Here is a 110,942-nt window from a genome sequence, read left to right on the forward strand (position 1 = left end):
CCTACTCCCCTACCCCTCCCCTAACTACGCATCCTTCTCGGCCTGCTCGTTCACCGGGCCCGGCTCGACCTTCGCCTCTGCGGCCGCCTTCGGACCACCCTTGGCGACACCGACCATCGCCGGCCGCAGCACGCGCTCGCCGATCGAATAGCCCGGCTGCACTACCTGGACGACGGTGCCGGCCGGAACCTCCGGATTTGGCACCTCGTACATCGCCTGGTGGAAATTCGGATCGAACTTCTCGCCTTCTGGCGCGAGTTTCTTCACGCCGTGACGCTCCAGCGCGGCAAGCATGGCGCGCTCGGTAAGGTCGACACCTTCGATCAGCGATTTGAAGCCGGCGTCGCCGCTTGTCTTCGCATCGGCCGGGATCGCGTCCAGCGCACGGCGCAGATTGTCGGACACCGACAGCATGTCGCGTGCGAAATTGGCGACAGCATAGGCACGGGCGTCCTGCACGTCGCGCGCGGTACGCCGCCGTAAATTCTCCATTTCGGCCGCGACGCGCAGCGCGCGGTCCTTCAATTCCTCGTTTTCCTTCAGCAGCCGCACAAGCGCTTCGTAGTCGCCGTCGACGCCACCTTCCGTACGCTCCGCGGACGCCTCGGTTGCTTCCATATCTTCGGGCGTGCGTTCGTCTTTTGTCTGGTCGCTCATCGCGTTTCCCGTCATTCGGATTGGTCTGGATTTGCGCCCGATATCGAGGTTTGGAGGCCAAAAATCAAGGGGTAAGCGCTGGTGGTCGATGCAAGACTATCGTTTCAAGTTAATTCAAATTTTACCGTACCGGGCAGCTTTGCTTGCACTTGAGCGCTCGTGCGGGAACCATGGACGGGCTGCAGGAGTTTCGAAGCCGACACAGGATTTTGGGACGATGACCGGCAACAACGGCAACAGGCGCGCCGACCTCGCCAACGATATCAGGCGGCAGGCGGGCAGCGAAGCGACGAAGCGCTTGCTGCGCACCTTGCCGGCATTTCGCCTGGAAAAAGAGGTGCCCAAGCAGTTGCGCGACCTGCTTGACCGCCTGGAGGGCGCCGAGACGAAGACTGCGAGCGGCAGGCGCCGCACGCCGCGGTTTAAGAGCAATCCAGGAAAAGCGTGAAGCGGTCGGGTTCGGCGACTTCGCCGTAACTTTTCGTCCGGAAATTGCGTCAGAATCAGGAGATCGAGCGGTTTCGTCGTTTCCGTGAAACGGTGAACCGCTCTAAAGGCCTCATGCATGTCGCCCAGAAGCGCCTGAATCCGTTTCCGCACGACGCGCTTTAAGCCGCCTTCCTGTCGTCGCGCATCAGCGCTTCGCCATGGCGGATCTCGGTGCCGAGCACCTTCAGGCATTCCCGCATGAAGGCGGCAAGGCCCGGCCAGCCCTTGGCTGACACCAGATTGCCGTCGACATGCGCTCCTGTCGGAGCGACATCGATATAGATGCCTCCGGCAAGCGTCACTTCCGGCTCGCAATAATGCAGCGCCGCGACTTCCTTGCCGCGCACCACCCCGTCGACCGCGATCAGGATCTGCACGCCGTGGCAGATGGTGAAGATCGGCTTGCCGGTCTCATGGAAGTGCCTGACCAGCGCCTGCACTCGCTTGTCGATGCGGATATATTCCGGCCCGCGCCCGCCCGCCGCGTAGACCGCGTCGTAGTCGGCCGGATTCACTTCGGCGAAGGTCTTGTTGAGGATGTAATCGTGGCCGGGCTTTTCGGTATAGGTCTGGTGACCCTCGAAGTCGTGCAACGAGGTCTTCAGCACATCGCCCGCTTTCTTGTCGGGACACACCACATGGACTGTGTGGCCGACCGCGTGCATGGCCTGCTCAAAGACGAAAATCTCGTATTCCTCGCTGAACTCGCCAACGAGCATCAGTATTTTCTTGCCTGCCATGCCGATTTCCTCCCTTAGCTGGCTATTTATTCCGGACCCAAAATAATAGCCCCGATCCTAAGGGCAGGACGGCGGGAGGGGAAGTGCAAACGAGCGCGTTCCGAGCTTGTCAGCCGGGGCGCTTACGCCGCCAGGAATATTTCGGACCCTTGGGCTCCGGCTCCACGGCCGGCTGGTAATAGACCGGCAGGCCGCCGGTGCGGCCTTCCTCCAGGCGCTTCAACAGCACCGGATTGGAGACCTCGAACTCGTCGAAGCCAAGCCGCAGCATATGCGGCAGCTGGTCGACCAGCACCTGGCCGGTGGCCCGCACCGCACCCTTGAAATTATGCCGGGCCCGCAGCAATTCACCCTTGGAAAAAGAACGGCCATCATTGAAAGCCGGAAAGGCGAGCGCCACCAGCGACAGCTGATCCAACAGGCCGGTTATCTTGTCGAGCTCGTCGCCGGGCTGCAGCAGCACGCCGATGCGCTCGCGCGCCGACTTGCGGACCTCTTCATCGAGCCCGAGAAAGGCCTGCAGCGGCAGGATGAAACGGCCATTGCCGGCAAGCGCCTCGGCGCCTTCGGCGTGGATCCACTCATCCTCGCGAAAACCGTCCAGGGTCCAAAGGCGGGTCCCCGCTGTCGTCGATCCAGTCATCAAGATTCCTAAAAGTTCCAAAGAGCCCAAGCGAGCCGGCAGGCGGCCAGCAGCCGTCGCTTGCCGGCATCACGCGAATAGCGATATACCCTAAAGCGAGGCGTCGGTCAGCGACTTCTCCAGGTCGGAGAGATGGATGCCGCACTCGGTCTTGGCGTGCCCTGCCCAGCGGCCGCTGCGTGCATCCTCGCCGGGCTGCACCGGCTGCGTGCAGGGGAAACAGCCGATCGACAGATAGCCATAGGCGACCAGCGGATTTTCGCGCAGCGCATGCCCGCGCATGTAGGCGGCCTGGTCCGATGTCGTCCAATGCGCCAGCGGATTGATGCGGATGCGCGAGCCGACCGCCTCGAAGACCGGCAGTGACTGGCGCGTCGAAGCCTGGAAGCGCTTGCGCCCGGTGAACCAGGCGCGGAACGGCTCGACGCCGCGTGCCAGCGGCTCGACCTTGCGCACGTTGCAGCAGGCGTCGGTGTTGGTTTCGTGCAGTCTGCCGGTCGGATCGACGCGTTCGAGCGCCGCTTCCTCCGGCTTGATCACCCTGACGTCCGTCAGGCCGAAATCGGCCACCAGCGCGTCGCGGTAGCCCAGCGTTTCCTCGAAATGCTTGCCGGTATCGAGGAAGATAACCGGCAGCGAGCGGTCGATCTCCGAAATCATGTGCAAGAGCACCGCCGAGTCCGCGCCGAAGGACGATACGGCGGCAACCTCGCCGCGGAAGGTCTCGCGCGCCGCGCGTTCTATGATCTCGATCGGCTTCAGATGGCCGAGCAACGCGTCGAGCCCCGCCGCTTCGGCGGCAACGCCGGCTTCGACGTCGTCAATACGGTCAAGCGGCCTTGGTTTCGCCAGCATAGAGCGCCTCCTTGAACGGCGCGGGACCGACACGGCGGTAGGCGTCGATAAAACGTTCATCGGGATTGAGCCGAAGGCCGAGATAGGTATCGACGATCTGCTCGATGGCATCGGTGATCTCTTCCGAGGAGAAGCCGCGGCCGATGATCTCGCCCACGGACGTGTTCTCGTCGGCTGAGCCGCCAAGCGTCACCTGGTAGAGCTCGGTGCCCTTCTTCTCGACGCCGAGGATACCGATATGGCCGACATGATGGTGGCCGCAGGCATTGATGCAGCCTGAGATCTTGAGCTTCAATTCGCCGATCTCGCGTTGCCGCTCCAGCGAAGCGAAACGGCGCGAGATTTCCTGCGCCACGGGGATGGAGCGCGCCGTGGCCAGCGCGCAATAGTCGAGGCCCGGGCAAGAGATGATGTCGCTGATCAGGTTGGAATTGGCCGTCGCCAGCCCGATCTCAACCAGCGCGTCGTAGACCGCCTTGAGGTCGGCGCGCGCCACATGCGGCAGGATCAGGTTCTGCTCATGGCTGACGCGCAGCTCGTCGAAGGCGTATTTCTCGGCGATGTCGGCGACCGCTTCCATCTGGCTGTCGGAGGCGTCGCCGGGCACCTCGCCGATGCCCTTGAGCGAGATCGTCACCGCCGCATAGTCGGGATGGCGATGGGTCACCACGTTCTGGTCCAGCCATTCCGAGAAGCTTTTGGAATCGAGCCGCGCCTGCTTCACCGCCGTATCGCCTTCCGGCCGGTCGGGCAGTGCCGGCGGCGCGAAATAGGCATTGATCGCCTGGATGTCGGCTTCCGGCAGCTTCAGCTCGGCGTCCTTCAGTTCCTGCCACTCGGCTTCGACCTGGCGCGTGATCTCCTCGACGCCGGTCTCATGGACCAGGATCTTGATGCGCGCCTTGAACTTGTTGTCGCGGCGGCCATAGAGGTTGTACACGCGCAGGATCGCCGTGCAGTAGGACAGGAGGTCCGCTTCCGGCAGGAAGTCGCGGATCTTTTTCGCCACCATCGGCGTACGGCCCTGGCCGCCGCCGACATAGACGGCGAAGCCCAGCTCGCCCGCCGCGTTCTTCTTCAGATGCAGGCCGATATCGTGCGTCTGGATGGCGGCGCGGTCGCGCTCGGCACCCGTCACGGCGATCTTGAACTTGCGCGGCAGGTACGAGAACTCCGGATGCACCGACGACCACTGGCGCAGGATTTCCGCATAGGGGCGCGGATCGGCGACCTCGTCGGCGGCGGCGCCCGCGAAATGGTCGGCGGTGACGTTGCGGATGCAGTTGCCGCTGGTCTGGATGGCGTGCATCTCGACGCTGGCGAGATCGGCCAGGATCGCGGGAATGTCGGACAGCGCCGGCCAGTTGAACTGGATGTTCTGGCGCGTGGTGAAATGGCCGTAGCCCTTGTCGTATTTGCGCGCGATATGGCCGAGCATGCGCAATTGCCGGCTGTTCAGCGTGCCGTAGGGCACCGCGATGCGCAGCATATAGGCGTGCAGCTGCAGATAGACGCCGTTCATCAGCCGGAGCGGCCGGAACTGGTCCTCGGTGATCTCGCCGGCAAGCCGGCGTTGCACCTGGTCGCTGAACTCAGCGACACGGGCGTGAACGAAGTCTTGGTCGAACTCGTCGTAACGGTACATGCTTGGTCTTTCCGGGCGCGTCCGCCCGTTTTCCTGTGTTCTATGCCGCCCGGGCGGGTTGCGGGTTCGCCTGCTTGCCGATGTCGGTGCGGATGGTCGGACCCGCGGCGCGGATCTTCTCGCGCAACCGCACCGGTTCGACCAAACCATCGACCACTGTGACGTCGATCAGGTTGACGTCGACCACCTCGTTGTTGGCGCCGGCCGCGGCACCGATCGCTTCCAGCCGGTCCTCCGCCGCCTTGTCATGGGCAATGTCGGCATGGCCGACCGTTTCCGCCCACCCGCCATCGGCGCACCAGACGGCGATGCCGTCGGAGAGCCTGTTCGCGGTCAGAACCTTCATTGCTCAACTCCTTCGGCGACGGCTGAAGCCGCGCCCTCATGCTTACCTGCCGCGAGCGGCTCGGATTGTTCGAAGTTTGCGCCGGCGACCGCGTCGCCGATGATGGTCATCACCGGTCCGGTGAGGTCGGCGCGCTCCTCCAGCGACGGCAGGTCGGCAAGCGTGCCGTGGAAACGGCGGCGGCTGACGAGGCTAGCATTCTCGACGACGGCGACCGCGGTGTCCGGCGACAGCCCCGCTTCGATCAGCCGGCCGGCGACTTCGGCAGCGACCGAACGGCCCATATAGACGGCGACGGTCGCGCCCGAGATGGCGAGCTTGGCCCAGTCGGGCAGCGAGTTGCCCTTGAGGTCGTGGCCGGTGGTGAACACCATCGAGGACGAAACACCGCGCAGCGTCAGCGGCAGTTCGAAATCGGCGGCGGCGGCGAAGGCGGCGGTGACGCCTGGAACCACCTCATAGGCGATCCCTGCCTCGCGCAGTGCGGCCATTTCCTCGCCGGCGCGGCCAAACACCAGCGGATCGCCGGACTTGAGCCTCACCACGCGCTTGCCGGCGCGGCCAAGCTCGATGAGCAGTGCGTTGATCTCTTCCTGGCTCTTGGTATGGCAACCCTTGCGCTTGCCGACCGGCAGGCGCTCGGCATCGCGGCGGCCCATGGCGACGATCGCCTCCGGCACCAGCGCGTCGTAGACGATGGCATCGGCTTCCATCAGCAGGCGATGCGCGCGCAGCGTCAAAAGATCCTCGGCGCCCGGACCGGCGCCGACCAGCGCGATGTGGCCCTCGGCCGGTGCATTGGCATTCAGAAGATCGAGCGCAGCACCGTGCGCCTCGGCGAATTCCCCGGCTTCGATTGCCTTGGCTGGAGCACCGGCGAAGAAATCGCTCCAGAACCGCCGGCGGCGATTGCCCCTCGGCAGCGTCTCGGCGGCGGCGCGGAAGGACGCGGCAAGGGCTGCCAGCCGGCCGAGCGAGGGTGACAACATGCGGTCGATACGCCCGCGCAGCATCTGCGCCAGGATCGGTCCGGCCCCTTCGGTGCCGATCGCGATGGCGACTGGCGCCCGGTTGACCAGCGCCGGCGTGAAGAAATCGCAGAGTTCCGGACGGTCCACTGCATTGACCGGGATGCCGAGCCGGCGCGCATCCTCGACGACGCGGCGGTCGAGTGCCTCATCGGCGCTAGCTGCGAACACGAGCGCCGAACCTTGGAGATGTGCGGCCTCGTAGGGGGTCTTGATATGAACGGCGCCGGTCGATGCGATGAAATCCAGCACGCCGCCGCTGGCATTGTCGGCCACGATGCGCAGCACCGCGCTCGATTGCGAAAGCAGCCGTGCCTTGGCAAGCGCTTCCTCGCCATTGCCCACGATGGCCACGGCTTCGCCGTCGACCCGCATGAAGACGGGAAAGGCATTGAGCTTGGCGTTGGCTGGCGACATGACGATAAGCAATATTGAAACAGTTTGGCAGTTTTACGCGGGCGCGCCGAAAACCAGAAGGCAAGCACTCGCGCATCCCTCGGGGGCAGGCAATCGCTTTTTCGCAACTGCGAAGGGCAGGAGAAAAAAATTCTATTTTGTGGCGAAGGCCGCCCGGGCGCCCCGTGTAAGCACGTTGATCCGTCGTAATTTTTAGCGCAATGCCCGACAGGGAGCAAAATAGTTTTTTCTAAATTCTACTAAGTTAGTAGATTAAAGCCGCCTCCGGTTAAATCACCGATCAATGAGCCTGCGCGCAGGGCAGGTGGCCCTTTGCCGTTATCTGGAACAATCACGCTTCGCGGCACGTTGGGCTACCGATCTATTCTGTCGATCGAGCCTCGATCGACAGCCGGGCAAGCAAGGAGGAACGCCATGGGCATCAAGCTGAAACACGGACTGTGGGTTGTCGTGGCCGATGGCGAAAAGGCGCTCTTCCTGCGCAACCAGGGCGGCAACAAGTTCCCGAATTTGGAAGTGGTGCATGAGATGGAGCAGGACAACCCTGCCACGCGCGAGCAAGGCACCGACAAGCCGGGCCGTTACGGCAACGAGGGACCTCGCAGCGCCATCGAGGAGACCGATTGGCATCGCCTGAACAAGGAACGTTTCGCTGTCGACATTGCCGACCGGCTCTACAAGCTCGCGCATCGCGGCGAGTTCGACGCGGTCGTGCTGATCGCGCCGCCGCAGGTTCTTGGCGAGATGCGCCAGAAACTGCACAAGGAGGTCGGCGAGAAAGTGCAGGCCGAAATCCCCAAGACGCTCACCAACCACACGATTTCGGATATCGAGAACCTGCTGCAGACGGCGTAAGCGACAAACCGCGTCCTTGGCCGGATCGTGTCTCGCGGCCATCCCCTTGGCGGGGCGGGCGCCGATTCTCCGTTGCGCGCTACCGGCAGCGTCGATTTCTGCACGACAGCGGTTGCATCATCGCCGCCCCCTCCACCATATTGCCGAAGGCGACAGCCTCGGCGGGCGCCCATCCGACATCCCGTTTTGGAAAGGCGCTCCATAGACAATGCCGCATGACACGCCCCTTATCGCCACCATCGTCGCCGGTCTGGGGCTGGCTTTCGTCTTCGGAGCCTTGGCCAACCGCTTCCGCATCCCGCCGCTTGTCGGTTATCTTGTCGCCGGCGTGCTTGTCGGCCCGAACACGCCGGGCTTCGTCGCCGACGCCGGCCTTGCCAATGAGCTCGCGGAAATCGGCGTCATCCTGCTGATGTTTGGCGTCGGCCTGCATTTTTCGCTGAAGGACCTTCTGTCCGTCCGCGCCATCGCCGTGCCGGGCGCCATCGTCCAGATCGGCTTTGCGACGCTGCTGGGCGTCGGGCTTGCCTGGTTGCTCGGCTGGTCGCTGGGCGCCGGCCTGGTCTTCGGCCTGGCGCTTTCGGTCGCCTCGACCGTGGTGCTTTTGCGCGCCTTGCAGGAGCGGCGGCTGATCGAGACCGAACGCGGCCGCATCGCCGTCGGCTGGCTGATCGTCGAGGATCTCGCCATGGTGCTGGCGCTGGTGCTTTTGCCTGCGCTCGCCGGCGTGCTCGGCGGCCAGCCGCAGGTCGATGACCATGCGAGCCTGCTCTCGCTGCCAGCCAGCTACGGCATATGGGGCGTGGTCGGCATCACGCTCGCCAAAGTCGCCGCCTTCGTCGTCGTCATGCTGGTGGTCGGCCGCAGGGTCATTCCGTGGATCCTGCATTACGTCGCCCACACAGGCTCTCGGGAACTGTTCCGGCTGGCGGTGCTCGCCATCGCGCTCGGCGTCGCCTTCGGCGCGGCAAAGCTGTTCGGCGTCTCGCTGGCGCTGGGCGCCTTCTTCGCCGGCATGATCATGAGCGAGTCCGAGCTCAGCCACCGTGCGGCGGAGGAATCGCTGCCGCTGCGCGACGCCTTCTCGGTACTGTTCTTCGTCTCGGTCGGTATGCTGTTCGACCCGTTTAGCCTGATCAGCAATGGTTGGCCGATCCTCGCGACGCTGGCCATCATCGTCATCGGCAAGTCGATCGCGGCTTTCATCATCGTCGTCACCTTCCGTTATCCGATCGCGACGGCGCTGATGATTTCGGCGAGCCTTGCCCAGATTGGCGAATTCTCCTTCATCCTGGCCGAGCTTGGCGTCGGCCTGAAACTGCTGCCCGAGCAGGGCCGCGACCTGATCCTCGCGGGCGCCATCCTGTCGATCCTGCTCAATCCGCTGATGTTCCTGATCGTCGACTGGATGAAGCCGTGGCTGGAAAAGCGCGCCGGCAAGGCAATGCCGGTCGAAGAGGCAAGGCCTATCGGCCCGGCGACCGAGCCCGGCCAGGTCGCGTCGGTCCATGCCGTTCCGGGAAAGGAAGACGGCCCGCCGCCAAAGACGGCGCTTGCCGGCCATTCCATCCTGATCGGTTATGGCCGGGTCGGCAGCCTCGTGGGTGCCGCGCTGAAGGAAGCCGCCCTGCCCTTCCTGGTCATCGAGGATGCCGACAAGACGCTGGCGAAGCTGAAGGCCGACGGCGTGGAAACCGTCGCCGGCAACGCCGCCAATGCGGACGTCTTCTCGGCCGCGAATCCGGAAGGCGCGAAGCGGCTGATCCTCGCCATCCCCAACGCCTTCGAGGCGGGACAGGTTGTGCTCAGGGCCCGCGCGGCCAATCCGGGGATCAATGTCATTGCGCGCGCCCATTCCGACGCCGAGGTCGACCACCTGAAAGGCCTGGGGGCGGATACCGTGATCATGGGCGAGCGCGAGATCGCCCGCGGCATCGTCGAGGTGGTGACCGGCAAGACCGCCGATCCGGCCGGTCCTGCCATGGAGATCAATCCGCAGCCCGCCTGATGTTTGTCAGGCGACGAACGCCGAACCGCCGTTTTGCGCGATATCGCTGAGATATCTTGCCGGCGGCTTGCCCAGCGCTTTTTTGAACATGGTGATGAAGGCGGTGACGGATTCATAGCCGAGATCGCCCGAGACTTGCTGCACGCTGGCACCGGCGGACAGTTCCCTAAGCGCGACGATCAGGTGCAGTTGCTGGCGCCAGCGCCCGAAGCTTAAGCCGGTCTCTCTCACGACAAGACGCGCCAGGCTGCTCTCGCTGAGCGCGACACGGTCTGCCCATTCCGCCAGGGTGCTGCGATCGGCGGGATCGTCGGCCAGCGCCTCGGCGATCCGCCTTAGCCGCGGCTCGGCCGAAAGCGGCAGGTGCAATTGCTGAACAGGCATGAGCGGCAGCTCGGCGAGCAGGACCTTTCCCAGGAACTCGCACCTTGCATCGCCCGGTGCGCAGTCCGAAAGTTCGATGATCAGCTCGCGCAACAGCGGCGAGATCGAAAGCGTGCAGCATCGGTCCGGCAGGTCGGCAGCGCCCGGCTCGATATAGACGAAGAAAATCCGGGCATTGGCCGTCGCGACGTTGCTGTGTTGCATGCCGCCGGGAATCCACACGCCGCAATGCGGCGGCACCATCCAAAGCCCGCTCGGAACGCGGCAGGTGACGCCGCCGCCGAGCGCGAAGACGAGCTGCGCTTTGCGATGCCAGTGCTCGGGCACTTCTGCCCTGGCCTCGGTCACGTCGACGCCAACGGCGATCGCCGGAGCGGCCGTCATCGACATCGAAGTCCAGCCAGGGCCAGCGGAGCGGTTGTCTCATGATTGACTTCTTTTAGCTATTGAATGCCATGATAGTTAAATTCTTCGATCCGGGAAGTCGATAGTCTCCGGCTTGCGCAATGGCGGCGCCAGTCGATCGCGTTGCCGGCTGCGCAAGCAACAAGAGGTACGATTCATGCTCGCCCTGGTCACATCTCCCGATAGCGCCGCCGGTCTGAGGCTCGCCGAGTTCCAGGAACCTCGACCCATGGCCAACGAGGCGCTTGTCTCGGTTCACGCAACATCGCTGAACCGCGGCGAACTGCGCCTGCTCGCCATCCGTCCGGATGGCTTCGTACCCGGCCAGGACATCGTCGGCATTGTCGAACGCGCGGCAGCCGATGGTTCCGGCCCGGCAGCAGGCGCCCGTGTTGCGGCTTTGGTCGACCAGGCCGGCTGGGCCGAACGTATCGCCGTTCCGACCGACCGCCTTGCCGCAATACCCGACGGAGTCAGCTTCGCCTCCGCCGCCACGCTTCCGGTGGCGGGCACGACGGCGCTGAGAACCTTGCGTCATGGCGGAGACCTGGCCGGCCAGCGGGTCCTGATCACCGGCGCGAGCGGCGCGGTCGGCCGCTTCCAGATCCAGATCGCCCGCGAGCAGCGCGCTTCGGTGACGGCGATCGCTTCAGCCCGGCACCACGATGATCTTCGCAATCTGGGCGCCGGCCAGGTCGTCGAGTCGATCGAACTGGCCGAGGGGCCGTTTTCGCTGATCACTGAGTCGGTCGGCGGCAAAAGCCTCGCTGAGGCGATCGAACGGGTCGCGCCCGGCGGGACCATCGTCATGTTCGGTTCGAGCAGCGGCGAGCTCACGCCGATCGGATTCCGTCAATTCGTTCCGGGTCACGAAGGCGCGAGGCTGCAGACCTTCGCCTATTACACGTCCGGCTCAGCCATCGGCGCCGACATCGCCCGGCTGCTTGGCTTGGTCGCGGCCGGCCGGCTGGAAACCCGCGTCGCCTTGACCATGCCATGGACGGACATCGGCCAAGCCCTGGACGCGCTGCGGCAGCGCAGCTTCAGCGGCAAGGCTGTTCTCACAATGGCCTGAAGCTAATGCATGTCGCCCAAACGTGCGCAGCGGTTTTGGGACAACGACATGCACAAACAAAGAGCTAAAGCGCGTCGCCCTGAATCCCCTTCAGCGCAACGCGCTTTAGCCGCTCATACGTGCTGGCCGCCATTGATGTGGATTTCCGAGCCGGTCACGTAGGACGCCTGGCCGGAACACAGGAAGAAGATGATGTCGGCGACTTCCGAAGTGGCGCCGAGTCGCCGCAGCGGGATCGTCTCGACGATCTTGTCGGTGCCGGGCGACAGGATCGCGGTGTCGATCTCGCCCGGCGCGATCGCGTTGACGCGGATGCCGTGCGGCCCGAAGTCATGCGCCATCTCGCGCGTCAGCGAGCCCAGCGCTGCCTTCGACGTCGCATAGGCCGTGCCGGCGAAGGGATGCACACGCGTGCCGGCGATCGAGGTGACGTTGACGATCGAACCCTTGGCGGCGGCGAGTTCCTTGAACAGCCCCCTTGCCAGCATGATCGGCGCGAAGAAATTGACCTGGAACACGTCGCGCCAGACATGCATCGGCGTCTCGATCGAATCCATGCGGCTGCCGGTCCTGAGCTTTGGCGAAATGCCGGCATTGTTGACCAGCGCGTGCAATTGCCCGCCATGCGCCTCCAGCCGATGGCGGATTTCCGAAACGGCAATCCCGACATCCTCCTGGTCGGCGAGGTCGACCTTGATGTGGTCCTCCGGTCCGGCCGGCCACGGGCAGTCCTCGGCGAAAGCCTGGCGCGAGCACGTGATGACGCGCCAGCCTTCGCGCGAAAAGCGCTTCACCGTGGCATGGCCGATGCCACGGCTGGCGCCGGTGAGCACAATGGTTTTTCTGCTGTCGGTTTCGGCCATGGGCTTGGTCTCCGGCCGGACATGTAGCCGAAGGCGCTTGCCATTACGAGAGGTGAAGTTGCCGCCGCAACCATGATCCCGGAAAGTGGGTTCCGGTTTCCGGAAAAGATCATGGTCAAAAAAGAAGCTGAAACCATTCCGATCCCGTCGGAATGGGCTTCAGCCGCCGCCGAGGATATCGAGGATAGAGGTCTGTCGCTTTTTCGTCGGGCCGCCGACATTGCCGGGCGGCACCGGATGCTTGATCGAGCCGGTTTCCCCGCTGTCGCTAGGCATGCCAAAGCCGCCGGCATCGACCGTTTCGGCCGGTTGTGTGGCCCGCACCTGGCGCGGCGCCGGCGCCTGGGCGACAGGCTGTGACTGGCCAACGGCGGCCGGCGGCGCGGGCGGCGGCTGCGAGGCGTCCGCCGACGGGATCTCGTCCGGCACGATCGTATCGGATGGCGTCGACTTCCAGGTGCCGGGCAGCGGCCTGACCGGCACGCCTTCATGCGCGGCGACCATGAATTCGTGCCAGGCCTGCGCCGGCAACGCGCCGCCGGTGACCTTCTTCATCGGGCTGCCGTCGTCATTGCCGAACCACACGCCCGTGGTGAGATTGGCGGTGTAGCCGACAAACCAGGCGTCGCGCGAGTTCTGGCTGGTGCCGGTCTTGCCGGCCGAGGGCCAGTTGAACGCCGCCTTCCTGGCAGTGCCGACCTCGACGGTGCCGGTCATCATCGAGTTCATCATGCCGACGATGTCCGCCTTGACGACGCGCGGCGCGCCGCCGCCACTGTTCTCGTAGAGCACCTTGCCGCTGGCGGTGGTGATGCGCTGGATGAAGTGGATATCCGGCTTGTAGCCGCCATTGGCGAAAGGCACATAGGCCGAGGTCAATTCCAGCGGCGTCACTTCCGAAGTGCCAAGCGCGATCGAGGTGTTGGACTGCAGGTCGGACTGGATGCCCATGCGGTGCGCTGCTTCCACTACGGCGTCGGGCCCGACCTCCATGGTGAGCTGCGCCGCCACCGAGTTGAGCGACTTGGCCAGGGCCGTCGCCAACGTGACCTTGCCGTAATACTTGCCGCCGTAATTGTCGGGCGTCCATTTGCCTATTTTGATCGGCGCGTCGTTGCGCACGCTGTCCGGCGTGCGGCCGGCTTCGAGCGCCGCCATGTAGACGAAGGGCTTGAAGGCCGAGCCCGGCTGCCGGCGCGCTTCCGAAGCGCGGTCGAACTGGCTGGTCGAATAGTCGTAGCCGCCGACCATGGCGCGCACCGCGCCGGAATCGTCGATCGACACCAGCGCCCCTTGCGTGACGTTGAGCTTCTTGCCGCTCTCGTCGACCAGCCGGCGGATCGACTGTTCGGCAAGCTTTTGCAGGTTCAGGTCCACGGTAGTGTCGATGACGATGTCGCCGCGCACATCGCCGATGAGATCGGGCAGTTCCTCCATGACCGTGTCGGCGACATAGTTTTCGGAACCGGTCCAGTAGGACGGCGCGCGCGTCGCCGGCGCGCTCAGCGCCACCTTGTATTCCTTGTCGCTGATCTTGCCTTCCCCGCGCATGGCCGCGAGCACGAGCTGCGCGCGTTCCTCGGCCGCCTTCGGGTCGCGCGCCGGCGAAAGCTTGGACGGCGCCTTGAGCAGGCCCGCCAGAAGCGCAGCCTCCGACAGGGTCACGTCGCGCGAGCTCTTGCCGAAATAGCGCCGCGAAGCCGCCTCCACGCCATAGGCGCCCGAACCGAAATAAACCCGGTTGAGGTACATTTCGAGGATCTGGTCCTTGCTGTGCTTATGCTCCAGCCACAGCGCCAGGAGCACTTCCTGCACCTTGCGCTCCAGCGTGCGGTCCGGCGTCAGGAACAGGTTCTTCGCCAGCTGCTGGGTCAGCGTCGAGCCGCCCTGCGAGAAATGTCGGCCGATGAGGTTGGTGACCATAGCGCGCGACAGGCCGATCGGATCGATGCCGAAATGCGAATAAAAGCGGCGGTCCTCGATGGCCACGACGGCTTCCGGGATATAGGGCGACATTTCATGCAGGCCGACGGCCTCGCCGCCCGACATGCCGCGATTGGCGATCAGCCCGCCATCGACCGAGACGATCTTGATGTTGGGCGCGCGGTCCGGGATCGACCATGTGGTGGCCGCCGGCATCTTGGCGCCGTAATAGACAACGATGCCGGCCGCCGCGATGCCGCCCCAGATGCACAGCACGAAGCACCAGTAGACCAGACGGGTGGCAACGCCGAGCAGCCCCCGCCGGTTGCGATCGCGGCCACGACCGCGTGATTTCGCCTTGGCGGACTTGCCTTTTGCAGCGGATTTACGGGCACGCGGCACGACGCGATCCTCCTCGCTCACCGAAAAGCCATCGGAGGATTTCGCCCGCGGCGAGCCCTCGAAGCTCGGTTCGATGCGACTGTCTCTGCGGTTCGCCATGCGCTCTTGCTTGCCTGCCCCGGTGCCGATGGCGTTCGGGTGCAGAGTAGATGCGGCGGTTTAAAGGCGCGTTAAAGCAGGGTTTATGCAGCCTTTTGAAATTCCTTACGATTTTCTGAATCCGCTAGGTTGGCGGCGGCTGGCGACGGCTCAAAGGCCCGCGGCCTTGGCGAGATAGGGTGCGAGGGCCAACGCATAGGTGGCCGTAAGATGATGATTGTCGCGCAGGACGACGATGTTGCCGACCACCGCGGAGCAGCTGTCCTTGCCGCATAGCGCGTCGTTCATGTCGACCATTGTCACCCCCGCTACGGACCGGGCGGCGAGCGCGTAGATGTTTTCGCGCTCGACCTCGCTGCGTGGATTGACGCATTTGCCGGGATCGGTTCCGAGGCAATTGCGTGGATCGAACAGGCTGAAGGGCGTGTTGCGGATCGCGACGACGCGCACGCCCTGTCCGGCCAGCTCGTTCCAGACGCTGCGCAACCCCTCGATCATCGCATCCTGCGTAACGCTGGCGTAGTTGCTCTGGCTGGTGATCGCGAAATCGGGCTTCAACTTCGCGATTTCGGCGAGAACCCTCTCCCGCCATATCGCGCATTGCTCATACGGCTTGCCGTCGTCAAGGATGGCAACCGGGTTACCGGGCATGCCGCCTTGGTGAAGGTGACGAGCTTCCACTTCCTGTCTTTGGCGATTTTGTCGACTGCCGGTATCCATTGCGCCGCATGGGAGTCGCCCATCACGACAATGGTCCTCGTGCCCGCCGGGTCCCCGAGCAGGCAACCGGTCGCGTCGGTCCCCTTCTGCTCCTGATGACATTTCATCCGGTAGATGACAGGCACGTCGGCGCCGATCTTGCTGAGGGGAGGTAGTGGTTTGATGCCGCCGGGTACGGCAGCGTTCGCCAGCAAGGCGGCAGGCCCCGGATAATTCATCGTTCCGATCAGGCCGATGTCGATGGGCTGCCGGTCGATCGCGTAGACGAGCCCGCCGGCCGCAGCCACGCACAGCCCCACCGCCACCGTGCCGTCGATCAGCGGCCGCCATTCCATGGATGAACGCGAATGGCGATAGGGCTGTTCGACGAAGCGATAGGAAAGACCGGAAACGAGCAGGGTGGCGATGATCAGCAGAAGACCATCGACCAGGCCGATCGCGCCTCGCTGCGCCACATAGAATATGATCAGCGGCCAATGCCACAGATAGATCGAATAGGAGCGGTCCCCGATATAGCGCAGCACGGTCGTATCCAGGCCGCGGAAGCGACCGATGCGTATACCGCCGGCCGCAATGATCAGGGTCGCGCCGAGCGTCGGCAGCAGCGCATTGAAGCCTGGGAAGTCGGTCGACCTTGAAAACAGGATCGCCGATGCAAATACCGCCAACAAGCCGGCGATAGCCATCGCTGTCCGCACACGCCGGTCCGGCTGGAACCAGTCGAGGGTCAGCGCCAGGAGCCCGCCAAGGGCCAATTCCCACATCCGAGTGTGGGTGACGAAATAGGCCCATGCCGGATCGGATCGGGTGAGAGCGACGGAAGCCGCGAGCGAACCAGCCAAGACCAAGCCGAGCACGGTAATGAGCGTCTGGATCGGTGAATACCCGCGACGCCTGGCCCACCAAAGCGCCCCGATCATCAGCACCGGCCAGACGATGTAGAACTGCTCCTCGATCGACAGCGACCAGAAGTGCTGCACGGGGCTCGGCGCGTCCTCGGCGCCGAGATAATCCACGGCCTGCTCGGCAAGCCGCCAGTTCTGCACGTAGAGCGCGCTCGCCATCACCTGTTTGGCGGTTTCTTCCCACCATGCGTCCGACACGAACAGCAGCGTTCCCGCGAGCGTGACCAAGAGCGCGGCGATCGCCGCCGGCAGCAACCGCCTGACCCGGCGGCTGTAAAAGCCGACAAGCGAGATGCCGCCATCGCTGAGCGCCATACGGGTGAGCAGGCCGGTGATGAGGAAGCCGGAGATGACGAAGAAGATATCGACGCCGACATAACCGCCGGGAAGCGCTGCCGGCCAGATGTGGAAGATCACCACAAAGGCCACGGCGAGCCCGCGCAGTCCCTGTATCTCCGGCCGAAATCCCCCCGACGCAGTATCGTCTCGCAAAGCGAGTCTAGCCCCTCACAGCGCCAGCCTGTCCCGGCCGGCCACCGTGCTCAATTCTGCTGGATCGAAATACCCTTGTCGTCGATCTTGAGCTCGACGCCTTTCGGTCTCGTCTGCTCGCGATAGACGTAGATGCCGAGCGCGATGACAACCACGATCAGCGCCCCGATGATGAGATAGAGCGTGTTCTGCTTCATTGCGCCCCCTTGTTGCGGCCGAGTCTCACGCCCGCTTTGAAACGACCAGGCAGCGGATCGCTACCGGTCGTCATCGTCATCGGATGCGGGACGCCAGCTCGTCGGATCGACCTTCTTTTGCGTATCGCTGTCGGTATAGACCCACCAGCCGCCGTCGCGATACTGGCCGATGGATTCGTTGACGACGCCGTTGCCGTCCTTCCACAGGATGCTGACCTTCGAGCCGTCCTTCGGCGCGCTTTCTATCGATTTGCGCTCTGCCATCTCATTCCCTCCGTGAACCGGCCCTCCGTGAACCGGCCCCTCCATGAACCGGCAAGAACGCGCCGGGTTCCGTCAGCTATGCGCGAAGATGTCTTCCTCAGCCCAGCCCATCAGGTCGAGCTTGGCGCGGGTCGGCAGGAAACGGAAGCAGGCGTCGGCCTCCTTGATACGGTTTTCGCGCGCCAGCCGCGCGGCCAGCACCTCGCGCAGCCGGTGCAGGTAAAGCACGTCGGAGGCGGCATATTCGAGTTGTTCGGGCGAGAGCGTCTCCGCCGCCCAGTCCGAGGATTGCTGCGCCTTGGACAGGCCGATGCCGAGCAACTCGTTGCACAGATCCTTCAGCCCATGCCGGTCGGTGTAGGTGCGCGTCAGCCGCGACGCGATCTTGGTGCAGAACACCGGCTCGGCCATGACGCCGAAAGCGTTATAAAGGACAGCAATGTCGAAACGGCCGTAGTGAAACAACTTCATCACGGCGTCGTTCCTGAGAAGGCTGACGAGGTTTGGCGCCTCCTTCTGGCCCGGTGCGATCTGGATGACGTCGGCGCTGCCGTCGCCTGGCGAGATCTGAACCACGCAAAGCCGGTCGCGGTGCGGGTTCAAGCCCAGCGTTTCCGTGTCGATGGCCACCGCGCCGACATCGTAGCGGGACAGGTCCGGGAGATCGTTCTTGTGGAAACGGATATCGGTCATTCTCTTCTCCGGATCACGGCCTGCGGCGCCGAGCATCTTTTGGGATCGCAAAGGACGCCGCACATTGCGCTAGAAAGCCCGTCCTTGCCGCGATCCGGAAAAAAATCAACAGAAAGTTGATTTTCACGCCTTCCGTGCGTTCGCGTCAGCGGGTCAGCGCATCGAGAATACGCGCCCACGACCGCTGCCCCTTGTGGAAGGAAGAGAGCTCGTATTTCTCGTTCGGCGAATGAATGCGGTCGTCGTCGAGGCCGAAGCCGACCAGCAGCGATTCCATGCCGAGATAGGTCTGGAAATCGCCGACCACGGGGATCGAGCCGCCGCCGCCCGTGGTAACCGCCTGCTTCTCCCATTCGTCGGACAGCGCATCCTTGGCCTTGGTCAGGAACGGCGAGTCGTAGGAAAGCTGGATCGCCGGCGAGCCGCCATGCGGGTGGAATTCGACCGAGCAGTCGCTTGGGATGCGTTCGCGCACGAAGGCCTGGAAGGCGGCACGGATCTTCTTCGGATCCTGCTTGTGAACGAGCCGGAACGATACTTTCGCCGACGCTTCCGCCGCGATCACCGTCTTGAAACCCTTGCCGGTGTAGCCGCCGATGATGCCGTTGAATTCTGCCGTCGGCCGCGCCCAGGTGAGCTCGAGCAGCGAGCGGCCCTTTTCGCCGGCCGGAATGGAGAGGCCGACCGGTCCGAGGAAGGTCTCGGCCGTCTCGCCGAGCCCCTCCCAGGACTTCAGCACCTGCGAAGGCGTCTCCTCGACGCCGTCATAAAAGCCCGGAATGGTGACGCGGCCGTCCTTGTCGTGGATGTCGGCCAGAACCTTGGCCAGGATGCGGATCGGATTGGCGGCCGCGCCGCCATAGAGGCCCGAATGCAGGTCGCGGTTGGCGGCCTTGACGGTGACCTCCTCGCCGACCATGCCGCGCAGCGAAACGCAGATCGACGGCGTCTCGCGGTTCCACATGCTGGTGTCGCAGACCAAAGCGAAATCCGCCTTCAGCTCGGCGGCGTTCGCTTCCAGGAAGGGCTTGAGCGAAGGCGAGCCGGATTCCTCCTCGCCTTCGAACAGGATGGTGATGCGGCACGGCAGATTGCCGTGCACCTGTTTCCACGCCCGGCAGGCCTCGACGAAGGTCATCAACTGCCCCTTGTCGTCGGCCGAGCCGCGGCCGGTGATCACCTTGCGGCCGGGCTCGATCTCCTTGATCGACGGCGCGAACGGGTCGTTTTCCCACAGCTCGATCGGGTCGACCGGCTGCACGTCGTAGTGGCCGTAGAACAGCACATGAGGCGTGCCCGCCGGTCCCTCGTGATGCGCCACCACCATCGGATGTCCGGGCGTGTCCCGGATGCTGGCGTCGAAGCCGATCAGCTTGAGCTCGGCGACCAGCCATTCGGCCCCTTTGCGGCAATCGGCGGCAAAGGCGGGATCGGTGGAAATAGACTTGATGCCGAGCAGGCCGAAAAGCCGCTCCAGGCTCTGGTCGAGATTCTGGTCGAGACGATCGAGGACGGGGGAAATTCTGGACATTTTTTCAGCCTTTCGATTCTCGCCCGAGCCTAAAGCATGTCTCCCGAAAGTGGGAACCGGTTTCGGGATAAAGACATGCGTAAAATCAGAACCCTCAAGCGCATAGAGCGAATCTGAGAGATCGCGATGCGCTTTAAAGGGACGAGCGGAAAACGGGAAGTCACGATCGTTGGACCACGGACTTCGGCGCAGGCGACACGCTGACTGCAGGACAAAAGAAAACCGCCGTGGTGGAGGGGGAACCACGGCGGTCTTTACTCGAAATGATGCGGCAGCCCGGAGAGGGGGATAGGCTGCCGCAGTTTGCCCGGGATAGGCGGGGGACGGGCCTTACTCCGGACTTCGGCGGAAAATTGCCGATACTCGGTATTTGGGTCTGTGAACGTGGCGATTCAAGGGCACGAAGATTACACTTTTGTAACATGCCCGTGAGCGGCGCGATTTGCCCGAGACAGTGTCTGTCAGGGGTGTTGCCGGAACCGGTGGTTTGCGCAGCCTTTGGCATGGACCGCGAAGCTTGGCCGCGCTATCCCTGCCGGCATGAAAAAAGGCGATCACCTCTTCCTCGTCGACGGCTCCGGCTACATTTTCCGCGCCTACCACGCGCTGCCGCCACTCAGCCGCAAGTCGGACGGCCTGCCGACCAGCGCCGTGCTCGGCTTCTGCAACATGGTGTGGAAGCTGATGCAGGATGCCCGCAACACCGATGTCGGCATCGCGCCGACGCATTTCGCCGTCATCTTCGACTATTCCTCGAAAACCTTCCGCAACGAGCTCTATCCCGAATACAAGGCCAACCGCTCGGCGCCACCGGAAGACCTCATCCCGCAATTCGGTCTGATCCGCCAGGCGACCGCGGCTTTCAATGTTCCTTGCATCGAGACGGAAGGATTTGAGGCCGACGACATCATCGCCACCTATAGCCGGTTGGCCAGCGAAGTCGGCGCCGACACCACCATCGTCTCTTCCGACAAGGACCTGATGCAGCTGGTCGGCGCCATGGTCAGCATGTACGACCCGATGAAAGATCGCCACATCGGCATTCCCCAGGTGGTCGAGAAATGGGGCGTGCCGCCGGAAAAGATGATCGACCTGCAGGCGCTGACCGGCGACTCGGTCGACAACGTGCCCGGCGTGCCCGGCATCGGCCCCAAGACCGCGGCGCAGCTTCTGGAGCAGTTCGGCGACCTCGACGGGCTGCTCGCGCGCGCCGGTGAGATCAAGCAGGACAAGCGGCGCGAGACCATCATCGCCAATGCGGACAAGGCGCGCATCTCGCGCGAGCTGGTGACGCTGAAGAACGACGTGCCGCTGAAGGACGGGTTGGACGACCTCGTCCTGCATGCGCCGGACGGGCCGAAGCTCATTGGCTTCCTCAAAACGATGGAATTCACCACCTTGACCCGCCGCGTCGCCGAGGCGACCGGAACCGACATTGGCGACGTCCAGGCGACCGCCGTCGCCATCGAGCGCGCCGATACCGCGCATGGCCCCGATGTCGGCGCCGGCGCGCCATCGGCGCCGAGGCCGACTGCCGAACCGAACGGCGCCGCAAAACCGGCTGCGCCGGTCAGCGGCGAGGACACGCCGCCACAAGGCGACACCCCTTCCCTGCTCTCCGCCCTGCGCCTGGAACAGGCGGCGGCGCGCAAGATCGACCCTTCGGGCTATGCCGCCATTCGCAATGTGGCGGCGCTCAAAGCCTGGATTGCCGAAGCCCGCGAAGCCGGCATTCTTGCGCTGGACGCCGAGACCACCTCGTCCGACCCGATGCAGGCCGACCTGATCGGATTTTCCATGGCAGTCGCACCCGGCCGCGCCGTCTATGTGCCGCTCGTCCACAAGAGCGGCAATGGCGACCTGCTTGGCGGCGGCCCGGTGGCGGACCAGATCCCGGTCCGCGAGGTGCTGGCGCTGCTCAAGCCGTTGCTCGAGGACCGGTCGGTCCTCAAGATCGTGCAGGACACGAAATACGACATCGTCGTGCTGAGCCGGCACGGCATCGAGGTTGCCCCGTTCGACGACACGATGCTGATCTCCTATGTGCTCGATGCAGGCACGTCGGGTGGCCACGACCTTGTCTCGCTGTCGGAGAAGTGGCTGGGCCATGCGCCGGCATCGAAGAAGGAGCTTGCCGGCTCGGGCAGGAACGCCGTCGGTTTCGACCAGGTCGATATCGAGCGCGCGACCGCCTATGCCGGCGAGCAGGCCGACATCACGCTGCGGCTCTGGCAGGTGCTGAAGCCGAGGCTCGCCGCCAAGGGCCTCGTTTCCGTCTACGAGCGGCTTGAAAGGCCGCTGGTGCCGGTGCTTGCCCGCATGGAGCAGCGCGGCATCTCGGTCGATCGCCAGATCCTGTCGCGGCTGTCGGGCGAATTGGCGCAGGGCGCCGCCCGCGTCGAGGAGGAGATCTACGGGATCGTCGGCGAGCGCATCAACATCGGCTCGCCGAAACAGCTCGGCGACATCCTGTTCGGCAAGATGGGGCTGCCGGGCGGTTCGAAGACCAAGACCGGCCAATGGTCGACGTCGGCGCAGCTTTTGGAAGATCTCGCCGCCGAAGGTCACGAGCTGCCGCGCAAGATCGTCGACTGGCGTCAGCTCACCAAGCTGAAATCGACCTACACCGACGCGCTGCCCGGCTTCATCAACCCCGGCACCAACCGCGTCCATACCTCATACGCGCTCGCCGCGACCACGACCGGACGGCTGTCGTCTTCCGATCCCAACCTGCAGAACATCCCGGTGCGCACGGCCGAGGGCCGCAAGATCAGGACCGCCTTCATCGCCGAAAAGGGCCACAAGCTGGTCTCGGCCGACTACAGCCAGATCGAGCTGCGCGTGCTGGCCCATGTCGCCGAGATCCCGCAGCTCAAGCAGGCTTTCGCCGACGGCGCCGACATCCATGCCATCACCGCGTCGGAAATGTTCAACGTGCCGGTCGAGGGCATGCCTTCGGAGGTGCGCCGGCGCGCCAAGGCGATCAATTTCGGCATCATCTACGGCATCTCGGCCTTCGGCCTCGCCAACCAGCTCTCGATCCCGCGCGACGAGGCCAGCGCCTACATCAAGCGCTATTTCGAGCGCTTCCCGGGCATCCGCGACTATATCGAGGAAACCAAGGCCTACGCGCGCGAGCACGGCTTCGTCGAAACCATCTTCGGCCGCCGCATCCACTATCCGGAGATAAGGGCCTCCAACCCGTCGGTCCGCGCCTTCAACGAGCGCGCCTCGATCAACGCCAGGCTGCAAGGCACCGCGGCCGACATCATCCGCCGCGCCATGGTGCATATGGAAGAGGCGCTGGACAAGGCGAAGCTGTCCGCTCGCATGCTGTTGCAGGTGCATGACGAGTTGATCTTCGAAACGGTGGAAGCGGAGGTCGAGGCGACGATTCCCGTCGTGCGCCGCGTGATGGAAAACGCCCCGATGCCGGCGGTCTCGATGTCGGTGCCGCTGCATGTCGACGCGCGGGCGGCAAACAATTGGGACGAGGCGCACTGATGTGAGCGCACATTCGTCATCCACGGGCGGAGCAAGGAGCGTAGCGACGCGGCGCAGACCCGAGGATCCATGCCGTGACGCTAAACCGTTGCAACGGTTCAGAATTCTGCTCCGCTGCACTCTACGACCAAGGTAACGGCATGGATCCTAGGTTTTCGCGACGTCGCTTCGCGACTGCTACACCCTAGGATGACGACGCCAGGGCTAAGCCGCCTCGGCCCGGCACTTCGCGCATACACCCCGAAACTCGATCACCGCCTTCTTGGCCGCGAATCCCGTCGAGCGCACCCACTCGTCCAGGCGATGGTCGACATCATGGTCGGACATCTCGGTCACCTGGCCGCAATTGTCGCAAATGGCAAAGGCCGTCATCGAGTGGCTGTGGTCGTGGGGCTCGGCGCAGGCGACGAAGGAGTTGAGGCTTTCGAGCCGATGCACGAAGCCGGACTTCACCAGCGTGTCCAGCGCGCGATAGACCTGCAATGGCGCGCGAAAACCGCGCTCGCGCAGTTGGTCGAGCAGCGTATAGGCGCTGAGCGGCCCGCTGGACGCCTCGAGCTTCTCGAGCACGCAGAGCTGGTTCTTGGTCAGCGTATCCCTTGCCGTCATGTTGCCGGTCCATTCATGGCGCAGTTCGCATGCGGTGGTTTGCACATGCGAACGATCTCAAGTCAGTGAGATAGCGACGAATGAACGCTTTTGCCACTGTTTCCGCTCCGCCCTTCGCGCGCGCCTGAGCACCGTTCGTGCCGCGCCGCCAATCGCTACTTGCGCGGCGGCCCCCGGCGCTCGGCGGAAGCCGCCCACAGGTTGATGTCGGACTCGCGTGCGTAGCTGTCGATCTCGGCGAGTTCGGCGTCGCTGAACTCGAGCGCCTTGAGCGCGCCGACGCAATCCTCGACCTGTTCCGGCCGGCTGGCGCCGATCAGCGCCGTGGTCACCCTGCCCTTGCGCAGCACCCAGGCCAGCGCCATCTGCGCCAGCGTCTGCCCGCGGCGGCCGGCGATGGCGTTGAGCGCCTTGATGTTGGCGATCGACTGGTCGTTGATGAAGGCTGGCCTCAGCGACTTGCCCTGGCTGGCTCGGCTGCCTTCGGGAATACCGCCGAGATACTTGTCGGTCAGCATGCCTTGCGCCAGCGGCGAGAACACGATCGAGCCGATGCCCAGCCCCTCCAGCGTGTCGAGCAGGCCGTCTTCCTCGACCCAGCGGTTGAGCATCGAATAACTCGGCTGGTGGATAAGGCAGGGCGTGCCGAGCCGCCTCAATATATCGGCGGCCTCGCGCGTACGCTGCGAATTGTAGGAAGAAATGCCGGCATAGAGCGCCTTGCCGGAGCGCACGGCGTGGTCGAGCGCGCCCATCGTCTCTTCCAGCGGCGTCTCGGGATCGAAGCGGTGGGAATAGAAGATGTCGACATAATCGAGCCCCATGCGCTTCAGGCTCTGGTCGAGGCTTGCCAACATGTATTTGCGGCTGCCCCATTCGCCATAGGGGCCGGCCCACATCTCGTAGCCCGCCTTGGTCGAGATGATGATCTCGTCGCGGTAGCCGGCAAAATCGGTGCGCATGATCTCGCCGAAAGCGGTCTCGGCCGAGCCGGGCGGCGGACCGTAATTGTTGGCGAGGTCGAAATGCGTGATGCCGAGGTCGAAAGCCTTGCGCACGATCGCCTGCTTGATCCGGTGCGGCGTGTCGTTGCCGAAATTGTGCCACAGCCCGAGCGAGATCGCCGGCAGCTTCAGGCCGGACGTTCCGCTGCGGTTGTAGATCATCTTCTCGTAGCGGTTCTCGGCGGCGACATAGGGCATGGGAATCCTCGGGATCGGAGCGGCGCAGCGATCGTCGTTAGAGCATGATGCCGAAAAGTGTGGAGCGGTTTTCGGTCGACATCATGCTCTGCTCTCGTGTGAAATTGAATCGATGCTTGCCCCATATCCTTACCCTCTCCCCGCCGAAACGGGGAGAGGGGGTTGCCACCTAGTTTTTCTTGGCCAGCAGTGCCTTCGCGTCCTTGACGCCGAGTGCGGCCGGCCGCTCGCAGGTTGTCTGCATGGCGACATATTTGCCGCTTGCGCCGGAGCGCAGGATGCCGGTCATCACGTCGACGGCGTGCAGCGCGAGCTCCATCGAGCAGCGGTGCGGCCGCCCCTCGGCGATTGCGATCGCCATGTCGGCAAGGCCGGCTGTACGGTAGTTCGCCATCATGCCTTGACCATGCATCTCGTTCGGCACGCCGAACGGATGGTTCCACTTGGGCAGCTTCTTCACCGGCTTGGCGCTGTTGGTGAAGCGCACCTCGCCACCGAAGAAGTTCGGGTCCGGCACGAAGACGGTGCCCAGTTCGCCATAGAGTTCCATCGGCGCGTGGCCATGGCTCCAGACGTCCCAGGAGGTGTTGAGCGTGATCACCGCGCCATTCGCGAATTCGAGCAGCGCATGGATGGTGGTCGGCGTGTTCACCGGGATCTTTTCGCCCGCCCGCGGTTTCGACGAGATCGTCCGCTCCTTCGCCGGCGTCGTCGCGAAAGCCGCCACCTGTTTCACCGGCCCGATCAGCTGGATCAGGTTGGTGACGTAATACGGCCCGATGTCGAGCACCGGACCGGCGCCCGGCTGGAAGAAGAAATCCGGGTTGGGATGCCAATGCTCCATGCCGTGGCCCATCACGTGGCAGGTGCCGCTGGTGATCTGGCCGAGCTTGCCGCTGTCGATCAGATCGCGGACCAGCTGGTGCGCGCCGCCGAGGAAGGTATCCGGCGCCGAACCAATGCGCAGGCCCTTCTTTTCGGCCCGCTTCTTGAGATCGAGCCCCTCCTCGATCGACAGCACGAACGGCTTTTCCGAATAGATGTGCTTGCCGGCTTCGAGCACCGCTTTGGAGACTTCATAGTGCACGGCCGGGATGGTCAGGTTGACGATGATGTCTATCTCGTCGTCCTTGAGCAGGTCTTCGACCGTCGCGGCGCGAAGCTTGAACTCCTTTGCCCGCGCTTTCGCCGCATCCATGTTGATATCGGCGCAGGCGCGCATCTTGATGCCGCGGAACAGCGGCGCCAGCGAGAAATACGCCTTCGAGATGTTGCCGCAGCCGATGACGCCGACGCCAAGCTTGTTTGCCATTTTCGATTACTCCTGCCAGCTCTTGGCTGCCGCGATCGAGCGCCGGGCATAGCGCTCGATGTCGTTCGGGTTGTCCTGTTCCATGATGAAATACTGCGCCGAGCTCTTGGCGCGCAATGTCTTGAACAGGCCCGCCCAGTCGATTGTGCCGTGACCGACGTCGGACCAGCCGTCCTCGTCCAGCCCCTCGCCCGGCTTTGCCATATCCTTCACGTGGACGGCGCTGATGCGCTTGCCGTGCTTTTCGATCCAGGGCAGCGGATCGGCGCCGCCGCGCACCACCCAGGCGACGTCCATTTCCCAGCCGATGTCCGGCGCTGAGGTCAAGATATGGTCCTGCGGCAGCGAGCCGTCGGCAAGCGCCTTGAACTCGAAATCATGGTTGTGCCAGGCAAAGCCGTATCCGGCCTTCTTCGCGGTCTCGCCGACCTTGGCGAGGCGCTCGCCGAAGCCACGCCAGCCGGCGGCGTCGGACGGCCGGGAATCCGGCATGAGATAGGGGCAGACCAGAAGCTTGATGCCGAGCGTGTCGGCGATTTTACGCACGCCGTCGAAATCCTTCTCCAGGGCATCGATCGAGAAATGTCCGGTCGGCATCGCAAGCCCGTTCTTGTCGAGCTCGGCGCGGAACGCTTTGGGATCGTCATAGACCCCGCCAAAGCCTTCGACCTGGCTGTAGCCGAGCTCGCCGAGCATTTTCACCACGCCGTTCCATGGTTGGAAATTGCGGGCGCTGTAAAGTTGGAATGACCAGTTCATCTGTCTGTCCGTTCTGCTTGGGGGATGGTTTTTCCGGGGTTAGATGCGGCTGCCGGTTTCGGCATCGAAGAGCGACGCTCGCATCGGGTCGAAGCCCACCGTCACCGCCTCATCGTTTTTGGGCGTACGTTCCGAGGTGACCCGGACGCTGAATTTCTGCTGCGCAAGCTGCAGCCACACCAGCGTGTCGGAACCCATCGGTTCGACCACCTCGACATTGGCCGCAGTCGAGAACGGCCAGCCCGTGCCGCTGTTCAGGCTGACATGCTCAGGCCTGATGCCGAACACGGCTGGGCCGGCTTCCGGTTGCCCGTCGAACTGATACGTGCCGAGCGGAATCTTGAGATCGTCAGCCACAAAGGACCAGCCATCGCCGTGCTTCTCCAGCCGCCCCTTGAGGAAATTCATCGCCGGCGAGCCGAGGAAGCCAGCGACAAACCGGTTGACCGGCCGGTTATAGATGGTCTGCGGCGCATCGAGCTGTTGGATCACGCCACCCTTCATCACCGCGATGCGGTCGGCCAGGGTCATCGCCTCGATCTGGTCGTGGGTGACGTAGATCATGGTGTTCTCGAGCCTGCGGTGCAAAAGCTTGATCTCGACGCGCAGCTCCGCGCGCAGCTTGGCGTCGAGGTTGGAGAGCGGCTCGTCGAACAGGAAGACATCGACATCGCGCACCAGCGCGCGCCCGATCGCCACGCGCTGGCGCTGGCCGCCCGAAAGCGCCGACGGCTTCCTCTGCAACAGCGGCTCGATCTGCAGGATCTCGGCGGCGCGCGCGATGCGCTTGGCGATCTCGTCCTTCGGCAAGCCGGCGACGCGCAGGCCGAAGGAAAGGTTCCTCTCGACCGTCATCTGCGGATAAAGCGCATAGGACTGGAACACCATACCGATGCCGCGGTCCTTCGGCTCTTCCCAGGTGACGTTCTTGCCCTTGATGAAGATGCGGCCGTCCGAAATGTCGAGCAGCCCGGCGATGCAGTTGAGCAAGGTCGACTTGCCGCAGCCGGACGGTCCGAGCAGCACGATGAACTCGCCCTCGGCGACGTCGAGATTGAGCGTCTTCAGCACCGACATGACGCCGAAATTCAGCGACAGGTCCTGGATCGAAACGCTGGGATTGGCGATCGCTGCTGCCATCATCATCCTTTCACCGCGCCGGCGGCGATGCCGCGCACGAAAAGCTTGCCGGAAATGAAGTAGACGATGAGCGGAACGAGGCCAGTCAGGATGGTCGCTGCCATATTGACGTTGTATTCCTTCACGCCTTGCACCGAGTTGACGATGTTGTTGAGCTGCACCGTCATCGGATAGGTGTCGGGGCGAGTATAGACGACGCCGAACAGGAAGTCGTTCCAGATGCCGGTTACCTGCAGGATGATCGCGACGACGAAGATCGGCAGCGACATCGGCAGCATGATGCGCAGGTAAATTCCCCAGAAGCCGGCGCCGTCGACGCGCGCGGCGCGGAACAGCTCCTCCGGCATCGAAGTGAAATAGTTGCGGAAAAGCAGCGTCAGGATCGGCATGCCGAAGATCGAATGGACGATCACCAGGCCGGTCAGCGTGCCGTAGATACCGATTTCGCGCAGGATGATGACGATCGGATAGATCATCACCTGATAGGGAATGAAGGCGCCGACGATCAGGATGATGAAGAAGGTGTCGGCGCCCTTGAAGCGCCAGTTGGCCAAAGCGTAGCCGTTCACCGAGGCGATGGCGATCGACAACAGCACCGACGGCACGGTGATGCGCACCGAGTTCCAGAAGCCGCGCGAGAGCCCGTCGCAATTAAGCCCGGTGCAGGCGGTCGCCCACGCCTTCACCCAGGGCTCGAAGGTGATTTCCACCGGCGGCGAGAAGATGTTGCCGAGGCGGATTTCCGGCATGCCCTTCAACGACGTGACGATCATCACATAGAGCGGCAAAAGGTAATAGACCGCCATAACGATCAGCGTGCCGTAAAGGAAGATATTGCGGCGCGAGAACACGTGCCGCGGCTTCGGCCCGCTCGGGCCGGCGGCATCGCGCCGCGGCGCTTCGGCGCTGCTGGGCAGGGAGGCGACGTCAACCACGCTTCTTGCCTCCGAATTCGAGATAGGCCCACGGCACGATGACGATCACCACCGAGAGCAGCATCATGGTCGAGGCGGCGAAGCCCTGGCCGAGATTCTGGGCGAAGAACATGTAGTCGTAGACATATTTCGCCGGCACTTCCGACGCGATGCCGGGGCCGCCGCTGGTCTGCGCCACGACCAGGTCATAGACCTTGACGATGCCGGCGGCGATGATCACCAGCGTGGTGATGAAGACCGGCCGCATCATCGGGATGACGATGAAGAGGTAGGTCTTCCACATCGGGATGCCGTCGACCCGCGCCGCCTTCCAGATGTCCTCGTCGATGCCGCGCAGGCCAGCGAGCATCAGGCACATGATCAGCCCCGTGCCTTGCCAGAGTGCTGCGATCGAGATGCCGTAGATGACGATGCTGGAATTGTAGAGCGGGTCGAAGCTGAAGCTCGTCCAGCCGAGGTCGCGCACCACGCGCTGGATGCCGAAATCCGGATTGAGCAGCCATTGCCAAACCAGTCCGGTGACGATGAAGGACAGCGCGAACGGATAGAGGAAGATGGTGCGGAACGTATCCTCGAAGCGGATCTTCTGGTCGAGAAGGGCTGCAAGCAGGAAACCGATGACCAGCGAGAAAACCAGCGAGATCGCGCCGTAGATCAAAAGGTTCTCGATCGACACCAGCCACCGCGATGTCGACCAGAGCCGGTGGTACTGGTCGAGCCCGACGAAGTGGAGCCGCGGCAAGAGCTTCGAATTGGTGAAAGAGTAGAGCACCGTCCACGCCGTGCCGCCGACGAACACCACAAGCGCGGTCAGGATCATCGGAATCGATGCGACCTTGGCGTTGAGGTTACGGAAAAGCTTACTCGGGCGTTGGCTGCTGCTCATCTCGGCCGGCCGGGGAAGAGGACATCGAGCTCCCGACCCCGGATAGGCGGGGGTCGGGAACTGGCGGGGGCGCCGGCTGTCAGTCGGCCGAAGCGATGATGTCGGCGAAGCGCTTCTGCGCCTCTTCGAGCGTCATGTCCGGCTTGGCGAAGAATTCGGAGAACAGGTCCTCCTTCTGCTTCTGGGTGTCCTGCGAGAGCAGCTGATCCGTCCACGGCATCACGGCGCCCTTGGCAAGGATGGCGAGACCCTTCTTCATGCAGTCGTTCGCCGCGTTGAGGTCGACGTCGCCGCGCACCGGCAGCGAGCCTTTCTTGAGGTTGAAGGCGACTTGCGTCTTGGGATCGAGCAGCGTCTCGGCCAGGACACCCTGCGCCTTGGACTTCGCCTCGTCCTTGAGCAACGGGAAGTAGAAGGCGTCGCCGCCGGTGGCGATGACCTCGTTCAGGCCGAGGCCGGGCAGGCAGGTGTAGTCCTTTCCGGCGGTCTTGCCGGCGACCTGGAACTCGCCCTGCGCCCAGTCGCCCATGATCTGGCCGCCGGCCTTGCCGGTGATGACCAGATTGGTCGCCTGGTTCCAGTCCTGTACGTTCGTATTCTTGGCCATCTTGCGGGCATCGTCCGCCGCCTTGAACACCTTGGCGACTTCCGGGCCGCCCGCGAATTTGGCGTCCTTTTCCTTGTAGACCTTGAGGAAGGTGTCGGTGCCGCCGACAGCGGCCATCAGCACGTCGAAGGCGCCGGAAGCCTGCCAGGGCTGCCCGCCGACGGCGAGCGGGATGATGCCCGCTTTTTCAAGCGCGGGAGCAGCGGCCACGTATTCGTTCCAGTCCTTCGGCAACGGCACGCCGGCCTTCTGGAAGGCCTCGTTCGACAGCCACAGCCACTGCCAGGAATGGATGTTGACCGGCACGCAATAGATCTTGCCGTCGATGGTGCAACTGTCGAGCAGACTCTTCGGCCGCACGACCTCCGTCCACTTGTCCTTGGTGGCGATATCGGTGAGGTCGCGCATCAGCCCGGCCTGCACCAGTTCCTCCGCCTGGCGCCCGTGGTTGAACTGGGTAGCGCCCATAGGATCGCCGCCGGTGATACGGCTGATCATGATCGGTCGTGCCGTGCCGCCGGAACCGGCGATGGCGCCGTCGACCCAGTGATTGCCCGTCGCGTCGAACGCCTTGGCGAGTTCCGCCACCGCCGCCGCCTCGCCGCCCGAAGTCCACCAATGGGTGACTTCCAGGTCGGTCGCGGACGCCGGGCCGGCGAAGTTGAGTGCAGCCGTCACGGCCAACGCGGCGGTCAGGAATTTATATCGCATTTCGGTTCCTCCCAGAATCTGAAACGTTACAGATTTTCGATACGGCAAATAATCCGCGTAGGCAACCCCTCGAATGAAAACGGCACGATATTTTTTCGGAGCGCGAACAAAATACTCCTGTCAGGCTAGCTTGACGGCGCTCAGCCTGGCTGATTGGTGCCAAAAACCGCCAGAAACTGAGATTTCTTTGTGATTCCAGTGGCTTTCGACCCCCTCTTCGGCGCTGACCCCGACGATCGCGATCTGCCCTTCAGCCACGGGCGCTGGCAATCTGTAACGTTTCAGTATATTGAACCGCGTCGCGAGCTGAAAGCCGCGCAAATGTCGACGCGCAGGATTGCTGATCGGCCTCGCGGCTGTTATGCGCCTGACGGGCGGGACGAATGGACAGACGAACCAAGGACAAGGACGACGACACGTCGGGCAAGGAGCGGCCGACGCTGAAGACGCTTGCCTTCATGACCGGGCTTGGCGTCACGACAGTGTCGCGCGCCCTGAAGGATGCGCCTGAGATCGGCGCCGAGACCAGGCGCCGCGTGCAGCTCGTCGCCAAGCAGATCGGCTACCGTCCGAACCGCGCGGGCGTACGCTTGAGAACAGGCAAGACCAACGTCATCTCTCTTGTGCTGAACACCGAGCACGAGCTGATGAGCTTCGTTTCGGACATCATCTACGGCGTCACCGAGGTGATCGCCGACACGCCCTACCATTTGATCGTCACGCCCTATTCGCGCTCGCAGGATCCGCTGGACCCGGTGCGCTATCTGGTCGAGACGGGCTCGGCCGACGGGGTGATCATCTCGCGAGCGCAGCCCAACGATCCGCGGGCGCGCTACATGCTGGAGCGCGGCATTCCCTTCGCCACGCATGGCCGCACCGACATGGGGCTGGTGCATCCCTATCACGACTTCGACAATTACGCCTTTGCCGGCGAAGCCGTCCGCTATCTCGCCGGCAAGGGTCGCAGCCGGCTTGCCCTGGTGACGCCGCCGGTTGGCCTCACCTATCACGGCCATACGGTAAACGGCTTTGCCGATGCGCTGAGCGAGGTGGGTGCCAGCGAGGTGCCATTCAACGCCGTCTCCATCGATCAGTCGATCGAGCAGATCAGGATGCGGACCGCGCAACTGATGCGGCGCAAGGACCGGCCGGATGGCTTTGTCAGCAGCGCCGCCGCCGCGACGCTCGCCATCGTGGCCGGCATCGAGGACACAGGGCTGAAGCTCGGCCGCGACGTCGACGTGGTGTCGAAACAGTCCTCGGAGCTGCTGCATTTGTTCCGGCGGGAACTGCTCGTCGTCAACGAAGACTTCCGGCTGGCCGGCGCCGAGCTCGCCCGCGCCGTGCTCGGCTGGATCGGCGGCGCCGATCCAGGCTCGCTGCAGTCGCTCAGCACGCCGAGCGAGGTTCTGGCGTATCGCGGTTAATGCCCTGAACCGCTGCCCCAGGGTCCGTGGAAGGCACCCTGCTCGCCGATCCGCTCAAAACCGTGCGCGCCGAAGAAGTCGCGCTGCGCCTGGATAAGGTTCGAGGTGCCGCGCCCCTGGCGGTAGCTGTCGAAATAGGCGAGCGCCGAAGACAGCGCCGGCACCGGCGAGCCGGCTTCGGAGGCGCGCGCAACGATACGCCTGAGCGACGGATGCGCTTCCTTCATCATGGCGATGAAGGCCGGCGCCATCAGGAGATTGGTCGAAGCGCCGCCAGAACCGAAAGCCTCGGCCATCGTGTCCAGCATCTGCGAGCGGATGATGCAGCCGGCGCGCCAGATCTTGGCGATGGTCGGCATCGGCAGGTTCCAGTTGAATTCCTTTGAAGCGCCGCTCATCACCGCGAACCCTTGCGCGTAAGCCGCGATCTTGCCGGCGAACAGCGCCAGCTCCAGATCCTTGAGCAGCGCGGCCTTGTCGCCGGAGATCTTCTCGACACCGATATTGCCGTAGGCTTTTTCCGCCGCCTGCCGCTCGTCCTTGATCGAGGACAGCACGCGCGCCGCGACCGCCGCCTCGATGGCCGTCGCCGGAACGCCGAGCTGCTGCGCCTCGATGACTGACCATTTGCCGGTGCCCTTCTGTCCGGCGCGGTCGAGGATGATGTCGACCACCGGCCTGCCGGTCTTCGGATCGTCGGCGGCCAGCACCTTGGCGGTGATCTCGATCAAATAGGAGTTGAGCCGGCCTTTATTCCAGGTTTCGAAGACCTTGCCGATCTCCTTCGGCGCCATGCCGAGGCCGTCGCGCAGGATGCCGTAGATCTCGGCGATCATCTGCATGTCGGCATATTCGATGCCGTTGTGGATGGTCTTGACGAAATGGCCGGCGCCGTCGGTGCCGAGCCAGGCGGCGCAAGGCTCGTCCTTGAACTTGGCGGAGATCGCCGTCAGCACCTTCTCGACGCGCTTCCAGGACTCTTCGGTGCCGCCGACCATGATCGACGGACCATGGCGCGCGCCCTCCTCTCCACCGGACACACCCATGCCGATGAAGGTCAGCCCCGAGCCGGACAGTTCCGAGAAGCGGCGCATCGTGTCGCGGAAATTGGCGTTGCCGGCGTCGATGACGATGTCGTTGTCGGAGAGCACGCCGCGCAATGCCGCGATCTGCTCGTCGACCGGCTTGCCGGCCAGAACCATGATGATGATCGGCCGCGGTGGCCGGATCGCCGCGGCGAGTTCCTCCAGGCTGTAGCAGGGAACGACCATGTCCTTCAACGAACCGGCGCTCTCGACAAAAGCGTCGGTGCGCGCCTTGGTGCGGTTGAAGACGGCGATGCGGTACCCGTGCTCGGCAATGTTGAGCGCCAGGTTGGAGCCCATCGTGCCAAGGCCGATCAGGCCGATTTCGGCTTTTTCCATCGTTTCTTCCCTGCTTTCGGATCTTTTGTTGGGGGCCGCGCTCTGCTGGGATGCCCCGTTTCTTCCCAAGATGCCATTTGTTCCGGAGATGCCATTCCTTCCTAAGATGAATGACGGGCCTTCGCGACGGCGTCAACCGCCTCGCCGAATTGTGTCACGGAGAGAAGGGCAGGCCAATGCATGTCGCCTGGAACTGCGCTGCGGTTCTGGGACAACGACATGCATCAAAACAAAGGCTTAAAGCGTGTCGCCTGAATCCGTTTCAGCGCGACGCGCCTTAAGACCTGTTGAGGTTCATATGACGGCTGCTGATGGATGATGGTGTTGAAGCTTTGGTCGATTTGTCGGCGCGCATGGCGATGCGCTTGAACTCCCTGAGAAGAAGTTCCCAATAAGATGACGCCATTTCGTATATCTCGTTTAATATCCCGGCGTCGACTACAGTGCGCCTATTCTACTTCGCTTTGCGCCTTACGGCTTGCGGCCGATCACGGCGCCGTTCGCGGCGGGTGCGTCGAACCAGATCGTCTCGATGTGCTGGAATCCGGCTTCCTCGAGCCACGCCGAATATTCGGCCGGCGTGTAGTTTCGTCCTTCCGTCTCAATCAGCATGTTGAGGCTCATCAGCGCGGCCGGCGCCGGTCCGGTCTTTTCATCATTGACGAGAAGCTCGCTGATGACGACGGCGCCGCCGCTCGGCAAAGCCTCGAAGGACCGGCGCAGCAGCGCGCGGTCCTTCGCCTCGTCCCAATCGTGCATGATCATCGACAGGAGATGCACGTCGTGATCTCCGGGAAGCTGCTCGAAGAAGTCGCCGCCGACGGTCTCGATGCGGTCGGTCAAGCCGGCCTCGGCAATCTTTCCCGCGGCGATCGCGGCCACATGCGGCAGATCAAACACGGTCGCACGCAGTTCCCCATACTGTTTGCAAAGCTCGATGTCGTACGCGCCCGATCCGCCACCGATGTCCAGGAGGCGGCGGAAACGACTGAGATCGACCGCTTCGCCGAGCTTGCGCGCGGTCATCGTGGAGAGCGAATGCATCGCCTCCCAGAAAAGTGCCAGCACCAATGGATCCTCGCCATCGAACATCGAGGGTTGCACTGCCGGGTCCCATGTGGTTGGCCGGTTCGTGCGCAGCGCTTCGGCAAGTTTGCCCCAGCCCGCGTAGAGCCGCTTGTCGGCCATCTGCACGAAGCCACCGAAGTAATACGGCTTCCCGCGCACGAGATAGGCTTCGCTTAAGGACGTATTGCGATAACGGCCGTCCGTTTTCTCCAGAAGCCCGAGTGCAGCGCAGCCGGTCAACAGCATCTCGGCCGGGCGTGGGTGCAGACCGAGCGCTTCCGCCATCTCCGCAACCGTGGCGCCGGCGCCGCCCGCAAGGTGACTGAACAGGCCCAACTCGTGCGCAGCGGCTAGAGTCTTGAAAGCCCAGAAGCCGGTCGAAAGTGCCATCAGCGGGACGGCGGAAGGAAGCTCCTGCGTGGCTACGATCGGCTGGACGCTTGCATGCCTGGCCCGAGACACTGTCTGCGAAAGCTGATTGGTCATGATCACCTCCCTTTCACGGCAAGTCGCAACCGCAAACCGGCTGGCTTGTGGCCATCCACTGGCGCGTTGTGGCTACCCGTCTGCTGAAGTTCGAATCTGGCGGTGCAGGGTTACGCTACGATTTCAGAAGGAGAAAATTCGGTTACACTTGAAACTTGTATTATTTGGCCGGAGCCGGCCTACTCGGACCGAATTTCGATCGGCGCTTCGATCTTCACCACCTCGAAATCCGAAACCAGGATGTCGAGCCTGGCGTTCCAACGGCCGGGAATCGGGATGACGAGATTGTCGATACGCCATGTGCCGTCGCCGGGTTTCGTCGCCGGCCGCTTGATCGGCTCGATGCCGGAATCCGGCTTCGACAGCACCAGCGTCACCTGCTTGGCGTCCAGCGGCCCGAAATCGCCCGTCATGATCATCATCGAAGCGGTGACCTCGCCGGCATGGCCCGGCGTGATGCTGAGATCGGCCATCGCCTTCAGCGTGTGGATATGGATCGACACCGGCTGCGCGGCGGCGATGGCCAGCGCGCGCGGCGGCGGGGTGAAGCGCCAGCCGGCGGCGACGCCGAAGATGGCGAGCACGATCAGCATCTCGATGCCGATCGAGCGCGCCAGCCGCCGCTGCACCTCGGTATCGCCGGCCTTGGCCGGCGCTGTCAGCGTCCAGCGGTTGACCGCGGCAAGCGTGAACAGGAAGAGCAGCAAAGCCAGCTTGAGCAGCAGCAGGCGGCCATAGGCCGTGTGGATCAGTGCCGCCGGTGCCTGTACCTGGATGATCGCCAGCACGATGCCGCTTACGGCAAGCACAGCAACGACGGAAAGGATCGCGCGCGAAAACCGGCCGAGGAACGCGCGCGCATCGGCCGGCTGCTGCCGCAGCGCAAGGCCGAGCGGCGCCAGCGCCCCGACCCAGAAGGCGATTGCCGCGCTGTGCGCAAACACCAGCGGCCGCGTCAGCCATTGCGGGTCGGCGGCACTGGCGTGGCCGCTCGTGGCAAGGGCGGCGCCGACACCGAGCAGCGCGGCACTTGCCGACAGCTTGCGAAGACCTGATGGCCCGGCAAGCGACAGCAGACCCAGACCAAGCGCGATCAGGCCGATCAGCACCGTCCAGACGAAGCTCGTCTCCAGCGCGGTCTTCCACACCGTCGGCGCCGCAAACCGGGCAAGCGGCGCGCCAAGCCCATCCAAGCCCTGCAGGCCGAGCGACACCGGTGCCCCGACGAGGCCGAGAAGCAGGGCCGAGGCAACAAAGCGTTGGCCGCAGCGCCGGTCGTCGGCCAGCCAGGCGAGCGCGAACGCGCCGCCGACGCCGAGAAAAAGGCCGGCATAGAGAAACAGCTTGGCCGCCCAGATCGCCGCACGCAGCGTCCAGTCGACGGCTTCGCCCGCCACCGGCGCCGCACTTGGCGCGCCTATGGAAAACAGCGCCGAACCGCCGACCGGATGACCGTCGACCGACACCACCCGCCAACTCAGCACATGCGTGCCGGATTTGAGCGTTTCGGGATTGTCGATCTCGACCGTCTGGTCCTTGAGACGGAAGGATGTCAGCGCAAGCTGCGAGCCGTCGGGCCGCACAAGCGTCAGGACCAGCGGCGAGACCGGCTCGCTGAAGGTCAGTGAAAATCGCGCGGGACTTTGCGTCAGCACGACGCCGTCGGCCGGGTCGGTCGCGACGAGCGCGGCATGCGCGAAAGCGCGACCGGGTACGGCCAGCACCGCCAGCGCCATAAGCACCGCGACCAGCCAGGCTAGCGGGCCGATTTGCATGCGGATCGTTGAGGAAGACTTTGCTGCGTTCATGCCGTCGTAACAGGAAAGGCTGGCGCGCTCCGTCGGGGCGCGCCAACAGGAGATCATTTCTTCGGCAGCAATTTGATGCCGGGCGCCGGAGTTTCCAAGGCGTCCTCATCCTGGCCGGCCGCCGGAATCTCGATCCAGCGGTCGGTGGCGTCGCCGCATTCCTGCACCACGGGGAAATAGAGCATCTGGCCGGCCGGCAGATCGGCCGCCAGCGAGGCGCGGAACACGAACTCGTCATAGAACTCGTCGGGCAGGTTGCCGCCGCTCCAGTCCACCTCCTTCACCCCGGTGGCCAGCGTCTCGCCATAGAGCTGGTAGGATTTCTCGTACTTGCCCTTCTTGATCTGCAGCGTCCAGCCGGGCTTGGGCATCGGCTTCACCGCAATGACGCCTTCGGGGATCTGCACGCGCACGGCGGTGGTCGCCTTGCCTTCGCAGCCATGCGGCACGCGCAGGACGGCCTTGTAGGTAGAGCCGACAGCCGCTTCCTGCGTTTCGAGCGTGATGTGGGCGAGCGCGACATTGGTCCCGAGCGCGCAAAGCGCGCCCGCCGCCAAAAGATACGTCTTCATGGATTTGTCCCTCTGATTTCGAATTGGCGGATTACTCGGCGTGATCCATGTCCATGTCGCCCATTTCGCCACTACCGGTCTCGCCCATGCCTTCGACGAGGAACTCGACTTTGACGCTGCCGGCCTTCTCGAAGGTCAGCGTCGCGGGGAATTTCTCGCCCTGCTTTGGCTGCCGCTTCAGGCCGGTGAACATCAGGTGGTAGGCGCCCGGCTTCAGCGCGACCTTGCCGCCGGCCGGGATCTCCAGCCCGCCGCTGACCGGCCGCATGGTCATGACGCCGTCCTTGACGCCCATCGCATGCAGTTCGGCCTTGTCGGAGATATCGGAGGAAATCGACAGCAGCCGGTCCGGCGCGCTGCCCTTGTTGGTCACGGTGAAGTAGCCGCCGGCCACCTTGGCGCCGGGCGGCGTCGCCCGCGACCAGGGATGCCCGATCTCGAGATCGCCGACCTTGAATTCATGCGCGCGGGCGCCGGGAATGCAGGCAAGCAGGAGAAGGAGAACGAACACGGCGAGGCCGAGACGTTGCAGGCCGAGCGGCGGCGCGTCGCGAAGGGCACAGGCCCGCGCTCTGGGGAGAAGATTGGACATGGTTGCTCCATGAAGTTGAGGATCGCGCCGCTTTGCGGCCGCGAGCAGTCTGGTCTTTGGATGAATGCGCCCGCGAAAAGTTTCCGCGGATCAGACTACCGTCGGCGGCGCACGCGGATTCGCCGGGGAGCGGCCGCGGGCAAAGTCCTGGTGCCTAAAGGCCGGAAGCAGGAAGGCGACGGCCTCAAAAGCCTGGACCCTCGTGATCGCGCCGGCAACCGGCGGCGGCAGATGCGCCGGCGAAACCATGTTGCAGCCGAGCGAGCAGCAGGCCGGCATATGCTGTTGGTGCGGATCGCCGCCCGGGGGTTTTGCGGCCCCTTCATGCGTGCAGATGACGTTGCCGAATGCATCGAGCTGCGACGGCGCGCCAAAGGCAAAGGCGCCGAGAGAAGACTGAAGCAACAACAGCAGCGCCGCGACGATCGCGGCCGGCATGCTCCATCGTCTCAGCCGGATATCCAACGGAAAGCCTCTCCCAGAACGCATCGACCGTAACACGGACGATGCGGCTGGAAAATCGGCAAAACCGCGCTGCGGCAACGCGGCGCGATATCCGCCAAACGTGTCCTGGCAAATGTGCCGTCAGGCGGGCTGCGCCTGCCGTCCTTCGGGAATGGAGCTCAGCAGCGTCTGGCGTGCCGACTTCAGGTGCTTGCGGCAGGCGGCGTCCACCTTGGCGGGATCGCGCGACTTCAGCGCCGCGATATAGGCGAGATGTTCCTGGACCGCGACTTCGTTGCGCTGGCGCTCCTCAGCCTTGTTCCATTGATAATGGTAGTGGAAGATCATCGCGATCACGTCATAGAAATCGACGATGAAGCGGTTGTGAGAAGCGCGATGGATCAGCCGGTGGAAGCGCTCGTCGAGCTCGGAGAATTCGTTGAAGCGCGTGGCGATTTCGCTGGCGAGCTGGCGATGATCGGCCTCCAGCCGGTCGAGATCGACCCATACCGCGCTATCCCGTGGCAATGCGGCGAAAGCCGCCGCCGAGCGCAGCTCGAACATCTCGCGGATCTCGGTCAGCTCCAGCGCGAAGGCGCGCGTAAAGCCCTTTAGCACCCAGTGGCTGTTGCGCCGCTTCTCGATCAGCCCGAAGCGCGAGAAGCGGATCAGGAATTCGCGCACGCTGGTGGTGCCGACGCCGATCTCGCGCGCCAGCTCCAGCTCGTTGATCTGCATGCCGGCCTCGGCGCCCCCGGCAAGCAGCCGGCGCATGAAGGATCGCTCGATGATCTCGGCCAGCGAGTCGGTTTCCTCCTCGGGGAAGAAATCCTCCGGCCGCGGTTCCCGCAGCACCGTCTTGCTGCGCTTGTTCCAGGCGATCAGCCCGGTCTCTTCCATGCGTGCAAGGATGCTGCGCACCGTGGTGCGGCTGACGCCGAGCAGCATGCCGAGCTCAGGTTCCGATGGCAGGCTCTTGGGTTCGTCGAGCAGCCTGAGGCACCGATTGAAGGCGTCCTTGTAGACATTGTTGCTCTTCGACATGCCCCGTATCCCCCAACGCTTGCGGCGGCCTGCCGAAAGCGCGATATGATGGGTGGTCCTAGCGCAAGCCTCCAAAAAGCGGAACGCTTTTCGCCGGCTTGCCAAAACGGCAATCGCGCGCGTCCGAGCGGCACGCATTGCCGGTGACGAAAAAACAATTGACGCAAAAATGTTTTTTCACGATAAAAGACATTACCTTTTAACGGGCGCAAGTCAATCAGCCCGCACTCCCAGGATCACCCAGGACAGCCGCCCGTGAACGTTGCAAACACCATCCTTCTTTCTCCCGCCGACAATGTCGCCGTAGCCAACGGGCGCCTGGAAACCGGAACGCCGTTGCCGGGCGGCGCCGTCGCGACTTCCGTGATCGAGCCCGGCCACAAGGTGGCGATCAAGCCGATCGCGGAAGGCGAAGCGGTGGTGAAATACGCGCAGGCGATCGGCCGCGCTACCCAGGACATCGCGGCCGGCGAACACGTCCACTCGCACAATCTGGTTTTCGAGAGCGGCCGCTTGCCGGTGGTGCCGCCGAGCGAGGCCGAGCACGCCACCGAGGCCGACCGCAAGCGCACCTTCATGGGCTACCGCCGCGCCGACGGCCGCGCCGGCACGCGCAATTTCATCGGCGTCATCGCCAGCGTCAATTGCTCGTCGACCGTCTGCCATGCCATTGCCAGCGAAGCCAACCGCACGCTTCTGCCGAAATATCCAGGCATCGACGGCTTCGTGCCGATCGTGCATGGCCAGGGCTGCGGCATGAGCGCTACCGGCGACGGCATGATGGTCCTGCACCGCACGCTCGCGGGCTATGCGCGCCACCCGAATTTTGGGGGCGTGCTGATGGTCGGGCTCGGCTGCGAGGTCAACCAGCTCACCCTTTACGGCCAGAAGGGCGTCGCCGCGGGCAAGCGCCATTTCAACATCCAGGAGGCCGGCGGTTCGCGCAAATCGGTCGAAAAGGCGATGGGCGTGCTGGCCGAGATCGCCGAGGAGGTCGGCCAATTGCAGCGCGAGCCGATCCCGGTCTCAGAAATCGTCGTCGGCCTGCAATGCGGCGGCTCTGACGGCATGTCCGGCATCACCGCGAACCCGGCGCTGGGCGCGGCCGTCGACATACTGGCCGGCTGCGGCGGTGTCGGCATCCTGTCCGAGACCACCGAGATCTACGGCGCCGAGCATCTGCTGGCCTATCGCGCGGCAAGCCCCGAGATCGCTGCCAAGCTCGACGGCTATGTGAAGTGGTGGGAGGACCATACCGCCAAGCACGGTGCGTCGATCGACAACAACCCCTCGCCCGGCAACAAGCGTGGCGGCCTGACCACCATTCTCGAGAAATCGCTGGGCGCGGTCGCCAAGGGCGGCCAGACGCCGCTCAACGGCGTCTTCGGCTATGCCGAGAAGGTCACAGGCAGCGGCCTGGTGTTCATGGACACGCCCGGCTACGACCCCGTCTCGGCCACCGGCCAGGTCGCCGGCGGGGCCAACGTCATCGTCTTCACCACCGGCCGCGGCTCCTGCTTCGGCTGCCGGCCGACGCCTTCGATCAAGGTCGCCACCAATTCGACCATGTATCACCAGATGGAAGAGGACATGGATGTCAATTGCGGCGTCATCGCCTCGGGCGAGAAGACCATCGCCGGCATGGGCCGCGAGCTCTTCGATCTGATCATCGAGACGGCGTCCGGCCAAAAGACCAAGAGCGAGGCGTTCGGCTATGGCGACAACGAGTTCGTGCCCTGGCATCTCGGCGCGACGCTCTAGAGCAATTCCAAGAAAAGTGTGAGCGGTTAGGTTCGGCGTCTTCGCCGTAACCTTCCGTCTGGAATTGTGTCAAAACAAAGAGATAGACCGGTTCGCCGTTTCCGTGAAACGGTGAGCCAACCTTCACGATTCTGCGATTCTACGAGGGAATGAATATTCCATATTGACAGAATTGTGGAATTATTGTTCCATCCTAAACAAGGAGGAACGGAAGCGCCCGCGTGCTGCCCGGGAGGAGCCGGAAGAGCCGAATAATCTCATCCCGCTTCACGCAAACGGCACCAGACACCGCTTGCATCGACCATGGCGATGCTCTATCAAAAAACGGCATCTGTTTTTTATTGATAAAGTTCTGTTTGGCCGCGCCTACCCAGATGGAGCTTCCGCAACCTTCAACCAGGCGACTTAGGGAGGAACCTAATGAAATTCGTGACCAGCCTTCTCAACCGCCGTGCCTTCGTGGCTCTGGCCGCTGCCTCGATGCTCGCCGGCGTGCTGCATTCAGCACCCGCTTCGGCCGCCGACGCGACCATCCCGATCATCGTCAAGGACACCACCTCCTTCTACTGGCAGATCGTGCTGGCCGGCGCCCGCAAGGCCGGCAAGGATCTCGGCGTCAACGTGCCGGAACTCGGCGCCCAGGCCGAAACCGACGTCAATGGCCAGATCTCGATCCTCGAAAACGCCGTCGCCGGCAACCCGGCCGCTATCGTCATCTCGCCGACCGAGTTCAAGGCGCTCGGCAAGCCGATCGACGAGGCGGCTTCCAAGGTCAAGGTCATCGGCATCGACTCCGGCGCCGACTCCAAGGCCTTCACGTCCTTCCTGACCACCGACAACGTCCAGGGCGGCCGCGTCGCCGCTGACGGTCTCGCCGCCGCGATCGGCGCCGCCAATGGCGGCAAGGTCGAGGGCAAGGTTGCGCTGATCACAGCACTTCCCGGCGCCGGCTCGCTCGAGCAACGCGCGCAAGGGTTCAAGGAACAGCTCAAGGCCAAGTATCCGGGTCTCGAGCTGGTCGCCGACAAATATGCCGACGGTCAGGCTACGACCGGCCTCAACATCGCAACCGACCTGATCACCGCCAATCCGGACCTCAAGGGCATCTTCGCCTCCAACCTGATCATGGCGCAGGGCGTCGGCCAGGCGATCGCCGAGAACAACCTTGCCGGCAAGGTGGGGCTGATCGGCTTCGACAGCGACGAGAAGCTGATCAAGTTCCTCAATGACGGCGTCATCTCCGGCCTCGTCGTCCAGGACCCGTACCGGATGGGTTACGACGGCATCAAGACCGCCTTGGCCGCTTCGAAGGGCGAAAAGGTCGAGGCCAATGTCGACACCGGCGCCAACCTCGTCACCAAGGACAACATGAAGGATCCGAAGATCGACGCGCTGCTCAACCCGAAGCTCAACTGAGCATCGAGACCTATCGGTTTCCGGGACGGCGTCGTCGTCCCGGAACCATCCTCACAGCGGCTTGGCAATTCGCCGGCTTGCTTTAGGCTCGCGTTTAAGACGCATCGCTGCGTACCCAACGGTTGAGACCAATCTGGGAGGATTGTCATGACGTCGACGGCGCAGGAACTGCACCCAGCCCCCACACTGGAGCCGGGCAGGACGATCCTCGAACTCAACGGGCTGGAAAAGCGCTACCCCGGCACGCATGCGCTGAAGCCTGTACAACTCGCCTTCAAGGCGGGTGAGATCCACGCCATCGTCGGCGAGAACGGCGCCGGCAAATCCACCCTCATCAAGCTTCTGACCGGCGTCATGCCGCGCACCTCGGGCGAGGTCATCTGGGAAGGCAAGCCGGCGGCTTTGGCCACCCCGCATGAGGCGATGGCGCTGGGCATCAACGCCGTCCACCAGGAGGTGGTGCTGTGCCGCCATCTCACCGTCGCCGCCAACATGTTCCTCGGCGAGGAGGAGTCCCGCTTCGGCCTGCTGCAGCAGCGCGCCATGGTCAAGGAAGCGCAGAAGATCATCGACGGGCTCGGCTTCGACCTGCCGGCGCACGTCGTGCTCGGCGATCTCACCATCGGCCAGCAGCAGCTGATCGCCGCCGCCCGCGCAACCGTGCGCGGCACCAAGTTCCTGATCTTCGACGAGCCGACTGCCTACCTCACCCGCAAGGAAGCCGACCAGCTCTTCAAGCTGATCCGCCGGCTCAAGAGCGAAGGCGTCACCATCATCTATATCAGCCACCGCATGGAGGAAGTGTTCGAGCTCGCCGACCGCGTTTCCGTGCTGCGCGACGGGACCCTCGTCGGCACCAGGAACATCGCTGAGACAAACGACGCCGAGCTGGTCAAGATGATGATCAACCGCTCGATCGAGCAGATCTACCACAAGGAGCATTTCACCCCCGGGGCCGCGATCGTCGAGACGAAGAACCTCTCGGGCAAAGGCTTCGAGAATGTCTCGGTGACGGTCCGCGCCGGCGAGATCGTCGGCCTCTACGGCCTGATCGGCGCCGGCCGCAGCGAGTTCGTCACCACGCTCTACGGCCGCCACCGGAAGTCGGCCGGCCAGATCCTGTGGCAGGGCAAGGAAGTCCAGGTCAATTCCGAGCACGACGCGATCCGGCTCGGCATGGCGCTGGCGCCGGAAAGCCGCCGCGATCAGGGCCTGTGCCTCAATTTGCCGGTCGGCATGAACCTCAACCTGCCGATCTACAAGCGCATCTCGAGCAACCTTTTGATTTCCGGTGCCAAGGAAAAGGCCGAGGCCGACCGCCAGATCGCCGGCTTGCGCATCAAGACGCCGACGCGCAATGCGCTCGCCTCCAGCCTGTCCGGCGGCAACCAGCAGAAGATCGTCATCGGCAAATGGCTGGCGCATGGCGCCAAGCTGTTCATCTTCGACGAGCCGACGGTTGGCGTCGATGTCGGCACCAAGGCCGAGATCTACCGGCTGTTCAGCGCGCTTCTGTCGAAAGGCGCCGGCATCATCCTGATCTCGTCCTATCTGCCGGAAGTTTATGAACTGGCCGACACGCTGCATGTGTTCCGGCGCGGCAAGCTGGTCGCCACGCATGGCTTCCGCACCGCCGACCACGAGGAAATTCTCACGCAGGCGCTTGCCGAGAAACAAGAAAAGCAGGGAGGTCAGACATGAGCACCGAGGCCATCGCCGTCGAAAAGCCCAAGCGAAATTACAACGCCCTGTTCGGGCTGACGCTGCTGGCGCTGCTGGTTCTGCTGTGGGTCATCCTGTCGCTGGCGACGACGAGCTTCGCCTCGGCCAACAACATCTCGAACCTTTTGCGTCAAGGTTCGATGATTGCCATCCTGGCGGTCGGCCAGACGTTCGTCATCATCACCGGCGGCATCGATCTTTCCGTCGGCGCGGTGGTCGGCTTCACCACCGTCATCGCCGCCATGTTGATCAATGCCGGCCTGCCGGTCTTCCTCGCTATCCTGATCACTCTTCTGGTCGGCGTCGCCATCGGCCTGTTCCACGGCTTCGGCATCGTCAAAATGGGCCTGCCGCCCTTCATCATCACGCTGGCGACGCTGACATCCCTGCGCGGCATCGGCCTGTTGATGACCAACGGCAATTCGATCTCGATCAACAACGACGCCTTCCAGGAGTTCTCGCGCAATTCCTTCGTCGGCGTCCCCAACCTGTTCTGGATGGTCATCCTGGTTGGTATTCCGGCCTACGTGTTCCTGCATCACAGCCGCTGGGGCCGCTATCTGTTCTCGGTCGGCTCCAATGCAGAGGCCTCGCGCCTGTCCGGCGTCAACGTGCAGCGCACCATCTACATGGCCTACACGCTGTCCGGCCTGTGCGCGGCCTTCGTCGGCGTGCTGCTCGCCTCACGCATCGGCATCGGCAACCCGACGCAGGCCGAAGGCTGGGAACTGCAGGCGATTGCCTCGTCGGTGATCGGCGGCACCTCGCTGTTCGGCGCGGTGGGTTCGGTGCATGGGCCGCTGCTCGGCGCCTTCATCCTGGCCACCATCAACAACGGCGCCAACCTGCTCAACGTCAATGCCTTCTGGCAGCGGATCATCACCGGCCTGCTGATCATCGTCATCGTCTACTTCGACGGTCTGCGCCGTCGCGGCAAATGAATCCTCCCTGAAACTTCCGCGCCGGCCCGCGAGACCGAGGCCGGCGCGCTTTTTTGCTTCGGATTGCCCATGAAAGCCGTTGTCTGCCGCTCGCCCGGCGAGCTTGTCCTCGAAGACCGCGCCGACCCCGGTGCGCCGCCGCCCGGCTGGGCGCGCGTCGCGGTCAGCCATGTCGGCATCTGCGGCACCGACTACCACATCTTCGAAGGCAAGCATCCCTTCCTGGCCTATCCGCGCATCATGGGCCACGAGGTTTCCGGCACGATCGTCGAGGCGGGTGAAGGCGTCGACATCAGCGTCGGCGAGCCGGTGATCATCAATCCCTATCTGGCCTGCGGCAAATGCATTGCCTGCCGGCATGGCAAGCCGAATTGCTGCGTCAAGATCGAAGTGCTGGGCGTCCACCGCGACGGCGCTATGTGCGACGAGATCCTGGTACCGGCGCAAAACCTCTACCCGGCAAACGGCCTGTCGCTGGCCGACGCCGCCGCGGTGGAATTCCTGGCCATCGGCGCGCATGCGGTGCGCCGATCGCTTGGCATGCCCGGCGCGCGCACGCTGGTCATCGGCGCCGGCCCGATCGGCCTCGGTACGGCGATCTTCGCGCGCATCGCAGGGCAAGACGTCAGCCTGCTCGACATGAGCGCCGAGCGCCTCGGCTTCGCCGAAAAAGAACTCGGCTTTGCCGCGCTGGACGGTTCGAAGGCAACAGCCGATGAACTGGTGCGGCAGGCAACCGCCGGCGAAGGTTTCGATCTTGTCTTCGACGCGACCGGCAACACCCAGTCTGTGCAGTCGGCTTTCGTCCATGTCGCGCATGGCGGCACGCTGGTGCTGGTCAGCGTCGTCAAGGACGACATCGCCTTCTCCGACCCCGAATTCCACAAGCGCGAGATGACGCTGATCGGCAGCCGCAATGCGCTGAAGGCGGATTTCGAGCATGTGGCCGCTTCGATCCGCAACGGTGCCGTGCCGCTCGCCAAGCTCGTCACCCACCGCACGACGCTCGCCGGAACGCCGCGGGATCTCGCCAGATGGACGCATGAGAAGTCGGGGTTGATCAAGGCGGTTATCGAGGTCGGCTAGGAAGCCCGCATCGAGGTCTCGCTAACTGGATGGTTGTCTGCCCCGGCAAGTCGCAGTCTTGGTGGTTGGCAGAAGCGCCTATCCCTTCGTCATCCACGGGCGGAGCAAGGAGCGTAGCGACGCAGCGCAGACCCGAGGATCCATTCCGTGACGTCGACGCGTTGCAGCGATCCAGAATTCTGCTCCGCTGCGCTCTACGATCAAGGTTACGGAATGGATCCTCGGGTCTGCGCTCCGCTTCGCGTCGCTCCGCCCGTGGATGACGACCTCCGGTTTATCGTCCGAAGATGACGATGCCGAAGGCTAATCGCCGCCCGACAGCCTCAGTTCCACCCGTTCCGCGGGAAAGCGCGACTCGGCGAACTGGATCGGCTGGCCGTCGAGCGTGACGTTGACCGCGACGGTGACCAGCACGATGGCGCCGGGCTGCAAATCCAGCGCGGCAAGGTCGTCGGCATCGGCATGACGTGCCGACAGCACCGTCGAGTGTCTCAGATAGTCGTTGATGCCGAAGCGCTTGAGCGAGGCGGTGATCGATCCCGTCTCGGCCATGGCGGATTCGATGCCGGTGAAGCGTCCGGCATCGAACCAGGTCGTCGCGCGCGACACCGGGTGACCGTCGGCCTCGCCGCGTGTCTCCAGGCGGATGACGGCCGCGCCCTTCGCTATAGCCAGCGCCTCGGCGATGCGCCGGCTGGCCGGCTCTGTCGATGACGACAATAGCGCGATATGCCGTTCGGTCGTCTGCCCCTGCAGCCCGGTCGAGAAGCGCGTGCGCGCGCCGATCGGATAGGACAGACGCTTGCGCGACAAGACGAAGGTGCCGCGCCCCTGCTCGGCCCTCAGCACGCCTTCCTGCACAAGTGCTGCGATGGCGCTGCGCACTGTGTGGCGGTTGACGCCGTAGCGCGCCGCCAACACGACTTCAGGCGGCAGCGCTGCATTCTCGGCGAAATCGCCACTCGCGATCCCCTGCAAGATCCTGTCGGCGATCTGCCGCCACAGCGACACGCCGTTGCGTCTTTCGATGCTGCCCGCCAGTCCGACCACTCACTGCCCCCAAAGCAATTTCTTGCGCCTGTCATCCACCCGTCATGGACTCTCGTTACGAGATAAGTATAATTTGTATAATTGTCTATATCAATAGACAAATTCCGATATGCAGGAGCGATGCCATGCGAGGACAGGAAGCGCGCGAGCAGGCTGGGCGGAAGGCCTTGATGGCGACGCTGGCGCATGCCGCGGCCGATGAGATCGCCCGTCTGTGGAACGAGTCGGGCCTGCCTTCCGAGGCCGAGCTTTTGCGCGGCCCGGAGACCGGATTGGTAACGGTGCGCGGGCGGATCGGCGGCGGCGGCGCGCCCTTCAATGTCGGCGAGGCGACCGTCACCCGCGCCACGGTGCGGCTGCCGACCGGGCAGGTCGGCCATTCCTACGCGCTCGGCCGCGACAAGGGCAAGGCTAAGCTGGCAGCCATTGCCGACGCGCTGTGGCAGGACCCGGCGCACCGCGAGGCGGTCGAGACGAAGCTGGCCGCGCCCTTGCGCACGGCGCTCGATGCGGCGCGCGAGACGCGGCGGGTCGAAACGGCGGCCACGAAAGTGGATTTCTTCACCATGGTGCGCGGAGAGGACTGATGGATATCGCCACGCAATCGATCGACGGCGGTTTCACCGAACCGGTCTTCAACGCGCAGATCGTCTTCCGCGCCATCATGGACGCGATGGCGCGCCCCGGCACGGTCCAGACCCTGCAGCAGCTCGCCCATCCGCCGGCGCCGTTGTCGGCAACGGCCGGCGCCGTGGCGTTGGCGCTCTGCGACAACGACACGCCGCTCTGGCTCGATCCGCCGCTGCAGGCCGAAGCTTCGGTCAAGGCCTGGCTCGGCTTTCACACCGGCGCGCCTTTGGCCAACACGCCGGCCGACGCGCATTTCGCCTTGATCGCCAAACCGGCGGAAATGGTGGCGCTCGACGGTTTCTCGCAAGGCACTCAGGAATATCCCGACCGCTCGACGACGCTAATCCTGCTCACCAGCGATCTCGGTTCCGGCCCGACATTGCTGCTCGAAGGCCCCGGCATCGAAAAGACGGCGATGATCGCGCCGACCGGCATGCCGCGCCATTTCGTCGAGCAATGGAAGCAGAACAACCAGCGTTTCCCGCGCGGCGTCGACATCATCCTGGCGGCGCCCGGCAGCCTCGCCTGCCTGCCGCGCACCACCCGCATCAAGACGATGGAGGCATGACATGTATGTCGCGGTGAAAGGCGGCGAGGCCGCTATAGCCAACGCCCATCGCCTGCTGGCCGATCGCCGCCGCGGCGATCGTTCCGTGCCGGCGCTGCGCCTCGACCAGATCGTCGAGCAGTTGGCGCTTGGCGTCGACAGGGTGATGAGCGAAGGCTCGCTCTATGATCGCGAGCTCGCCGCTTTAGCCGTCGTCCAGGCGCGCGGCGACATGATCGAGGCGATCTTCCTGGTGCGCGCCTACCGCACCACGCTGCCCCGTTTCGGTTATACCAATCCGGTCGATACCGGCGCGATGCAACTCGAGCGGCGGGTGTCGGCCACCTACAAGGACCTGCCCGGCGGGCAAGTGCTCGGCCCGACCTTCGACTATACCCACCGACTGCTCGATCCCGAACTCGCCGCCGGCACCGAGGTCGAAACGCCGGCGCAGCGTCCGGTCGAGGCCGAAGCGATGCCGCGTGTCTCCGCCATCCTCGCCCATGAAGGCCTGATCGAAGCCGATGGCGACATGCCGCTCGACCACGTGCCTGGCGACATCACCCGCGAGCCGCTGCAATTCCCGATGGCGCGCGACATCCGCCTGCAGGCCCTGTCGCGCGGCGACGAGGGTTTTCTGCTGGCGCTCGGCTATTCGACGCAGCGCGGCTATGCCCGCAACCATCCTTTCGTCGGCGAGGTGCGCATCGGCGAAGTCGAGCTCGAGCTGGAGGTTCCGGAACTGCCTTTCGCCGTGCCGCTCGGCTCGATCCGCGTCACCGAATGCCAGATGGTCAACCAGTTCAAGGGCTCGGCCAAGGTGCCGCCGCAGTTCACCCGCGGCTACGGCCTCGTCTTTGGCCAGAGCGAGCGCAAGGCGATGGCGATGGCGCTATGCGACCGGGCGCTGCGTGCCGCCGAGCTCGGCGAGGATGTCGTCGCTGCCGCGCAGGACGAGGAGTTCGTCATCTCGCATTCCGACAATGTCCAGGCGACCGGCTTCGTCGAGCATCTGAAGCTGCCGCACTATGTCGACTTCCAGGCCGAGCTCGGCCTCGTTCGCCGCATGCGCGCCGAATACGAGGCGCGGGAAAACGAGAACCAGGCCGCCGAGGAAAAGCGAGAGGCGGCGGAATGACCCTAACGCCCGCCGCCACCGAACCACAGGCCGATAAAACCACGCGCGCCAGCAACGGTCTCGCCACGTGGAGGCGCCTTTGGCGCGGGCAGGACCATCTTCCACAGCACAAAGGCCACGATGCCGGCAAACACCAGCAGCAGCACGCCAAGATGCAACCAACCGGTGGAGTCCATGTGGGCCCGCTCTCGCGTCTTAAGCACCAATTTCTTACCACAGAGCGGACGTGATCGCCATGACCGACATCGCCACCTACAACTTCGCCTATCTCGACGAGCAGACCAAGCGGATGATCCGCCGCGCCATCCTCAAGGGCATCGCCATTCCCGGCTACCAGGTGCCCTTTGCCTCGCGCGAGATGCCGATGCCGTACGGCTGGGGCACCGGCGGCGTGCAGGTCACCGCCTCGATCATCGGTCCGGATGATGTGCTTAAAGTCATCGACCAGGGCGCCGACGACACGACCAACGCCGTCTCGATCCGCGCCTTCTTCAAGAAAGTCGCCAACGTCGCCGTCACCACCGACACGGCGAAGGCGAGCATCATCCAGACCCGCCACCGCATTCCGGAACGGCCGCTGACCGCCGGCCAGGTGCTGGTCTTCCAGGTGCCGATCCCCGAGCCGCTGCGCTTCCTCGAGCCGCGCGAGACCGAAACGCGAAAAATGCATGCGCTGGAGGAATACGGCCTGATGCATGTCAAGCTCTACGAGGACATCGCCAGGCACGGCCGCATCGCCACCACCTATGCCTATCCGGTGAAGGTCGAGGGCCGCTATGTGATGGATCCTTCGCCGACGCCGAAATTCGACAATCCGAAGATGCATCGTTCGCCGGCTTTGCAATTGTTCGGCGCCGGCCGCGAGAAGCGCATCTACGCGGTGCCGCCCTTCACCGACGTCGTCAGCCTCGATTTCGAGGATCATCCCTTCGAGGTGCAGACCTTCGACCAGCCCTGCGCGCTGTGCGGCGCCGAAAATGTCTATCTCGACGAGGTCATCCTCGATGACCACGGCGGCCACATGTTCGTCTGCTCGGATACCGACCACTGCGAGAAGCGGCGTGGCGACCCTACCTCCCCCTTGTGGGGAGGTCGCGCCGAAGGCGCGGGTGGGGGTGACTTGGCAGCGACCCATCCAACCCCCACCCCGGCGCTGCGCGCCGACCCTCCCCACAACGGGAAGGGTAAGGAGGCCGAATGACCGACGAACCGCTGCTGCGCGTTTCAGCACTTTCCAAATTCTACGGCTCGCGCGTCGGCTGCGAGAACGTCACTTTCGATCTCTGGCCGGGCGAGGTTCTGGCAGTGGTCGGCGAGTCCGGCTCCGGCAAGACGACGCTGCTCGACTGCCTGTCGACCAGGCTGCTGCCGTCGTCCGGCACGGCGAGCTACCGCATGCGCGATGGCCAGTGGCGCGAGCTTTACCGCATGAGCGAGGCCGAGCGCCGCTTCCTGATGCGCACCGACTGGGGTTTTGTCCATCAGAACCCGGCCGATGGCCTGCGCATGACGGTGTCCGCCGGCGCCAATGTCGGCGAGAGGCTGATGGCCGTCGGCGATCGTCACTACGGCAAGATCCGGGCCACCGCGGTCGACTGGCTGTCGCGTGTCGAGATCGACGAGGACCGCATCGACGACGAGCCGCGCGCTTTCTCCGGCGGCATGCGCCAGCGCCTGCAGATCGCCCGCAATTTGGTGACCGGACCGCGCCTGGTGTTCATGGACGAGCCGACCGGCGGCCTCGACGTTTCGGTGCAGGCGCGCCTGCTCGATTTGTTGCGCGGGCTGGTCACCGACCTCGGTCTTGCCGCGATCGTCGTCACCCATGACCTCGCCGTGGCGCGGCTTCTGTCGCAGCGCATGATGGTGATGAAGGACGGCCGCGTCGTCGAAAGCGGCCTCACCGACCGCGTGCTCGACGACCCGCGCGCGCCTTACACGCAGTTGCTTGTTTCTTCGATCCTGCAGGTTTGATCATGGCCACCCCGCTTGTCGTTTCCGATGTCGCGAAAAGCTTCACCATGCATCTGCGCGACGGCGTCACGCTGCCGGTGGTGGCGGGCGTCTCCTTCTCGATCCGCGCCGGCGAATGCGCCGTGCTCGGCGGCCCGTCCGGCGCGGGAAAAAGCTCGATCCTGAAGATGCTCTATGGCAACTACGCCGTCGATGAAGGCCAGATCATCGTCCAGCATGCGGGCGGGCTGATCGATCTCGCGACAGCCAGTCCGCGCACCGTGCTTGCCGTGCGCCGCCGTACCATCGGCTATGTCAGCCAGTTCCTGCGCACCGTGCCGCGCGTCCCGGCGCTCGACGTCGTCGCCGAGCCGCTGGTCGAGCGCGGCGAGGACAGGGATGCGGCGCGTGCGAAGGCTCGTGCGCTGTTGGCGCAGCTCAACCTGCCGGAAAAGCTTTGGGCCCTGCCGCCCGCGACCTTCTCCGGCGGAGAGCAGCAGCGCGTCAACATCGCGCGCGGCTTCATCACCGAGCATCCGATCCTCCTGCTCGACGAACCGACCGCTTCGCTCGACGCCAGGAACCGCGATGTCGTGGTCCAGCTGATCGCCGCCAAGAAGGCGGCGGGCGTCGCCTTGCTCGGCATCTTCCATGATCTCGACGTGCGCGACGCCGTCGCCGATCGCGTCATCGACGTCACCGCTTTCGCCGCAGGCAAGGTAGCCGCATGATGAAGCTTTCGGAAACGCCGCTGATCCATCCGACGGCGCAGGTCGAGAACTCGACGCTCGGCCGCTGGACCGAGATCGCCGAGCGCAGCCGCGTCGCCGAATGCGAGCTCGGCGACTATTCCTACATGATGCAGGACTGCGCCGTCTGGTGCGCGACTATTCGAAAGTTCTCCAACATCGCGGCAAGCGTGCGCATCAACGCCACCAACCACCCGACCTGGCGGCCGACCCTGCACCACTTCACCTACCGCGCCTCCGACTATTGGGACGACGCCGAGCATGAGAGCGAATTCTTCGCTCAGCGCCGCGCAAAGCGCGTCACCATCGGCCACGACACCTGGCTCGGCCACGGTTCGACGGTCCTGCCCGGCGTGAGCGTCGGCGACGGCGCGGCGGTCGGCGCGGGTGCGGTGGTGTCGAAGGATGTCGCGCCCTACACCATCGTCGGCGGCGTGCCGGCAAAGCCGATCCGCGAGCGCTTCGACCGCCGCACCGCCGAGCGCTACCAGGCTTTAGCCTGGTGGGATTGGGATCATGCGAGGCTGCGCGCCGCGCTCGACGATTTTCGTGAACTGTCGGCCGAGGCTTTCCTGGAGAAACACGGCGGCTGAAGACGGGCGTGTTTTCGCGTGTGTCCAGGAACATGCGCATATGCTAAAGTGAGGTATGTTTGAGGGGTTCATGCAGCCCTTGCGAGAAGACGTGCCGGCCCCGCCGACAGCCGCCGCGGAGCCGGGAATGGTGACTGCCTTTGTGGTCCTGGTCTTTCTCGGCAGTATCCTTGCCGCTATTTGGTTCTGATCCGTTTCCATCTCGCGCGAGACCCTGACCGTGCCGATCATTCGTCCCGCCACACCGGCCGACACAAATGCGATCTGGTCCATTCTCGAACCTGTCCTGCGGGCCGGTGAAACTTATGCGCTGCCCCGCGACTGGAACCGCGACCAGGCGCTGGGCTACTGGTTTTCCGATGGCCACGACGTGTTCGTGGCCGAGGAAACCGGCGACGTGGCAGGCTGCTACTATCTCCACGCCAACCAGCGTGGTGGCGGCGCGCATATCGCCAATTGCGGCTATGTGACATCGGCCGCATCGACCGGGCGCGGCATTGCGACCGCGATGTGCGAGCATTCCTTGCAGCGGGCTGTCGAACTCGGCTTCCGCGCCATGCAGTTCAACTTCGTCATCAGCAGCAACGAGCGCGCGGTGAAGCTGTGGCAGCGGCTCGGCTTCGACATTGTCGGCACCATCCCGCAAGCATTCGACCATCCGCGGCTAGGCTATGTCGATGCGTTCGTGATGCACCGCATGCTGTAGACATACGTGGGTTTCACATCCTTGACACATGAGTCGGACACGAGACGATCTCCCCCAGGAGATCGCCATGCTCGACACAATCAGACCCTCGCTCGCCGGATTCTTCGAAGGTACCAACCCGACGCCGCCGACGCATCTCGGCACTCGCTACGACACGGCTGGCAACTTCCTGCTCGAACCCGGCAACACTGTCGTCTGCCATCTGGTCAAGGGCTCTGCTTCCGAAGCGGCGATCATCAAGGTGCGCGAGCGCATGCTCGCAATGCCCGACGCCGATCGCCTCGCCTTCACGCCGATCTCCAGCCTGCACATGACCCTGTTCCAGGGCATCATCGAATATCGCCGCCGCCTCCCTTACTGGCCTTCGGACGTACCGCTCGACACCGACATCGACGGCATGACCCGCCTCTATCTCGAACGGCTGCAAGGCTTCGAGAGTCACGACCCCTTCAAGATCAAAGTTGTCGAAGTCGTGCCGACCGGCCTCACCGTCGCCGGCGCCACCGAGGAAGACCGCCGGATCCTGAACGCCTGGCGTGACGCGCTTTCGGTACCGTTCGGCTACCGCCACCCGGACCACGACGCCTATGTCTTCCACATCACTTTCGCCTACCAGATCCGCCGGCTCGCCGACGAACGCGTGGCCGTCTGGCGGGATCTGTTCGACGATTGCCTGTCGTTCCTCGAGCGCCAGGCTCCGGTGATCGAATTGCGCCCGCCGGCCTTCTGCAGCTTCAAGGACATGAAGCATTTCGAGGAATTGCTTATCCTGGAGTAACCCCGCCAAGCCTGTGGGCGGTAACAAAACTGACATCAATCCGACACCCCAGCTTCACGTGCCTGCGCTAGCGAAGGTTAACAGACCTGCAAAAGCGATGGACTGGAGTTTTGGTATGTCAGCATCATCGGCCTCGCTCGAAATCCGCGGCATAACCCGACGATTTGGCAAGAACACCGCTGTCAGCGACATCAACATTTCCATACCGCGCGGCCAGATGGTCGGCATCATCGGCCGCTCGGGCGCCGGCAAGTCGACGCTGCTGCGCATGATCAACCGGCTCATCGACCCTAGCCATGGTTCGATTTTCTTTGACGGCGCCGAGGTGTCGAGCCTGCAGGGTTCGCCGCTGCGCCGCTGGCAGCGCGACTGCGCCATGATCTTCCAGCAGTTCAACCTGGTGCCGCGCCTCGACGTTTTGACCAATGTCCTGCTCGGCCGCCTCAATCACCGCTCGACGGTTTCCAACCTGCTCGGCATGTTCACGCGCGTCGAATGCGCCGAGGCGGTGGCCGCGCTCGAGCGCCTCGACATCGCCCGCACCGCATTGCAGCCGGCCGGCACGCTGTCCGGCGGCCAGCAGCAGCGCGTCGCGATCGCCCGCGCCATGATGCAGCAGCCGAAGGTGCTCTTGGCCGACGAGCCGATCGCCTCGCTCGACCCGCTCAATGCTAGGGTGGTGATGGATTCGCTGCGTGACATCAACCTGCGCGAAGGCATCACCGTCGTCACCAACCTGCACACGCTGGACACGGCGCGAGCCTATTGCAATCGCATCATCGGCATGGCCGCCGGCAAGGTCGTCTTCGACGGCGCTCCGCAAGACCTCGACCGCGACGCCGTGCGCACTGTCTACGGCGCCGATGCCAGCGGCGCCGAGATCTCCGAAGCCATCACGTCGACCAGCGTGACCATCAGGCCCAAGATCACCGCATCCGCCGGACCGCTCGAACCAGCCTTCCCTGGCTACTGAGTCCACCGCCTCGCGCCGATAGCTCGGGCCAATCGCGGATTTCAGCAGAGCAACCCGGATCGCCCGCCAGCGTCAAAGGCAAGACTTGGAAAATCAGAACGCCGCCGGCGCGCAGCCGGAACAACAGGAGAGAGATCAAAATGTTCAGGAAGATGGTTTTTGGAGCAGTTTCACTGCTCGCCATGGCGGCAAGCGCCGCACACGCCGCTGACATCAAGGAGTTCCGCGTCGGCATCCTCGGCGGCGAGAACGAGACCGACCGCCTGCGCAACTACCAGTGCCTCGCCGACCATTTGAAGTCGGAATTCGGCTTCGAGAAGGTGTCGCTGTTCCCGGCCGCCGACTATGACGGCGTGATCCAGGGCCTGCTCGGCGGCACGCTCGACTTCGCCGAGCTCGGCGCGTCCGGCTACGCTAGCGTCTATATCAAGGACCCGAAGGCGGTCACGCCGATCCTCACCACCCAGCAGACCGACGGCTCGACCGGCTATTATTCGGTCGGCCTGGCGCTGAAGACGTCCGGCATCACCGACATCAAGTCGGCCAAGGGCAAGAAGCTCGGCTACGCCGATCCGGACTCGACCTCGGGCTATCTGATCCCGCTGACCCAGATTCCGAAGGACACCGGCGCTTCGAACGAGACCTACTTCGCCTCGACCCAGTTCAACGGCGGCCATGAGAACAACGTGCTGGCCGTGCGCGACGGCAAGGTCGACGTTGCCGTGGACGATTCCTCAGGCATCGGCGACTTCAAGAACGGCTACACCTCCGGCACCTTCCACAAGGAAGTCGCCAAGGGCGCCGTCGACCCGAACGACTTCGTCGAAGTGTGGCGCTCGGGCCTGATCCCGAACGGCCCGCTGGTGGTCCGCACCGCGCTCGGCGACGACATGACCGCCAAGCTCACCGCCTTCTTCACCGCCTTGCCGGCCAAGGACAAGGCCTGCTTCGAAGGCGTCGAGGGTGGCGATTTCACCGGCTACGTCCCTGTGAAGCCGGAATTCTACAACGTCATCGTCGAAGCCCGCAAAGCCGCTATCGGCGGCTGACGGCATCAGAAAAGGGCGGCGTGGTGAAACGCCGCCCTTTTTGCATGTTCCAATCATGACAGTCTCGGCGACAATCCATACCGAAGCCACCCGGCAGCAAGCGGATGCCTGGCGACGCCAGACCTCGCTGCGCCGTTTCTACACCGCGCTCGGCGTCGCGCTGCTGCTTGTCGCCATGTGCGCCACGATGTGGTTCGCCGACGAAGCCAATGCCGGGCATTTCTTCGACCGGTTGCCGCACATTCTCGACTTCCTGAGCTGGCTGGTACCGAAGGACTGGAGCGATGTCTGGCGGGCGCTTTTCGATATCGCCTCGCCAAATGACAAGGGCACGCAGGAGTTCAACTTCCCGCTCGGCCGCGTCTACGTCTGGGACGGCTTCTATATCCCTGAATATTTCGAGCTGATGCTGACCACGGTGAACGTGGCGCTGGTCTCGACCTTCATCGGCTTCGTGTTTGCCGTGCCCTTCTCCTTCATCGCCGCGCGCAACCTGACGCCGAGTCCCCTCCTGCGGCTTGTCGTCAAGCGCTTCATGGAATTGCTGCGCGCCTTCCCCGAGATCGTCATCGCCGGCCTGTTCGCGGCCATCGTCTCGATCGGCCCGGTCGCCGCCATCATCGCCATCGGCCTGCATTCGATCGGCGCGCTGGGCAAGCTTTTCTACGAGATCAACGAGAATATCGACATGCGCCCGGAGGAGGGTCTGCGCGCGGTCGGCGCCAACTGGTTCGAGCGCGTGCGCTTCGCCGACCTGCCGCAGGTGCTGCCCAATTTCATGTCCTACACGCTGCTCCGGATCGAGATCAACGTGCGCATCTCGACCATCATGGGCGCGGTCGGCGGCGGCGGCATCGGCGAGGAGCTGAAGCTGTCGATTTCGCGCGGCTTCGGCGCCAAGACGCTGGCGCTCGTGCTGCTGCTCTTCACCACCATCTTCCTCGTCGACCAGTTCTCCGCCTGGCTGCGCCGCAAGCTTGTCGGTGAGCAGGCTTTCCTGATGAGCGCTTGATATGGCTGCTATAACCGCCGACGAAATCAGCGCGATCGAACAACGCTTTCCGGAAATATTCCACCGCCCTGCCTACAAGCGCTTCTGGCCGCTGCTGCTGATTGCCGGCACGGTGCTCTATCTCGCTTACGCCTTGTGGTTCTTCAGCCTGCCGCAGGTGCTGCGCGAGTCGCATTGGGAGCGCCTGCCGCTCTTCCTGTCGCAGTGGATCAGCTACGACCTGCAGCCGGAATTCCGTCTCGACCAACCGCAGATCACGCCGAAATATCCGCGCTTCTCGGCGCTTGGCGAAAACCCCAATCCTGATTGGGTGATCAAGAACCCCGACGGCACTTTCACGGTTCGGATCGACGGCGATGCGAAATCCGTCACCTTCGACAAGACCAGGGCGACGATCATCGCGAATGGCGTGACCGTGCCGATATCGCTGACCGGCGGCAAGCCGGTTGTGACAGGTCCGGTACCCGACTGGGTAACGGTCCATGACGACGAAATCGTCGCCAAGATGGGCTTTGCCGGCGAGGTGCGCGTCACCGTCGACCGCGTCAAGGTGCGCAAGCGTTTCCTCGGCTGGGCGAATTTCGTCTTCGACACGCGCTCGCCCTTCTTCGGCAAATCGGCCGGCGAAGTGATCTCGCTGCTTGTCTCGGGACCTGAGCTTCAGCCCGGCACATCGAACCTCGCTCTTGCCGCCGACAACATCTGGAACAACGCCCAATGGCAGCACGGTGATGTCTGGACGAAGCTGTTGCAGACCATCGTCATGGCGTTCCTCGGCACGCTGCTCGGCGGCATCGTCGCCTTCCCGCTCGCCTTCTTCGCCGCCCGCAACATCACGCCGAGCGGTCTGCTCAGCCAGGTGCTGAAACGCTTCTTCGACTTCATGCGCTCGGTCGACATGCTGATCTGGGCGCTGTTCTTCACCCGCGCCTTCGGCCCTGGACCGCTGGCCGGAAGTGCCGCGATCTTCTTCACCGAGATCGGCACGCTCGGCAAAACTTATTCCGAGGCGCTGGAGAACATCGACGACAAGCCGCGCGAAGGCGTCGTCTCAACCGGCGCCAACGGCCTGCTGGTGCAGCGCTACGGCGTGCTGCCGGAAGTCGTGCCGGTCTTCATCAGCCAGACGCTCTATCAGTGGGAATCCAACACCCGCGGCGCGACCATCATCGGCGCCGTCGGGGCCGGCGGCATCGGCCTGAAATTGTGGGAAGCGATGCGCACCAACTCGAACTGGGCCAACGTCTTCTACATGGTGCTGCTGACGCTGCTCGTCGTTTTCATCTTCGACAACATCTCGAATTTTTTGCGCCGCAGGTTGAGCCGCACGCTGCATGATTACAATCGGCTGCAGGCCCAGCGGGGGTGACCTTGTGACCCATAAGGGCGGACATGGTATAGTGCCGCGCCAAGGGTCGACCCACACTCCGTCGAGCTTCGCTCGACATCTCTCCCCCGATCGACGGGGTAGAGGAAAGGCGCGAGGCTATCCGAGCCGCGCCTGTCCTCGAAGGCCGAGGCTCCCTTTCCTCTCCCTCCGGAGGGGGGAGAGGTGGCTCGGCGAAGCCGAGACGGAGTGGGGGAACCACTTGGCAATCGCCGCGAGGTCTCCTTTTGCGCGTCACTATCGCCCGATCAGGGCGCTAAGCCGTAGCCTTCCACCCATTCCTGATATGCTTATACCCGTCCCGATAGACCGCCTCTGGGCTCTCCGCAAAATCGCGCCACACCTTGGTCGCCGCCGCTAGGTCCTTCAGCGAGCGGCCGAACGACTCGATGGTCAGCCAGTCGTCATAGCCGCTCTTGCGGATCGCCGCGAAAGTCTCTTTCCAGGGGATGCTGCCGCGTCCCGGCACGCCGCGGTCATTCTCCGAAATGTGGATATGGACGACATTCCGGCGGTTGCTTGTATAGGCGCCGATCGGATCGGCCTCCTCGATATTGGCATGGAAGGTGTCGTACATCGCCTTGATATGCGGCCGGTCGATCGCGTCGATATGCTCCGACAGGTCGGCCATGGTGTTGACCAGATAGCATTCGAAACGGTTGAGCGCTTCCAGCCCGATGGTCACGCCCTTCTTGCCGGCATGGTCGCCGATGGCGCGCTGCGAGGCGACCGAGCGCTTCTTTTCCGCCGACGTCGGACCGCTGCCGGAAAAGGCGCCGAGCGTCGAATGCAGCGGCCCGCTGAGGGTGTCCGCGCCGAGCGCGGCGCTGCAGTCGATCGCCCATTTCATGTAGTCGATGCCGGCCTTGCGGGTGGCGGCGTCCGGCGAAATCAGGTTCATCGCCGGATCGCCCATGGCCGAAACCGCGGTGCGCTCAAGGCCGATGCGGTCGAGCATCTCGCCGAGCTTTTTGTAGTCGTCGGGCGTGCCTGAGAAGACCGGTATCTCGACGCCGTCGAAGCCGGTCGCCTTGATGTCCCTCAGCAGCGCCTCGTGTTTCTTCGAGACGCTGGTCGTCCACAAGAACATGCACATGCCGATTTTCATCGACATCCCTCCCCCTTTGCGGGTCAGCTGAACGCCGCCTCTGCCACTCCCCCTCATCCGGCCGCTTCGCGGCCACCTTCTCCCCGCCGGGGAGAAGAGACTTGGCGTCGGCGAGGGCGACCTCCTCTCCCCGAGGGGAGAGGTCGGATTGCCCCGGATTGCTCTTGCAATTCGGCTGGCAATCCGGGTGAGGGGGACTCTCCCTTCGCGACGGCCGCGCTTACAGTTTCGTCCACGCCCCATTTTTCTTCGACGACCTCACGCAAGCCTCGATGAAGGCCATACCCTCGACGCCGTCCGCGATCGTCGGGAAGACCACATCCTTAGCCGGCTTGCCGCCTTTGCGCCGTGCTGCCCGGATCGCCCGCGCGGCCTCTTGGTAGATGTTGGCAAAGCCTTCGAGATAGCCTTCCGGATGGCCGGACGGCACGCGGCTGACGCGCGCCGCGACCGGCATCGCGCCGGCGCCGGCCCGCGTTAAAAGCTGCTTCGGCTGCCCGAACGGCGTATACCAGAGGTAATTCGGGTCGGCCTGCACCCACTCCAGCCCTCCCTTGGAGCCGTAGACACGCAGCTTCAGCCCGTTCTCATGGCCGGGCGCCACCTGGCTTGCCCAGATCATGCCCTTGGCCGGATGCTTGTTGCCGACCGGCTTGAAGCGAAGCATGACGTTGATATTGTCGTCGAGTTGGCGGCCCGGCACGAAGGCGTCGAGGTCGGCCGCCAGCGTATCCAGTTCCAGCCCGGACACGAAGCGGGCAAGGTTATAGGCATGCGTGCCGATGTCGCCCAGCGCACCGCCGGCGCCGGCCTGCTTGGGATCGGAGCGCCAGGAGGCCTGTTTCTGGCCGGTGGCGGCGAGATCCTCGGTCAGCCAATCCTGCGGGTATTCCGACTGCACGATGCGGATGTCGCCGAGCTGGCCCTTGGCCACCATCTCGCGCGCCTGGCGGATCATCGGATAGGCTGTGTAATTGTGGGTGAGCACGAACACCTTGCCGGTCTTCTCGACGAGGGCTGCGAGCCGCTTCGCCTCGGCCAGCGAGGTCGCCAGCGGCTTGTCGCAGATGACATGGATGCCGGCTTCCAGGAAGGCTTTTGCCGCCGGCACATGGACGTTGTTGGGTGTGACGATCGCCACCGCCTCGATGCCGTCCGGGCGCTTGGCTTCGGCTTTGGCCATCTCGGCATAGGAGCCGTAGCTGCGCGACGGATCGAGCCCGAGTTCCTCGGCCGAGGCCTTCGCCCGCGCCGGGTCCGACGACAGCGCGCCGGCCACCAGCACGAAGTCGTTGTCCATGCGCGCCGCTATGCGGTGCACCGCGCCGATAAAGGCGCCCTGCCCGCCGCCAACCATGCCGTAGCGGATCGGGCCGCCTCCCGCTTCCGACTTCGATGCGCCGACCATGTTTGTCTCCCTCGTCTGAGATTCCCCTCCCCTCAAGGGGAAGGTTTGAGCGCTAGATTCCCATCATCGCCCGCAACAACTTCTTGTCGGTCGTGCCGGCGGCGAAGTCATCGAAGGCCTTCTCGGTCACCCGGATGATGTGGTGCTGGATGAAAGGCGCGCCTTCGGCGGCGCCGTCCTCGGGATGCTTGAGGCAGCATTCCCACTCCAGCACCGCCCAGGAATCGTAATTGTACTGGGTAAGCTTGGAGAAGATGCCGCTGAAATCCACCTGCCCGTCGCCCAGCGAGCGGAAGCGGCCCGCCCGGTTCACCCAGCCCTGATAGCCGGAATAGACGCCCTGCCGCCCGGTCGGGTTGAACTCGGCATCCTTGACGTGGAACGCCTTGATCCGCTCGTGGTAGATGTCGATGAACTCGAGATAGTCGAGCTGCTGCAAAAGGAAATGCGACGGGTCGTAGTTGATGTTGCAGCGCTTGTGGCCGCCGACCGCGTCGAGGAACATCTCGAAGGTCGCGCCGTCGAACACGTCCTCCGAGGGATGGATCTCGTAGCCGACGTCGACGCCATTGTCCTCGTAGACATCGAGGATCGGCTTCCAGCGTTTGCCGAGTTCGCCGAACGCTTCCTCGATGAGTCCTGCCGGCCGCTGCGGGAAGGGATAGAGGTAGGGGAACGCCAGCGAGCCGGTGAACGACACCGAAGCATTCAGCCCGAGATTGCGCGATGCTTTGGCGCCGAACTTCATCTGTTCGACAGCCCACTTCTGCCGCGCCGCGGGATTGTTGTGCACCTCGGCCGGCGCAAAGCCGTCCATCTGCGCGTCATAGGCCGGATGAACCGCGACCAGCTGCCCCTGCAGATGCGTCGACAATTCGGTGATCTCGACGCCCGCCTCAGTGCAGATGCCTTTCACCTCGTCGCAATAGGCCTTCGACGACGCCGCTTTCTTGAGGTCGAACAGGCGTGCATCCCAGGTCGGGATCTGCACGCCCTTGTAGCCCAGGCCGGCCGCCCATTTGGTAATCGAAGCCAGTGAGTTGAACGGCGCGGCGTCGCCCGCGAACTGCGCCAGAAACAGGCCGGGACCCTTCATCGTTGTCGGCATCGGCATCCTCCCTCTCTTGTTTTCACGACCAAGCATAGCGCCGATTGGAGCGAGGGCCAGCCTGTTTGGTCAATCCTGCCGGCATCTCAGCACTATGCCATTCTGGTATTACCAAATCCCATATTTCGGTCAAGCGCCCGAAAACCGCCAGGAAGCGATGAACGCGCTGTCAAACGGGCAAAATTACCTTATAAAATCATGGTATTGACCGACCGGCAGGGCATCCCCTGCCCACTTCTTGCCGCGCATGAAAATTTACTGTAGAGGTCATGGTGGACCCAATTGGTCGAACCAGTTTCGCGGAAAATGCTGGCAACGCCTTGGGGAGGAATCATGCGGCCGCCTCGGTCGGGAGGCGTCGCGGGGTAAATGTGACTGGCGAATTCTGGGAAGGATAGACCATGCATCTTTCGACGCACAATTGGATGCGGGCCGAGCCGCTGGAGGTAACGCTCAAGCGCATCAAGAAATTCGGCTACGAATCGATCGAGATTTCCGGCGAGCCCGAGCAGTACAAGACCAAGGAGACGCGTGCGCTCCTGAAGGAGCACGGCATTCGCTGCTGGGGTTCGGTGACGCTGATGCTGGGCGAGCGCAACCTCGCCGCCAGGGACCAGGGCCAGCGCGAGCGCTCGGTCAAGTACGTCAAGGACGTGCTCACCATGGTGAGCGAACTCGACGGTGAGATCATCACGCTGGTGCCCGCGACCGTCGGCAAGGTCGTGCCGGACGGCACCGAGGCGGAGGAATGGGGCTGGGTGGTCGACGCCACGCGTGAGTGCTTCACGCACGCCAAGAAAGTCGGCGTCAGGATCGCGGTCGAGCCGCTCAACCGCTTCGAGACCTACCTATTCAACCGCGGCGCCCAGGCGCTGGCGCTCGCCGACGCGGTGAGCCCCGAATGCGGCGTCTGCCTCGACGCCTACCACATCCACATGGAGGAATTTAACGTCTATGACGCGATCCGTCAGGTCGGAAAGCGCCTGTTCGACTTCCATGTCGCCGACAACAACCGCTTCGCCGCCGGCCTTGGCCAGATCGACTGGCCGAAGATCGTGCGCACACTGAAGGAAGTCGGCTATGACGGCGCGCTGACCAACGAATTCGTCGCGCCCGTCGACCGCACACCGGCCGCGCCCTATCCGGAGATGGTCGAGCGCAACCCGGTCGACATCTCGCCCGAGCAGCTCAAGTTCATCCAGGACCACGGCTCAAGCGTGCTCACGGAAAAATTCTACACAGACCAGATGCGCATCACCGCCGAAACGCTGCTGCCGCTGATCAAGTAGACCTCCGATTGAAGCTTATCCCTTCCGCCCGACGGGCGGAGGGGCCGAAGGGAAAACATGCGCATCAAAAGCGTCCAGGCCTGGTGGGTTCGTGTCCCGATCGAAGTCGCGAAGCAGCATCGCAGCGACTTCGGTCAGGTGACGACGTTCGACGCCGCCATTTTGCGCATCGAGACCAATGACGGCTTGGTGGGATGGGGCGAAGGCAAGAACGCCGCCGGCAGCGCCGGCAGCTATGGCGCGCTCGTCCATATGCTCAACCACGAGATCGCCCCGCAGCTCATCGGCCGCGATCCAGCCGACATCGGCATCATCTGGGAAATGCTTTACAACGGCGTGCGGCATGAGACGGCGGCGCATGCCGGCCACGCCATGCCGCAGCTGGCGCGGCGCGGCATGAGCGTGGCGGCGATCAGCGCCGTCGACATCGCGCTCTGGGACATCCTCGGCAAATCGCTCGGGCAGCCGGTATGGCGGCTGCTCGGCGGCCGCAAGGTCGAGCGCATGCAGGCCTATGCCTCGGGCGGCTGGGCCCCAGCCGACGCGATCGGCGAGCAGTTGAAATCCTACATCGCCAAGGGCGGCTTCAAGGCGCTGAAGATGCGCGTCGGCGCCATGGACGGCGCCCCGCATGTTTCGGCCGCGCGCGTGCGTGCCGCAAGGCAGGCGATCGGCCCGGATGTCGAGCTGATGGTCGACGCGCACGGCACCTACACCGTCGCCGAGGCCAAGCGTTTCATCGGCCTCACCGCCGATCTCGACCTCGCCTGGTTCGAGGAGCCGCTGATCGCCGACGACAAGTCGGGCATGGCCGAAGTGCGCGCCTCGGGCTCGACGCCGATCGCCACAGGCGAAAGCGAGGCGACGCGCTATGCCTTCCGCGATCTGGCGGTGCTGAAATCGGCCGACATATTCCAGCCGGATCCGGCGTTTTGCGGCGGCATCAGCGAGGCGATGAAGATCGGCACCATCGCCAGCGCCTTCAACCTGCGTTTCGCGCCACACCTGTGGGCCGGCGCGCCCTGTTTCTTTGCCGGGCTGCATGTGTGTGCCGCCTCGCCCGCCAGCTTCATCATCGAATATTCGCTCGGCGCCAATCCGATGATCCACGACCTGGTCGAGGAGACTGTCGAAGTGAAGAACGGTATGATAGCGATCCCTGAAAAGCCTGGACTGGGATTCACCATCTCGGAGCGGTTCCTGGAGGCGCACGCGCAACGCGGCTGACGATGAAAGAAAAGAACCTTCTCGCGGAACTTGCCGCCTATCTCTTCGCCAACTCGGACAACGAGTCCGGCCGCACGCCGTCTGAGCGCGAGTTGGCGGAACATTTCGGCGTCAGCCGCGGCCAGATCCGCGAGGCGCTGGCCATCCTCGAGGCCATGCGCATCGTCGAGCGACGCGCCAAGTCCGGCATCTATATCGACACCAAACAGGCGAGCGTGGAAGCGCTGGCGCTTTTCGCCCGCGCCGGCCTGCCGCTCGATCCGGTGCAGATCTACGAGACCGTCGAGCTGCGCAAGATCCACGAGATCAAGGCGGCCGAACTCGCCTGTTCGCGCGCCACCGAGGAGAATTTCGAACGGCTGCGCGAAATCCTCAAGGCTTCCGAAGAGCGCATTGCGGCCGGCGAAGGCCTCGCCAAGGAGGATCGCGAGTTCCACCTCGAGATCGTGCGCGCGACCAAGAACAGCGTCTTTCACAACATCTGCAGCGTCTATTACCTGATGGGCGAGCAGCGCCTGCCGATCTACTTCAACGATCCCGAGCGCAGCGTACGCTCGCATGCCGAGCACATCCAGATCTACGAGGCGCTGTTGCGCCGCGACGGCAATCTCGCGCAGGCGCTGATGAGTGCGCACCTGCAGGGCGCCGAGAGCTACTGGAAGGGCATCATCGAAGGCCGCGCAATGGAGCCGGAAGGCGCGGCGCTCGAAAAGGCTTGAGTTGATGCGCAAAATCCTGTCGACGCATCCGCTGCACCCGCGCGCCACGGCCATGCTGGCCGGCGCCGGGCGGCTTGCAATCGCTTCCGCCCTCGATCCCAAAACCCTGGCAGCCGAAGCCCGCGACGCAGACATCGTCATCGTGCGCGCGCCGCTGCCGCCGGAGCTGTTCGCCGGCGCGGCGAGCCTGCGCGCCGCGATCCGCCACGGCGCCGGGCTGGACATGATCCCGGTCGAGGCCGCGACCGCCGCCGGCGTGCTGGTCGCGAACGTGCCCGCGGTCAATGCCCGCTCGGTCGCCGAGCATGTGATGTTCACCGCGCTCGCGCTCTCGCGGCGCTTCCGCATTATGGACCGCGACCTGCGCGCCAAGGGCTGGCTCGCCGGGCGCGAGCACGCCAACTCGACCAGCGAGCTGGCCGGCAAGACGATCGGCATTGTCGGCCTCGGCGCGGTCGGCCAGGCCGTTGGCCATATCGCCGCCCATGGCTTCGACCTCAATGTCGTGGCGACGACGCGCAGCCTGCGCCCGGCGCTCGAGCGTGTTGGCTTCCTGTCGATCGACGCGCTGGTCGAGCAGAGCGACATCATCGTGCTGTGCTGCCCGCTGACCGAGGAGACGCGCGGCCTGATCAGCCGCGAGCGCATCGCCCGCATGAAGCCCGGTGCGCTGCTGATCAATGTCTCGCGCGGCCCGGTGGTCGACGACGAAGCGCTGATCGAAGCCCTGCAGAAAGGTCGCATCGGCGGTGCCGCTTTGGACGTCTTTTCCACGCAGCCGCTGCCGTCGAACCATCCCTATTTCGGCTTCGACAATGTCATTGTCACTCCGCATATGGCCGGCATCACCGAGGAATCGATGATGCGCATGGGCGTCGGCGCAGCCGGCGAGGCGTTGCTGGTGCTCGCCGGCAAACTGCCCGTCAACTTGCGCAATCCGGAAGTCATCGAGCACTACCGGCGACGCTTTGCGCTCAACGGTTAGACCATCGCGGTTTCGCCCCATTTTTTCGCGACGTTGTGCTCATGTCCGGTCGCCGTTTCGCATTGCTGGGTTTCTTCGCCGCATCGATCTGCGCCACGCCGGCATTTGCCGCGGCCGAAAGCAGCTATGTCTATTGCGACAACGGGTTGCGCTGCTTCAAGGCGCCCTGCCCCTCCAACAGCGCGCTCGACCTCGCGACCGGCAACATCATCAAGGGCGTCTCGATCGACACCGATGGCCTGCCACAGGAGGACAAGGCGCTCGACCTTTCTGACAAGCTCTACGCCGGCAAGATCGTTGTCAGAGGCTCGATCGAGAACCGGAAGCAGACTGTCACCGGCAAGGAATACGCCCTGCCCTGGCTGGTCGCGACCCGCGTGGTGCGCGCCGCCAAGGATAGCGAACGCAAGCACTGTTCGGCGCATTGATTACCGGCGCAGCAGCGTCTCGATTCCGGCGGCGATGCGCAGCAGATGGCGGTCGTGCCCATGCTTGCCCACCAGCATCAATCCAGCCGGCAGCCTGGTGCCCGGCATCGGCAGGGAAATCGCGCAGAGGTCGAACTGGTTGGCGACCTGCGTGTTGCGCAGCAGCAGTCCTTCCGTCCTGTCGCGCAGCGCTTCGTCGCCGGCCATCGCGGCAATGGACGGCGCGACCATCGGCACGGTCGGCAATGCCAGAAGATCGACCGTCTCCAGCCGTTCCGCCATGGCCGCGGCAAGCTCGCCGCGACGGCGGATCGTGCGGATATAGGCCGAGGCAGGAACGGCCAGCGCGCGCGACAAAGGTCCGGTGACATGCGGATCGACCGGCGCGGAGGCGCCGCTCGCCAGCCAGTCGGCATGCACCTCGGCGCCTTCCATAGAGGCGATCGTGCCGCGTCTTGTGGCCGCGCGCATCTCCGCGATGAGATCATCCATGGACAAATCGCTGGCGCGGCCGCCAGCCTGCCCGATCCTGTCGATGCAGGCCTCGAAGGCTTCCGCGACCTCGGCTTGCGTCTCGCCGAACAGCACGCCGCGAGGAATGCCGATGCGCAGGCCGGCGAGCGCGGCCGGCTGAAGCGCAACCGGCTCTTCTCCTGCCATGATCGCATCGGCGGTCGCGCAATCGGCGACGCTGCGGGCAAGCGGGCCGATTGAATCCAGCGTCATCGACAGCGGAAAGGCGCCGGTCAAAGGCACGCGTCCCGCCGTCGGCTTGAAGCCGACGACACCGTTGAGCGAGGCTGGAATGCGCACCGAGCCGCCGGTGTCTGAACCGATGGAGATGTCGCTTGTGCCCTCGCCGACCGCAACGCCCGCTCCCGATGACGAGCCGCCCGGTATCAGGCTCGCATCGGCGGCGTTGCCCGGCGTGCCGTGATGCAAATTGTCGCCGATCGCGGTGAAGGCGAACTCGGTCATGTTGGTCTTGCCGAGGATGACTGCGCCGGCCTGCCGCAGCCTCCGCACGATCGCCGCATCCCGTGCCGCCGGTGCGGCGCCGGCGTGGATCAGCGACCCCGCCGCGGTCGGCTCCCCGGCGACATCGAACAGGTCTTTGATCGAAACGATGCGCCCGTCGAGCGGCCCAAGGCTGACACCGGCTTTGCGGCGGTCATCGGATGCATCGGCGGCTGCCCGCGCGGCCTCGGCATAGAGCTTCGTGTAGACCTTCTCGTCGGCGGCGCGCTTGGCAAGACGTGACAGGATGATTTCGAGACGGTCGCGGACGGATTGCATGTCGATGTCGGACTCCGCAAGGATGTAGCGTCTTTAAAGCAATTCCAGGAAAAGCGTGGAGCGGTTTTCCGTCCGGAACTGCGCAGAAACAAAGACTTTGGGCTGGCTAAGCCCGTGCAAGAGATAAACCGGCAAGCGTGCCTTTGCACCCTGCCAGCGATAGGAAGATGCTGATGCTGTACAAAGGCAGCTGCCACTGCGGCAAGGTGGCGTTCGAGGTCCAGGGTGAACCCGGCATGGCCGTGCGCTGCAACTGTTCGATCTGCAGGCGCAAGGGCGCGCTGTTGTGGGCCGTACCGCATGAGAAGCTGAAGCTGGTCGCCTGGGGCGACGACCTCGGCCGCTACATCTTCGGCAGGGGCGCGATCGCGCACCGGTTTTGCCGCACCTGCGGCATCCATCCTTTCGCCGAGGATATCAGCCAGGGCAGCGAACGGTCCGCCTATATCAACATCAACTGCCTGGACGATGTCGACCCCACGACCATCGAAGTTTTCGAGTTCGACGGCCGCTCGGCCTGAGTGAGCAGAGCCGGCCGTGTGGCGATCACGACCCGGCGCTCCTGGGAACCGCCGGGCCGATGCTTGAGAGGACGAGCGGGTTGGCTACTCGGCGGCCTGCTTCGGTCCCATCAGGAAGGCCACCAGCGCCGCGAGCAAGGTCGCCACGCCGCTATAGGCGAAGGCGGTGGCGACACCGGCATGATCGACCAAAAGGCCGCCGGCGATGGCGCCGAGCGCGATCGCCACCTGGAAGGTCGCGACCATCAACCCGCCGGCGCTCTCGGCCTGATCGGGCGCGGCGCGCACCAGCCAGGTCTGCAGGCCGACCGGCACGGCGCCGAAGGCAAAGCCCCAGGCGGTGACCGCGGCCGCCGCAACGATCGGCGAGGCGCCAAGCATAAGCAGCGCCACCGCCGACAAGGCGATCAGCAGCGGCGCCAAGCCGACGGCAAGCTTCAGGTTGCGCTCGGCCAGGAAGCCGCCGGCGAAATTGCCGAAGAAGCCGCCGATGCCATAGGCGAGCAGCACCAGCGAGATCGTCTCGATCGGCATCACAGGAACCGTCTCCAGGAACGGCCGTACATAGGTGAAGCCGGCGAACTGCCCGGACGCGACCAGCAGCACCACCAGCAGCGCCACACGGATCATCGGCCGCTTCAGCACCGCGATCAGGGTGCGGAAGCTTGCAACGGTTGCGGGCGGCAGGCTGGGAAGGGTGGCGAGTTGCACCAGCAGCGCCAGCGCGCCGACGACCGCCGCGATCATGAAGGCGGTGCGCCAGCCCCAGATATCGCCGACATAGGCGCCGACAGGCGCTGCGGTGACGGTGGCGACCGAAACGCCGGTAAGGATAATCGACATAGCGCGCGGCATCAGCCGCATCGGCACAAGCCGCATCGCCATGGCGGCGGACATCGACCAGAAGCCGCCCAGCGCCACGCCAAGAACGACGCGGGCGAGAAGCAGCATAGTGAGCGAGGACGCGAAGGCGGCGAGCAGGTTCGAGACGATCAGCAGGACGGAGAGGATCCACATGACCAGCCGCCGGTCGAGCCGCTTGGTGACGATCGCCATGGTCGGTGCCGCGATCGCGCCGATGACGGCAGTTGCCGTTACCGCCTGGCCGGCCGCGCCTTCGCTGACGCCGAGATCCTGCGCCAGCCGCGTCAGCAGGCTGGCGGGCAGGAATTCGGCGGTCACCAGGCCGAAAACGCCGAGCGCCAGCGAGACCACCGCGCCCCACGCTGGTTCTGTTCGTTCGTCGGGTTCGGTCTTGTCGAGGACAGCGGCGTCGATGGCGCCTGTGGCGGGCTCGGTCATGGCAGGTCTCCGGTGAGTTGCAGCGCAACATTTGGCTGCACTGCAACATAGGGAGTGACTGTCTGGAGTTTCCATGCTAGAAACTCCGAAATGAATTACAATTCGTCCAAAATTGTTCTGCAGGCTTCCGGCGATCCGCTCACCGACATGCTGCGCGGTTTGCGCCTCGACGGCGTCGACTATGGCCGCTGCGTGCTGGGCCAGCCCTGGGCTGTTTCCTTCCCCGCGCAGAAAGCGGCGCGGTTCCATTTCATCGGCCAACAGGGCTGCTGGCTGTTCTCGCCGGCCAAGGAATGGATAGAGCTCTCGGTGGGCGACGCGCTGCTGATTCCGCGCGGTGACGAGCACGTGCTGGCGAGCGCGCCCGGCGTGCCTCCGGTGCCGATCGGCCGCTACACCATCGAGCCGGTATGTGAGAACATCTACGACGTCTCCAACGGCTGCGACGGCTGCAAGACCCTTTTGTTTTGCGGCAGCATGCATTTCAACCTCGACGGCTCGCATCCGCTGCTGGAGATGATGCCCGACCTGATGCAGGCGCATAAGCTGATGGCGAACGCGCCCGGCATCCAGCATCTGCTGGACGCCATGGCCGGCGAGGTGACGATGGACCGGGTCGGCTCCGGTGGCATCCTCGCCCGCCTGGCCGATGTGCTTGCCGCCACCATCATCCGCTCCTGGGTGGAGAATGGCTGCGGCGACGCCACTGGGTGGATCGCCGCGGTGCGCAATCCTGATGTCGGCAAGGTGCTCGCCGCCATTCACCTGCAGCCGGAGCGCGACTGGACGGTCGAGGCGCTGGCCAGGATGATGGGTACCTCGCGCTCCGCCTTTGCGCAGCGCTTCGCCACCGTGGTCGGCGAGACCCCGGCCAAATATGTGCTGCGCGTGCGCATGCACCAGGCGCGGCAATGGCTCGCCCGCGACGGCATGAGGGTCTCCGTGGCGGCATCGAGGTTGGGCTACGATTCCGAAGCCTCCTTCAGCCGCGCCTTCAAGCGGGTGATGGGCGTGGCGCCGAGCCATTTGCGCAACACTGGCGCGGAGCAATCCTGACATCCGGCAGGCAGCTGCCGCAGCTGGAGGAACTGCCAAGTCTTTTGGACGCCGTGCCATTCCCCACCGGCCGAAGCCGCGTAAGCTGGTTGGCGGAGGAAACCGCCATGCCCAATCATCTCGCATCGCTTGCGCTCGCCGCGCTGGCCATCCTGCCGGGCCAGGCATTCGCGCTCGATGACAGCTACCTGCCCGCCGGCAAGATCCCTTACACCGTCGAAGCCCCGGGCCAGCCGCAGCGCCTTGGTCCGCTATGGGGCGAAAGGGCGAAAGGCCCGGCCGGAACGCTGCTGAAAGTTCCCGGCAACTGGCGCGCGCCCGTCCATGCCCATACCGCCGACTACCGCGCCGTGGTCATCAAGGGTCTCTGGGCGCATTGGCAGATGCAGGGCGGTGAAGCGACCAAGGTCGAGTTGCCGCCCGGCTCCTACTGGACCCAGAAGGCCAACGAAATGCATGACGATGCCTGCCTGTCGGACACCGAATGCGTGATCCTGCTGATCAACGAGACGCCTTACGAAACCTATCTGCCGAAGTAAGGCGCCGGACCGCTATCCGGCGTGCCGCAGGCTGACGCCGCTGCCCTTGTCGAACATCACCACCTTGTCGGGATTCCAGGCAATGCGCACCGGCTGCTCGATCGCGACATCCGTCCTGGCCGGCACGGTGGCCCGCAGCATCGTGTCGCCGACCCTGAGCGTCAGGATCTTTTCCACGCCGTGGTTCTCGACATCGTGGACGCGTGCTTCGACGGGTGCGCCGCTCTCCAGGTAGACATCCTCCGGACGGCTGCCGAAGACGAGCGGGCGACCGTCGGTCGCGCCACCCGTCTTGGCTCCCCCGAAAGTCTTGGCCCCAATTGTGAGCGGCAGTTCGAAATTGGCGCCATCACCGCGCGGTCGTTGACCAGTCTGCCGTCGATTAGGTTCATCGGCGGCGAACCGACGAAGCTCGCAACATAGGTATCGCGCGGATTGTTGTAGATCTCCTGCGGCGTGCCGGTCTGGACGATGTGGCCGTGATTGAGCACGCCCACCTTGTCACCCATCGACATGGCCTCGATCTGGTCATGCGTGACGAACAGGAATGTGGCGCCGAGCTGCATCTGCAGGTTCTTCAGCTCCGTACGCAGCGCCTCGCGCAACTTGGCGTCGAGCGCCGACAGCGGCTCATCCATCAGGAACACGCGCGGCTTGCGCACGATGGCGCGGCCGATCGAGAGGCGCTGCATCTCGCCGCTGGAAAGCCGGTCGGCCTTGCGGTCGAGCAGGTGTTCGATCCTGAGCGTCCGGGCGGCGCGCGCGACACGGTCATTGATCTCGGCGTCGGGTCCTCCGGTCAAGCCGGAGGATGACGGCGTGAGAGTTGAGAGGGCGACGCACACCGACCGTCGCGGACCGGCGCGAGCGCGACCTGCCGGATAGCGTCAGCTGCTGATCATCGCGCTGTCTTGTTGAGAGCGGTGACGACCAGCGCGAGAATCACCGCCGCGGCGGCGATTTCCCACACGAAAGCCTGCTTGTAGAAAGGCGGCGTGGCGAGCTGCGCCTTGCCGGCGAGAGTGTTGGGGTCCGGTGGATTGAGGAAGAAGACGCCGTAGAGATGCGCCGCCGTGATCGAAACCAGCAGCGCAATGCAGAAGACCAGCGCCACGACCAGCGCTACGGTCACCACACTGCGCACCTTGACGCCCGGCTGGGCCAACGGCAGCAGGTTGTTGATGAGTCCGGCAAGCACCACGAGACCGCTGCCGACCGCGTACAGGCCGATGGAAAAGGGTTGGAAGATCAGCACCAGCGCCATGACGCCGAGGCCAATGATGAAGACCTCGAGGCAGTACGCGCTGGCCCGGCTCATCCCGGAAGAACTGTCGCTCATGACCGCACCGCCTTTCCGGCGCCATCGAAGACATGGGTTTGCCTGGGATCGGGGCGTAGATTCAGCGCCTCGCCGACCTTGACCCGCTGGCTTCTCGTCACCACGACGCGGATGTCGGCGCCTGCCGCCGTGCGGGCATGAATAAGGGTTTCGGCGCCCATGGGCTCGATGAGCTCGGCCCGGGCGGAGATGGTGCCACGGTCCCCCGTATCGGTCGCGGTGAAGGCGCGGGGGCGGACACCGATCGTCACCTTGCCGGGCTGCAGGCGCGCGACCGCCGCGTCCGTGCGGATCGCCAGATTAATGCCGGCCACGGTCATGTCCGCCGTGCCATCGGCGAAGGTCTTGAGATCGGCCTCGAGAAGATTCATCTGCGGCGTGCCGATGAAGCTCGCCACGAAAGCATTGGCGGGCTTGGCAAAAACCTCGTGCGGTGAGCCGACTTGCTCGATCAGGCCGTCCTTCATGATGGCGATGCGGTCGGCCATGGTGAGCGCTTCGAGCTGGTCATGGGTCACGATCACGGTCGCTTTGGAGAGGCCCTGCAGCACTTCCTTGATCTGGCCACGCATGCTCTGGCGCAGTTCGACATCGAGACGCGACAAGGGCTCGTCGAAGAGGAAGCAATTGGGGTCGCGGACGATGGCGCGGGCCATGGCGGCGCGCTGCTTTTCGCCCTCGGATATCTGGTTCGGCAGCCGGTCTAGAACGTGCTCCAAGTGGAGGATCGCGGCGACGCGGTTGACGCGGGCAGTCCGCTCAGCCCCGGAAATGCCGTCATGATAGAGCGGGAAGGCGATGTTCTCGCCAACCGACGCCGACGGGTAGAGCGCGTAGAACTGGAACACCATGGCGATGTCGCGCTTTTCGGGCGGCAGGTTGTTCATCACCTTGCCGGCGATGACGACCTCGCCGTCAGTGACGCTTTCCAGCCCGGCGATGACGCGCAGGGTCGTCGTCTTGCCACAGCCGGACGGGCCGAGAAGGCAGACGACCTCACCGGCGGCCACCGACAGGTCAACGTTCTTGACCGCGGTGAAGGAGCCGAAACGCTTGGTGACTTTGCGGAGTTCGATGGTTGACATATCAGCGCTTCACGGTGCCGAAGGTAACGCCGCGCAACAGATGGTTTTGCAAGAAGAAGGTGACCAGGAAGACTGGGACGAGGAACAGGGTTTCGATGGCGGCAAGCAAAGTCCAGTCAGTGCCGCGTCCACCCGACGACACGGCCTGGTTCATGGCGACCGGAACCGTCCTCGTGTCGGGCCCCGAGAGCAACAGGGCGAAGAGGAACTCGTTCCAGGTGAGGATCAGGCCGAACACGAACGTGGCGGCGAGCCCGGCAATGACCTGGGGCAGGCAAATCTTGAAGAACACCCGCATTCCGGACGATCCGTCGATGCGGGCGGCATCCTCGACGTCTGGCGACAATTCATCGAAGAAGCTCTTCATCATCCAGATGGTGAAGGCCAGGTTGAAGGCGGTGTAGAGCATGATGATGCCGAGATACGAGCCCGACAGGCCCACTACGCGGAACATCAGGATCACCGGAATGATCACCACAATCGCCGGCAGCATGCGCGTGGTCAGGATGATGAACAGGTAGGTGTCATTGCCTTTCAGCGGATAGCGCGAGAAGCCGAAGGCCGCCAGGGTGCCGATGACCAGCGCCAGCAGCACCGACGCCGAGGCGATGAAGATCGAGTTGAAGAAATAACGGTCGAATCCTGTCGCTTCCGGGGCACCGTCCGGCGTCATCGAGCGGGAAAAGACGGACCCAAAATTTTCGAGCGTGGGCTTGAACACAAAATGGTCCGGAATCAAGCCGAACAGCGACGTGGGCGACAGCGTCGGAGGCACCAGGAGCGCGTCGCCCTGCGGTTTGAAGGCGGTGAATATGATGAACAGCACCGGCAGAAAATAGATAAAGGCGACGACGGCCACGGCGAGCGTCCGCCCCCAGCCGGCCTCGTCTACTCCGCTGGCCCGGCGGAAGCCGAGCTTTCCCAATATCGATTCGGCCACGGGTCAGGCTCCCTGCGTACGGCGGTTTGCGAGGTACAGGTAAAGGTTGGTGAGAACGATCACCATGAACAGCATCAGATAGGAGATCGCCGCGCCCTCACTCGTCTTGTTCTGCTCGTTGGCGATGCGGATCAAGTGATAGGAGATCGTCAGTGTGTCGTTGCCGCCCTTGGTGAGGAGGATGACGAGATCCGCCAGCTTGAATGCCTCGATGGTGCGGAAGAGAAGGGCCAACATCAGAAGGCCGCGGATGTAGGGGAAGGTGATCATCCAGAATTGCCGCCAGCTGGAAATACGGTCGATGGCAGCGGCCTCGTAAAGGTATTTCGGCACCGAGACGAGGCCCGCCAGCACAAGGAGCATGACGAAGGGCGACCACATCCATGCGTCGGCGAAAACGATTCCCGCCACGGCACCGACTTTGTTGCTCATCAGGATGAACTGGTTGCCGGAGATGGAATTGATGACGTAGCTGAGAATCCCGAATGTCGGGTCATAGTAGTAGGTGAAGAACACGCCGGAGGCGACAACCGAAAGCATCATCGGTGTCAGCACCAGGATCAACAAATACTTGCGCAGCGGAAATTGCTTGGCGAACAGGATGGCCAGCAGAAAGCCGACGATCATCTGCGCGGAGACGGTGAACACGACGAACATGGCGGTATTGATCAGCGCGCCCCAAGTCGCGTGAGCAGCGAGATCGTTGGTAAGGATCCGGACGTAGTTCCCGAGTCCGACGAAGCGGATCGTCTGCTGGTTTGCCTGGTAGGCGAAGAACGAAAGGCCCAGCGACCACAGCAGGGGGAAGATATTCATCACAAACAGAACGGCGATTGCCGGAGCGACCAGCAGGGCGCCGAAGTAGTGGCGGCGATACGCGTTGACGGTAAATGCGGCCGCGACCAACGCCGCCGCGGTGCCCACCACCCAGAAGGAGACAGCCGCCGGCAAGCCCGCCATTGATATGGCCGACACGACGACAGCGACAGCGATGGCGAGTTTCCAGTTGTGGGCAACAACCGCGGTAAGGCGTGGTGTCAGCAGCGTGCTTGGAACAGCGGTCATGGGAGTCCGAAATATGGAGCGCCTGACGTGGCAATGACGGGGAGCGGCTTTTGCCCGCTCCCCGCAGCTATGTCGGAAGGTTACTGGATAAGGCCATCGTTCTTCAGGAGGTCCTCCTGGAACTTGGCGATGTTATCCAGGGTGGTCTTGGCGTCCTGCTTGCCAGTGATGGCCAGGTCGTACTGGTCCTGCTGCTGGGTGAGCAGTTCGAAGAACTGCGGCACGTGCCACATGTCCTTCTGCCAGTCGAGCGAGTTCGCCCAGGCGCGGTCCCACGGACGATAGGTCACATACTTCGGATCGCTGTAGACCGACTTGATCGCGGACTGGCCGCCGCCGGCGGCGAACTGGTGCTGGATATCGGGCGAGAGCCACCACTTCACGAAGCCCACCGCTTCCTTGATTTGCTCAGGCGTCGTCCAGGTGGTGAGAACGAAAGGCTGTCCGCCGATCTGTGACGTACGATTCACCTTGCCGTCGGGGCCGCGCAGGCCTGGCGCCAATCCGAACACCAGCTTGTCGGCAACCTTCGACGTCTTGGGATCGAGCGAGGCTTCGCCGAGACCGATCCAGTCGATGTTCATGGCCACCTTGCCTTCACGGAACAACTGGTCCGAGACGAAGATGTCCATGGTGCCGGTCTTGACCACCGGCGGCATGTACTTCAGCAATTTGAGGAAATGCTCCATGCCCTCGATGGACTTCGGGGAGTTTACGACGCCTTCGGCATGTCCGGTCGGGGCCTTGGTTTCATCCCAGATGCCGCCGCCATGCTCCCAGACGAACGTGTGGACCGAGCTCGTCGAGAAGTCGTAGCCTTTGCCTGCCTGATAGGCAATGCCGTAGAAATCGTCATCCAGCACCTGGCCGGCGAGCTTGTCGCCCTTCTTGCGCTGGAAGAATTCGCCAACATGCTCGAACGTGTTCCAGTCCATGGCGTCGATTTCTTCGCCGGTGCAGGGCAGCTTCTCATTATACTTCGCCTTGAAGGCGGCCTGCTCGTCGTCGTTGCAGAGCACGTCCTTGCGGCCGTAGGTGACCAGCACGTCCGGGAACTGCGGGAAGCCGTAGTAGTTCGGCGTGCTGTTGGGATAGGTCGAGTAGGCGTTGAGCACGGCGGGATGCATCGACTCCATCGTCGCCTTGAGTTCCGGGTCGGCATCGATGAGATCGTTGATCTTGCGGAAGTAGCCGCCTTCGACGAAGGCGCCCAGCCACTGCGAGTCCGACACGATGAAATTGTACTTCTTTTCGCCCGAGGTCAACGAGGCGTTGACGCGGGTGTAGAAATCCGGCCACGGAATGAAGTCGACATCGAGCTTCACGGTATTGCCAGACTTGGGCTTGTACTGCTCGTCGAAGAACTTCTTCATAATGCGGGTCGGGGGCCAATCCGGCACCGCCATCGTCAACGTCACTTCTTCGGCAGAGGCATAGGTCACGCCTCCCACCAGTAGCGTGGCAGCGAAGCTTGCGGCTGTCGCTAGCCCTTTCACTTTGGTCATCGCCGTCATTCGCGTTTCCTCCCTTGGTTAACCGGATTGCTTCTCGCCGTTCGCGTCAGGTCATTGCCTGGCCGCTCGCGGCGCGGAAGACGTGGATTTTCTTGTTATCGATGGCGATCGATGCCGAATCGCCGGTCCTGATGCTGGCGGCGATCGCTTCCGGCAGCACCATGCGCAACATCTCGCCGCCGGCCTCGACCGAGACGATCGTGATGTCGCCGAGCGGTTCGACCAGATGCACCTTCGAGGCAACCCCGGCTTCGCCCTTGGCGGCGAGCCGAATGTCGCTCGGGCGAATGCCGATCAGCGCGGCCTCGCCGGCATCGGCAGTCTTTGGCGCCGTTGCCGGAACCAGAGTCCCGAGCGGCGTGTCGAAAGACCTGGTGTCGCCGCGCACCGAGGCCGTGAACAGATTCATGTGCGGCGAGCCGATCTTGCTGGCGACATAGGTATGGATCGGCTGCTCGTAAAGCTCGTCCGGCGTGCCGATCTGGACGATGCCGCCATCGCGCATGACGGCGATCGTCTCGCCCATCGAGAGAGCCTCGAGCTCGTCGGGCGTGGCATAGATCACGGTCATGCCGAACTGGCGGTGCAGCCGCTTCAGCTCGGCGCGCGTCTCGTGCCGAAGCTTGGCGTCGAGATTGGTGAGCGGCTCATCGAGGAGAAGAATCTTTGGCCGGCGGATCAGGGAGCGGCCGAGCGCGACGCGCTGCTGCTCTCCGCCGGACAGGGTTGCCGGCTTGGCCTTCAGGCGGTGTGTCAGCTTCAGGATCTCGGCGGTCTCTTTCACCCGCTTGTCGATCTCGGCGCGCGGGGCTTTCTCCTCGCGCAGCGGATAGGCGAGATTGTCGTAGACCGTGAGGTGGGGGTAAAGCGCGAAAGACTGGAAGACCATCGAGATGCCGCGGCCGGCGATCGGCGCATGGGTCATGTCGCGGCCGCCGATCTCAAGCGTGCCGGAGTCGGCCTGGACGAGGCCGGCGATAGTGCGCAGGGTCGTCGTCTTGCCAACCGAGCTCGGCCCGAAGAGTACGAAGAAGCGGCCTTCGTCGACGGCGAAGCTCAGGTCGTTGATGGCGCGCACGGATCCATAGGCCTTGCTGAGCCCATCGAGGCGCAGCGCAATCCCCTTGCCGGCACTGGCGCGAGGCGACGTCTGCGTCACGATGCGCCACCTCGTGCGGACGGAACACGCGCCATCCGTATGATCCTCCTCGCCCTGCCGAAATGGACTGCGGCTGTCATTCCCGATCCGCCTTTTCTTTCCTAATCTGGTATTACCAATTTAAGATGCCCGTCAAGCGCTTTCTTGAAATTCGCCGTCACCAAAATAAGCTGAAAACGTCCGCTATATGTTCGTATTTCCTTCGTTTTTGGCAGTTCTCCACCTTCATCCCGTTCGCAAAACGCCAATCCCCAAAATTACTGAAATCGCCCACCTTCAAATCTGGTCGAACCAGATTCGCTCCGAGCTACCGCCGCGACCGCCCCGGATTGCCCTCGACGACCCCCCAATCGGTCCGCATCGGGAGAAGTCTCTATCCTGCATCCGCCTTCGTCCAGCCCCTCCTCCATGCCCAACTCACGCCGCCACCACCCTGGTCAGGATGGCGTCCGGAGTCGCGCCTGCCGCACCAGCGCTGAGGCCGCCCACTGGGCAACGGCCAGGGTCTTGCCGCTGTCCAGGCCCCAGATGTCTTTCAGCACAATCAGCAGTTCGACGCCGAAAATCAGCGACAGCGCCTGCGCCAGGCGCTCGAATTCGCGCGGCGGCAGCTCGCCCCTCAGCGGCGCAAGCGCATCCTCCAGCAGGTCCATGCGATGGCCACGGGTGAAGGGTGGCTCGCCGCCCAGCGTGCCTGCCTGCCCGCGCGCCCATTGGTCCAGCGACAATTTCAGCGCTGCCTTGAACGTTGCCTCGAAGGCCTCGATGCGCGGCATCGCGCTGTCTATCAACTCCGCCACGCGGCGTTCGGCATCGGACGAATCGGATCGCCACTCGAGTATCGGGCCTAGCCCCTCATCGACCACCGCCTGCACCAGAGCTGCTTGGCTTGGGAAATAGCGATAGGCGGTGGCGCGCGACACTTCCGCCGCCTCCGCGACTTCGCTGACCGAGGGCGTGATGCCCGCCTGCATCAGCCTTGTTGCCGTCTTCAGCATCAGCCGTTTTGTGCGGGCACGGGGGCCACGCTCGGCAGCCTCATTGCCGTCGTCGTTCACTGCGCCTTGTTGACGTGAGACATCCATGTCAATATGATACGCGCGTCTCAAAAAAATGCAATGGCCTTTGCTTTCCGAAGCACCAAGCAAAAAGAGCCGTAGGCGGTCCAGCGCCGGTCAGCCGATGACGGGAGAAAACGCGATGAAGCGCATCTACGTGGTGGGCACGGCCGACACCAAGGGCGAGGAACTTGCCTTCCTGGCCGATGCGATTGCCGCCACCGGCAGTTCGGTCGCCCGCGTCGACATCGGAACGCGCGGCGCCACCGTGGCGGTCGATATTCAGGCCAGCGAGGTCGCGGCACATCATCCAGGTGGAGCCGGCAGCGTGCTCGGCATCGACGATCGCGGCTCGGCGGTGGCCGGCATGGGCACCGCCTTCAGCAACTTCATCCAATCGCGCGACGACATCGCCGGCGTGATCGGCGTTGGCGGCGGCGGCGGCACCTCGATCGTCACCGCCGGCATGCGCACGCTGCCGCTCGGCCTGCCGAAGATCATGGTCTCCACCCTCGCCTCCGGCGATACCGCGCCTTACGTCGACGTCTCCGACATCGTCATGATGCCGTCGGTTACCGACATGGCGGGGCTGAACCGGCTCTCCCGCACGGTGCTGCACAATGCCGCCCAGGCGATTGCCGGCATGGCCGCGAGACCGGCCTCGGCCGTCGCCGGCAAGCCGGCGCTCGGGCTGACCATGTTCGGCGTCACCACGCCTTGCGTGACGGCGATCGTCGAGCAATTGCGCGCCGACTATGACTGCATGGTCTTCCACGCCACCGGCACCGGTGGCCGCTCGATGGAGAAGCTCGCCGATTCCGGCCTGCTCGCCGGTGTCATCGACATCACCACAACGGAGGTCTGCGACCTGCTGTTCGGCGGCGTGTTGCCGGCGACCGAAGATCGCTTCGGCGCCATCGCCCGCACGAAGCTGCCCTATGTCGGTTCCGTCGGCGCGCTCGACATGGTCAATTTCTGGGCGCCGCCGACCATTCCCGAGAAATATCGCGGCCGGCTGTTTTACGAGCACAATCCCAACGTCACGCTGATGCGCACCACAGCCGAAGAATGCCGCAGCATCGGCGAATGGATCGGCGGCCGGCTCGCCCGCTGCGATGGTCCCGTGCATTTCCTGATCCCGGAGAAAGGCATCTCGGCGCTAGACATCGAAGGCGGCGCCTTCTTCGATCCGCAAGCCGACGCCGTACTGTTCGATGCCATCGAGCGCACCATCAAGCCGCGCGCCATGCGCCGCGTCACGCGGCTGCCGCTGCACATCAACGACCAGGAATTTGCCAAGGCCGCTACCGCCGCCTTCCTCGACATCGCCAGACAGTGAGAGCCCAGACATGGCCGCCATACCCCGCAAGGACATACTGAGGAAGTTCAAGGCGATGATCGCCGATGGCGTGCCGATCGTCGGCGGCGGCGCCGGCACCGGACTGTCGGCTAAGGCCGAGGAAGCCGGCGGCATCGACTTGATCATCATCTACAATTCCGGCCGCTACCGCATGGCCGGGCGCGGCTCGGCCGCCGGCCTGCTCGCCTATGGCAACGCCAACGAGATCGTCAAGGAAATGGCCTATGAGGTGCTGCCGGTGGTGAAGAAGACGCCGGTGCTGGCCGGCGTCAACGGCACCGACCCCTTCGTCATCATGCCGCTGCTGCTCGCTGAGCTGAAGACGATGGGCTTTTCCGGCGTGCAGAATTTTCCGACCGTCGGTCTGTTCGACGGCACCATGCGCCAGAGTTTCGAGGAGACCGGCATGGGCTTTGGCCTCGAGGTCGACATGATCGCCGAGGCACACAAGCTCGACCTCCTGACCACCCCTTACGTCTTCAATCCGGACGAGGCGCGCGCCATGACGAAAGCCGGCGCCGACATCGTCGTCGCCCATATGGGCGTCACGACCGGCGGCTCGATCGGCGCCACCTCGGCGAAGACGCTCGACGCCTGCCTGAAGGAGATCGACGCCATTGCCGATGCCGCGCGTTCGGTGCGCAAGGACGTCATCCTGCTTTGCCACGGCGGGCCGATCTCGATGCCTGACGATGCGCGCTACATCTTGGAGCGCTGCGAGGGCCTGCACGGCTTCTATGGCGCAAGCTCGATGGAACGGTTGCCGGCCGAAGCGGCAATCGCCAGGCAGACGGCGGATTTCAAGGCGGTCGCGATCACGAAAAGGAAGGGATGAGGCAATGGCCGACAAGGAAAAGGTGTTCGTCTACCCGAAGGATGTCAGCGCCTTCGGCTTCGACTGGGGCAAGCTGTCGCTGACCGTAGCTCCAGAAGTGAACGGCGCCGCCCACTTCTCGGGCGGCGTCGTCGACCTGCCCTCCGGCAAGGGCCACACCCGCCACAATCATCCCGGCGCCGAAGAGATCATCTTCGTCATCTCCGGCAATGGCGAGCAGATGGTCGAGGACGAGAAGGGCAATCCGGTTGTGGCCAAAGTGGGACCCGGATGCACCATCTACGTGCCGGAAAGCCGCTTCCACTCGACGCTCAACACCGGCGACCAGCCGATGCAGCTTTTCGTCGTCTATTCGCCGGCAGGGCCGGAACTGGCATTGCGGGAGCTATCGGATTTCAGGTTGCTGCCGGCAGGGCAGTGACGGACTTTCCTTCTCCCCGTTCCACGGGGAGAAGGTGCCCGAAGGGCGGATGAGGGGCAGCGCCGGCCTTCGGCTCTACGAAGCCCCGCCCCGGTTCCACCCGCGCCCGCGATCGCCGAACATCACATAGCCGGTGTCGGTGACCGCGACCGTATCCTCCAGCTTGATGAAGCCGCGCGTCGGGTGGAGCATGGTCGTCTCGACCGAAAGCACCATGTTCCTCTCCAGCGGCTTTGCCGCATAGGTTCCTTCATAGGCGACCGGATGATTGGTCATCAGGAACGGCGCCTCATGCGTGATCAGCCCCATGCCATGCGCGAAGAAATCCGTGTAGGCCGCGACCCTCGAGGCCTTCAGCACGCCCTCCGCATGCGAAATCATGTCGCCGCCCAGCGTGCCCGCCTTGACCTTGGAAAAGGCCGCCTGCTGCACCGTTTCGACCTCGGCCAGCAGATCCTCCAGCTCGGCGTCCGGCTCGCCGAGCACGCCCATGCGGCAAAGGTCGCCGATATAGCCGTGATAATTGCCGCCGGAATCGATCGACATCACCTCGCCCTTCTTCCACGCCTGGTCCGACGCCGCGCGGTTGTGGCTGGAGCCCAGCGTCAGCAGGCAGTACTCGAAATGCGCGCCGCGATTTGTCTCCTCCCGCCGCAACTGCTCGATGATCTCGGTCTTGCTCGTGCCCTCGCGCGCCCAGCGAATAGTCGCCAGCATGGAATCGGTGATCAGCTCGGAGGCGATGCGCAACTGTTCCAGCTCCGCCTCGGTCTTGATGGCGCGCATGCGCTCCAGCATGTCGGTCGCGTCGATCAGCTTCGCATCCGGCAACGCCTTGCGTATCAGCGTATAGGCGTCTGACGGCAGGAAACCCGGCTCGATGCCGATGCGGGCCGCCGACTTGCCGATCTTGCGCAGATGCTCCACCGCCAGATTGGCGGCATCGAGCGTGCCCCAACAGGCGGCGTGCAAGGTCGGCGTCCAGAACGGGTGGTTCTGGTGCTCGCCGCCTTCCATCTTGTTGCCGATATAGGCGGCATGCTCCGGCCCGCCCTTCTCGTAAAGGACGATCGGCAAATAGCGGCTGTGACCGATCGCATCCATCGCCGCGAAGAAGATGAATTTGTAGCCGCCGAGCAGGTATTGGGTGTTGTGCTTGGACGTGGCGAACAGCACGTCGATGCCCGCCTCTTCCATCAGCCGGTCCACCCGCGCCTGGTCGAACGGAACGCTGCTGACCTCGGTTTTGCCCGGAGCGATATTCATCTGCCTCTCCCTAATTTTCGTCGGCCGCAGGGTGCCGAACGCCACGATCCATGGCTGTCGGCCAAATCTGCATCATTTTGGCCACTCTGGTCCAGCCAGAACTGATCACCTTCGCGCCAAAGGGACCCTTCCGTTCCGATACTGGTCCAGTTTCTGCATCATCTGGTCCTACCAGATGCCGACATAACGCCTCTTTCGGCTGGCTGGTCCAGCGGACGGAAATTTCAAAGCCAAGCCATGATGCGCCAAATCCGTCTCTGGCGAAACCTTTGCCAAAGGCCATAATCACCGGATTGCCGCGCCTGTCATGGCGCGAAGAGGGGAGTTTGAGCGATGTCCGAATTCACGATCTCACGTCGCGGCCTGCTGGCCGGTTCGGCGCTGCTTTTGGCCTCGACCGCGCTGCCGACCATCGGCTTCGCCCAGACGCCGAAGAAGGGCGGCCGGCTGATCGTCGCCGCCGACTCCGAGCCGCGCAACCTGAACCCGGCGATCGTCGCGTCGAACGGTGTCTTCTTCATCTCGAGCAAGATCGTCGAGACGCTGGCCGAGGCCTCCTTCGACGGCAAGGATGGGCTTGAGCCGCGCCTGGCGCTCTCCTGGGAAGGTGCGGCCGACGGCCTCTCGGTGACGTTCAAATTGCGCGACGGCGTCAAATGGCACGACGGCAAGCCCTTCACCTCCGCCGACGTCGCCTTCTCGGCGCTGCAGGTCTGGAGGCCGCTGCAGAACCTCGGCCGCACCGTGTTCAAGGACCTGGAGGCCGTGGACACGCCGGACGAGCTGACCGCCGTCTTCAAATTCGCCAAGCCGACGCCGTTCCAGCTGATCCGCAACGCGCTGCCGGCGCTGTCGAGCGTCGTGCCGAAGCATGTTTATGAGAACGGCAAGATAGAGGACAATCCGGCCAACAACGCGCCGGTTGGCACCGGTCCGTTCAAATTCGCCGAATACAAGGCCGGCCAGTATTACCGGCTGGCCAGGAACGACGCCTATTGGGGCAAGGACGAGCCCTATCTCGATGAGATCGTCTACCAGGTGCTGCCCGATCGCACGTCGGCAGCGGCTGCACTAGAAGCAGAGGAAATCCAGCTCGCCGCCTTCTCCGCCGTGCCGCTCGCCGATCTCGACCGCATTTCCAAGGTGCCCGGACTGAAGGTCATCACCAAGGGCTATGAGGGGCTGACCTATCAGCTCGTCGTCGAGATCAACCACCGCCGCAAGGAGCTGGCCGATCTGAAAGTACGGCAGGCGATCGCGCATGCCATCGACAAGGATTTCGTCGTCAAGACGATCTTCCTCGGCTATGCCGCGACCGCGACCGGGCCGGTGCCGAAGAACGACCCGCAATTCTACACCGCCGACGTGCCGACCTATCCCTTCGACGTCGCCAAGGCCAATGCGCTGCTGGACGAGGCCGGCTACAAGCGCGCCGACGACGGCAAGCGCTTTGCGCTGAAGCTCCTGCCGGCGCCTTATTTCAACGAGACGAAGCAGTTCGGCGACTATCTGCGCCAGGCGCTCTCCGCCATCGGCATCGACGCCGAGATCGTCAACAACGACTCGGCAGCCCACATCAAGGCCGTCTACACCGACCATGCCTTCGACCTCGCCGTCGGCCCGCCGGTCTTCCGCGGCGACCCGGCGATCTCGACCACCATCCTGGTGCAGAGCGGCATTCCGGACGGCGTGCCCTTCTCCAACCAGGGCGGCTACAAGAACGCCGACCTCGACGCGCTGATTACCAAGGCATCGGAGACGCTCGACACGTCTGCCCGCACCGAGCTCTACAAGGAGTTCCAGAAGAAGGTCGCCGCCGACCTGCCGTTGATCAATGTCGCCGAATGGAGCTTCATCTCCGTCGCGCGCGACACGGTCGGGAATATAGCCAACAACCCGCGCTGGGCGGTGTCGAACTGGGCGGACACCTATTTGGCGGGTTGATCCCGCACTTGCGGATCGGCAGTCGGGGTGCTCAGTTTCGAGAATGAGAGTTCCTTCGCGCCCCCCTCTGTCCTGCCGGACATCTCCCCCTCTTGGGGGGAGATTGGCAGCTCTTGCGCCTCGCTCGATCCTGCAACGCTGGACTTTGGCGAAAGCCGATGTGACGGCCGATCTCCCCCCTAGAGTGGGAGATGTCCGGCAGGACAGAGGGGGGCGCCGTAAAGCGCGACCGCCGAGGGTTGCGAGCAGCGCCTTTTCGCCATGACCCGCGCCCTCGCCCTCCTGCGCCGCCGCCTCGTCGGCAGCGCATTCGTCCTCCTCATCGTCGTCATCGGCAGCTTCCTCCTCCTCGAAGCCGCCCCCGGCGACGCCGTCGATGCCTACATCGTCTCAACAGGCGGCGATGCCGGCATGATCGAATTGCTGCGCCACCGCTGGGGTCTCGACCAGTCGGAGCTGACGCGGCTTGCCAACTATCTCTGGGCGTTGCTGCATCTCGACCTCGGCCAATCGGTAACCTTCTCGCGGCCGATCCGCGAAATCATCCTCGAACGCCTGCCGACCACACTGATCCTGGTGGGCAGCGCCACCGCGCTCTCCTTCGGCCTCGGCTCGGCGCTCGGCATCTATGCCGGCGCACGGCCCGGCAGTTTTCGCGATCGCTTCCTGTCGATCGGCTCGCTGGCACTTTATGCGGTTCCAGGCTTCTGGCTGGGATTGGTCCTGATCGTCGTCTTTGCCGTCGATTTGCGCTGGCTGCCGATCGGCGGCATCGAGACGATCGCTTCCGGCAAGACCGGACTGGCGCGGGCAGCCGACATCGCCACCCATCTCGTGCTGCCGGTCTCGGCCCTCGGCTTCATCTATCTGGCGCTCTATCTGAGCATGATGCGCGCCGGCATGGCCGAGGCCTGGCGGCAGGATTTCGTGCTCGCCGCCCGCGCCAGGGGCCTGACGCGCCGCCGCATCGTACTTGCCCATGTCGCCCGCAATGCGCTTCTGCCCTTGGTCACCATGCTCGGCCTGCAGTCGGCGCAGATGCTGGGCGGCAGCGTCGTCATCGAAAGCGTCTTTGCCGTGCCAGGTCTCGGCCGGCTGGCACAGGAAGCCGTCGCCGGACGCGACACGCCGCTGCTGCTCGGCATCATCCTGGTCAGCGCCGTGCTGGTCGTCGTCATCAATCTTCTGGTCGATCTGGCCTACGCCTTCCTCGATCCGCGCGTCGGCGCCAGCGAGGCCGGCGCATGAACCACCTGCGTCGTTTCTTCCGCACGCCGGAAGCAATCGCCGGAGCGGCAATCCTCGCCTTGCTCATCATGATGGCGTTGGCGGCGCCGCTACTGTTTCCCGGCGACCCGCAGGCCATTGCCGGCCCGGCGCTGCTGCCGCCGCTCCAGGACTGGCCGTTGCCGCTTGGCACCGACCGGCTCGGCCGCGACGTGCTGGCCGAGCTTTTCCACGGCGCCCGCACCTCGTTGGCGGTCGGTCTGGCAGCAGCCGCCGCGGCGCTCCTCATCGGTGCGGTCGTCGGCACTTTAGCCGGCCTTGCCGGAGGCCTGGTCGACGAAGTGCTGATGCGCATAACCGACGCGTTCCAGACCGTGCCGAGCTTCCTGCTCGCGCTCGCCTTCGTCAGCATTGTCGGCCCCTCGCTCGGCGTGGTCGTCGCGGCGATCGCGCTCGGTGCCTGGACCGGGCCGGCGCGCGTCGCCCGTGCCGAAGTGCTGTCGATCCGCGAGCGCGACTATGTCGCCGGCGCCCGCGTCATCGGCATGCACCCGCTCGAGATCGCCTTCCGCGAGGTGCTTCCCAATGCCTTGCCGCCGGTGTTGGCGCTGTCGTCGGTGATCGTGGCGGCGGCCATCCTCACCGAAGCAGCGCTTTCCTTCCTAGGCCTCGGCGACCCCAACCGCGTCACCTGGGGCGGCATGATCGCCGAAGGCCGCACGGTACTGCGCACCGCACCGTTTCTGTCGATCGTTCCCGGCGTCGCGCTGGTGCTCACGGTGCTCGGCGTCTACCTCGCCGGCGAGGGCGTGGTGGAAAGCACCGCGGTGCGCAGGAGCCTGTCGTGACCGCACTGCTCTCTATCCGCGATCTGTCGGTGCGGTATCGACGCGATGGCGTCGAGGTGACGGCGCTGAAAGACATCGGCCTTGAAGTTCAATCCGGAGAACGTTTGGCGATCATCGGCGAAAGCGGTTCGGGCAAGAGCACGCTGGCGCTGGCGATTGCGGGGCTGTTGGCGGGGTCTGCCAAGATTGAGGGGCGCATGGAGTGGTTCTTGCCGGCAAGCGATGGCTCCAAGGCCCCCCTCTCTGTCCTGCCGGACATCTCCCCCTCAAGGGGGGAGATTGGCAGTTCCGTCGCCGGCTCTCTTCTTGCGACCTCGAAAATTGGTGAACGCGGAGATCACGAGCTAATCTCCCCCCTAGAGGGGGAGATGTCCGGCAGGACAGAGGGGGGCGTGACAGAACGCCGACCACCTGCGATTAGCGAACAACAAGTTCCAGTCCTCGGCCGCGATATCGGCTTCGTCTTCCAGGATCCATCCTCCAGCCTTGACCCGGTGATGCCGGTCGGCAAGCAGATCGCCGAGGTCGCCCGCACCCATCTCGGCCTCAATTGGCAAGCCGCTTACGCCAAATCCAAAACCCTCCTCGATCGTGTCCGCCTTCCCGAAGCCACCCTCCACGCCTACCCGCACCAGCTCTCCGGCGGCCAGAAGCAGCGCGTGGCCATCGCGGCCGCCATCGCCGCCGGGCCGAAGCTGCTGATCGCCGACGAAGCGACCAGCGCGCTCGACACCATCGTCCAGGCGGAGATTGTTTCCCTGATCCGCAGACTGGTGGCCGAGGACGGCATGACACTGCTCCTCATCAGCCACGATATCGCGCTCGCCGCCACGCTTGCGGACCGCATCGCGGTGCTGCGCCATGGCGAACTGATCGAGCTCGGCGAGACCCGCCAAATCGTCGAAGCGCCGCGCCATGTCTATACGCGCGCCCTGCTCGACGCTCATCTCGGCCTCGACGCGAAGCCTTTGCTTGACCGGCAAGGCGCTTCGGCATGAGCGTGCTGGCCGTCTCCAACCTTGCCAAGCGCTATCGCCGGGGCGGCAAGCCCTTCGCCGCGGTCGACGACGTGTCCTTCGAGATCGGACAGGCGGAGACGCTGGCGCTCGCCGGCCCGTCCGGCAGCGGCAAATCGACGATCGCGAGGCTGGTGCTGCGGCTGATCGAACCCGATGCCGGCCGCGTCGAATTCGAAGACAGCGACTTCCTCGCGCTGTCGGGCGCCGCGTTGCGCGCTCGCCGCGGCCGCTTGCAAATGGTCTTCCAGGATCCGCTCGCCGCCTTCAATCCGCGCGCCACCGTGGCACGCGTGCTGGACGATCCCTTGCGCATTCACAACATCGCCTCGCGCACCGAGCGCCCGCGCCTTATCGCGGCGCTGCTGGAGCGCGTCGGCCTCGATGCCGGTCTAGCCGCGCGCGCCATCCACGAGATTTCCGGCGGCCAGCGCCAGCGCGTCGCGATCGCCCGCGCCATCGCCACGCGGCCGTCACTGATCGTGCTCGACGAAGCCGTGTCGGCGCTCGATGTCTCGGTGCGCGGGCAGATCCTGGAATTGCTGCTCGACCTGCAAAGGCAGGAACGGATCGCCTATCTCTTCATTTCGCATGACCTCGGCGTCATCCGCGCCGTCGCGCATCGCGTCGTCATCCTCGACGCCGGTCGGATCGTCGAGAGCGGCGATGCCCACACCGTCATCGCCAATCCGCAATCGGCGATCGGCAAGGCGCTGGTCGCGGCGACACCAAGATTGATCAGGAACCGACCATGATCCCGCAAAGTGGCAACCGGTTTGCGGACAAGGTCATGGTCAAACAACAAAATCAGGACGCATCATGACCGATCCCGAAGCAGCCAGAGCCGAAAAGCTGTCGCGCGAGTTGGACTCCGCCTTCCGCAATCGTGCCGATCTCTACCGTCTCCTCCTCGACGAACTGACCGCCGAGCTCGGCGGTCAGAAGGCCGAAGCGGTGATGATCCGCGCCATCGAAAAGCGCGGCCAGGAAGTCGCGGCTGCAGCCTTCGCCGGCTTCAGCCCCAACGATGCGCCGGCGATCGGCGAAGCATTCCTCGCCGTCAGCCCGGATGGCGGCCGCATGTATCCGACAGATGTCGATCGCGGCCCGGAGCACATCACTTTCAAGGTGAAGCGCTGCCCGCTGAAGGACGCCTGGGTCGAGGCCGGCGTCGGTGAGGAAAAACTCGCCACGCTGTGCCGCATCGCCGGCGCCTTCGACCGCGGCCTGTTCGAGGCGACAGGCGTACGCTTCGCCAATGTCACCTGGACGCCGGGCCATGGCTCCGGCTGCTGCCACATCGCGCTGAGCAATCGGGATGCTTAACCAGTTACCGGTTCAGCTTGCGGCAAAGACGTGCAGCTCGCCGCCCGCTTCGTCGATGGCGGCGCGCAGTTCCGCTGCCGGCTCGCTGTCGGTGACGACATCGGAAATCTCGTTCAGCGCGCAGACGCGTTCGAGGCCGCTGCGGCCGAACTTGTCGTTGGTGACGACCAGCATGGTCGACAGAGCCCGCGCCATCATCGCCCGCTTCACCGCCGCTGCGCCCGAGATCATGTCGCTCGGCCCCTCCGCGTTCAGCGCCGAGGCGCCGATGATGGCGACGTCGGCATTGTAGCGGCGCACGAATTCGACCGTGTCCTCGCCGAGCACGGCCGCCTCGCGGCTGTCATAGGTGCCGGGGCAAAGGATGACCCGGAAGCCGGGATTGGCCCCGGCCACCGAGGCGACGCCGATGGAGTTGGTGATGATGGTCAGGTCCCGGCCGAGCTGCGACAGGCTGCGCGCGACCTCGTAGGTGGTCGATCCGCCGTCGATCATCACGATACGGCCTTTCTCGATCAGTCCGGCGGCACCACGCCCGACGCGGGCCCGCTCCTCGACCATGGTGAGGCCGCGTTCGGCGATCACAGGTTCCGACGTCACCAGTGAAATGGTGGCGCCGCCATAGGTGCGGTTGATGAGCCCCGCATCGCCAAGCTCGATCAGATCGCGGCGGATGGTCTCGCCGGCGACGCCGATGCGGCGCGCAAGCTTCGAGATGCGGATCGACGCCGAGCGGCGAACCTCCGACAGGATCAGCTCGTGTCGTTCCTTCTTGGTCAGTCGGCCCGGCTCGATATTCATCGTACTTCCTTTCCCGGGATTTCGTCCCTGGCTTCAAGACATTAGCCACGCCGGGAACGGGAAAGCCAGCCTCAGCGCCTGAGCCGATCGCGCATGGCGTACCACAGCATGCCGAGCACGTAGAGCGGGCCGCGCAGCGCCGTGCCGCCCGGGAACGGCAGCGGCGTCAGCGTCGAGAACAGATTGAGCCGCGAGGCATCGCCCGTGATCGCCTCCGCCAAGAGCTTGCCCGACAGCGTCGACAGGATGACGCCCTTGCCGGAATAGCCATGCGCGAAATAGACCTCGCCATAGTGCCCGACATGCGGCAGGCGCGACGTCGTCACCGACACCAGACCGCCCCAGGCATGGTCGATGCGGCAGCCCTTGAGTTGCGGAAAGGTCTTTTCCATATGCGGCCGCACGAAGCCGGCTATGTCGGCCGGCGGCGAAGGCGTGTAGCGCTCGCCGCCGCCGAACAGCAGGCGGCCGTCCGCCGATTTCCGATAATAGTTGACGACAAAGAGCGTGTCGGAAACCGCGACGTTGGCCGGGATAACGTCGGCCTTGCCATCCAGCGGCTCAGTGGCGGCGATGTAGTTGCCGACCGGCATGATGCGGCTGTTGACGCGCGGCTCCAACCCCTTGAGCAGCGCATCGCCGGCCAGCACCAAATGCCTGGCGCGGACCGAGCCCTTGTCGGTGAACACCCGGATGGACGGCTCGCGCTCCAACCGGACCGCTACCGAGTTCTCGTGGATGGCGACGCCGGCGCCAGCTGCCGCGCGAGCGAGCCCAAGCGTGTAGTTGAGCGGGTGCATGTGGCCGCCAAGCTTTTCGAAGACCGCGCCCTGATACGGTGTATCCACCATCTGCCGGGCCTGCGCCGCCGACAGGATCTCGACATCGGTGAACTTCATCACCTTGGCGAGGCATTCGGTTTCTTCCTCGAAGTCGCGCATATCCGAGCTGCTGACCGCGCCGACCAGATGGCCGGTCTGGCGCAAGTCGCATTCGAGGGCGTGTCGCTCGATGATGTCGAGCACCAGCCCGCGCGCCTCGAAGGCCAGATCGAACAGCGCCTTCGCCCGTTCCGGCCCGAAATTTTTGACCAAGCCCCTGGCGCCCTTGCGCAAGCCCGGGATCATCTGGCCGCCATTGCGCCCGGATGCGCCCCAGCCGATCTTGCCGCCTTCCAGCAGCACCACCTTCAGGCCGCGCTCGGCCGCATGAAGCGCCGCCGAAAGGCCCGTGCAGCCGCCGCCCACCACCACCAGGTCCGCCTCGGCATCGCCGGCGAGCGCGGCATGGTCGGGCGCCGGGTTGGCCGTGGCGACATAATAGGACTTGCCGATATCGAGACCGGAATTGAAACCTGTCGAACGCGAGGCCATGGTCACACCTTGAGCAGCAGGTGGTCGCGTTCCCAGGACGTCACGACGCTCTGGAACAAATCGAGTTCGACGCTCTTCACGCGCAAATAAGTCTGGAAGAAATCCTCGCCGAGCAGCGCTCGGACAGGCTCGCAGGTGGCGAAGCGCTCCAGCGCCTCCTCCATGGTTTTCGGCAGCGTGCTCTGGCTGCGATAGGCATTGCCGAAGGCTTCCGGCGAGCGCGCAAGCCTCTCCTCGATGCCGAGATAGCCGGCGATCAGCGAGCCGGCCATGGCGAGATAAGGATTGGCATCGGCGCCGGGCAGCCGGTTCTCGATCCGCCGTGCGGCGCGCCCGCCCATCGGCACGCGCAGGCCGCAGGAGCGGTTGTCGTGCGACCATTCGATGTTGGCCGGCGCGCTGTGGTTCGGCCGGATGCGCCGGTAGGAGTTCACGTTGGGCGCGAACAGCGGCATGATTTCGGGAATGTATTTCTGCAGGCCGCCGATGAAATGCGCGAACATCTCGCTGTCATCGTCGTCCCTGCCTGCAAACAAAGGCTCCCCCGTCTCGTCGACGATCGACATGTGCAGGTGCATCGAACTGCCGGCCTGCGCCGCGATCGGCTTGGCCATGAAGGTGGCGTGCATGCCATTTTCCTGTGCGATCTGTCGCGCCAGGCGCTTGAACAGAAGCACCTTGTCGGCAAGCGCCAGCGGATCGCCATGCAGGAAGTTGATCTCCAGCTGCGCCGTACCGGATTCATGGATCAGCGTGTCGAGCGGCAGACCGGCGATTGCGGCATGTTCATAGAGCTGCCGCGTCACCGCCTCGAATTCCTCCAGCGCCTGCATGTCGTAAGGGTGCTGCACGCTTTCCGGCCGGCCGTTGCGCCCGGTCGGCGCGGTGATCGGTCGATCCGGATCGGGGTTCGGCGCGGTCAGGTAGAATTCTAGCTCCGGCGCCATTACCGCGCGCCAGCCGCGCTTGCGGTAAAGCTCGAGCACCGCCCTCAGCACATGGCGCGGCGAGGCCATCCAGGGCCGGTCGTCCATATGGAAGGTGTCGGCAAAAACATAGGCCCTCCCGGCGCTGCCTGGCGCGAGGCACAGCGTGGAAGTGTCCGGCACCATGCGCATGTCGGGGTCCTGGTAGGCAAAACCTTCGTCGATGGAGCCGGAATAGCGGCCGTCGATGGCGACCAGGAAGGCGCTGCTCGGCAGATAGAGCGCCCGGTCGTCGAGCGACTTCAGGAATTTGGCGACCGGCAAGGTCTTGCCGCGCAGCACGCCGTTGACGTCGGGCACGAAGCACTCGACCTCGTTGATCGCATGCGTTTTCAGCCAGCTTTGCGTGTCCGCGCCGGCGAATAAGGTGTTCAGATTGTCAGGCATTGGTCATGTCCGTACGAAGGAGAAATCGCTTCGGCGGGCATATCCGTTCCGGTAGGGCGTTATCTAAGCTGCGTTATCCGAGGACGGACGCCCGCCTGGTGGCCGGCCGAAAGGCCGGGTCCAGCGCGCCTGCACCCCTTCGGTCCAGCCGTCGCGGACGACATGCGAGCCGACCTTGGTCTCTTCCGCACGCTGCAGGTTCTCGTGGCGGCAGCAGCGCATGATCAGTGGTCCCCCGCGCGCGCAAACGAAACACCGCCGGCAAAAATCGAATGCCTGGCGCGGTATTGCTGTTTTGCAGCTTGCATGACGGGTCTCGCTAAGGTGGAGCTATGGTTTGACCGATCATCGCCGCCGGCGCAAGCCCGCTTCGCTGGACCAGGTCAACCAATGCTCTCGCCGCCATCCACCACCAGCGCCTGTCCGGTCATGAAAGACGAACGGTCGGAGACGAGGAATAGGATGGCTTCGGCGATCTCCTCCGCGCTCGCCCAGCGCCCCATCGGGATCTTGGTGCGGACATAGTTCTCGATCGCATCGCGTCCGCCCATCTGGGCGATGAACGGCTCGTTGAACGGCGTGTCGACCCAGCCCGGGCAGAGCGCGTTGATGCGTACATTGTGCCTGGCGTAGTCGAGAGACATCTGCCTGGTCATCGCCACCACGGCATGTTTGGAGGTGGCATAGGCAATCATCTCGCGATCGTAGAAGACGCCCGAGTTCGAGGCGGTGTTGAGGATGACGCCGCCGCCTTGCGCGATCATCGCCGACATGACGGTCTTCGCCGCCAGGAACTGGGCTCGCACATTGATGCGCCACGAGGCATCCATCCCGTCCGTACCCACCTCGATTAGCGTGCCGCCCACCTGGATACCGGCGTGGTTGTGCAGGATATCGATCCGGCCATGCTTGCCAAGCGTACCCTCGATGAGGCCCTCGACGGCCATATCATCGCCAACATCGGTGGCGACCGCTTCTGCGCGGCCGCCGGCTTCGCGGATTTCGGAGGCCGTGGCTTCGCCTGCCACCGGATCCCGGTCTGCGATCACCACGAAGGCCCCTTCCCTAGCCATGATCATGGCGCCGGCGCGACCGATGCCCGACCCGGCGCCCGTCACCACGGCGATACGGTCTTTCAAAATCATGAATTTGTCTTTCAAGGCGATGGCTTCCGACGCCCGAGCTGCCATTGGGCGAGGAGCACGAGCAGCACCGAGGCGGCGAGCACGATCGTCGCGATGGCGTTGATCTCCGGCGTCACGCCGCGCCTGATCGAGGCGAAGACATAGATCGGCAATGTCGTCTGCGCGCCGGCGACGAAGAAGGCGATGATGAAATCGTCGAAGGAGAAGGTGAAGGCGAGCAGGAAGCCCGCGATCACCGCCGGCATGATCTGCGGCAACACGATCGAGCGGAACGTCGTCAGCGGCGTGGCGTAGAGATCGCTCGAGGCCTCGACCAGATTGCGGTCGAGGCTGCTGAGCCGCGTGCCGACGATCATCGTCACCAGCGCCATCGAGAACAGCCCGTGCGCGGCGATGATCGAGCCATAGCCGAGCGAAAGCCGCGGCGGCTGGTCGGTCGGCCATAGCGAGGCGAGGAACGGATTGACGACGGCGAAGAGCTGCACCAGCGCGACCAGCGTCGAAATGCCGATGACGACACCCGGAACGACGATCGCCGCGCCCAGCAACGCGTCGAAGAGAGCCCGCGTCCGCGCGCCGACACGCTGCAGTCCGAGCGCCGCGGCGGTGCCGCAGAAGGCCGCGAGCAGTGCGCTGGTGGTGGCGATGAACAGGCTGTTCTTCAGCGCCTCGACCAGGAACGGATTGGACAGCGCCTTGCCGTACCATTGCACCGAGAAGCCAGTGAATTCGCTGGCATGGTGGCCGGCATTGAAGGAGAACAGCACGACCAGCGCGATCGGCAGGTAGAGGAACGCAAAGACGGCGATGACGAAGGCGCGCATCAGATCAGGTCCACCCGGCGTGCGCCCGACAACCGGGTCGAGATGCGGTTGGCGACGATCAGCACCACCACCGACACCAGCACCAGTGTGATGGCGATGGCCGATCCGAACGGCCAGTTGCGCGACTGCAGGAAGAGGTCGACCAGCGCATTGCCGATGAAGAACACCTTGCCGCCGCCGAGCAGCGTCGGGATCAGATATTCGCCGAGCAGCAGGATCATCACCAGCGAGAAGCCGGTCGTCACGCCCGGCAGCGACAGCCTGAGCGTCACGCCGAGGAAGGTCGACAGCGGCGTCGCGCCCAGATCGGCGGAAGCCTCCAGCAGCCGGCGGTCGAGCCGTTCCAGGCTGACATAGATCGGCAGGATCATCAGCGGCAGATAGCCATAGACGATGCCGAGCAGCACCGCACCCGGCGTGTTGATCAGCCTGAGATCCTCGATGCCGACATAGGCCAGCAAAGCCGGAATGCCGCGCCCACCGAGGATGTACATCCAGGCATAGGTGCGCATCAAAAGGCTGGTCCAGAACGGGATGACGATCATCGCGAGCAAGATCAGCCGCCAGCGCTGCGGCGCGCGCAGTGCCAGATAGTAGGCGACGGGATAGGCGACGAGCAGGCAGGCCAAAGCACCGGCCGGCGCGAGCACCATCGTGTTCCAGAAGGCGGTCGCCCGCGCCGGCAGGTTGGCGTATTGCGCGAAGGTGAGCGCTGCCTGGTAGCCGCCCTCCGGCGCCCGCTCGCCGACGCTGAAGATGGCGATCGCGACGAAAGGCAGGACCAGGAACACGACCAGCCACAGCGCCGCCGGAGCGAGCAGCAGCGCCGTCACGAGGTTCTTGCGAAAGAGACTGCCGCGCATGGGGAAAGCCAGTTGGGAGCCGGCGGACTTTCGTCCGCCGGTCGCATTGCCTTGATCGTGTTTGTGGCCGTTCCCGCTCAAGCCGACTTGAAGCGCGCCATCAGCTCGGCGCGGCCCGGATCGGTGAGCGTCGCGGCGGCGCCGAACTCGAGCGGCTTCAACAGATCGGCGGCCGGATAGAGGATCGGGTTATCGAGCACTTCCTTCGGCAGCAGCGCATTGACCCGCGCATCGGTCGACGGCGCGCCATTGGCCAGATGCTCCTTCACCGCGACCTTCGGGTTCATCAGATAGTTGAGCAGCGCATAGCCGGCCGGCTTGTTCGGCGCGTCCTTCGGGATGGCGTAGAAGTCGGTCCAGATCTCGCCACCTTCCTTGCCGAGCACATAGGCGATCTCGGGAATGTCGCGATGGAGCTGCGCTCCGTCATTGGTCCAGCACATCGTCATCCAGGCATCCCCGGCGCGCATCCCCGGCTGGTAATCGCTTGACACCGCGAACAGATGCGGCTTGACCTTGAGCAGCAGTTCCTCGGCCTTGGCGAGCTCGTCCTGCTTCAGCGAGTTGAAGGAATAGCCGTAATATTTCAGCGCGTTGCCGATGGTGGTGAGCTGATAGTCGTGCACCATGGTGCGGCTGTCGCCCTCGGCCATCGCGGTGTCCCAGAACTCCTTCCAGCTCGAGATCGGCTTGGCGAGCTTTTTGGTGTTGACGGCGAAACCGGTCGTGCCCCAGTTCTTCGGCACGGCGTAGATCGTCCCGTCGATCGTGCCTTCCGCCGTGAAGCGGGAATCTTCCTTGGTGCCGTCGTAGTTCGCCAGCTTGGCCATATCGAGCGGCTCGATGATGCCGAGCTTCTTGTAGGTCGAGATCGTGTAATTGGTCGGCACGAACAGGCTCCAGCCCGAGCCGCCGGCCTGCAGCTTGGCCAGCATCTCCTCGTTCGACCCGAAGACGTTGACCTCGACGGCGACGCCGGTCTCTGCCTTGAAGTTCTCGAAGGTCTGCGGGTCGTGGTAGTTCGGCCAGGTGGCGATCGACATACGATCGCCCAGGTTCTCGGCGGCGAAGGCCGGCGTCGGCATGATGCCGAGCTCGCGCGCCATGACGGCGGTGGCGACACCAAGGCCGGTGAGGCCGAGGAAATCGCGCCGGCCGATCGAGCCGCGCTTCAGGCGCATCAACTGGTCGACGAATTTATCGGGGGTTATCGGCAGTCCGTCACGATAGGATTTCGGCATTTTGGTCTTCCCTCTGGTTGGTCCCGTTGTTCTTGGGTCGCGGAAACGCCAGTGGCGCTCCGGCGGCAAAGCCGATGGCGACGGGTTCGCCCGGCCTGAAGAGATTGCCCTGGCCGATCACGTGGTCGGCCTTGGCGAGCAGGGATCCGATGCCCTGGACCTCGATCGCGTATTCCGCCGTCGAGCCGAGGAAAATCCGGTTGCGGACGATGCCTTTCAAGGCGCCGCTCCCGGGCGCCGAGAGGCTGAGCGATTCCGGCCGCAAGCTCACGGAAACGGCCTCGCCGCGGCTGAGCGGCAGCCGCTTGCGCGCCGAAATCACCGTGCCATCGGCAAGCGCGACATCGACGAGATCGCCGGAAAGACCGGCCACCTTGCCGCTGACGAGATTGGTCTTGCCGACGAAGTCCGCGACGAACAGGTCGGCCGGCTCGTCATAGATCTCGCTCGGCTGCCCGATCTGGACGACGCGGCCGCTATTCATGACGCAGACGAAGTCGCTCATCGACAGCGCCTCTTCCTGGTCGTGGGTGACCAGAACGAAGGTGATGCCGATCTCGCGCTGCAGGTTCTGCAGCTCGATCTGCATATCCGTGCGCAGCTTCTTGTCGAGCGCCGCCAGTGGCTCGTCGAGAAGCAGCACCGCCGGCTTGTTGACCAGGGCGCGGGCGAGCGCCACGCGCTGCTGCTGGCCGCCGGAGAGCTCGTGGATCTTGCGGCGTCCATAGCCGGCAAGTTGCACCATGGAAAGCGCTTCGCCCGCCCTCTGGCTGATCTCGCGGGACGACAGCCGTGGCCTCGCCTGGCGCAGCCCGTAGGAGATGTTCTCCTCGACATCGAGATGCGGGAACAGCGCGTATTGCTGGAACACCATGTTGACCGGGCGCCGGTAGGGCGGCGTGCCGGCCATGTCGCGGCCGCGGATCAGCACCTGGCCTTCGCTCGGCTGCTCGAAGCCGCCGATCATGCGCAGGCACGTCGTCTTGCCGCAGCCGGAGGGGCCGAGCAGGGCGACGAAGGCCGAAGGCGGGATGGCAAGGTCGATGCCGCTGACCGCGGTGACGGCGCCATAGCGCTTGGTGACCGTGCGAAACTCGATATCGGGCACTGCAGTCAAGCCACGGGCTCCAGCGACAGCGTGAGGCAATGTCTTGACGCTAGCAGAGCCAATGGCGCCTAGTATATACCTCGCGGGTGGTATATTTAGCTGATTTTATCGTTTAGAGGGGTATGAATTGGCCGCCTCCCGCAGTGACGACTACAATTCTTTGGCGGCCGTGATCGCCGCGGCGCGCGAGACCGGCGGCGACCATTTCGGCAAGGCGATCGTCGGCTGGCTGCGCGGTCATGTCCAATTCGATCACTGCGTGATCTTCGGCTATCGCGGTGCGGCGCGGCCGCCGCTGCTGTTCGAAACCTTCTCGCCGGCCGAAAGCCACATCTTCGTCGCGCTTTACCAGGATGGGCCGTATCTGCTCGACCCGTTCCATCACGCCGCGGTCGAGCGCAAGGAGGGTTTCTGGCGCATGCGCGAGCTCGCGCCGGACCGCTTTTACGCCAGCGAATACTATCGCTCCTATTACAGCCAGACCAAACTTGCCGAGGAAGTCGGCTTCTTCGTGCCGCTGGCCGGCAAGGATGCGCTGGTGCTGTCGCTGATGCGGCTGCGCGCCTCGGGCCCGTTCGGAACCGCGGACGCCAGGCTGCTGCGCGACATGGCGCCGGCGGTGATAGGCTTCTGCAAGCAGCGTTGGCCGTCGCTGCCTGCCGAAGAGGTCGCGGCCCCGCCCTCCGGCGAAACCGCCGCGATGGCCAGCGAGCTCGACCGCGCCCATATCTGGAAGAGCCTGTCGCTGACGTCGCGCGAAAAACAGGTCGTCGACCTGGTGCTTCAGGGCCATTCCACGGAATCGATCGCCAGGGCGCTCAGGATCGTGCCGGGGACCGTGAAGGTCCACCGCCGCAACATCTATCGCAAGCTGAAGATCAAGTCGCAGGCCGGTCTCTTCGCGCGCTTCGTCGAGATCATCGGCGCGCGGATCGGCTGAGCTTCTGCTCCACCGGGTCGACGGCCGCAAACACCGCGCTTGCCTCGCTGACGATCGAAACATGATCCCGGGCCGCCTTGCCCGCGGCTGCCGCGTCGCCGCGCATGATCGCTGTGACGATCAGATCGTGTTCCTGCCAGGATTTGGCCAGCCGGCCCGGCAGCATGAACTGCGCGCGCCGGAACGGCGCCAGCCGGCTGCGGGTCGCCACGGTCAGTTCATGGATATGCGTGTTGTGGGCGCCGCGATAAAGCCTGCTGTGAAACTCGGTGTTGAAATATTCGTAGTCCTCCTCGGCGCCGAGCTGCACCAGCCGCGCCGATCCCTGATGCTCCATTTCCAGCGCGCGGCGCTCGGCGCCGGTCATGCGCTCGGCGGAGAAGCGGGCGCAGATCGCTTCCAGCTCGGCCATGCTCTCAAACATCGAGGCCAGATGTTCCTGCGTGACCACGGCGACGATGGCGCCCCGGTTGGGCCGCCTCTCGACCAGTCCGATGGCGCTCAACTGGCCGAGCGCCTCCCGCACCGGCGTGCGCGAAACGTCGAAGCGAGCGGCCAGCGAGGCCTCGTCGAGCCTTTCGCCGGGACGCAGATAGCCGGTGACGATGCGGTCAGCGATCGCCCTCACCATCTGATCCGCGGTCGTGCCCGACCTGACCAAGCTGCGCTTTCCCGACACATCTCCTCCCGTCCAGTTTATTGCGGACGGCCCGCAAGGTGGACGGCCCCGGGGTATTTCGACTCAAGGCCGCACCCCTGTATGCCTAGATTTTAACCTCAATGTCAAATTGATCATTTTTAAGGCAAAAAGTGCATGCACTTGCCTTAGGTTTATGCAGATGTACTAAAGTCACCCATTGATTTTATTACAGAAAACTACGCTGGGGAACTGGCACAGCGATTGCATGCACTTTCTTGACAGCACGTCAACCGACCCCTGCCGGGGTTCAAGAAAGGGGAGCACTCGATATGACCGACAAATTCATGCTTAGCCGCCGCGACCTGCTCAAGACCTCCGCCGCCGGAGCGGCGCTCGGCCTGGCTTCGGCAGCCTTTCCGATCCGCGCGGCGCGCGCCGCCGCCGCGACCGTCGGCTTCATCTATGTCGGCCCGAAGGACGACTACGGCTACAACCAGGCGCATGCCGAGGGTGCCGCCGCGCTGAAGGGCATCGAGGGCATCTCCATCGTCGAGGAAGAGAACGTCCCCGAGACGGTCGACGTCCAGAAGACGATGGAATCGATGATCAACCTCGACGGCGCCTCGCTGATCTTCCCGACCTCCTTCGGCTATTTCGATCCGCACATGCTGGCCATGTGCGCCAAGTTCCCCGACGTCCAGTTCCGCCATTGCGGCGGCATGTGGAACAAGGACAAGCACCCGATGAACGCCGGGTCCTATTTCGGCTATATCGGCATGGGCCAGTACCTGAATGGCGTCGTCGCCGGCCACACCACCAAGTCGAAGAAGCTCGGTTTCGTCGCCGCCAAGCCGATCCCGCAGGTTCTGCTCAACATCAATTCCTTCCTGCTCGGCGCGCGCTCGGTCGATCCGGCGATCACCTGCCAGGTGATCTTCACCGGCGAATGGTCGCTGGCGGTCAAGGAGGCCGAGGCCACCAACGCGCTGGTCGACCAGGGCGCCGACGTCATCACCTGCCATGTCGACAGCCCGAAGGTGGTGGTCGAGACGGCCGCCGGCCGCGGCGCCTTCGTCTGCGGTTACCATGCCAACCAGAGCCCGCTGGCGCCGGAAAAATACCTGACCGGCGCGGAATGGAACTGGGCCAAGGTCTACAAGATGTTCGTCGACGACCTCGTCGCCGGCAAGCCGCTGCCAAATTTCACGCGCGGCGGACTGGCCGACGGCTTCGTCAAGATGAGCCCGCTGGGCCCCGCCGTCGGCGAAGCGGCGCGCAAGCAGTTCGACGCCACTTTAGCCGAAATGATGAAGGGAGGCTTCTCCGTCATCAAGGGACCGTTGAAGAGCAACAAGGGCACCGTCGTCGCGACCACAGGCCAGGCCTTCGTCGAGACCGCCATCGAGCTCGAAAGCATGGACTATCTCGTCGAGGGCGTCGTCGGCTCGACAGCCTGAGGCAGGCGCTGGCCGAGGGAGACGGGACATGACGGACACGGTGAGCAGCCCGGACGTGGGGACTATCCTCGCTGCGAGGGGATATCGGCCGGCGCTCGAATGGATCGCCAGGCGGGCGGAGGCCTTCGTCATTCCGCTCGCGGCGCTGGTCGTCGGCATGGTGCTGTTCAGCCTGTTCATCCTGGCTGTCGGCAAGTCGCCGGTCCAGCTCTACGAGACGATGTGGCGAGGCGGCTTCGGCTCCTGGTTCTCGATCCAGAACTCACTGTCGCGCGGTGCGCCGCTCTTGCTGGCGGCGCTCTGCGTGGCGCTTCCCGCACGCCTTGGCCTTGTGGTCATCGGCGGCGAAGGCGCGATCGTGCTGGGCGGCGTCGCTGCGGCCGCCGTCGGCGTGGCGCTGAACGGCGCACCGTCTGTTCTCGTTATCTTCCTCATGGGCGTGGGGGGCGCAGCCGCCGGCGGCATCTGGATCGGTGCCGTCGGCGCGCTTCGTCATTACCGCGCCGTCAACGAGACCATCTCAAGCCTGCTGATGGCCTACATCGCGATTGCGCTGATGAACCATCTGGTGGAGGGACCGCTGCGCGACCCGGCTTCTCTCAACAAGCCTTCGACCCAGCCGCTGGCCGACATCTACCGTGTCGGCAACATTCCCGGCATGGAGGTGCATTGGGGCCTCGTCGTCGGCGTCATCGCCTGCGTGCTCTCCTGGCTCTTGATCGAGAAGACCCGCTGGGGCTTCGCCGCCCGCATCGCCGGCGGCAATGTCAGGGCCGCGCAAGTCCAAGGGCTTGCCGTCGGGTCGCTGATCGTCGGCTTCACCGCGCTCGCAGGCGGCTTCGCCGGCCTCGCCGGCATGCTGGAAGTCGTGGCCGTGCAAGGCAGCGCCAACGCCTCGCTTGCCGCCGGCTACGGCTATACCGGCATCCTCGTCGCCTTCCTTGCCCGCCACAATCCGCTTGCCATCATCCCCGTCGCCATTCTGCTTGGCGGCATCGACGCGTCCGGAGGCCTGATCCAACGTCGCATGGACCTCCCGGACGCAACCGTGCTGGTGCTGCAGGGCATGCTGTTCATCGTCATCCTGTTCAGCGAGACCTTCTACGGCCGCTTCAAGCCCTTCAACCCCGACCTCTGGCAGAGGCGCGATTTCTTGAAGGGGACTGCCTGATGGAGACGACCGATATCGGGCTGTGGGGCGTGCCGCTTGCCATGCTGGGCGGCGCCATCCGCGTCTCCACCCCCTTCATCTTCGTGTCGCTCGGCGAAGCCATCACCGAGCGGTCCGGCCGCATCAATCTCGGCCTGGAAGGCACGCTGGTGTTCGGCGCCATGAGCGCCTACGCGGTCGCGGTGATGACCGGCTCGCCATGGCTCGGTCTGCTGGCCGCGGCTGTCGCCGGCCTCTGCTTCGGTCTCTTCCACGGCTGGATCTGCAAATTCCCGAAGGTCAACGATATCGCCATCGGCATCGCCCTGATGCTGTTCGGCTCTGGACTAGCTTTCTTTTTCGGCAAGCCATTCATCCAGCCCTCGGCGCCGGATCTGCCGGCGATCCCGTTCGGCTCCTGGTCCGGCATCCCCCAGGTGCAGGCGGCACTCAACGTCAACGTGCTGTTCCTGATTGGTGCCGCCCTCGCCGTCTTCCTCTGGTGGGCCTTCCGCAACACCAGGATCGGCCTGATCGTGCGCGTGGTCGGTGACAGCGCCGACGCCGCGCGCGCCATGGGCCTCAACCCCAACACGGTGCGCCTCCTTGCCACCGGTGTCGGCGGCGCGCTCGCTGGCATCGGCGGCGCCTATTTGTCGCTCTACTATCCCGGCAGCTGGACCGAGCGCATCTCGTCCGGCCAGGGGCTGATGGCGGTGGCGCTGGTCATCTTCGCGCGCTGGAACCCGCTCGGCTGCTTTGCCGCGGCATTGCTGTTCGGCGGCGCCGGCGCGCTCGGCCCGGCACTGCAGTCGGTCGGCGTCACGCAGGGCTACTACCTCTTCTACGCCGCGCCCTACATCCTCACCCTCGTCATCATGATCGCCACCTCGTCGCCGAGCCGCACGCTTGCCGGCGCGCCGGGCGAACTGTCGATCACCAAATGACCGCGACCAGACTGGAGTTTTTGCCATGAACGCCAGAGCCGGGATCACCCAGCGCTACATCGATGCCGACCCTTATCCATGGCCGTACAATGGCGAACTTCGGCCCGACAACACGGCGCTGATCATCATCGATATGCAGACCGATTTCTGCGGGCCTGGCGGCTATGTCGACCATATGGGCTATGACCTGTCGCTGGTCCGCGCGCCGATCGAGCCGATCAAGTCAGTGCTGTCAGCGATGCGCGGCAAAGGCTACACCATCATCCACACGCGCGAGGGCCATCGCCCCGACCTCGCCGATCTGCCGGCCAACAAGCGCTGGCGCTCGCGCCGCATCAATGCCGGCATCGGCGACCCCGGCCCATGCGGGCGCATCCTGGTGCGTGGCGAGCCGGGCTGGGACATCATCCCCGATCTCTATCCGGCCGAAGGAGAGCCGATCATCGACAAGCCGGGCAAGGGTTCGTTCTGCGCCACCGATCTCGAGCTGATCCTCAACCAGCGCGGCATCGAAAACATCGTGCTCACCGGCATCACCACCGATGTCTGCGTGCACACTACCATGCGCGAGGCCAACGACCGCGGCTTCGAATGCGTGATGCTGGAGGATTGCTGTGGCGCGACCGACTATGGCAACCATCTGGCGGCGATCAAGATGATCAAGATGCAAGGCGGCGTTTTCGGCGCGGTGTCGACCTCCGCCGCCCTCGTCGCCCAGCTGCCGTGAGGAACCGGCGATGAGCGGAACTCCCCACGGCAAGGCGATCGGCGTCGAGACCATCGGCATGACCATGCGCTTCGGCGCCTTCACGGCGCTGGACGACGTCTCCGTCAAGGTCCCGGCGGGCTCGTTCCATGCCTTGCTCGGCGAAAACGGCGCCGGCAAGTCGACGCTAGTCAAATGCATGATGGGTTTCTACCACCCGACGTCAGGCGAAATGCTGGTCGACGGGCGCCAGGTAGCGATCGCCAGCCCCAGGGATGCCTCAGCGCTCGGCCTCGGCATGGTCTATCAGCATTTCACGCTCGTCTCTTCGCTGACCGGCGCCGAGAACCTGGTCATCTCGCGCGAGAGGTTGCCGGGTGTCATCGACTGGCGCAAGGAGCGCGTCGCGCTTGCCCAGTTCATGGAGCGCATGCCCTTCAAGCTGCCGCTCGATGTCAAGGTGGCCGAGCTTGCCGCCGGCGAGAAGCAGAAGCTGGAGATCATCAAGCAGCTTTATCTCGGCCGCCATTTCCTGGTGCTGGACGAGCCGACATCCGTGCTCACCCCGGGCGAGGCGCAGGAAGTGCTCGGCCTGGTGCGCGGTATGACGAGGGCCGGCGACCTCACCGTGCTGATGATCTCGCACAAGTTCCACGAGGTCACGGGATTCGCCGACGACATCACGGTGCTGCGCAAGGGCAGGCTCACCGGAACCGGCAAAGTCTCCGATCTCTCGCACAGGGAGATGGCTGCGATGATGATCGGCGACCAGCCGATCGCTGCGCTCGACAGCCGTGCCGAGCCGAAGCCGGACGCCGAGATCGTGCTCAAGGTGAAGGCGCTGAAGGCGCCGGACCGCACCGGCCTCAAGTCGATCGACATAGCGGATCTCGGCGTGCGTTCGGGCGAGATCGTCGGCATCGCCGGCATTTCCGGCAACGGCCAGAAGGAGTTCCTGGAAGTGCTGGCCGGGCAGCGCCCGCGCAATGGTGGCGAGGTGCTGGTGCGCGGCACCGCCTATGCGGCGACGCGCGCCGAGGCGCGCGTGCTGAATGTGCGCCTCATCCCGGAGGAGCCGCTGAAGAATGCCTGCGCGCCGAGGATGACGGTCGCCGAGAACATCGCCTTTCGTACTTTCGACGTGGACAGCAACGGCAAGCCGGTGAGCTGGATCAGCGCCGGCGCCATCAAATCCTTCAGCGCCCGCCTGGTCGAGCAGTTCAAGGTCAAGACCGCCTCGCTCTCCTCGCCGATCGCCTCGCTGTCGGGCGGCAACGTGCAGCGCGCCGTGCTCGCTCGCGAGCTGACGGGCGAGGTCGACCTGCTGATCGTGTCGAACCCCTGCTTCGGCCTCGATTTCTCCGCCGTCGCCGAAATCCGCGCCCGCATCATGAAGGCGCGCAACGCGGGGGCCGCGGTGCTCCTGATGTCCGAAGACCTCGACGAACTCCTGGAGCTCTCGGACCGCATCCTGGTCATGTCCGACGGCGCGCTCGTCTACGAGACGCCGATCGCGCAGGCGAGCGTGCAGACTATCGGCGAGCACATGGCGGGGCATCATTGATGGCGGAAATCGACGCACTGCCCTTCGCCTTCGCCTTCGAGCCCAAGACGACGGCGCTCATCGTCATCGACATGCAGCGCGATTTCGCCGAGCCGGGCGGCTTCGGCGCCAGCCTCGGCAACGACGTCAGCCGGGTCGTGGCGATCGTGCCGACGGTGAAGCGACTGATCGAAGGCTTTCGCGCCGCCGGCCTGCCGGTGATCCACACCATGGAGTGCCACAGGCCCGATCTGTCGGACCTGCCTCCCGCCAAGCGCGACCGCGGCAATCCGTCGATCCGTATCGGCGATGTCGGCCCGATGGGCCGCGTGCTGATCGCCGGCGAACCCGGCACCGCGATCCTCGACGAACTCGCGCCCCTGCCCGGCGAGATCGTCATCGAGAAGCCCGGCAAGGGCGCCTTCTACGCGACCGGCCTCGGCGACGACCTCAAGCGGCTCGGCACCCGGCAACTCATCTTTGCCGGCGTGACGACCGAAGTCTGCGTGCAGACCACGATGCGTGAGGCCAACGATCGCGGTTATGAATGCCTGGTCGCCGAGGATGCGACGGAAAGCTACTTTTCCGAATTCAAGGCGGCCGCGCTCGCCATGATCAGGGCGCAAGGTGCAATCGTCGGCTGGACGGCGACCACCGACCAGGTCCTCGAGGGAATTGCGAATGCCTAATCTTGTCTTCGCCGGCCTCATCGATGGCGGCTGGCGCGATCTGGCGTTCGAGCCTTTCCGCGACGGCGTTATGGTGCACTGGCTTCTCAAAGGCGGGCTGCTCGAACCGTCCGTCGCGATCCTCAAATACCAGCCCGGCGCCGGTGTGCCGCGCCACCGCCATGCCGGGCTGGAAACCATCGTCGTGCTGGACGGCACCCAGAGCGACGAGAACGGCGACTATCCTGCGGGCAGCGTGATCCTCAACCCGATCGGCACCGAGCATTCGGTGTGGACGAAAGGTGGTTGCGTTGTGCTGATCCAATGGAACCTGCCGGTGATCATTCTGGGGGAGACCAAATGAACGACATCCGCTTCGACATCGGCAGCCTGCACGCAGCCTACCAGGCCGGCATTGGCATGGCCGAGGTGATCGATACAATCCACGCCCGCATCAAAGTGGCGGATGATCCGGGCATCTTCATCCATCTTGCGGCCAGGGCGGAACTGCTTGCGGATGCCGAGGCGCTCGGCCCGTTCGATCCGGCGGCAAAACCGCTCTGGGGCATCCCCTTTGCCGTCAAGGACAATATCGACGTCGCCGGCATGCCGACCACGGCCGCCTGCGCCGAATATACCTACTGGCCCGACAAGGATGCCACCGTGGTGGCGCGGCTGAAAGAGGCCGGCGCGCTGGTCGTCGGCAAGACCAATCTCGACCAGTTCGCCACCGGGCTCGTCGGCGTGCGCACGCCCTGGCCGATCCCGAGGAATGCGATCGACGAAAAACTGGTGCCGGGCGGCTCCTCCTCCGGTTCCGCGGTGGCGACGGCGCGCGGCATCGTCTCCTTCGCGCTCGGCACCGACACTGCCGGCTCGGGCCGCATTCCGGCCGGCCTCAACAACATTGTCGGGCTGAAGCCGACGGTCGGCGCGCTGTCTGCGACCGGCGTCGTGCCGGCATGCCGCACGCTCGATTGTGTCTCGGTCTTCGCGTTGACGGTCGACGACGCCTATGCAGTGTTCTCGGTCGCCGCGGCGCACGATGTTGCCGATCCCTATTCGCGCGACGTCGCCGTCCAGCCGCTCGCCGCCCGCCCGCCAGTGCTGAACATCGGCATCCCGGCAAAGGCCGACCTGAAATTCTTCGGCGACGCTTCGATGCAGGCCGGCTTCGAGGCTGCCCGCGCCGCGCTGGAGGCGCTCGGCGCCAGGTTTGTCGAAATCCCGTTCGGCGACTTCTACGCCACCGCCGACCTGCTCTATGAAGGCGCCTGGGTGGCCGAGCGTTATGCGGCGATCCGCGATTTCTTCGAGGCGAATGAAGCAGCGCTCCATCCGGTGACGCGCAAGATCATCGGTGGCGCCAGGAACCTTTCGGCCGCCGATGCCTTCCGCGGCCTCTATGCCTTGCAGGCCTGCAAGGCACGGCTCGCTCCGGTTATCGCCTCCGTCGATCTGTTTTGCGTGCCGACCGCCCCTACCCACTACACCGTCGACGCCGTGCTCGCCGATCCGGTCGTGACCAACAGCCGGCTGGGCACCTACACCAATTTCGTCAATCTGCTCGACATGTGCGGCATCGCCGTGCCGGCCGGCACGCGCGACGACGGCCTGCCGATGAGCGTGACCCTGCTTGCGGCCGCCGGGCGGGACGGTCTCGTCGCGGCGGTTGCGCGCGACCTCCACGCCGCGAGCGGCCACACCCTCGGTGCGACTGGATGGCAGTCGCGCGCGCAGCCTGTCGGCGCATCGGCCGAAGATGGCATGATCGAACTGGTGGTGGTCGGCGCGCATCTTTCAGGAATGCCGCTCAATGGTCAATTGAAGGAGGCCGGCGCACGCTTCTGCAGGTCGGCGCGGACGGCTCCTTCCTATAAGCTCTATGAACTCGCCGGCCAGACCCCGCCCAAGCCCGGGCTTGTCCGGGTCGGCAACGGCGGCACGGCCATCGAGATCGAGGTGTGGCGCCTTTGCGCCGACGCCTTCGGCCGTTTCGTCGCAGCCATCCCGCCACCGCTCGGCATCGGCACCATCGAGCTCGACGACGGCACGTCGGCGAAGGGTTTTCTGGCAGAGAGCGCCGGCCTGTCGGCAGCGACGGACATCTCGACCTATGGCGGCTGGCGCAGCTACGTCGCCAGGGCGAGCGAGATTCAACGGCAATTGGAGAGCATTCCCTCCAACTGACCGACAGATCTCGTGGACCGCCGGACGGCTTGCAAGCCATTCGAAGCATGTTTCCCTGGTCCGCGTCGGGCCAGTTCGAACCGCTCCACGGCACGCATGATGCCGCGCAGCTCGGCGGGTCTCGACGTGGGATAGCGCACAGTCGCAATGAAGCGATTGGGGAGGCGGACGCGCTCTCCCTTGCGGCGGCGCGCGTTAACCGTCTATCGTGCGCCTTCAATGCCACTTGAATGTATCGCTGCGGCGGATAGAGCGACGAAAAGATTTCAGGACGAATGAAGTAACGCATAGCCAATGGCCGACAAATCGCAATTCGGACTTATTGCCGTCGAAACCGTTCCGCTGCATGAGAAAGTCTATCTGGAGCTCGTGCGGGCCCTTATGTCGGGCCAGCTGCAGCCCGGCCAGAAGCTGACCTCGCGCAAGCTCGCCAAGGAGCTCGGCACCAGCGACATGCCGGTGCGCAGCGCCTTCACACGGCTGCAGGCGCTCAGGGCGCTGAGCCCGATGCCGAATGGCAGCGTCGAGGTGCCGCTGATCTCCGCCGAGCGCTTTTCGCAATTGACCGCGGTGCGCACGATCCTGGAAGGCACGGCGACCGAGCTGGCGACAAAACGCATCAACGGCAACAATCTGCGCGCCATCCGGCGTCATTGCACCGAGCTCACCCAGGCCGCGCGCAGCGGCGATATCGAAAACTATCTGGGCAAGAACCACGACTTCAAATTCTCGATCTATCGCCACTGCGGCAACGAGCAGATGATCTTCCTGATCGAGACGGTGTGGATGCAGGTCGGGCCGTTCTTGAGGAATCTGCGCATCGGCTTCGAGGACGACCTCGCCGGCATTCTGGGCATCGACTACCATGAGGAGGTCGTAGCGGCGATCGAAGCCGGCGACGGCGAAAGGGCGCGTACCGCGATTGTG

Annotated in this window: 103 protein-coding genes and 3 pseudogenes (1 of these 106 running past the window's edge); 51 read left to right on the plus strand and 55 right to left on the minus strand. The window is 64.4% G+C overall.

The annotated features are described in order from the left end of the window. Positions 1–24 precede the first annotated feature (24 nt). A complete protein-coding gene (grpE, locus tag AC0L2L_RS25480) occupies positions 25–657 on the minus strand; it encodes a nucleotide exchange factor GrpE (protein WP_473582217.1) in 633 nt (210 codons plus the stop codon). 217 nt (positions 658–874) lie between these two features. Between grpE and AC0L2L_RS25485 the strand changes: the two genes are divergently transcribed. Further along, positions 875–1,105 (plus strand): hypothetical protein, encoded by a 231-nt coding sequence (locus AC0L2L_RS25485; protein ID WP_473582219.1) that lies wholly within the window; start codon positions 875–877, stop codon positions 1,103–1,105. 160 nt (positions 1,106–1,265) lie between these two features. On the opposite strand, the gene AC0L2L_RS25490 is transcribed toward AC0L2L_RS25485, so the two are convergent. From AC0L2L_RS25490 to cysG, 6 genes are all read right to left on the minus strand, one after another. After that, positions 1,266–1,886 carry a DJ-1/PfpI family protein gene (locus AC0L2L_RS25490; protein ID WP_473582221.1) on the minus strand — a complete coding sequence of 207 codons (621 nt, stop codon included), beginning with the start codon at positions 1,884–1,886 and terminating at the stop codon, positions 1,266–1,268. A gap of 109 nt (positions 1,887–1,995) precedes the next feature. Further along, positions 1,996–2,529 carry a DUF934 domain-containing protein gene (locus AC0L2L_RS25495; RefSeq protein ID WP_473582223.1) on the minus strand — a complete coding sequence of 178 codons (534 nt, stop codon included), beginning with the start codon at positions 2,527–2,529 and terminating at the stop codon, positions 1,996–1,998. A gap of 90 nt (positions 2,530–2,619) precedes the next feature. After that, on the minus strand, positions 2,620–3,384 hold the full coding sequence (locus tag AC0L2L_RS25500; RefSeq protein WP_473582225.1) for a phosphoadenylyl-sulfate reductase: 765 nt from the start codon (positions 3,382–3,384) through the stop codon (positions 2,620–2,622). After that, complete coding sequence (locus AC0L2L_RS25505) at positions 3,359–5,029, minus strand: nitrite/sulfite reductase (RefSeq protein WP_473582227.1); 1,671 nt, start codon at positions 5,027–5,029, stop codon at positions 3,359–3,361. The genes AC0L2L_RS25500 and AC0L2L_RS25505 overlap by 26 nt, the downstream gene beginning before the upstream one ends. A gap of 40 nt (positions 5,030–5,069) precedes the next feature. Continuing rightward, positions 5,070–5,375 (minus strand): DUF2849 domain-containing protein, encoded by a 306-nt coding sequence (locus AC0L2L_RS25510; protein ID WP_473582228.1) that lies wholly within the window; start codon positions 5,373–5,375, stop codon positions 5,070–5,072. Beyond that, a complete protein-coding gene (cysG, locus tag AC0L2L_RS25515) occupies positions 5,372–6,820 on the minus strand; it encodes a siroheme synthase CysG (protein ID WP_473582229.1) in 1,449 nt (482 codons plus the stop codon). Before cysG ends, AC0L2L_RS25510 begins: the two co-directional genes overlap by 4 nt. A gap of 414 nt (positions 6,821–7,234) precedes the next feature. Here cysG and AC0L2L_RS25520 point away from each other — a divergent pair, with 414 nt between their 5' ends. Continuing rightward, positions 7,235–7,675 (plus strand): baeRF12 domain-containing protein, encoded by a 441-nt coding sequence (locus AC0L2L_RS25520; protein ID WP_473582230.1) that lies wholly within the window; start codon positions 7,235–7,237, stop codon positions 7,673–7,675. 208 nt (positions 7,676–7,883) lie between these two features. After that, positions 7,884–9,683 (plus strand): YbaL family putative K(+) efflux transporter, encoded by a 1,800-nt coding sequence (gene ybaL / locus AC0L2L_RS25525; RefSeq protein WP_473582231.1) that lies wholly within the window; start codon positions 7,884–7,886, stop codon positions 9,681–9,683. Positions 9,684–9,689: 6 nt separating this feature from the next. Here ybaL and AC0L2L_RS25530 read toward each other — a convergent pair. Beyond that, positions 9,690–10,494, minus strand: a pseudogene (locus AC0L2L_RS25530) (AraC family transcriptional regulator). A 135-nt stretch (positions 10,495–10,629) separates the two neighbouring features. Here AC0L2L_RS25530 and AC0L2L_RS25535 point away from each other — a divergent pair. Next, positions 10,630–11,547 (plus strand): zinc-binding dehydrogenase, encoded by a 918-nt coding sequence (locus AC0L2L_RS25535; RefSeq protein WP_473582233.1) that lies wholly within the window; start codon positions 10,630–10,632, stop codon positions 11,545–11,547. A 113-nt stretch (positions 11,548–11,660) separates the two neighbouring features. Here the strand turns inward: AC0L2L_RS25535 and AC0L2L_RS25540 are convergent, their stop codons facing one another. The 7 genes and pseudogenes from AC0L2L_RS25540 to AC0L2L_RS25570 all read right to left on the minus strand — a co-directional run bounded on the left by AC0L2L_RS25540 (position 11,661) and on the right by AC0L2L_RS25570 (position 19,636). Continuing rightward, positions 11,661–12,410: an SDR family NAD(P)-dependent oxidoreductase gene (locus AC0L2L_RS25540; RefSeq protein WP_027165393.1), complete on the minus strand. Its 750-nt coding sequence runs from the start codon at positions 12,408–12,410 to the stop codon at positions 11,661–11,663. A 159-nt stretch (positions 12,411–12,569) separates the two neighbouring features. Beyond that, on the minus strand, positions 12,570–14,834 hold the full coding sequence (locus tag AC0L2L_RS25545) for a transglycosylase domain-containing protein (protein ID WP_473582235.1): 2,265 nt from the start codon (positions 14,832–14,834) through the stop codon (positions 12,570–12,572). Between the two features lie 150 nt (positions 14,835–14,984). Beyond that, positions 14,985–16,951: pseudogene (locus AC0L2L_RS25550) on the minus strand (acyltransferase family protein). A gap of 50 nt (positions 16,952–17,001) precedes the next feature. Further along, entirely contained in the window at positions 17,002–17,148 is a 147-nt protein-coding gene (locus AC0L2L_RS25555) for a hypothetical protein (RefSeq protein WP_473582237.1), read from the minus strand. Positions 17,149–17,208: 60 nt separating this feature from the next. Further along, positions 17,209–17,412, minus strand: coding sequence for a hypothetical protein (locus AC0L2L_RS25560; protein WP_473582238.1), 204 nt, complete (start codon positions 17,410–17,412; stop codon positions 17,209–17,211). A 72-nt stretch (positions 17,413–17,484) separates the two neighbouring features. Then, entirely contained in the window at positions 17,485–18,105 is a 621-nt protein-coding gene (locus tag AC0L2L_RS25565; RefSeq protein ID WP_473582240.1) for a ribonuclease D, read from the minus strand. Positions 18,106–18,250: 145 nt separating this feature from the next. Continuing rightward, positions 18,251–19,636, minus strand: coding sequence for a M20/M25/M40 family metallo-hydrolase (locus AC0L2L_RS25570; RefSeq protein WP_473582241.1), 1,386 nt, complete (start codon positions 19,634–19,636; stop codon positions 18,251–18,253). A 540-nt stretch (positions 19,637–20,176) separates the two neighbouring features. On the opposite strand from AC0L2L_RS25570, the gene polA reads away from it, so the two are divergent. Then, positions 20,177–23,140 (plus strand): DNA polymerase I, encoded by a 2,964-nt coding sequence (gene polA, locus AC0L2L_RS25575; protein ID WP_473582243.1) that lies wholly within the window; start codon positions 20,177–20,179, stop codon positions 23,138–23,140. Positions 23,141–23,344: 204 nt separating this feature from the next. Here polA and AC0L2L_RS25580 read toward each other — a convergent pair whose 3' ends face one another. The 8 genes from AC0L2L_RS25580 to AC0L2L_RS25615 form a co-directional block, all read right to left on the minus strand. Next, positions 23,345–23,749 carry a Fur family transcriptional regulator gene (locus AC0L2L_RS25580; protein ID WP_027165401.1) on the minus strand — a complete coding sequence of 135 codons (405 nt, stop codon included), beginning with the start codon at positions 23,747–23,749 and terminating at the stop codon, positions 23,345–23,347. A gap of 155 nt (positions 23,750–23,904) precedes the next feature. Next, positions 23,905–24,951, minus strand: a complete 1,047-nt coding sequence (gene mgrA / locus AC0L2L_RS25585) for an L-glyceraldehyde 3-phosphate reductase (protein ID WP_473582245.1) — start codon at positions 24,949–24,951, stop codon at positions 23,905–23,907. Between the two features lie 169 nt (positions 24,952–25,120). Continuing rightward, positions 25,121–26,263 (minus strand): Gfo/Idh/MocA family protein, encoded by a 1,143-nt coding sequence (locus tag AC0L2L_RS25590; protein WP_473582246.1) that lies wholly within the window; start codon positions 26,261–26,263, stop codon positions 25,121–25,123. A 6-nt stretch (positions 26,264–26,269) separates the two neighbouring features. After that, positions 26,270–27,022 (minus strand): sugar phosphate isomerase/epimerase family protein, encoded by a 753-nt coding sequence (locus tag AC0L2L_RS25595; RefSeq protein ID WP_473582247.1) that lies wholly within the window; start codon positions 27,020–27,022, stop codon positions 26,270–26,272. A gap of 39 nt (positions 27,023–27,061) precedes the next feature. Beyond that, complete coding sequence (locus AC0L2L_RS25600; RefSeq protein WP_473582447.1) at positions 27,062–28,162, minus strand: ABC transporter ATP-binding protein; 1,101 nt, start codon at positions 28,160–28,162, stop codon at positions 27,062–27,064. A gap of 2 nt (positions 28,163–28,164) precedes the next feature. Then, the gene (locus AC0L2L_RS25605; RefSeq protein WP_473582248.1) at positions 28,165–29,097 is read right to left on the minus strand and encodes a carbohydrate ABC transporter permease; all 933 of its coding nucleotides are present in this window, start codon (positions 29,095–29,097) and stop codon (positions 28,165–28,167) included. Beyond that, the gene (locus AC0L2L_RS25610) at positions 29,090–29,983 is read right to left on the minus strand and encodes a carbohydrate ABC transporter permease (RefSeq protein ID WP_473582250.1); all 894 of its coding nucleotides are present in this window, start codon (positions 29,981–29,983) and stop codon (positions 29,090–29,092) included. The genes AC0L2L_RS25605 and AC0L2L_RS25610 overlap by 8 nt, the downstream gene beginning before the upstream one ends. 79 nt (positions 29,984–30,062) lie before the next feature. Further along, entirely contained in the window at positions 30,063–31,301 is a 1,239-nt protein-coding gene (locus AC0L2L_RS25615; RefSeq protein ID WP_473582252.1) for an ABC transporter substrate-binding protein, read from the minus strand. A 383-nt stretch (positions 31,302–31,684) separates the two neighbouring features. Between AC0L2L_RS25615 and AC0L2L_RS25620 the strand changes: the two genes are divergently transcribed. Continuing rightward, entirely contained in the window at positions 31,685–32,728 is a 1,044-nt protein-coding gene (locus tag AC0L2L_RS25620) for a LacI family transcriptional regulator (protein WP_473582254.1), read from the plus strand. On the opposite strand, the gene gndA is transcribed toward AC0L2L_RS25620, so the two are convergent. From gndA to AC0L2L_RS25655, 7 genes are all read right to left on the minus strand, one after another. After that, on the minus strand, positions 32,725–34,152 hold the full coding sequence (gene gndA / locus AC0L2L_RS25625; protein WP_473582256.1) for an NADP-dependent phosphogluconate dehydrogenase: 1,428 nt from the start codon (positions 34,150–34,152) through the stop codon (positions 32,725–32,727). The two genes, AC0L2L_RS25620 and gndA, sit on opposite strands and share 4 nt — an antisense overlap. Before the next feature lie 471 nt (positions 34,153–34,623). Further along, a complete protein-coding gene (locus AC0L2L_RS25630; protein WP_473582258.1) occupies positions 34,624–35,706 on the minus strand; it encodes a methyltransferase in 1,083 nt (360 codons plus the stop codon). A gap of 179 nt (positions 35,707–35,885) precedes the next feature. Beyond that, complete coding sequence (locus AC0L2L_RS25635) at positions 35,886–37,514, minus strand: copper resistance CopC/CopD family protein (protein WP_473582260.1); 1,629 nt, start codon at positions 37,512–37,514, stop codon at positions 35,886–35,888. A 53-nt stretch (positions 37,515–37,567) separates the two neighbouring features. Next, on the minus strand, positions 37,568–38,086 hold the full coding sequence (locus AC0L2L_RS25640; RefSeq protein WP_473582262.1) for a YcnI family copper-binding membrane protein: 519 nt from the start codon (positions 38,084–38,086) through the stop codon (positions 37,568–37,570). A 31-nt stretch (positions 38,087–38,117) separates the two neighbouring features. Further along, positions 38,118–38,678, minus strand: coding sequence for a copper chaperone PCu(A)C (locus AC0L2L_RS25645; RefSeq protein ID WP_473582264.1), 561 nt, complete (start codon positions 38,676–38,678; stop codon positions 38,118–38,120). A 90-nt stretch (positions 38,679–38,768) separates the two neighbouring features. After that, positions 38,769–39,116, minus strand: coding sequence for a DUF2946 family protein (locus tag AC0L2L_RS25650; protein WP_473582266.1), 348 nt, complete (start codon positions 39,114–39,116; stop codon positions 38,769–38,771). 147 nt (positions 39,117–39,263) lie between these two features. Next, entirely contained in the window at positions 39,264–40,166 is a 903-nt protein-coding gene (locus tag AC0L2L_RS25655) for a GntR family transcriptional regulator (protein WP_473582268.1), read from the minus strand. 255 nt (positions 40,167–40,421) lie between these two features. Between AC0L2L_RS25655 and AC0L2L_RS25660 the strand changes: the two genes are divergently transcribed. The 5 genes from AC0L2L_RS25660 to AC0L2L_RS25680 all read left to right on the plus strand — a co-directional run bounded on the left by AC0L2L_RS25660 (position 40,422) and on the right by AC0L2L_RS25680 (position 47,092). Further along, positions 40,422–41,927 (plus strand): UxaA family hydrolase, encoded by a 1,506-nt coding sequence (locus AC0L2L_RS25660; protein ID WP_473582270.1) that lies wholly within the window; start codon positions 40,422–40,424, stop codon positions 41,925–41,927. A 420-nt stretch (positions 41,928–42,347) separates the two neighbouring features. After that, positions 42,348–43,343 carry an ABC transporter substrate-binding protein gene (locus AC0L2L_RS25665; protein WP_027165418.1) on the plus strand — a complete coding sequence of 332 codons (996 nt, stop codon included), beginning with the start codon at positions 42,348–42,350 and terminating at the stop codon, positions 43,341–43,343. A gap of 147 nt (positions 43,344–43,490) precedes the next feature. Continuing rightward, positions 43,491–45,044, plus strand: coding sequence for a sugar ABC transporter ATP-binding protein (locus AC0L2L_RS25670; RefSeq protein ID WP_473582273.1), 1,554 nt, complete (start codon positions 43,491–43,493; stop codon positions 45,042–45,044). Next, positions 45,041–46,006: an ABC transporter permease gene (locus AC0L2L_RS25675; RefSeq protein ID WP_027165420.1), complete on the plus strand. Its 966-nt coding sequence runs from the start codon at positions 45,041–45,043 to the stop codon at positions 46,004–46,006. The genes AC0L2L_RS25670 and AC0L2L_RS25675 overlap by 4 nt, the downstream gene beginning before the upstream one ends. Positions 46,007–46,075: 69 nt before the next feature. Beyond that, the gene (locus AC0L2L_RS25680; protein ID WP_473582275.1) at positions 46,076–47,092 is read left to right on the plus strand and encodes a zinc-binding alcohol dehydrogenase family protein; all 1,017 of its coding nucleotides are present in this window, start codon (positions 46,076–46,078) and stop codon (positions 47,090–47,092) included. Between the two features lie 303 nt (positions 47,093–47,395). Here the strand turns inward: AC0L2L_RS25680 and phnF are convergent, their stop codons facing one another. Then, positions 47,396–48,133, minus strand: coding sequence for a phosphonate metabolism transcriptional regulator PhnF (phnF, locus tag AC0L2L_RS25685; RefSeq protein ID WP_473582449.1), 738 nt, complete (start codon positions 48,131–48,133; stop codon positions 47,396–47,398). 134 nt (positions 48,134–48,267) lie between these two features. Between phnF and phnG the strand changes: the two genes are divergently transcribed. The 3 genes from phnG to AC0L2L_RS25700 are packed head-to-tail and all read left to right on the plus strand — an operon-like array spanning position 48,268 to position 50,457. Then, on the plus strand, positions 48,268–48,729 hold the full coding sequence (phnG, locus tag AC0L2L_RS25690; protein ID WP_473582277.1) for a phosphonate C-P lyase system protein PhnG: 462 nt from the start codon (positions 48,268–48,270) through the stop codon (positions 48,727–48,729). Continuing rightward, on the plus strand, positions 48,729–49,340 hold the full coding sequence (gene phnH, locus AC0L2L_RS25695) for a phosphonate C-P lyase system protein PhnH (RefSeq protein WP_473582278.1): 612 nt from the start codon (positions 48,729–48,731) through the stop codon (positions 49,338–49,340). Before phnG ends, phnH begins: the two co-directional genes overlap by 1 nt. Position 49,341: 1 nt before the next feature. Then, positions 49,342–50,457 carry a carbon-phosphorus lyase complex subunit gene (locus AC0L2L_RS25700; RefSeq protein WP_473582280.1) on the plus strand — a complete coding sequence of 372 codons (1,116 nt, stop codon included), beginning with the start codon at positions 49,342–49,344 and terminating at the stop codon, positions 50,455–50,457. A gap of 2 nt (positions 50,458–50,459) precedes the next feature. Here the strand turns inward: AC0L2L_RS25700 and AC0L2L_RS25705 are convergent, their stop codons facing one another. Next, complete coding sequence (locus AC0L2L_RS25705; protein ID WP_188131508.1) at positions 50,460–50,633, minus strand: hypothetical protein; 174 nt, start codon at positions 50,631–50,633, stop codon at positions 50,460–50,462. Between the two features lie 59 nt (positions 50,634–50,692). Here AC0L2L_RS25705 and AC0L2L_RS25710 point away from each other — a divergent pair, with 59 nt between their 5' ends. The 10 genes from AC0L2L_RS25710 (at position 50,693) to phnE (AC0L2L_RS25755) (ending at position 59,639) form a co-directional block, all read left to right on the plus strand. Then, complete coding sequence (locus AC0L2L_RS25710; protein WP_473582282.1) at positions 50,693–51,658, plus strand: alpha-D-ribose 1-methylphosphonate 5-phosphate C-P-lyase PhnJ; 966 nt, start codon at positions 50,693–50,695, stop codon at positions 51,656–51,658. Then, positions 51,655–52,431: a phosphonate C-P lyase system protein PhnK gene (gene phnK / locus AC0L2L_RS25715; protein ID WP_473582284.1), complete on the plus strand. Its 777-nt coding sequence runs from the start codon at positions 51,655–51,657 to the stop codon at positions 52,429–52,431. The genes AC0L2L_RS25710 and phnK overlap by 4 nt, the downstream gene beginning before the upstream one ends. A gap of 2 nt (positions 52,432–52,433) precedes the next feature. Then, the gene (gene phnL, locus AC0L2L_RS25720) at positions 52,434–53,141 is read left to right on the plus strand and encodes a phosphonate C-P lyase system protein PhnL (protein WP_473582286.1); all 708 of its coding nucleotides are present in this window, start codon (positions 52,434–52,436) and stop codon (positions 53,139–53,141) included. Continuing rightward, positions 53,138–53,752: a DapH/DapD/GlmU-related protein gene (locus AC0L2L_RS25725; RefSeq protein WP_473582287.1), complete on the plus strand. Its 615-nt coding sequence runs from the start codon at positions 53,138–53,140 to the stop codon at positions 53,750–53,752. Before phnL ends, AC0L2L_RS25725 begins: the two co-directional genes overlap by 4 nt. A gap of 214 nt (positions 53,753–53,966) precedes the next feature. Next, complete coding sequence (locus tag AC0L2L_RS25730; protein WP_473582451.1) at positions 53,967–54,458, plus strand: GNAT family N-acetyltransferase; 492 nt, start codon at positions 53,967–53,969, stop codon at positions 54,456–54,458. Between the two features lie 67 nt (positions 54,459–54,525). Further along, entirely contained in the window at positions 54,526–55,236 is a 711-nt protein-coding gene (locus AC0L2L_RS25735; RefSeq protein ID WP_473582289.1) for a DUF1868 domain-containing protein, read from the plus strand. A gap of 115 nt (positions 55,237–55,351) precedes the next feature. After that, on the plus strand, positions 55,352–56,209 hold the full coding sequence (gene phnC, locus AC0L2L_RS25740; protein ID WP_473582290.1) for a phosphonate ABC transporter ATP-binding protein: 858 nt from the start codon (positions 55,352–55,354) through the stop codon (positions 56,207–56,209). A 140-nt stretch (positions 56,210–56,349) separates the two neighbouring features. Then, positions 56,350–57,258, plus strand: a complete 909-nt coding sequence (phnD, locus tag AC0L2L_RS25745) for a phosphonate ABC transporter substrate-binding protein (RefSeq protein WP_473582292.1) — start codon at positions 56,350–56,352, stop codon at positions 57,256–57,258. A 55-nt stretch (positions 57,259–57,313) separates the two neighbouring features. After that, positions 57,314–58,270, plus strand: coding sequence for a phosphonate ABC transporter, permease protein PhnE (gene phnE / locus AC0L2L_RS25750; RefSeq protein WP_473582294.1), 957 nt, complete (start codon positions 57,314–57,316; stop codon positions 58,268–58,270). Between the two features lies 1 nt (position 58,271). After that, the gene (gene phnE, locus AC0L2L_RS25755; RefSeq protein ID WP_473582297.1) at positions 58,272–59,639 is read left to right on the plus strand and encodes a phosphonate ABC transporter, permease protein PhnE; all 1,368 of its coding nucleotides are present in this window, start codon (positions 58,272–58,274) and stop codon (positions 59,637–59,639) included. Positions 59,640–59,913: 274 nt separating this feature from the next. Here the strand turns inward: phnE (AC0L2L_RS25755) and AC0L2L_RS25760 are convergent, their stop codons facing one another. The 3 genes from AC0L2L_RS25760 to AC0L2L_RS25770 all read right to left on the minus strand — a co-directional run bounded on the left by AC0L2L_RS25760 (position 59,914) and on the right by AC0L2L_RS25770 (position 63,281). Continuing rightward, the gene (locus AC0L2L_RS25760) at positions 59,914–60,765 is read right to left on the minus strand and encodes a sugar phosphate isomerase/epimerase family protein (protein ID WP_473582299.1); all 852 of its coding nucleotides are present in this window, start codon (positions 60,763–60,765) and stop codon (positions 59,914–59,916) included. A 220-nt stretch (positions 60,766–60,985) separates the two neighbouring features. Then, positions 60,986–62,173, minus strand: coding sequence for a Gfo/Idh/MocA family protein (locus AC0L2L_RS25765; protein ID WP_473582301.1), 1,188 nt, complete (start codon positions 62,171–62,173; stop codon positions 60,986–60,988). A gap of 52 nt (positions 62,174–62,225) precedes the next feature. After that, entirely contained in the window at positions 62,226–63,281 is a 1,056-nt protein-coding gene (locus AC0L2L_RS25770) for a sugar phosphate isomerase/epimerase family protein (RefSeq protein WP_473582303.1), read from the minus strand. 401 nt (positions 63,282–63,682) lie between these two features. Between AC0L2L_RS25770 and AC0L2L_RS25775 the strand changes: the two genes are divergently transcribed. The 5 genes from AC0L2L_RS25775 to AC0L2L_RS25795 are packed head-to-tail and all read left to right on the plus strand — an operon-like array spanning position 63,683 to position 67,929. Continuing rightward, the gene (locus tag AC0L2L_RS25775) at positions 63,683–64,570 is read left to right on the plus strand and encodes a sugar phosphate isomerase/epimerase family protein (protein ID WP_473582304.1); all 888 of its coding nucleotides are present in this window, start codon (positions 63,683–63,685) and stop codon (positions 64,568–64,570) included. Positions 64,571–64,627: 57 nt separating this feature from the next. Further along, positions 64,628–65,797: a mandelate racemase/muconate lactonizing enzyme family protein gene (locus tag AC0L2L_RS25780; protein ID WP_473582305.1), complete on the plus strand. Its 1,170-nt coding sequence runs from the start codon at positions 64,628–64,630 to the stop codon at positions 65,795–65,797. 2 nt (positions 65,798–65,799) lie between these two features. After that, entirely contained in the window at positions 65,800–66,516 is a 717-nt protein-coding gene (locus AC0L2L_RS25785) for a FadR/GntR family transcriptional regulator (RefSeq protein ID WP_473582307.1), read from the plus strand. A gap of 4 nt (positions 66,517–66,520) precedes the next feature. After that, positions 66,521–67,501, plus strand: a complete 981-nt coding sequence (locus tag AC0L2L_RS25790) for a hydroxyacid dehydrogenase (RefSeq protein WP_473582308.1) — start codon at positions 66,521–66,523, stop codon at positions 67,499–67,501. A gap of 41 nt (positions 67,502–67,542) precedes the next feature. Then, a complete protein-coding gene (locus AC0L2L_RS25795) occupies positions 67,543–67,929 on the plus strand; it encodes a hypothetical protein (RefSeq protein ID WP_473582310.1) in 387 nt (128 codons plus the stop codon). Here AC0L2L_RS25795 and AC0L2L_RS25800 read toward each other — a convergent pair whose 3' ends face one another. Continuing rightward, positions 67,930–69,225: an amidase gene (locus AC0L2L_RS25800; RefSeq protein ID WP_473582312.1), complete on the minus strand. Its 1,296-nt coding sequence runs from the start codon at positions 69,223–69,225 to the stop codon at positions 67,930–67,932. A 173-nt stretch (positions 69,226–69,398) separates the two neighbouring features. Here AC0L2L_RS25800 and AC0L2L_RS25805 point away from each other — a divergent pair, with 173 nt between their 5' ends. Then, entirely contained in the window at positions 69,399–69,746 is a 348-nt protein-coding gene (locus tag AC0L2L_RS25805; RefSeq protein ID WP_473582314.1) for a GFA family protein, read from the plus strand. 84 nt (positions 69,747–69,830) lie between these two features. On the opposite strand, the gene AC0L2L_RS25810 is transcribed toward AC0L2L_RS25805, so the two are convergent. Then, entirely contained in the window at positions 69,831–71,048 is a 1,218-nt protein-coding gene (locus AC0L2L_RS25810) for an MFS transporter (protein WP_473582316.1), read from the minus strand. Positions 71,049–71,138: 90 nt separating this feature from the next. Here AC0L2L_RS25810 and AC0L2L_RS25815 point away from each other — a divergent pair, with 90 nt between their 5' ends. Together AC0L2L_RS25815 and AC0L2L_RS25820 are read left to right on the plus strand one after the other, a co-directional pair. Then, the gene (locus AC0L2L_RS25815; RefSeq protein ID WP_473582318.1) at positions 71,139–72,104 is read left to right on the plus strand and encodes an AraC family transcriptional regulator; all 966 of its coding nucleotides are present in this window, start codon (positions 71,139–71,141) and stop codon (positions 72,102–72,104) included. Between the two features lie 107 nt (positions 72,105–72,211). Next, positions 72,212–72,643, plus strand: a complete 432-nt coding sequence (locus tag AC0L2L_RS25820; protein WP_473582320.1) for a DUF4437 domain-containing protein — start codon at positions 72,212–72,214, stop codon at positions 72,641–72,643. 12 nt (positions 72,644–72,655) lie between these two features. Here AC0L2L_RS25820 and AC0L2L_RS25825 read toward each other — a convergent pair. The 8 genes and pseudogenes from AC0L2L_RS25825 to AC0L2L_RS25860 form a co-directional block, all read right to left on the minus strand. After that, positions 72,656–73,461: pseudogene (locus AC0L2L_RS25825) on the minus strand (ABC transporter ATP-binding protein); the annotation flags it as partial. Between the two features lie 80 nt (positions 73,462–73,541). Then, a complete protein-coding gene (locus AC0L2L_RS25830; protein ID WP_473582322.1) occupies positions 73,542–73,982 on the minus strand; it encodes a hypothetical protein in 441 nt (146 codons plus the stop codon). Beyond that, a complete protein-coding gene (locus AC0L2L_RS25835) occupies positions 73,979–75,067 on the minus strand; it encodes an ABC transporter ATP-binding protein (RefSeq protein ID WP_473582324.1) in 1,089 nt (362 codons plus the stop codon). The genes AC0L2L_RS25830 and AC0L2L_RS25835 overlap by 4 nt, the downstream gene beginning before the upstream one ends. A 1-nt stretch (position 75,068) precedes the next feature. Next, positions 75,069–76,007, minus strand: coding sequence for a carbohydrate ABC transporter permease (locus AC0L2L_RS25840; protein ID WP_020629045.1), 939 nt, complete (start codon positions 76,005–76,007; stop codon positions 75,069–75,071). A gap of 3 nt (positions 76,008–76,010) precedes the next feature. After that, the gene (locus AC0L2L_RS25845; protein ID WP_473582327.1) at positions 76,011–77,072 is read right to left on the minus strand and encodes a carbohydrate ABC transporter permease; all 1,062 of its coding nucleotides are present in this window, start codon (positions 77,070–77,072) and stop codon (positions 76,011–76,013) included. 80 nt (positions 77,073–77,152) lie between these two features. Next, a complete protein-coding gene (locus AC0L2L_RS25850) occupies positions 77,153–78,586 on the minus strand; it encodes an ABC transporter substrate-binding protein (protein WP_473582329.1) in 1,434 nt (477 codons plus the stop codon). 46 nt (positions 78,587–78,632) lie between these two features. Then, the gene (locus AC0L2L_RS25855) at positions 78,633–79,745 is read right to left on the minus strand and encodes an ABC transporter ATP-binding protein (protein ID WP_473582330.1); all 1,113 of its coding nucleotides are present in this window, start codon (positions 79,743–79,745) and stop codon (positions 78,633–78,635) included. A gap of 437 nt (positions 79,746–80,182) precedes the next feature. Next, the gene (locus AC0L2L_RS25860; protein ID WP_473582332.1) at positions 80,183–80,830 is read right to left on the minus strand and encodes a TetR/AcrR family transcriptional regulator; all 648 of its coding nucleotides are present in this window, start codon (positions 80,828–80,830) and stop codon (positions 80,183–80,185) included. Positions 80,831–80,945: 115 nt separating this feature from the next. Between AC0L2L_RS25860 and AC0L2L_RS25865 the strand changes: the two genes are divergently transcribed. From AC0L2L_RS25865 to AC0L2L_RS25875, 3 genes are read left to right on the plus strand one after another with little or no spacing between them, the layout of a single operon-like run. Further along, positions 80,946–82,142 carry a Tm-1-like ATP-binding domain-containing protein gene (locus AC0L2L_RS25865; RefSeq protein WP_473582334.1) on the plus strand — a complete coding sequence of 399 codons (1,197 nt, stop codon included), beginning with the start codon at positions 80,946–80,948 and terminating at the stop codon, positions 82,140–82,142. A 10-nt stretch (positions 82,143–82,152) separates the two neighbouring features. Beyond that, a complete protein-coding gene (locus AC0L2L_RS25870) occupies positions 82,153–82,998 on the plus strand; it encodes a phosphoenolpyruvate hydrolase family protein (RefSeq protein ID WP_473582336.1) in 846 nt (281 codons plus the stop codon). Positions 82,999–83,002: 4 nt separating this feature from the next. Then, entirely contained in the window at positions 83,003–83,419 is a 417-nt protein-coding gene (locus AC0L2L_RS25875) for a cupin domain-containing protein (RefSeq protein WP_473582338.1), read from the plus strand. 75 nt (positions 83,420–83,494) lie between these two features. Here the strand turns inward: AC0L2L_RS25875 and AC0L2L_RS25880 are convergent, their stop codons facing one another. After that, positions 83,495–84,685, minus strand: a complete 1,191-nt coding sequence (locus AC0L2L_RS25880) for a M24 family metallopeptidase (protein WP_473582339.1) — start codon at positions 84,683–84,685, stop codon at positions 83,495–83,497. A 333-nt stretch (positions 84,686–85,018) separates the two neighbouring features. Here AC0L2L_RS25880 and AC0L2L_RS25885 point away from each other — a divergent pair, with 333 nt between their 5' ends. From AC0L2L_RS25885 to AC0L2L_RS25910, 6 genes are all read left to right on the plus strand, one after another. After that, positions 85,019–86,629, plus strand: a complete 1,611-nt coding sequence (locus AC0L2L_RS25885) for an ABC transporter substrate-binding protein (protein ID WP_473582341.1) — start codon at positions 85,019–85,021, stop codon at positions 86,627–86,629. 261 nt (positions 86,630–86,890) lie between these two features. After that, a complete protein-coding gene (locus AC0L2L_RS25890) occupies positions 86,891–87,877 on the plus strand; it encodes an ABC transporter permease (RefSeq protein ID WP_473582342.1) in 987 nt (328 codons plus the stop codon). Next, positions 87,874–88,704, plus strand: a complete 831-nt coding sequence (locus AC0L2L_RS25895) for an ABC transporter permease (RefSeq protein WP_473582344.1) — start codon at positions 87,874–87,876, stop codon at positions 88,702–88,704. Before AC0L2L_RS25890 ends, AC0L2L_RS25895 begins: the two co-directional genes overlap by 4 nt. Beyond that, entirely contained in the window at positions 88,701–89,702 is a 1,002-nt protein-coding gene (locus tag AC0L2L_RS25900; RefSeq protein ID WP_473582346.1) for an ATP-binding cassette domain-containing protein, read from the plus strand. The genes AC0L2L_RS25895 and AC0L2L_RS25900 overlap by 4 nt, the downstream gene beginning before the upstream one ends. Further along, entirely contained in the window at positions 89,699–90,475 is a 777-nt protein-coding gene (locus tag AC0L2L_RS25905; protein WP_473582348.1) for an ABC transporter ATP-binding protein, read from the plus strand. Before AC0L2L_RS25900 ends, AC0L2L_RS25905 begins: the two co-directional genes overlap by 4 nt. A 64-nt stretch (positions 90,476–90,539) precedes the next feature. Continuing rightward, entirely contained in the window at positions 90,540–91,046 is a 507-nt protein-coding gene (locus AC0L2L_RS25910) for an L-2-amino-thiazoline-4-carboxylic acid hydrolase (protein ID WP_473582349.1), read from the plus strand. A 12-nt stretch (positions 91,047–91,058) separates the two neighbouring features. On the opposite strand, the gene AC0L2L_RS25915 is transcribed toward AC0L2L_RS25910, so the two are convergent. From AC0L2L_RS25915 to AC0L2L_RS25950, 8 genes are all read right to left on the minus strand, one after another. Beyond that, positions 91,059–91,847 (minus strand): DeoR/GlpR family DNA-binding transcription regulator, encoded by a 789-nt coding sequence (locus tag AC0L2L_RS25915; protein ID WP_473582351.1) that lies wholly within the window; start codon positions 91,845–91,847, stop codon positions 91,059–91,061. Positions 91,848–91,918: 71 nt separating this feature from the next. Further along, positions 91,919–93,220, minus strand: coding sequence for an NAD(P)/FAD-dependent oxidoreductase (locus tag AC0L2L_RS25920; RefSeq protein ID WP_473582353.1), 1,302 nt, complete (start codon positions 93,218–93,220; stop codon positions 91,919–91,921). Between the two features lie 2 nt (positions 93,221–93,222). Then, positions 93,223–94,593, minus strand: coding sequence for a glutamine synthetase family protein (locus tag AC0L2L_RS25925; RefSeq protein WP_473582355.1), 1,371 nt, complete (start codon positions 94,591–94,593; stop codon positions 93,223–93,225). Positions 94,594–94,976: 383 nt separating this feature from the next. Next, the gene (locus tag AC0L2L_RS25930; protein WP_473582357.1) at positions 94,977–95,738 is read right to left on the minus strand and encodes an SDR family NAD(P)-dependent oxidoreductase; all 762 of its coding nucleotides are present in this window, start codon (positions 95,736–95,738) and stop codon (positions 94,977–94,979) included. A gap of 11 nt (positions 95,739–95,749) precedes the next feature. Beyond that, positions 95,750–96,562, minus strand: a complete 813-nt coding sequence (locus tag AC0L2L_RS25935; RefSeq protein ID WP_473582359.1) for an ABC transporter permease — start codon at positions 96,560–96,562, stop codon at positions 95,750–95,752. Beyond that, on the minus strand, positions 96,562–97,425 hold the full coding sequence (locus AC0L2L_RS25940) for an ABC transporter permease (RefSeq protein WP_027165471.1): 864 nt from the start codon (positions 97,423–97,425) through the stop codon (positions 96,562–96,564). Before AC0L2L_RS25940 ends, AC0L2L_RS25935 begins: the two co-directional genes overlap by 1 nt. Positions 97,426–97,502: 77 nt before the next feature. Beyond that, positions 97,503–98,666 (minus strand): ABC transporter substrate-binding protein, encoded by a 1,164-nt coding sequence (locus tag AC0L2L_RS25945; protein ID WP_473582362.1) that lies wholly within the window; start codon positions 98,664–98,666, stop codon positions 97,503–97,505. Then, positions 98,647–99,783 (minus strand): ABC transporter ATP-binding protein, encoded by a 1,137-nt coding sequence (locus tag AC0L2L_RS25950; protein WP_473582363.1) that lies wholly within the window; start codon positions 99,781–99,783, stop codon positions 98,647–98,649. Before AC0L2L_RS25950 ends, AC0L2L_RS25945 begins: the two co-directional genes overlap by 20 nt. 118 nt (positions 99,784–99,901) lie before the next feature. On the opposite strand from AC0L2L_RS25950, the gene AC0L2L_RS25955 reads away from it, so the two are divergent. Next, a complete protein-coding gene (locus AC0L2L_RS25955) occupies positions 99,902–100,714 on the plus strand; it encodes a LuxR C-terminal-related transcriptional regulator (RefSeq protein WP_473582365.1) in 813 nt (270 codons plus the stop codon). Here the strand turns inward: AC0L2L_RS25955 and AC0L2L_RS25960 are convergent. Next, positions 100,692–101,375 carry a GntR family transcriptional regulator gene (locus AC0L2L_RS25960; RefSeq protein ID WP_473582367.1) on the minus strand — a complete coding sequence of 228 codons (684 nt, stop codon included), beginning with the start codon at positions 101,373–101,375 and terminating at the stop codon, positions 100,692–100,694. The two genes, AC0L2L_RS25955 and AC0L2L_RS25960, sit on opposite strands and share 23 nt — an antisense overlap. 308 nt (positions 101,376–101,683) lie before the next feature. On the opposite strand from AC0L2L_RS25960, the gene AC0L2L_RS25965 reads away from it, so the two are divergent. From AC0L2L_RS25965 to AC0L2L_RS26005, 9 genes are all read left to right on the plus strand, one after another. Next, a complete protein-coding gene (locus tag AC0L2L_RS25965) occupies positions 101,684–102,811 on the plus strand; it encodes a BMP family ABC transporter substrate-binding protein (protein WP_473582369.1) in 1,128 nt (375 codons plus the stop codon). A 28-nt stretch (positions 102,812–102,839) separates the two neighbouring features. Beyond that, positions 102,840–103,982 (plus strand): ABC transporter permease, encoded by a 1,143-nt coding sequence (locus tag AC0L2L_RS25970; RefSeq protein WP_473582370.1) that lies wholly within the window; start codon positions 102,840–102,842, stop codon positions 103,980–103,982. After that, positions 103,982–104,908, plus strand: coding sequence for an ABC transporter permease (locus AC0L2L_RS25975; protein ID WP_473582372.1), 927 nt, complete (start codon positions 103,982–103,984; stop codon positions 104,906–104,908). The genes AC0L2L_RS25970 and AC0L2L_RS25975 overlap by 1 nt, the downstream gene beginning before the upstream one ends. A 25-nt stretch (positions 104,909–104,933) precedes the next feature. Further along, complete coding sequence (gene biuH, locus AC0L2L_RS25980) at positions 104,934–105,635, plus strand: biuret amidohydrolase (RefSeq protein WP_473582374.1); 702 nt, start codon at positions 104,934–104,936, stop codon at positions 105,633–105,635. Between the two features lie 10 nt (positions 105,636–105,645). Further along, on the plus strand, positions 105,646–107,178 hold the full coding sequence (locus AC0L2L_RS25985; RefSeq protein WP_473582375.1) for an ABC transporter ATP-binding protein: 1,533 nt from the start codon (positions 105,646–105,648) through the stop codon (positions 107,176–107,178). Then, positions 107,178–107,846: a cysteine hydrolase family protein gene (locus tag AC0L2L_RS25990; RefSeq protein WP_473582377.1), complete on the plus strand. Its 669-nt coding sequence runs from the start codon at positions 107,178–107,180 to the stop codon at positions 107,844–107,846. Before AC0L2L_RS25985 ends, AC0L2L_RS25990 begins: the two co-directional genes overlap by 1 nt. Continuing rightward, a complete protein-coding gene (locus AC0L2L_RS25995; RefSeq protein WP_473582379.1) occupies positions 107,839–108,189 on the plus strand; it encodes a cupin domain-containing protein in 351 nt (116 codons plus the stop codon). The genes AC0L2L_RS25990 and AC0L2L_RS25995 overlap by 8 nt, the downstream gene beginning before the upstream one ends. Next, entirely contained in the window at positions 108,186–110,015 is a 1,830-nt protein-coding gene (gene atzF / locus AC0L2L_RS26000; protein WP_473582381.1) for an allophanate hydrolase, read from the plus strand. Before AC0L2L_RS25995 ends, atzF begins: the two co-directional genes overlap by 4 nt. Positions 110,016–110,309: 294 nt before the next feature. Then, positions 110,310–110,942 carry the 5' portion of a GntR family transcriptional regulator gene (locus AC0L2L_RS26005; RefSeq protein WP_027165484.1) on the plus strand. The gene runs 66 nt beyond the window's last position, so only the first 633 of its 699 coding nucleotides appear in the window; its start codon is at positions 110,310–110,312; its stop codon lies off the right edge, out of view.

It is taken from the genome of Mesorhizobium sp. WSM4832, from assembly GCF_055811115.1.

What these genes read in the sequence shown, in the direction of transcription:
- AC0L2L_RS25880 (WP_473582339.1), bottom strand. Translation starts at nt 84,685, where the DNA reads ATGAATATCGCTCCGGGCAAAACCGAGGTCAGCAGCGTTCCGTTCGAC.
- AC0L2L_RS25540 (WP_027165393.1), bottom strand. Translation starts at nt 12,410, where the DNA reads ATGGCCGAAACCGACAGCAGAAAAACCATTGTGCTCACCGGCGCCAGC.
- AC0L2L_RS25785 (WP_473582307.1), top strand. Translation starts at nt 65,800, where the DNA reads ATGAAAGAAAAGAACCTTCTCGCGGAACTTGCCGCCTATCTCTTCGCC.
- AC0L2L_RS25765 (WP_473582301.1), bottom strand. Translation starts at nt 62,173, where the DNA reads ATGGTCGGCGCATCGAAGTCGGAAGCGGGAGGCGGCCCGATCCGCTAC.
- phnD (WP_473582292.1), top strand. Translation starts at nt 56,350, where the DNA reads ATGTTCAGGAAGATGGTTTTTGGAGCAGTTTCACTGCTCGCCATGGCG.
- AC0L2L_RS25925 (WP_473582355.1), bottom strand. Translation starts at nt 94,593, where the DNA reads ATGCCTGACAATCTGAACACCTTATTCGCCGGCGCGGACACGCAAAGC.
- AC0L2L_RS25510 (WP_473582228.1), bottom strand. Translation starts at nt 5,375, where the DNA reads ATGAAGGTTCTGACCGCGAACAGGCTCTCCGACGGCATCGCCGTCTGG.
- AC0L2L_RS25670 (WP_473582273.1), top strand. Translation starts at nt 43,491, where the DNA reads ATGACGTCGACGGCGCAGGAACTGCACCCAGCCCCCACACTGGAGCCG.
- AC0L2L_RS25860 (WP_473582332.1), bottom strand. Translation starts at nt 80,830, where the DNA reads ATGGATGTCTCACGTCAACAAGGCGCAGTGAACGACGACGGCAATGAG.
- AC0L2L_RS25710 (WP_473582282.1), top strand. Translation starts at nt 50,693, where the DNA reads ATGACCGACATCGCCACCTACAACTTCGCCTATCTCGACGAGCAGACC.
- AC0L2L_RS25735 (WP_473582289.1), top strand. Translation starts at nt 54,526, where the DNA reads ATGCTCGACACAATCAGACCCTCGCTCGCCGGATTCTTCGAAGGTACC.
- AC0L2L_RS25875 (WP_473582338.1), top strand. Translation starts at nt 83,003, where the DNA reads ATGGCCGACAAGGAAAAGGTGTTCGTCTACCCGAAGGATGTCAGCGCC.
- AC0L2L_RS25495 (WP_473582223.1), bottom strand. Translation starts at nt 2,529, where the DNA reads ATGACTGGATCGACGACAGCGGGGACCCGCCTTTGGACCCTGGACGGT.
- AC0L2L_RS25590 (WP_473582246.1), bottom strand. Translation starts at nt 26,263, where the DNA reads ATGGCAAACAAGCTTGGCGTCGGCGTCATCGGCTGCGGCAACATCTCG.
- polA (WP_473582243.1), top strand. Translation starts at nt 20,177, where the DNA reads ATGAAAAAAGGCGATCACCTCTTCCTCGTCGACGGCTCCGGCTACATT.
- AC0L2L_RS25545 (WP_473582235.1), bottom strand. Translation starts at nt 14,834, where the DNA reads ATGGCGAACCGCAGAGACAGTCGCATCGAACCGAGCTTCGAGGGCTCG.
- AC0L2L_RS25665 (WP_027165418.1), top strand. Translation starts at nt 42,348, where the DNA reads ATGAAATTCGTGACCAGCCTTCTCAACCGCCGTGCCTTCGTGGCTCTG.
- cysG (WP_473582229.1), bottom strand. Translation starts at nt 6,820, where the DNA reads ATGTCGCCAGCCAACGCCAAGCTCAATGCCTTTCCCGTCTTCATGCGG.
- AC0L2L_RS25600 (WP_473582447.1), bottom strand. Translation starts at nt 28,162, where the DNA reads ATGGCAGCAGCGATCGCCAATCCCAGCGTTTCGATCCAGGACCTGTCG.
- biuH (WP_473582374.1), top strand. Translation starts at nt 104,934, where the DNA reads ATGAACGCCAGAGCCGGGATCACCCAGCGCTACATCGATGCCGACCCT.
- AC0L2L_RS25940 (WP_027165471.1), bottom strand. Translation starts at nt 97,425, where the DNA reads ATGCGCGGCAGTCTCTTTCGCAAGAACCTCGTGACGGCGCTGCTGCTC.
- AC0L2L_RS25930 (WP_473582357.1), bottom strand. Translation starts at nt 95,738, where the DNA reads ATGATTTTGAAAGACCGTATCGCCGTGGTGACGGGCGCCGGGTCGGGC.
- AC0L2L_RS25535 (WP_473582233.1), top strand. Translation starts at nt 10,630, where the DNA reads ATGCTCGCCCTGGTCACATCTCCCGATAGCGCCGCCGGTCTGAGGCTC.
- AC0L2L_RS25870 (WP_473582336.1), top strand. Translation starts at nt 82,153, where the DNA reads ATGGCCGCCATACCCCGCAAGGACATACTGAGGAAGTTCAAGGCGATG.
- AC0L2L_RS25830 (WP_473582322.1), bottom strand. Translation starts at nt 73,982, where the DNA reads ATGAGCGACAGTTCTTCCGGGATGAGCCGGGCCAGCGCGTACTGCCTC.
- AC0L2L_RS25965 (WP_473582369.1), top strand. Translation starts at nt 101,684, where the DNA reads ATGACCGACAAATTCATGCTTAGCCGCCGCGACCTGCTCAAGACCTCC.
- AC0L2L_RS25995 (WP_473582379.1), top strand. Translation starts at nt 107,839, where the DNA reads ATGCCTAATCTTGTCTTCGCCGGCCTCATCGATGGCGGCTGGCGCGAT.
- AC0L2L_RS25820 (WP_473582320.1), top strand. Translation starts at nt 72,212, where the DNA reads ATGCCCAATCATCTCGCATCGCTTGCGCTCGCCGCGCTGGCCATCCTG.
- AC0L2L_RS25780 (WP_473582305.1), top strand. Translation starts at nt 64,628, where the DNA reads ATGCGCATCAAAAGCGTCCAGGCCTGGTGGGTTCGTGTCCCGATCGAA.
- phnG (WP_473582277.1), top strand. Translation starts at nt 48,268, where the DNA reads ATGCGAGGACAGGAAGCGCGCGAGCAGGCTGGGCGGAAGGCCTTGATG.
- AC0L2L_RS25905 (WP_473582348.1), top strand. Translation starts at nt 89,699, where the DNA reads ATGAGCGTGCTGGCCGTCTCCAACCTTGCCAAGCGCTATCGCCGGGGC.
- AC0L2L_RS25725 (WP_473582287.1), top strand. Translation starts at nt 53,138, where the DNA reads ATGATGAAGCTTTCGGAAACGCCGCTGATCCATCCGACGGCGCAGGTC.
- AC0L2L_RS25485 (WP_473582219.1), top strand. Translation starts at nt 875, where the DNA reads ATGACCGGCAACAACGGCAACAGGCGCGCCGACCTCGCCAACGATATC.
- AC0L2L_RS25630 (WP_473582258.1), bottom strand. Translation starts at nt 35,706, where the DNA reads ATGACCAATCAGCTTTCGCAGACAGTGTCTCGGGCCAGGCATGCAAGC.
- AC0L2L_RS25505 (WP_473582227.1), bottom strand. Translation starts at nt 5,029, where the DNA reads ATGTACCGTTACGACGAGTTCGACCAAGACTTCGTTCACGCCCGTGTC.
- AC0L2L_RS25610 (WP_473582250.1), bottom strand. Translation starts at nt 29,983, where the DNA reads ATGAGCAGCAGCCAACGCCCGAGTAAGCTTTTCCGTAACCTCAACGCC.
- AC0L2L_RS25790 (WP_473582308.1), top strand. Translation starts at nt 66,521, where the DNA reads ATGCGCAAAATCCTGTCGACGCATCCGCTGCACCCGCGCGCCACGGCC.
- phnK (WP_473582284.1), top strand. Translation starts at nt 51,655, where the DNA reads ATGACCGACGAACCGCTGCTGCGCGTTTCAGCACTTTCCAAATTCTAC.
- AC0L2L_RS25570 (WP_473582241.1), bottom strand. Translation starts at nt 19,636, where the DNA reads ATGTCCAGAATTTCCCCCGTCCTCGATCGTCTCGACCAGAATCTCGAC.
- AC0L2L_RS25520 (WP_473582230.1), top strand. Translation starts at nt 7,235, where the DNA reads ATGGGCATCAAGCTGAAACACGGACTGTGGGTTGTCGTGGCCGATGGC.
- AC0L2L_RS25895 (WP_473582344.1), top strand. Translation starts at nt 87,874, where the DNA reads ATGAACCACCTGCGTCGTTTCTTCCGCACGCCGGAAGCAATCGCCGGA.
- AC0L2L_RS25770 (WP_473582303.1), bottom strand. Translation starts at nt 63,281, where the DNA reads ATGCCGACAACGATGAAGGGTCCCGGCCTGTTTCTGGCGCAGTTCGCG.
- gndA (WP_473582256.1), bottom strand. Translation starts at nt 34,152, where the DNA reads ATGGAAAAAGCCGAAATCGGCCTGATCGGCCTTGGCACGATGGGCTCC.
- AC0L2L_RS25655 (WP_473582268.1), bottom strand. Translation starts at nt 40,166, where the DNA reads ATGTCGAAGAGCAACAATGTCTACAAGGACGCCTTCAATCGGTGCCTC.
- AC0L2L_RS25680 (WP_473582275.1), top strand. Translation starts at nt 46,076, where the DNA reads ATGAAAGCCGTTGTCTGCCGCTCGCCCGGCGAGCTTGTCCTCGAAGAC.
- AC0L2L_RS25890 (WP_473582342.1), top strand. Translation starts at nt 86,891, where the DNA reads ATGACCCGCGCCCTCGCCCTCCTGCGCCGCCGCCTCGTCGGCAGCGCA.
- phnL (WP_473582286.1), top strand. Translation starts at nt 52,434, where the DNA reads ATGGCCACCCCGCTTGTCGTTTCCGATGTCGCGAAAAGCTTCACCATG.
- AC0L2L_RS25595 (WP_473582247.1), bottom strand. Translation starts at nt 27,022, where the DNA reads ATGAACTGGTCATTCCAACTTTACAGCGCCCGCAATTTCCAACCATGG.
- AC0L2L_RS25580 (WP_027165401.1), bottom strand. Translation starts at nt 23,749, where the DNA reads ATGACGGCAAGGGATACGCTGACCAAGAACCAGCTCTGCGTGCTCGAG.
- AC0L2L_RS25650 (WP_473582266.1), bottom strand. Translation starts at nt 39,116, where the DNA reads ATGCCGGCCGCGATCGTCGCGGCGCTGCTGTTGTTGCTTCAGTCTTCT.
- AC0L2L_RS25815 (WP_473582318.1), top strand. Translation starts at nt 71,139, where the DNA reads ATGAATTACAATTCGTCCAAAATTGTTCTGCAGGCTTCCGGCGATCCG.
- AC0L2L_RS25635 (WP_473582260.1), bottom strand. Translation starts at nt 37,514, where the DNA reads ATGAACGCAGCAAAGTCTTCCTCAACGATCCGCATGCAAATCGGCCCG.
- grpE (WP_473582217.1), bottom strand. Translation starts at nt 657, where the DNA reads ATGAGCGACCAGACAAAAGACGAACGCACGCCCGAAGATATGGAAGCA.
- AC0L2L_RS25565 (WP_473582240.1), bottom strand. Translation starts at nt 18,105, where the DNA reads ATGACCGATATCCGTTTCCACAAGAACGATCTCCCGGACCTGTCCCGC.
- AC0L2L_RS25620 (WP_473582254.1), top strand. Translation starts at nt 31,685, where the DNA reads ATGGACAGACGAACCAAGGACAAGGACGACGACACGTCGGGCAAGGAG.
- phnC (WP_473582290.1), top strand. Translation starts at nt 55,352, where the DNA reads ATGTCAGCATCATCGGCCTCGCTCGAAATCCGCGGCATAACCCGACGA.
- AC0L2L_RS25810 (WP_473582316.1), bottom strand. Translation starts at nt 71,048, where the DNA reads ATGACCGAGCCCGCCACAGGCGCCATCGACGCCGCTGTCCTCGACAAG.
- AC0L2L_RS25560 (WP_473582238.1), bottom strand. Translation starts at nt 17,412, where the DNA reads ATGGCAGAGCGCAAATCGATAGAAAGCGCGCCGAAGGACGGCTCGAAG.
- AC0L2L_RS25775 (WP_473582304.1), top strand. Translation starts at nt 63,683, where the DNA reads ATGCATCTTTCGACGCACAATTGGATGCGGGCCGAGCCGCTGGAGGTA.
- phnE (WP_473582294.1), top strand. Translation starts at nt 57,314, where the DNA reads ATGACAGTCTCGGCGACAATCCATACCGAAGCCACCCGGCAGCAAGCG.
- AC0L2L_RS25760 (WP_473582299.1), bottom strand. Translation starts at nt 60,765, where the DNA reads ATGAAAATCGGCATGTGCATGTTCTTGTGGACGACCAGCGTCTCGAAG.
- AC0L2L_RS25675 (WP_027165420.1), top strand. Translation starts at nt 45,041, where the DNA reads ATGAGCACCGAGGCCATCGCCGTCGAAAAGCCCAAGCGAAATTACAAC.
- AC0L2L_RS25935 (WP_473582359.1), bottom strand. Translation starts at nt 96,562, where the DNA reads ATGCGCGCCTTCGTCATCGCCGTCTTTGCGTTCCTCTACCTGCCGATC.
- AC0L2L_RS25500 (WP_473582225.1), bottom strand. Translation starts at nt 3,384, where the DNA reads ATGCTGGCGAAACCAAGGCCGCTTGACCGTATTGACGACGTCGAAGCC.
- AC0L2L_RS25915 (WP_473582351.1), bottom strand. Translation starts at nt 91,847, where the DNA reads ATGAATATCGAGCCGGGCCGACTGACCAAGAAGGAACGACACGAGCTG.
- AC0L2L_RS25555 (WP_473582237.1), bottom strand. Translation starts at nt 17,148, where the DNA reads ATGAAGCAGAACACGCTCTATCTCATCATCGGGGCGCTGATCGTGGTT.
- phnE (WP_473582297.1), top strand. Translation starts at nt 58,272, where the DNA reads ATGGCTGCTATAACCGCCGACGAAATCAGCGCGATCGAACAACGCTTT.
- AC0L2L_RS25920 (WP_473582353.1), bottom strand. Translation starts at nt 93,220, where the DNA reads ATGGCCTCGCGTTCGACAGGTTTCAATTCCGGTCTCGATATCGGCAAG.
- AC0L2L_RS25490 (WP_473582221.1), bottom strand. Translation starts at nt 1,886, where the DNA reads ATGGCAGGCAAGAAAATACTGATGCTCGTTGGCGAGTTCAGCGAGGAA.
- AC0L2L_RS25910 (WP_473582349.1), top strand. Translation starts at nt 90,540, where the DNA reads ATGACCGATCCCGAAGCAGCCAGAGCCGAAAAGCTGTCGCGCGAGTTG.
- AC0L2L_RS25795 (WP_473582310.1), top strand. Translation starts at nt 67,543, where the DNA reads ATGTCCGGTCGCCGTTTCGCATTGCTGGGTTTCTTCGCCGCATCGATC.
- AC0L2L_RS25645 (WP_473582264.1), bottom strand. Translation starts at nt 38,678, where the DNA reads ATGTCCAATCTTCTCCCCAGAGCGCGGGCCTGTGCCCTTCGCGACGCG.
- AC0L2L_RS25805 (WP_473582314.1), top strand. Translation starts at nt 69,399, where the DNA reads ATGCTGTACAAAGGCAGCTGCCACTGCGGCAAGGTGGCGTTCGAGGTC.
- AC0L2L_RS25975 (WP_473582372.1), top strand. Translation starts at nt 103,982, where the DNA reads ATGGAGACGACCGATATCGGGCTGTGGGGCGTGCCGCTTGCCATGCTG.
- AC0L2L_RS25945 (WP_473582362.1), bottom strand. Translation starts at nt 98,666, where the DNA reads ATGCCGAAATCCTATCGTGACGGACTGCCGATAACCCCCGATAAATTC.
- AC0L2L_RS25835 (WP_473582324.1), bottom strand. Translation starts at nt 75,067, where the DNA reads ATGTCAACCATCGAACTCCGCAAAGTCACCAAGCGTTTCGGCTCCTTC.
- AC0L2L_RS25640 (WP_473582262.1), bottom strand. Translation starts at nt 38,086, where the DNA reads ATGAAGACGTATCTTTTGGCGGCGGGCGCGCTTTGCGCGCTCGGGACC.
- AC0L2L_RS25865 (WP_473582334.1), top strand. Translation starts at nt 80,946, where the DNA reads ATGAAGCGCATCTACGTGGTGGGCACGGCCGACACCAAGGGCGAGGAA.
- phnH (WP_473582278.1), top strand. Translation starts at nt 48,729, where the DNA reads ATGGATATCGCCACGCAATCGATCGACGGCGGTTTCACCGAACCGGTC.
- AC0L2L_RS25970 (WP_473582370.1), top strand. Translation starts at nt 102,840, where the DNA reads ATGACGGACACGGTGAGCAGCCCGGACGTGGGGACTATCCTCGCTGCG.
- AC0L2L_RS25990 (WP_473582377.1), top strand. Translation starts at nt 107,178, where the DNA reads ATGGCGGAAATCGACGCACTGCCCTTCGCCTTCGCCTTCGAGCCCAAG.
- AC0L2L_RS25885 (WP_473582341.1), top strand. Translation starts at nt 85,019, where the DNA reads ATGTCCGAATTCACGATCTCACGTCGCGGCCTGCTGGCCGGTTCGGCG.
- AC0L2L_RS25845 (WP_473582327.1), bottom strand. Translation starts at nt 77,072, where the DNA reads ATGACCGCTGTTCCAAGCACGCTGCTGACACCACGCCTTACCGCGGTT.
- atzF (WP_473582381.1), top strand. Translation starts at nt 108,186, where the DNA reads ATGAACGACATCCGCTTCGACATCGGCAGCCTGCACGCAGCCTACCAG.
- AC0L2L_RS25850 (WP_473582329.1), bottom strand. Translation starts at nt 78,586, where the DNA reads ATGACGGCGATGACCAAAGTGAAAGGGCTAGCGACAGCCGCAAGCTTC.
- mgrA (WP_473582245.1), bottom strand. Translation starts at nt 24,951, where the DNA reads ATGCCCTATGTCGCCGCCGAGAACCGCTACGAGAAGATGATCTACAAC.
- AC0L2L_RS25985 (WP_473582375.1), top strand. Translation starts at nt 105,646, where the DNA reads ATGAGCGGAACTCCCCACGGCAAGGCGATCGGCGTCGAGACCATCGGC.
- AC0L2L_RS25800 (WP_473582312.1), bottom strand. Translation starts at nt 69,225, where the DNA reads ATGCAATCCGTCCGCGACCGTCTCGAAATCATCCTGTCACGTCTTGCC.
- AC0L2L_RS25705 (WP_188131508.1), bottom strand. Translation starts at nt 50,633, where the DNA reads ATGGACTCCACCGGTTGGTTGCATCTTGGCGTGCTGCTGCTGGTGTTT.
- AC0L2L_RS25615 (WP_473582252.1), bottom strand. Translation starts at nt 31,301, where the DNA reads ATGCGATATAAATTCCTGACCGCCGCGTTGGCCGTGACGGCTGCACTC.
- AC0L2L_RS25700 (WP_473582280.1), top strand. Translation starts at nt 49,342, where the DNA reads ATGTATGTCGCGGTGAAAGGCGGCGAGGCCGCTATAGCCAACGCCCAT.
- ybaL (WP_473582231.1), top strand. Translation starts at nt 7,884, where the DNA reads ATGCCGCATGACACGCCCCTTATCGCCACCATCGTCGCCGGTCTGGGG.